This is a genomic window from Antiquaquibacter oligotrophicus (genome assembly GCF_020535405.1).
In the GTDB taxonomy this organism is placed as follows: domain Bacteria; phylum Actinomycetota; class Actinomycetes; order Actinomycetales; family Microbacteriaceae; genus Rhodoglobus; species Rhodoglobus oligotrophicus.
The window spans coordinates 2729389-2844731 of the sequence record NZ_CP085036.1; the positions used below are offsets into that span (position 1 = coordinate 2729389).

The 115343-nt window shown below is 65.7% G+C and carries 112 protein-coding genes, 3 tRNA genes and 1 other RNA gene (2 of these 116 only partly in view); 73 read left to right on the top strand and 43 right to left on the bottom strand.

Translation table 11 applies throughout. The features are described 5' to 3' along the window. Both LH407_RS13360 and LH407_RS13365 read left to right on the top strand, forming a co-directional pair. Window positions 1-67, top strand: the end of a protein-coding gene (locus LH407_RS13360) for an ABC transporter permease (RefSeq protein WP_322133490.1). 680 nt of this gene lie to the left of the window's left edge; 67 of the gene's 747 nt are visible here — the last part of the coding sequence; its start codon lies off the left edge, out of view; the stop codon is at window positions 65-67. 2 nt (window positions 68-69) lie between these two features. Next, entirely contained in the window at window positions 70-978 is a 909-nt protein-coding gene (locus LH407_RS13365; protein WP_322133489.1) for an ABC transporter substrate-binding protein, read from the top strand. Between the two features lie 65 nt (window positions 979-1043). On the opposite strand, the gene LH407_RS13370 is transcribed toward LH407_RS13365, so the two are convergent. Both LH407_RS13370 and LH407_RS13375 read right to left on the bottom strand, forming a co-directional pair. Then, entirely contained in the window at window positions 1044-1679 is a 636-nt protein-coding gene (locus LH407_RS13370; protein WP_322134931.1) for a DedA family protein, read from the bottom strand. Window positions 1680-1742: 63 nt separating this feature from the next. Continuing rightward, the gene (locus LH407_RS13375) at window positions 1743-2525 is read right to left on the bottom strand and encodes an aminotransferase class IV (RefSeq protein WP_322133488.1); all 783 of its coding nucleotides are present in this window, start codon (window positions 2523-2525) and stop codon (window positions 1743-1745) included. Window positions 2526-2536: 11 nt separating this feature from the next. Between LH407_RS13375 and LH407_RS13380 the strand changes: the two genes are divergently transcribed. From LH407_RS13380 to holA, 5 genes are all read left to right on the top strand, one after another. Beyond that, entirely contained in the window at window positions 2537-3850 is a 1314-nt protein-coding gene (locus tag LH407_RS13380) for an anthranilate synthase component I family protein (protein ID WP_322133487.1), read from the top strand. 65 nt (window positions 3851-3915) lie between these two features. Further along, on the top strand, window positions 3916-6459 hold the full coding sequence (leuS, locus tag LH407_RS13385; RefSeq protein ID WP_322133486.1) for a leucine--tRNA ligase: 2544 nt from the start codon (window positions 3916-3918) through the stop codon (window positions 6457-6459). A 61-nt stretch (window positions 6460-6520) separates the two neighbouring features. Then, window positions 6521-7105 (top strand): ComEA family DNA-binding protein, encoded by a 585-nt coding sequence (locus LH407_RS13390; protein ID WP_322133485.1) that lies wholly within the window; start codon window positions 6521-6523, stop codon window positions 7103-7105. Beyond that, on the top strand, window positions 7102-9405 hold the full coding sequence (locus LH407_RS13395; protein WP_322133484.1) for a ComEC/Rec2 family competence protein: 2304 nt from the start codon (window positions 7102-7104) through the stop codon (window positions 9403-9405). The genes LH407_RS13390 and LH407_RS13395 overlap by 4 nt, the downstream gene beginning before the upstream one ends. A gap of 10 nt (window positions 9406-9415) precedes the next feature. Further along, window positions 9416-10417, top strand: coding sequence for a DNA polymerase III subunit delta (gene holA / locus LH407_RS13400; RefSeq protein ID WP_322133483.1), 1002 nt, complete (start codon window positions 9416-9418; stop codon window positions 10415-10417). A gap of 72 nt (window positions 10418-10489) precedes the next feature. On the opposite strand, the gene rpsT is transcribed toward holA, so the two are convergent. Both rpsT and LH407_RS13410 read right to left on the bottom strand, forming a co-directional pair. Then, a complete protein-coding gene (gene rpsT, locus LH407_RS13405) occupies window positions 10490-10750 on the bottom strand; it encodes a 30S ribosomal protein S20 (protein ID WP_322133482.1) in 261 nt (86 codons plus the stop codon). 87 nt (window positions 10751-10837) lie between these two features. Continuing rightward, entirely contained in the window at window positions 10838-11551 is a 714-nt protein-coding gene (locus tag LH407_RS13410; protein WP_322133481.1) for an alpha/beta fold hydrolase, read from the bottom strand. A gap of 96 nt (window positions 11552-11647) precedes the next feature. Here LH407_RS13410 and LH407_RS13415 point away from each other — a divergent pair, with 96 nt between their 5' ends. From LH407_RS13415 to LH407_RS13440, 6 genes are all read left to right on the top strand, one after another. Continuing rightward, on the top strand, window positions 11648-11971 hold the full coding sequence (locus LH407_RS13415) for a DUF4190 domain-containing protein (RefSeq protein ID WP_322133480.1): 324 nt from the start codon (window positions 11648-11650) through the stop codon (window positions 11969-11971). A 45-nt stretch (window positions 11972-12016) separates the two neighbouring features. After that, the gene (locus tag LH407_RS13420; RefSeq protein WP_322133479.1) at window positions 12017-13177 is read left to right on the top strand and encodes a pyridoxal phosphate-dependent aminotransferase; all 1161 of its coding nucleotides are present in this window, start codon (window positions 12017-12019) and stop codon (window positions 13175-13177) included. Between the two features lie 60 nt (window positions 13178-13237). Beyond that, the gene (gene lepA / locus LH407_RS13425; RefSeq protein WP_322133478.1) at window positions 13238-15088 is read left to right on the top strand and encodes a translation elongation factor 4; all 1851 of its coding nucleotides are present in this window, start codon (window positions 13238-13240) and stop codon (window positions 15086-15088) included. Between the two features lie 5 nt (window positions 15089-15093). Further along, on the top strand, window positions 15094-15561 hold the full coding sequence (locus tag LH407_RS13430) for a hypothetical protein (protein ID WP_322133477.1): 468 nt from the start codon (window positions 15094-15096) through the stop codon (window positions 15559-15561). Between the two features lie 32 nt (window positions 15562-15593). Further along, window positions 15594-16067, top strand: a complete 474-nt coding sequence (locus LH407_RS13435; RefSeq protein ID WP_322133476.1) for a hypothetical protein — start codon at window positions 15594-15596, stop codon at window positions 16065-16067. A gap of 140 nt (window positions 16068-16207) precedes the next feature. After that, window positions 16208-16699, top strand: a complete 492-nt coding sequence (locus tag LH407_RS13440) for a hypothetical protein (protein ID WP_322133475.1) — start codon at window positions 16208-16210, stop codon at window positions 16697-16699. Between the two features lie 186 nt (window positions 16700-16885). Here the strand turns inward: LH407_RS13440 and LH407_RS13445 are convergent, their stop codons facing one another. Continuing rightward, the gene (locus LH407_RS13445) at window positions 16886-17728 is read right to left on the bottom strand and encodes an NAD-dependent epimerase/dehydratase family protein (RefSeq protein ID WP_322133474.1); all 843 of its coding nucleotides are present in this window, start codon (window positions 17726-17728) and stop codon (window positions 16886-16888) included. A 179-nt stretch (window positions 17729-17907) separates the two neighbouring features. Between LH407_RS13445 and LH407_RS13450 the strand changes: the two genes are divergently transcribed. From LH407_RS13450 to hemW, 3 genes are read left to right on the top strand one after another with little or no spacing between them, the layout of a single operon-like run. Next, window positions 17908-18585 carry a DUF1990 family protein gene (locus LH407_RS13450; protein WP_322133473.1) on the top strand — a complete coding sequence of 226 codons (678 nt, stop codon included), beginning with the start codon at window positions 17908-17910 and terminating at the stop codon, window positions 18583-18585. 57 nt (window positions 18586-18642) lie between these two features. Beyond that, entirely contained in the window at window positions 18643-19113 is a 471-nt protein-coding gene (locus tag LH407_RS13455; RefSeq protein ID WP_322133472.1) for a nitroreductase family deazaflavin-dependent oxidoreductase, read from the top strand. Further along, complete coding sequence (gene hemW, locus LH407_RS13460) at window positions 19113-20336, top strand: radical SAM family heme chaperone HemW (protein ID WP_322133471.1); 1224 nt, start codon at window positions 19113-19115, stop codon at window positions 20334-20336. The genes LH407_RS13455 and hemW overlap by 1 nt, the downstream gene beginning before the upstream one ends. A gap of 3 nt (window positions 20337-20339) precedes the next feature. On the opposite strand, the gene LH407_RS13465 is transcribed toward hemW, so the two are convergent. Both LH407_RS13465 and LH407_RS13470 read right to left on the bottom strand, forming a co-directional pair. Further along, window positions 20340-20720 (bottom strand): DUF4870 domain-containing protein, encoded by a 381-nt coding sequence (locus LH407_RS13465; protein ID WP_322133470.1) that lies wholly within the window; start codon window positions 20718-20720, stop codon window positions 20340-20342. 57 nt (window positions 20721-20777) lie between these two features. Beyond that, window positions 20778-21143: a DUF4870 domain-containing protein gene (locus tag LH407_RS13470; protein WP_322133469.1), complete on the bottom strand. Its 366-nt coding sequence runs from the start codon at window positions 21141-21143 to the stop codon at window positions 20778-20780. 134 nt (window positions 21144-21277) lie between these two features. Between LH407_RS13470 and hrcA the strand changes: the two genes are divergently transcribed. The 13 genes from hrcA (at window position 21278) to leuA (ending at window position 34342) form a co-directional block, all read left to right on the top strand. Then, complete coding sequence (gene hrcA / locus LH407_RS13475) at window positions 21278-22300, top strand: heat-inducible transcriptional repressor HrcA (protein ID WP_322133468.1); 1023 nt, start codon at window positions 21278-21280, stop codon at window positions 22298-22300. A gap of 41 nt (window positions 22301-22341) precedes the next feature. Then, a complete protein-coding gene (dnaJ, locus tag LH407_RS13480) occupies window positions 22342-23442 on the top strand; it encodes a molecular chaperone DnaJ (RefSeq protein ID WP_322133467.1) in 1101 nt (366 codons plus the stop codon). A gap of 1 nt (window position 23443) precedes the next feature. Then, window positions 23444-24172 carry a 16S rRNA (uracil(1498)-N(3))-methyltransferase gene (locus LH407_RS13485; RefSeq protein ID WP_322133466.1) on the top strand — a complete coding sequence of 243 codons (729 nt, stop codon included), beginning with the start codon at window positions 23444-23446 and terminating at the stop codon, window positions 24170-24172. A 43-nt stretch (window positions 24173-24215) separates the two neighbouring features. Next, window positions 24216-24566 carry a histidine triad nucleotide-binding protein gene (locus tag LH407_RS13490; protein ID WP_322133465.1) on the top strand — a complete coding sequence of 117 codons (351 nt, stop codon included), beginning with the start codon at window positions 24216-24218 and terminating at the stop codon, window positions 24564-24566. Next, window positions 24556-25605 carry a PhoH family protein gene (locus LH407_RS13495; RefSeq protein WP_407650584.1) on the top strand — a complete coding sequence of 350 codons (1050 nt, stop codon included), beginning with the start codon at window positions 24556-24558 and terminating at the stop codon, window positions 25603-25605. Before LH407_RS13490 ends, LH407_RS13495 begins: the two co-directional genes overlap by 11 nt. 1 nt (window position 25606) lies before the next feature. Further along, window positions 25607-26068, top strand: a complete 462-nt coding sequence (gene ybeY, locus LH407_RS13500; RefSeq protein WP_322133464.1) for an rRNA maturation RNase YbeY — start codon at window positions 25607-25609, stop codon at window positions 26066-26068. Between the two features lie 3 nt (window positions 26069-26071). Continuing rightward, window positions 26072-27370: a hemolysin family protein gene (locus LH407_RS13505; RefSeq protein ID WP_322133463.1), complete on the top strand. Its 1299-nt coding sequence runs from the start codon at window positions 26072-26074 to the stop codon at window positions 27368-27370. Further along, window positions 27370-28263, top strand: coding sequence for a GTPase Era (era, locus tag LH407_RS13510; RefSeq protein WP_322133462.1), 894 nt, complete (start codon window positions 27370-27372; stop codon window positions 28261-28263). Before LH407_RS13505 ends, era begins: the two co-directional genes overlap by 1 nt. Window positions 28264-28349: 86 nt before the next feature. After that, window positions 28350-29516 carry a sensor histidine kinase gene (locus LH407_RS13515; RefSeq protein ID WP_322133461.1) on the top strand — a complete coding sequence of 389 codons (1167 nt, stop codon included), beginning with the start codon at window positions 28350-28352 and terminating at the stop codon, window positions 29514-29516. Continuing rightward, the gene (locus LH407_RS13520) at window positions 29513-30169 is read left to right on the top strand and encodes a response regulator (RefSeq protein ID WP_322133460.1); all 657 of its coding nucleotides are present in this window, start codon (window positions 29513-29515) and stop codon (window positions 30167-30169) included. The genes LH407_RS13515 and LH407_RS13520 overlap by 4 nt, the downstream gene beginning before the upstream one ends. Before the next feature lie 73 nt (window positions 30170-30242). Next, complete coding sequence (locus LH407_RS13525) at window positions 30243-31004, top strand: ABC transporter ATP-binding protein (protein WP_322133459.1); 762 nt, start codon at window positions 30243-30245, stop codon at window positions 31002-31004. Further along, window positions 31001-32377, top strand: a complete 1377-nt coding sequence (locus tag LH407_RS13530; RefSeq protein WP_322133458.1) for an ABC transporter permease — start codon at window positions 31001-31003, stop codon at window positions 32375-32377. Before LH407_RS13525 ends, LH407_RS13530 begins: the two co-directional genes overlap by 4 nt. A 198-nt stretch (window positions 32378-32575) precedes the next feature. Beyond that, window positions 32576-34342: a 2-isopropylmalate synthase gene (gene leuA / locus LH407_RS13535; protein WP_322133457.1), complete on the top strand. Its 1767-nt coding sequence runs from the start codon at window positions 32576-32578 to the stop codon at window positions 34340-34342. Here leuA and LH407_RS13540 read toward each other — a convergent pair. The 3 genes from LH407_RS13540 to LH407_RS13550 are packed head-to-tail and all read right to left on the bottom strand — an operon-like array spanning window position 34339 to window position 36700. Continuing rightward, window positions 34339-35007: a trimeric intracellular cation channel family protein gene (locus tag LH407_RS13540; protein ID WP_322133456.1), complete on the bottom strand. Its 669-nt coding sequence runs from the start codon at window positions 35005-35007 to the stop codon at window positions 34339-34341. The genes leuA and LH407_RS13540 overlap by 4 nt on opposite strands. Window positions 35008-35019: 12 nt before the next feature. Further along, window positions 35020-35754 (bottom strand): SDR family oxidoreductase, encoded by a 735-nt coding sequence (locus LH407_RS13545; RefSeq protein WP_322133455.1) that lies wholly within the window; start codon window positions 35752-35754, stop codon window positions 35020-35022. Window positions 35755-35812: 58 nt separating this feature from the next. Further along, window positions 35813-36700, bottom strand: coding sequence for an RNA polymerase sigma-70 factor (locus LH407_RS13550; protein WP_322133454.1), 888 nt, complete (start codon window positions 36698-36700; stop codon window positions 35813-35815). Window positions 36701-36793: 93 nt separating this feature from the next. Between LH407_RS13550 and recO the strand changes: the two genes are divergently transcribed. The 13 genes from recO to LH407_RS13615 all read left to right on the top strand — a co-directional run bounded on the left by recO (window position 36794) and on the right by LH407_RS13615 (window position 50380). Continuing rightward, complete coding sequence (gene recO, locus LH407_RS13555; protein ID WP_322133453.1) at window positions 36794-37522, top strand: DNA repair protein RecO; 729 nt, start codon at window positions 36794-36796, stop codon at window positions 37520-37522. Beyond that, window positions 37519-38322: an isoprenyl transferase gene (locus tag LH407_RS13560; RefSeq protein ID WP_322133452.1), complete on the top strand. Its 804-nt coding sequence runs from the start codon at window positions 37519-37521 to the stop codon at window positions 38320-38322. Before recO ends, LH407_RS13560 begins: the two co-directional genes overlap by 4 nt. A 52-nt stretch (window positions 38323-38374) precedes the next feature. Beyond that, window positions 38375-38767, top strand: coding sequence for a hypothetical protein (locus tag LH407_RS13565; RefSeq protein ID WP_322133451.1), 393 nt, complete (start codon window positions 38375-38377; stop codon window positions 38765-38767). A 92-nt stretch (window positions 38768-38859) separates the two neighbouring features. Beyond that, the gene (locus LH407_RS13570; protein ID WP_322133450.1) at window positions 38860-39573 is read left to right on the top strand and encodes an NUDIX hydrolase; all 714 of its coding nucleotides are present in this window, start codon (window positions 38860-38862) and stop codon (window positions 39571-39573) included. Further along, window positions 39570-40832: a quinolinate synthase NadA gene (gene nadA, locus LH407_RS13575; protein ID WP_322133449.1), complete on the top strand. Its 1263-nt coding sequence runs from the start codon at window positions 39570-39572 to the stop codon at window positions 40830-40832. The genes LH407_RS13570 and nadA overlap by 4 nt, the downstream gene beginning before the upstream one ends. A 3-nt stretch (window positions 40833-40835) precedes the next feature. Further along, entirely contained in the window at window positions 40836-42392 is a 1557-nt protein-coding gene (gene nadB / locus LH407_RS13580; protein ID WP_322133448.1) for an L-aspartate oxidase, read from the top strand. Continuing rightward, complete coding sequence (gene nadC / locus LH407_RS13585) at window positions 42389-43243, top strand: carboxylating nicotinate-nucleotide diphosphorylase (protein ID WP_322133447.1); 855 nt, start codon at window positions 42389-42391, stop codon at window positions 43241-43243. The genes nadB and nadC overlap by 4 nt, the downstream gene beginning before the upstream one ends. A 1-nt stretch (window position 43244) precedes the next feature. After that, window positions 43245-44381 carry a cysteine desulfurase family protein gene (locus LH407_RS13590; protein WP_322133446.1) on the top strand — a complete coding sequence of 379 codons (1137 nt, stop codon included), beginning with the start codon at window positions 43245-43247 and terminating at the stop codon, window positions 44379-44381. Window positions 44382-44419: 38 nt separating this feature from the next. Then, window positions 44420-45475: a Gfo/Idh/MocA family protein gene (locus tag LH407_RS13595; RefSeq protein WP_322133445.1), complete on the top strand. Its 1056-nt coding sequence runs from the start codon at window positions 44420-44422 to the stop codon at window positions 45473-45475. 101 nt (window positions 45476-45576) lie between these two features. Then, window positions 45577-46959 (top strand): glycine--tRNA ligase, encoded by a 1383-nt coding sequence (locus LH407_RS13600; protein WP_322133444.1) that lies wholly within the window; start codon window positions 45577-45579, stop codon window positions 46957-46959. Between the two features lie 89 nt (window positions 46960-47048). Continuing rightward, window positions 47049-49571 carry a hypothetical protein gene (locus LH407_RS13605; RefSeq protein ID WP_322133443.1) on the top strand — a complete coding sequence of 841 codons (2523 nt, stop codon included), beginning with the start codon at window positions 47049-47051 and terminating at the stop codon, window positions 49569-49571. Further along, window positions 49564-50217, top strand: coding sequence for a DsbA family oxidoreductase (locus LH407_RS13610; RefSeq protein ID WP_322133442.1), 654 nt, complete (start codon window positions 49564-49566; stop codon window positions 50215-50217). The genes LH407_RS13605 and LH407_RS13610 overlap by 8 nt, the downstream gene beginning before the upstream one ends. Continuing rightward, window positions 50210-50380, top strand: coding sequence for a hypothetical protein (locus LH407_RS13615; RefSeq protein WP_322133441.1), 171 nt, complete (start codon window positions 50210-50212; stop codon window positions 50378-50380). The genes LH407_RS13610 and LH407_RS13615 overlap by 8 nt, the downstream gene beginning before the upstream one ends. Before the next feature lie 17 nt (window positions 50381-50397). On the opposite strand, the gene LH407_RS13620 is transcribed toward LH407_RS13615, so the two are convergent. Next, window positions 50398-50862: a hypothetical protein gene (locus tag LH407_RS13620; RefSeq protein WP_322133440.1), complete on the bottom strand. Its 465-nt coding sequence runs from the start codon at window positions 50860-50862 to the stop codon at window positions 50398-50400. Beyond that, window positions 50862-51323, bottom strand: a complete 462-nt coding sequence (locus LH407_RS13625) for an aminoacyl-tRNA deacylase (protein ID WP_322134929.1) — start codon at window positions 51321-51323, stop codon at window positions 50862-50864. The genes LH407_RS13620 and LH407_RS13625 overlap by 1 nt, the downstream gene beginning before the upstream one ends. A 30-nt stretch (window positions 51324-51353) precedes the next feature. Between LH407_RS13625 and dusB the strand changes: the two genes are divergently transcribed. From dusB to LH407_RS13665, 8 genes are all read left to right on the top strand, one after another. Next, window positions 51354-52508, top strand: coding sequence for a tRNA dihydrouridine synthase DusB (gene dusB, locus LH407_RS13630; RefSeq protein ID WP_322133439.1), 1155 nt, complete (start codon window positions 51354-51356; stop codon window positions 52506-52508). Further along, window positions 52498-53757 (top strand): deoxyguanosinetriphosphate triphosphohydrolase, encoded by a 1260-nt coding sequence (locus LH407_RS13635; RefSeq protein ID WP_322133438.1) that lies wholly within the window; start codon window positions 52498-52500, stop codon window positions 53755-53757. Before dusB ends, LH407_RS13635 begins: the two co-directional genes overlap by 11 nt. Window positions 53758-53794: 37 nt before the next feature. Beyond that, a complete protein-coding gene (gene dnaG, locus LH407_RS13640; RefSeq protein WP_322133437.1) occupies window positions 53795-55663 on the top strand; it encodes a DNA primase in 1869 nt (622 codons plus the stop codon). 40 nt (window positions 55664-55703) lie between these two features. Beyond that, entirely contained in the window at window positions 55704-56540 is an 837-nt protein-coding gene (locus LH407_RS13645) for an ATP-binding cassette domain-containing protein (RefSeq protein WP_322133436.1), read from the top strand. A 58-nt stretch (window positions 56541-56598) separates the two neighbouring features. Then, window positions 56599-56671: transfer RNA gene (locus LH407_RS13650), tRNA-Asn, on the top strand. 122 nt (window positions 56672-56793) lie between these two features. Then, the gene (locus tag LH407_RS13655) at window positions 56794-58005 is read left to right on the top strand and encodes a sensor histidine kinase (protein ID WP_322133435.1); all 1212 of its coding nucleotides are present in this window, start codon (window positions 56794-56796) and stop codon (window positions 58003-58005) included. After that, window positions 58002-58661 (top strand): response regulator, encoded by a 660-nt coding sequence (locus LH407_RS13660; protein WP_322133434.1) that lies wholly within the window; start codon window positions 58002-58004, stop codon window positions 58659-58661. Before LH407_RS13655 ends, LH407_RS13660 begins: the two co-directional genes overlap by 4 nt. A 98-nt stretch (window positions 58662-58759) precedes the next feature. Then, on the top strand, window positions 58760-59059 hold the full coding sequence (locus LH407_RS13665) for an SHOCT domain-containing protein (protein ID WP_322133433.1): 300 nt from the start codon (window positions 58760-58762) through the stop codon (window positions 59057-59059). Window positions 59060-59069: 10 nt separating this feature from the next. Here LH407_RS13665 and def read toward each other — a convergent pair whose 3' ends face one another. After that, window positions 59070-59630 (bottom strand): peptide deformylase, encoded by a 561-nt coding sequence (gene def, locus LH407_RS13670; protein WP_322133432.1) that lies wholly within the window; start codon window positions 59628-59630, stop codon window positions 59070-59072. A gap of 40 nt (window positions 59631-59670) precedes the next feature. On the opposite strand from def, the gene LH407_RS13675 reads away from it, so the two are divergent. From LH407_RS13675 to LH407_RS13690, 4 genes are all read left to right on the top strand, one after another. Further along, window positions 59671-60660, top strand: a complete 990-nt coding sequence (locus LH407_RS13675; protein ID WP_322133431.1) for a DMT family transporter — start codon at window positions 59671-59673, stop codon at window positions 60658-60660. A gap of 102 nt (window positions 60661-60762) precedes the next feature. After that, entirely contained in the window at window positions 60763-61962 is a 1200-nt protein-coding gene (locus LH407_RS13680; RefSeq protein WP_322133430.1) for a glycosyltransferase, read from the top strand. 193 nt (window positions 61963-62155) lie between these two features. Further along, entirely contained in the window at window positions 62156-63385 is a 1230-nt protein-coding gene (locus tag LH407_RS13685; RefSeq protein WP_322133429.1) for an HNH endonuclease signature motif containing protein, read from the top strand. A gap of 97 nt (window positions 63386-63482) precedes the next feature. Then, a tRNA-Ile gene (locus LH407_RS13690) sits at window positions 63483-63559 on the top strand. 25 nt (window positions 63560-63584) lie between these two features. Here the strand turns inward: LH407_RS13690 and LH407_RS13695 are convergent. The 4 genes from LH407_RS13695 to LH407_RS13710 all read right to left on the bottom strand — a co-directional run bounded on the left by LH407_RS13695 (window position 63585) and on the right by LH407_RS13710 (window position 68968). Next, window positions 63585-63962 carry a hypothetical protein gene (locus LH407_RS13695; RefSeq protein ID WP_322133428.1) on the bottom strand — a complete coding sequence of 126 codons (378 nt, stop codon included), beginning with the start codon at window positions 63960-63962 and terminating at the stop codon, window positions 63585-63587. 17 nt (window positions 63963-63979) lie between these two features. Beyond that, window positions 63980-64354 (bottom strand): hypothetical protein, encoded by a 375-nt coding sequence (locus LH407_RS13700; RefSeq protein WP_322133427.1) that lies wholly within the window; start codon window positions 64352-64354, stop codon window positions 63980-63982. A gap of 56 nt (window positions 64355-64410) precedes the next feature. Further along, window positions 64411-65184: a thioredoxin domain-containing protein gene (locus LH407_RS13705; RefSeq protein WP_322133426.1), complete on the bottom strand. Its 774-nt coding sequence runs from the start codon at window positions 65182-65184 to the stop codon at window positions 64411-64413. Between the two features lie 91 nt (window positions 65185-65275). Continuing rightward, a complete protein-coding gene (locus tag LH407_RS13710) occupies window positions 65276-68968 on the bottom strand; it encodes an SCO7613 C-terminal domain-containing membrane protein (protein ID WP_322133425.1) in 3693 nt (1230 codons plus the stop codon). Window positions 68969-69058: 90 nt separating this feature from the next. Between LH407_RS13710 and LH407_RS13715 the strand changes: the two genes are divergently transcribed. The 4 genes from LH407_RS13715 to LH407_RS13730 all read left to right on the top strand — a co-directional run bounded on the left by LH407_RS13715 (window position 69059) and on the right by LH407_RS13730 (window position 72405). Then, complete coding sequence (locus LH407_RS13715; protein WP_322133424.1) at window positions 69059-69883, top strand: DUF1684 domain-containing protein; 825 nt, start codon at window positions 69059-69061, stop codon at window positions 69881-69883. Between the two features lie 9 nt (window positions 69884-69892). Beyond that, a complete protein-coding gene (locus LH407_RS13720; protein WP_322133423.1) occupies window positions 69893-71545 on the top strand; it encodes a bifunctional 3'-5' exonuclease/DNA polymerase in 1653 nt (550 codons plus the stop codon). A 192-nt stretch (window positions 71546-71737) separates the two neighbouring features. Then, window positions 71738-72217 carry a DUF3145 domain-containing protein gene (locus LH407_RS13725; protein WP_407650663.1) on the top strand — a complete coding sequence of 160 codons (480 nt, stop codon included), beginning with the start codon at window positions 71738-71740 and terminating at the stop codon, window positions 72215-72217. A 29-nt stretch (window positions 72218-72246) separates the two neighbouring features. After that, window positions 72247-72405: a hypothetical protein gene (locus tag LH407_RS13730; protein ID WP_322133421.1), complete on the top strand. Its 159-nt coding sequence runs from the start codon at window positions 72247-72249 to the stop codon at window positions 72403-72405. Between the two features lie 7 nt (window positions 72406-72412). On the opposite strand, the gene LH407_RS13735 is transcribed toward LH407_RS13730, so the two are convergent. From LH407_RS13735 to aceE, 6 genes are all read right to left on the bottom strand, one after another. Then, a complete protein-coding gene (locus tag LH407_RS13735; protein ID WP_322133420.1) occupies window positions 72413-73651 on the bottom strand; it encodes a beta-ketoacyl-[acyl-carrier-protein] synthase family protein in 1239 nt (412 codons plus the stop codon). A gap of 88 nt (window positions 73652-73739) precedes the next feature. Further along, window positions 73740-73988 carry an acyl carrier protein gene (locus tag LH407_RS13740; protein ID WP_322133419.1) on the bottom strand — a complete coding sequence of 83 codons (249 nt, stop codon included), beginning with the start codon at window positions 73986-73988 and terminating at the stop codon, window positions 73740-73742. Window positions 73989-74030: 42 nt separating this feature from the next. After that, on the bottom strand, window positions 74031-75029 hold the full coding sequence (locus LH407_RS13745; protein WP_322133418.1) for a beta-ketoacyl-ACP synthase III: 999 nt from the start codon (window positions 75027-75029) through the stop codon (window positions 74031-74033). Continuing rightward, on the bottom strand, window positions 75029-75943 hold the full coding sequence (locus tag LH407_RS13750; RefSeq protein ID WP_322133417.1) for an ACP S-malonyltransferase: 915 nt from the start codon (window positions 75941-75943) through the stop codon (window positions 75029-75031). Before LH407_RS13750 ends, LH407_RS13745 begins: the two co-directional genes overlap by 1 nt. Before the next feature lie 100 nt (window positions 75944-76043). Beyond that, a complete protein-coding gene (locus LH407_RS13755; RefSeq protein WP_322133416.1) occupies window positions 76044-77255 on the bottom strand; it encodes a PucR family transcriptional regulator in 1212 nt (403 codons plus the stop codon). 6 nt (window positions 77256-77261) lie between these two features. Continuing rightward, entirely contained in the window at window positions 77262-79988 is a 2727-nt protein-coding gene (gene aceE, locus LH407_RS13760) for a pyruvate dehydrogenase (acetyl-transferring), homodimeric type (RefSeq protein WP_322133415.1), read from the bottom strand. Between the two features lie 170 nt (window positions 79989-80158). On the opposite strand from aceE, the gene LH407_RS13765 reads away from it, so the two are divergent. After that, window positions 80159-80629, top strand: coding sequence for a peroxiredoxin (locus LH407_RS13765; protein ID WP_322133414.1), 471 nt, complete (start codon window positions 80159-80161; stop codon window positions 80627-80629). Window positions 80630-80632: 3 nt separating this feature from the next. Here LH407_RS13765 and LH407_RS13770 read toward each other — a convergent pair whose 3' ends face one another. Continuing rightward, window positions 80633-81280 carry a hypothetical protein gene (locus LH407_RS13770; protein WP_322133413.1) on the bottom strand — a complete coding sequence of 216 codons (648 nt, stop codon included), beginning with the start codon at window positions 81278-81280 and terminating at the stop codon, window positions 80633-80635. A 52-nt stretch (window positions 81281-81332) separates the two neighbouring features. Between LH407_RS13770 and LH407_RS13775 the strand changes: the two genes are divergently transcribed. From LH407_RS13775 to LH407_RS13820, 10 genes are all read left to right on the top strand, one after another. Further along, window positions 81333-81408: transfer RNA gene (locus LH407_RS13775), tRNA-Val, on the top strand. A gap of 18 nt (window positions 81409-81426) precedes the next feature. Further along, window positions 81427-82341: a DMT family transporter gene (locus tag LH407_RS13780; protein WP_322133412.1), complete on the top strand. Its 915-nt coding sequence runs from the start codon at window positions 81427-81429 to the stop codon at window positions 82339-82341. A 10-nt stretch (window positions 82342-82351) separates the two neighbouring features. Further along, on the top strand, window positions 82352-86338 hold the full coding sequence (locus tag LH407_RS13785) for a purine-cytosine permease family protein (protein ID WP_322133411.1): 3987 nt from the start codon (window positions 82352-82354) through the stop codon (window positions 86336-86338). Between the two features lie 10 nt (window positions 86339-86348). Next, entirely contained in the window at window positions 86349-87167 is an 819-nt protein-coding gene (locus LH407_RS13790; RefSeq protein WP_322133410.1) for a Nif3-like dinuclear metal center hexameric protein, read from the top strand. Between the two features lie 41 nt (window positions 87168-87208). Then, window positions 87209-87949, top strand: a complete 741-nt coding sequence (locus LH407_RS13795) for a zinc ribbon domain-containing protein (protein WP_322133409.1) — start codon at window positions 87209-87211, stop codon at window positions 87947-87949. Further along, window positions 87950-88378 carry a reverse transcriptase-like protein gene (locus tag LH407_RS13800; RefSeq protein WP_322133408.1) on the top strand — a complete coding sequence of 143 codons (429 nt, stop codon included), beginning with the start codon at window positions 87950-87952 and terminating at the stop codon, window positions 88376-88378. A gap of 15 nt (window positions 88379-88393) precedes the next feature. Further along, an RNA gene (rnpB, locus tag LH407_RS13805) (RNase P RNA component class A) lies at window positions 88394-88768 on the top strand. A 30-nt stretch (window positions 88769-88798) separates the two neighbouring features. Next, complete coding sequence (locus tag LH407_RS13810) at window positions 88799-89302, top strand: hypothetical protein (RefSeq protein ID WP_322133407.1); 504 nt, start codon at window positions 88799-88801, stop codon at window positions 89300-89302. Between the two features lie 61 nt (window positions 89303-89363). Further along, window positions 89364-89747: a hypothetical protein gene (locus tag LH407_RS13815; RefSeq protein WP_322133406.1), complete on the top strand. Its 384-nt coding sequence runs from the start codon at window positions 89364-89366 to the stop codon at window positions 89745-89747. Then, entirely contained in the window at window positions 89723-90505 is a 783-nt protein-coding gene (locus tag LH407_RS13820; protein ID WP_322133405.1) for a methyltransferase, read from the top strand. Before LH407_RS13815 ends, LH407_RS13820 begins: the two co-directional genes overlap by 25 nt. On the opposite strand, the gene ppgK is transcribed toward LH407_RS13820, so the two are convergent. Both ppgK and map read right to left on the bottom strand, forming a co-directional pair. Next, the gene (gene ppgK, locus LH407_RS13825) at window positions 90488-91267 is read right to left on the bottom strand and encodes a polyphosphate--glucose phosphotransferase (RefSeq protein WP_322133404.1); all 780 of its coding nucleotides are present in this window, start codon (window positions 91265-91267) and stop codon (window positions 90488-90490) included. The two genes, LH407_RS13820 and ppgK, sit on opposite strands and share 18 nt — an antisense overlap. A gap of 9 nt (window positions 91268-91276) precedes the next feature. Continuing rightward, window positions 91277-92161, bottom strand: coding sequence for a type I methionyl aminopeptidase (gene map, locus LH407_RS13830; RefSeq protein ID WP_322133403.1), 885 nt, complete (start codon window positions 92159-92161; stop codon window positions 91277-91279). 69 nt (window positions 92162-92230) lie between these two features. On the opposite strand from map, the gene LH407_RS13835 reads away from it, so the two are divergent. Beyond that, on the top strand, window positions 92231-92401 hold the full coding sequence (locus LH407_RS13835; RefSeq protein WP_322133402.1) for a methionine aminopeptidase: 171 nt from the start codon (window positions 92231-92233) through the stop codon (window positions 92399-92401). A 142-nt stretch (window positions 92402-92543) separates the two neighbouring features. Then, complete coding sequence (locus LH407_RS13840; RefSeq protein WP_322133401.1) at window positions 92544-93266, top strand: SDR family NAD(P)-dependent oxidoreductase; 723 nt, start codon at window positions 92544-92546, stop codon at window positions 93264-93266. On the opposite strand, the gene atzF is transcribed toward LH407_RS13840, so the two are convergent. From atzF to panB, 17 genes are all read right to left on the bottom strand, one after another. Beyond that, the gene (gene atzF / locus LH407_RS13845) at window positions 93251-94936 is read right to left on the bottom strand and encodes an allophanate hydrolase (protein ID WP_322133400.1); all 1686 of its coding nucleotides are present in this window, start codon (window positions 94934-94936) and stop codon (window positions 93251-93253) included. The two genes, LH407_RS13840 and atzF, sit on opposite strands and share 16 nt — an antisense overlap. After that, window positions 94933-96642, bottom strand: coding sequence for a PucR family transcriptional regulator (locus tag LH407_RS13850; protein ID WP_322133399.1), 1710 nt, complete (start codon window positions 96640-96642; stop codon window positions 94933-94935). Before LH407_RS13850 ends, atzF begins: the two co-directional genes overlap by 4 nt. Beyond that, window positions 96636-97799: a M20 family metallopeptidase gene (locus LH407_RS13855; RefSeq protein ID WP_322133398.1), complete on the bottom strand. Its 1164-nt coding sequence runs from the start codon at window positions 97797-97799 to the stop codon at window positions 96636-96638. Before LH407_RS13855 ends, LH407_RS13850 begins: the two co-directional genes overlap by 7 nt. Window positions 97800-97810: 11 nt before the next feature. Continuing rightward, window positions 97811-98563, bottom strand: a complete 753-nt coding sequence (locus tag LH407_RS13860; protein WP_322133397.1) for an SDR family NAD(P)-dependent oxidoreductase — start codon at window positions 98561-98563, stop codon at window positions 97811-97813. After that, a complete protein-coding gene (locus LH407_RS13865) occupies window positions 98560-99597 on the bottom strand; it encodes an alpha-ketoacid dehydrogenase subunit beta (protein WP_322133396.1) in 1038 nt (345 codons plus the stop codon). The genes LH407_RS13860 and LH407_RS13865 overlap by 4 nt, the downstream gene beginning before the upstream one ends. Beyond that, on the bottom strand, window positions 99594-100571 hold the full coding sequence (locus tag LH407_RS13870) for a thiamine pyrophosphate-dependent dehydrogenase E1 component subunit alpha (RefSeq protein WP_322133395.1): 978 nt from the start codon (window positions 100569-100571) through the stop codon (window positions 99594-99596). The genes LH407_RS13865 and LH407_RS13870 overlap by 4 nt, the downstream gene beginning before the upstream one ends. Next, window positions 100568-101023, bottom strand: coding sequence for a VOC family protein (locus tag LH407_RS13875; RefSeq protein WP_322133394.1), 456 nt, complete (start codon window positions 101021-101023; stop codon window positions 100568-100570). Before LH407_RS13875 ends, LH407_RS13870 begins: the two co-directional genes overlap by 4 nt. Beyond that, complete coding sequence (locus tag LH407_RS13880; protein WP_322133393.1) at window positions 101007-102779, bottom strand: gamma-glutamyltransferase family protein; 1773 nt, start codon at window positions 102777-102779, stop codon at window positions 101007-101009. The genes LH407_RS13875 and LH407_RS13880 overlap by 17 nt, the downstream gene beginning before the upstream one ends. Next, window positions 102776-103639 carry an SMP-30/gluconolactonase/LRE family protein gene (locus LH407_RS13885; RefSeq protein WP_322133392.1) on the bottom strand — a complete coding sequence of 288 codons (864 nt, stop codon included), beginning with the start codon at window positions 103637-103639 and terminating at the stop codon, window positions 102776-102778. The genes LH407_RS13880 and LH407_RS13885 overlap by 4 nt, the downstream gene beginning before the upstream one ends. Further along, entirely contained in the window at window positions 103636-105006 is a 1371-nt protein-coding gene (locus LH407_RS13890) for an amidohydrolase family protein (RefSeq protein WP_322133391.1), read from the bottom strand. The genes LH407_RS13885 and LH407_RS13890 overlap by 4 nt, the downstream gene beginning before the upstream one ends. Then, window positions 105003-105776 carry an ABC transporter permease gene (locus tag LH407_RS13895; protein ID WP_322133390.1) on the bottom strand — a complete coding sequence of 258 codons (774 nt, stop codon included), beginning with the start codon at window positions 105774-105776 and terminating at the stop codon, window positions 105003-105005. The genes LH407_RS13890 and LH407_RS13895 overlap by 4 nt, the downstream gene beginning before the upstream one ends. Next, on the bottom strand, window positions 105773-106537 hold the full coding sequence (locus LH407_RS13900) for an ABC transporter permease (protein ID WP_322133389.1): 765 nt from the start codon (window positions 106535-106537) through the stop codon (window positions 105773-105775). The genes LH407_RS13895 and LH407_RS13900 overlap by 4 nt, the downstream gene beginning before the upstream one ends. Further along, on the bottom strand, window positions 106534-107346 hold the full coding sequence (locus LH407_RS13905; RefSeq protein WP_322133388.1) for an ABC transporter ATP-binding protein: 813 nt from the start codon (window positions 107344-107346) through the stop codon (window positions 106534-106536). Before LH407_RS13905 ends, LH407_RS13900 begins: the two co-directional genes overlap by 4 nt. Next, entirely contained in the window at window positions 107343-108074 is a 732-nt protein-coding gene (locus LH407_RS13910; protein WP_322133387.1) for an amidohydrolase family protein, read from the bottom strand. Before LH407_RS13910 ends, LH407_RS13905 begins: the two co-directional genes overlap by 4 nt. A gap of 28 nt (window positions 108075-108102) precedes the next feature. Beyond that, window positions 108103-109152, bottom strand: a complete 1050-nt coding sequence (locus LH407_RS13915; RefSeq protein WP_322133386.1) for an ABC transporter substrate-binding protein — start codon at window positions 109150-109152, stop codon at window positions 108103-108105. 272 nt (window positions 109153-109424) lie between these two features. After that, window positions 109425-110288 carry a DUF72 domain-containing protein gene (locus LH407_RS13920; RefSeq protein ID WP_322133385.1) on the bottom strand — a complete coding sequence of 288 codons (864 nt, stop codon included), beginning with the start codon at window positions 110286-110288 and terminating at the stop codon, window positions 109425-109427. A 2-nt stretch (window positions 110289-110290) separates the two neighbouring features. Next, window positions 110291-111106 (bottom strand): 3-methyl-2-oxobutanoate hydroxymethyltransferase, encoded by an 816-nt coding sequence (panB, locus tag LH407_RS13925; protein ID WP_322133384.1) that lies wholly within the window; start codon window positions 111104-111106, stop codon window positions 110291-110293. Between the two features lie 86 nt (window positions 111107-111192). On the opposite strand from panB, the gene LH407_RS13930 reads away from it, so the two are divergent. Both LH407_RS13930 and LH407_RS13935 read left to right on the top strand, forming a co-directional pair. After that, the gene (locus LH407_RS13930; protein WP_322133383.1) at window positions 111193-112530 is read left to right on the top strand and encodes a glutamine synthetase family protein; all 1338 of its coding nucleotides are present in this window, start codon (window positions 111193-111195) and stop codon (window positions 112528-112530) included. Between the two features lie 31 nt (window positions 112531-112561). Beyond that, window positions 112562-115343, top strand: the 5' portion of a protein-coding gene (locus LH407_RS13935) for a bifunctional [glutamine synthetase] adenylyltransferase/[glutamine synthetase]-adenylyl-L-tyrosine phosphorylase (protein ID WP_322133382.1). Its footprint extends 158 nt past the window's final position; the window shows 2782 of its 2940 coding nt (coding positions 1-2782); its start codon is at window positions 112562-112564; its stop codon lies beyond the right edge, outside the window.

Here is a 115343-nt window from a genome sequence, read left to right on the forward strand (position 1 = left end):
TGTCCGTTCCGCGCCAACCCGGCGCGGTGCGGTGGTGGGAACCCCCATCGAAGAAGGAAAAGGATGAACATGTTCACAGCCAGGAACAAAGGCCGGCTCGCCATCGGTGCAGCCGTGGTCGGGGTGGCATTGGCCCTGTCAGGGTGTGCGTCAGGAGATCCGTTGGACCCGGGTACGGACTCGGGTTCCTCCGACGCAATCGTTGTCGGCTCTCAGGCGTATTACTCCAACGAGATCATCGCGGAGATCTACGCCCAGGCTCTCGAGGGTGCAGGTTTCACCGTCGAGCGTCAGTTCCAGATCGGTCAGCGCGACGCCTACCTCCCGTCGCTCGAGTCGGGTGAGATCGATCTCTTCCCCGAGTACAGCGGCAATCTGCTCCAGTTCTATTCGCCCGACACCACTGCGACGACCTCCGACGAGGTGTACGCCGAGCTGCAGGATGCCCTCCCTGAGGGACTCACGGTGCTCGATCAGTCGTCGGCGACGGACCAGGACTCCTACAACGTCACCGCCGCGTTCGCCGAGGAGAACAACCTCGCCTCGCTCGCCGACCTCGCCAAGGTGAGTGTTCCGCTCACCCTCGGTGGCCCCGCGGAACTCGAGGAGCGGCCGTACGGCCCGAGTGGTCTCCTCGAGAAGTACAACGTCACGGTGGCCTTCCAGGCGACCGGCGACACGACCGTCGCCGATCTCGTCGCGGGTACGGTCAACATCGCGAACGTCTACAGTGCTGACCCGCGCATCGAGACCGAGGACCTTGTGACGCTCGCCGACCCCGATGGCCTCTTCTTGGCCTCGAACGTCGTGCCGCTCGTGAACGCGGATGTCGCCGATGAGATCGCGGATGTCATCAACGCCGTCAGCGCAGCACTCACGCCGGAGGGTCTCGTCGCCCTCAACGTGCAGTCGACCGTCGACGAGCTGTCGAGTGCGGAGATCGCCTCGCAGTGGCTCGCGGAGAACAACCTCGACTGAGTTGTCACCTCATCGCCCGTCGCATCCACCGGGTGCGGCGGGCGATGCCGTTAACGCGCGACCTCTCAGGCGGAGTCGCGTTCTGCCGCTCGCCCGAGTACCCGCTTCACGATGAGAACCACCACCAGAAACGCCGCGATGATCCCGACGAAGATGTAGCCGGCGTAGTGCAGGTTGCCGAGCATCTCACGAAAGCTTCCGGCTGCGAACGTTCCGACGGAGACGTACGCGAACGTCCAGATCGTGGTGGCGGGAATCGTCCACGCGAGGAATGTGCGGTACGACATGGAACTCATGCCGACGGTGAGTGGCACGACGGAGTGCAGGACGGGCAGGAATCGCGAGATAAACACGGCGATACCCCCGCGCCGCGCGACATAACGCTCAGCGCGCAGCCAGTTGGCCTCGCCGATTCGGCGTCCGAGGCGCGAAGCCCGGATGCGCGGGCCGAAGAACCGCCCCAGTGCGAAGCCGATGCTCTCACCGACGAGAGCCCCCACGATCACGGCGAGGACGAGCGCGCCGTACTCGAGCGGGCCGTCCACCGCTGTTGAGGCCACCAACACGATGGTGTCGCCCGGCACGATGAGCCCAATGAGGATCGAGGTTTCGAGCATGATGCCGACACCCGCGATGATGGTGCGCAGAACGGGGTCCACAGATTGGACGAGGTCGAGGATCCAGAGCAGGGCCGCGTTCAGCCACCCCGAGAATCCGTCGATCGGTGTGGAGGCGAGGGCACCGATGAAATCCACTCCGCCAGCCTAGAGCTCGCTCCTGAGAGCGACCATACGGGTGCGCCATGAGGCGAGTCGGCCGGGCAACTCGGCGAGCTCTGGGCCACCGACCCACGACGTCGCGATGCGGATGCCGTGAAGCGCCGAGAGCGCCCACAGTTCGGTCCCGTCCAGTTCCGACGGGGTGACGGCCTCTTCGTGGGTGTCCATCCCGATTGCCGCAGCGAGGGTGAGGACGGTTCTCGCGGTGACACTCGCGACCCGATCGAACTCTGCCGGGGGACCGCACAGGATGTCTCCCCGCCACCACAGGAGGGCGCTGTAGGCGCCCTCGACGACGTAGCCGTCTGGCGTGAGTATGACCGCCTCATCGGCCCCGAAGGACTGCACCGAGGTGCGAACGCGGGAGAGCGCCTCGAGATCCGGTCCCTTCACACGCGGCGTTGTCCGTGGGTCGGTGCCGGTCCAGGTGGCGAGTACGGCGCTGCGCTTGCGCTCCGGCGCGCTGCGCAAACGAAAGACGAGTCGGTAACCGCCGCTCCGCGCGTGCAGTTCGACTCGGGGGAACCAGTCGCCCTCGCGCGGGATGGTCGCGATGGCGGCGTTCCAGAAGGCGTCGATGTCGTGTTGCTGCGTGGCATCCGCTGGAATGCTGTCGAAGAATCGCGAGCGGTGCAGGTCGAGCCCGAGCGCGCGGCCCTCACTCACGAGCCAGGAGTCGGCGACGATCGTGCGGGTCTCGGTCATGTCGCAGTACTCGAGGGCTTCCAGCTCCGAGCCCCGCCACCGGTAGATCGACTCCACACTCATAGGCTTAGGGTATGCGCCTGCGCCTGACGACGGCCGACCTGGGGCGGTGGGTTGACCCGGAGACCGCGTGGATGGCATGGTGCGCGTCGCATCCGTCGGCGTTCTGGCTCGACAGTGGCGCCTCGGCGACAACGGGTATGAGTTACCTCGGTATCGCCGCCGAGACCCGCACCAGTTTCGACGGCCCCGTGCTCGATTGGTTGCGTGAGCAGTCCACGGAGGTCGATGTTGCGTCCGTGGCGGGAGGCTTCCGTCTCGGATGGGTCGGCTGGTTCGGCTACGAATTGCGCTCCGAGACCATGGGAACACCCCGAACTCGGCAGTCGCGGTACCCGGATGCCGCGTGGCTCCGCATCGAGCAGTGTTTGGCGTTCGACCACACGACGCACACGGTGTACGCCTACTCCGTGGGTGATGCCGAGGGTTTCCGCGATGAGGTTCTCGCCGCGCTCGACGCGACCCCGCCGCTGCTTCCGCCGGACTCTCCCGCGCCTGCGAGCGACGCGACCTGGGCTTACTCCGACGAGGAGTATCTCGCGATGATCCGCGAGTGCCAGGCGGCGATCCGCGAGGGGGACGCCTACCAGTTGTGTCTCACGACGGAGGCTCGTGTCGACGTCTCCCCGGACCCGTTCGAGACCTACCGCAGGCTCCGCGCGTCGAGCCCGACTCACCACGGTGCTCTGCTGGTAGCCGACGGGGTCGCGTTGCTCAGTGCATCACCGGAAACGTTCTTGACGGTGTCGCCCTCCGGTGTGGTGACGACGAGTCCGATCAAGGGCACACGCCCGCGTGGTGCCGACGATGCCGCAGATCACGAGTTGCGTGTCGAGTTGGAAGCGAGCGCTAAGGAGCGCGCGGAGAACCTCATGATCGTCGACCTCATGCGCAACGATCTGACCCGCGTGTGCCGCGTCGGATCCGTGGACGTGACGAGTCTGTTGACTGTCGAGTCGTACGCCCACGTGCACCAACTCGTGAGCACGGTGCGGGGGGAGTTGCTCGAGGGACTCACCGCGATCGACGCCGTTGAGGCGTGTTTTCCCGCCGGTTCGATGACGGGTGCGCCGAAGCGTTCGGCGACCCTGATCCTCGATCGACTGGAGCGACGAGCGCGCGGCATCTACTCGGGCGCGTTCGGCTATCTCGGCTTCGATGGGGCGCTCGACCTCGCCATGGTCATCCGCTCGATCGTCATCGATGCCGCCGGTTCCACCGTGGGAACAGGTGGGGGCATTACGGCGTTATCCATTCCAGAAGAGGAGCTCGACGAGGCGCGACTGAAGGCCGCAGCGCTCCTGGCGGTGCTCGGAGCGCGAGCCTGACGTCGAACCTTCGATAACCTTGACTGGCTCTCCCGGTCATCTCCGGCACACGAAGTGGATTTTCCTTGACGCAGCACGACGACGCCCCCGAGTACGACTTCGCAGCGATTCAGGCGAAGTGGCAGCCCATTTGGGATGACCTGCGACCCTTCGCGACGGACAATCCCGCCGACACACGGCCGCGCAAGTACGTGCTCGACATGTTCCCGTACCCCTCCGGCGATCTCCACATGGGTCATGCCGAGGCGTACGCGCTCGGCGACGTTATCGCCCGCTACTGGCGGCAGCAGGGCTTCAACGTCATGCACCCGATCGGGTGGGACTCTTTCGGTCTGCCAGCCGAGAACGCCGCCATCAAGCGCGGAATTGACCCGCGCGAGTGGACCTACGCCAACATCGAGCAGCAGAAGTCGAGCATGAAGCGTTACGCGGCATCGTTCGACTGGGATCGGATGCTCGCCACGAGCGACCCCGAGTACTACAAGTGGAACCAGTGGCTGTTCCTCAAGCTCTACGAGAAGGGCCTCGCGTACCGCAAGGCCAGCTGGGTGAACTGGTGCCCCCACGACCAGACAGTGCTCGCCAACGAGCAGGTCGTCAATGGCCGCTGCGAGCGCTGCGACCACATCGTGGAGAAGAAGCAGCTCACGCAGTGGTACTTCAAGATCACCGACTACGCTGACCGCCTGCTCGACGACCTCAACCAGCTCGAGGGATCGTGGCCCGCAAAGGTCATCACGATGCAGCGCAACTGGATCGGTCGTTCGGTCGGCGCCGACGTCGACTTCGAGATCGAGGGTCTCGACCGCAAGGTGACCGTCTTCACCACGCGACCCGACACACTCTTCGGCGCGACGTTCATGGTGGTCGCACCCGACTCCGACCTCGCGGCGGAGCTGGCGGCAGGTTCCACCGCCGAAGTGCGTCAGTCGTTTGCGGACTACCTCACCCAGGTGCAGAAGAGCACCGAGGTGGAGCGTCAGGACGCCACACGCGAGAAGACGGGCATCCCGCTCGATCGTTTTGCCATCAACCCCATCAACGGAGAGCGCATCCCGATCTGGGCGGCAGACTACGTGCTGGCCGACTACGGTCACGGTGCCGTCATGGCCGTGCCTGCTCACGACCAGCGCGACCTGGACTTCGCCCTGAAGTTCGGTCTGCCCGTGAAGGTCGTTGTCGACACGCTAGCTCCCGTGACGGGTGCGATTCCCGTCATCACCGAGGAGATGCTCGCGGAGGAGCCGCCCACGATCGATCCCGCCGTCACCGGTGAGGCGCTCTCGGGTGAAGGCCGCATGATGAACTCTGGCCCGCTCGACGGGCTCAGCAAGCAGAACGCGATCAAGCGTGTCATCGAGCTGCTCGAGGCCGCCGGCACAGGGCGCGCGGCGAAGACCTACCGCCTGCGCGACTGGCTCATCAGCCGTCAGCGCTACTGGGGAACTCCGATTCCGATCATCCACGGTGCCGATGGCGAGCTCATCCCCGTGCCGGAGGAGCAGCTGCCCATCACGCTGCCGCCCACCGAGGGTCTCGACCTGCAGCCGAAGGGCCAGTCGCCGCTCGGTGCGGCCCACGACTGGGTGACCGTGCCCGACCCGCGCGACGGCAGCCCGGCGCGCCGCGACCCCGACACGATGGACACGTTTGTGGACTCGTCGTGGTACTTCCTGCGCTTCCTCGACCCGAACGACGACACGAAGGCGTTCGACCCCAAAGAAGCCGAGAAGTGGGCGCCGGTCGACCAGTACGTCGGTGGTGTGACGCACGCGATTCTGCACCTGCTCTACGCGCGATTCATCACCAAGGTGCTCTTCGACCTCGGCTACGTGAGCTTCACGGAGCCTTTCAGCGCGCTGCTCAACCAGGGTCTCGTGCTCATGGACGGCTCGGCGATGTCGAAGAGCCGCGGCAACCTCGTGCGTCTCTCCGACCAGCTCGACGAGCACGGTGTCGACGCCGTTCGCCTGACGATGGCGTTCGCCGGCCCCCCGGAGGACGACATCGACTGGGCGGATGTTTCGCCCGCTGCCGCGTCGAAGTTCCTCGCTCGCGCCTGGCGCCTGTCGGGGGATGTGACGAGTGACCCCGGTGTGGTCTGGAAGACGGGTGATGTCGCGCTGCGACGCCAGGTACACCGCTTCCTGCACGATGGCCCCGGTCTCGTCGAGTCGTTCAAGTTCAACGTGCTCGTCGCGCGCCTCATGGAGCTCGTCAACGCGACACGTAAGGCGATCGACAGCGGCCCCGGTGGGGGAGACGCTGCCGTGCGTGAGGCCACCGAGGCGATCGCCGTCGGCCTGAGCCTCTTCGCGCCGTACGTCGCTGAGGAGATGTGGGAGCGTCTCGGCCACGAGCCGACCGTTGCCCTCGCCGGCTGGCGTAAGGCCGACCCGACGCTCCTCATCGAGGAGTCGATCATGGCGATCCTGCAGGTCGACGGCAAGGTGCGCGACAAGGTCGAGGTGAGCCCGCGTGTCACACGCGAGGAGCTGGAGGCTCTCGCGGCGGCATCGCCGAACGTGCAGCGGGCCATCGGTGGCCGCGAGATCGCGAACGTCATCGTGCGGCCCCCACGCCTCGTCAACATCGCGACGAAGGGCTAGCGACTTCACGGATGCTCGGGCTCGGGCATCCGTGAACCTCGGGCCTTTCTAGCCTCGAGGGATGGATGCCCCTCCTGTCGAACCGCGCACGCGGTTTCGGGTGGGGGTGGGTGCGGTGGTTGTGCTCGTGCTCGTGGGCCTCGGCTGTGCAATCCTTTTGTCCACGCTTCTCCCGCGTTCGTCGACGTCGTCGACCATCGCACCGGCGCCTACAGGGCAGTACGACGAGACGACAGGTGTCGCAATCCTCGTACACGTGCTCGGTGCTGTGAGCACACCGGGTCTGTACGAGCTACGCGAGGGCGACCGGGTTGTCGATGCCGTCACCCTTGCCGGTGGCTTCACGGCGGATGCCGATCAGGGTGGAGTCAATCTGGCGCGCCCCGTGAGTGACGGCGAGCAGCTTGTTGTTCCTCGTGTCGGTGAGGTTGCCGCCGATGCCCCTGCCGGGGACGGCAAGGTCAACCTCAACACGGCTGATGCGGCCGCGCTAGACACGCTTCCGCGAGTGGGCCCCGCGATGGCGGAGCGCATCATCGCGTGGCGCGACGCGAACGGCGGGTTTCGTGCGATCGAGGATCTTTTGAACGTGTCGGGCATCGGCGACGCCACGTTCGCCGGGATGAAGGATCTGGTCTCCGTGTGAAGCCCATCGACCTGCGGCTTGCGATCCCGGCGGCGGTGGGCTGGGCGTGCGCCATCGTGCTCGTCGGATTGCCCGAGCTCGCGTGGATTTCAGCACCCGCGCTGTGGGCACTAGCCGGTCTCCTCGTCGCTGCCTCTTTCCGATGGCGGGTGATCGCTGTGGTGGCTCTCGCTGTTCTCGCGGCAGCCGTGTGCAGCACCGCCATCGCGGTGCAGCACCCGGAGAGGCAACCAAGCGAGCTGGTGAAGGCCGCCGGGGAGAGCCTTCATATCGACCTTCGGGTGGAGGCGACGGAGGTTGTTGTGCCCAGCGCACGAGCGTGGGAGGGACGCCTCATCGAGGCCGATGCACTCGCGTACTCGGTGCCCGTCATCGTCTTCGGCGCGACACCCTCGGAGCGGACCGATATCGGCACCGTCGTCTCCCTCGGCGGAACTCTCGAACTCGCCGAGCCCGGCGACGATCGTGCGTTTGTCGTTTTTCCGGTCGGACCGGCGGTGATCGAAACACAGCCGAGCGCAGCTATCGCGTGGGCGAATGGCCTGCGGGATCGCTTTCTCGCGGTAGCGGTCAGTCTGCCGGGCCCCGGTGGCGAGCTCCTCCCCGGGCTCGCCATCGGCGATACGACCGCCGTGAGCACAACGCTCGACGACTCCATGGTCACTAGCTCTCTCAGTCATCTCACCGCCGTTTCCGGGGCCAACTGCGCCGTCGTGATTGGTCTCATCATGCTCGTCGGCGGTGCGCTCGGCCTCCCGCGCGCGGCACGGATCGGGTTGTCGCTCGCTGCCCTCGTGGGGTTCGTGATACTCGTCACGCCGCAACCGAGTGTTCTTCGCGCCGCCACGATGGCAGCGATCGTGCTCGTGCTTCTCGGAGTTGGCAGGCCCGTTCGCGGGCTGCCCATTCTCTCCCTCGCCGTGATTGTTCTCCTCGCCGTCGACCCTTGGCTTGCTCGCTCCTACGGGTTCGCTCTGTCCGCGCTCGCAACGGCTGGGCTTCTGCTGCTGGCAGGCCCGCTCGCCGAGCGTCTGAGTCGATGGATGCCACGGCCGCTGGCCCTCGTCATTGCCGTGCCGACCGCCGCCCAGTTCGCCTGCCAACCGGTCATCGTGCTGCTGGACCCGTCGCTCCCGCTCTACGGTGTTGTCGCCAACATCCTCGCGGCGCCCGCGGCCCCGGTCGCGACGATCGTCGGAATGGTTGCGTGCCTCGTGCTCCCGGTGCTGCCTTCACTCGGTGGGGCGCTCTGTTGGATTGCGTGGCTGCCGAGCTCCTGGATTGCCGCGGTCGCGGACTTTTTCGCTCGGCTGCCGGGCTCCCGGCTGCCGTGGCTCGAGGGCCTCCCTGGTGTCATCCTGTTGGGGCTTGTGAGTGCTCTCGCTGTGGCGGCCCTCCTTGGGGGTGCCCCGACCCGTCGGCGAGCGATCGCAGTGCTCGCGGCGTCAGCTCTCCTGTACACCGCCACGGTCGGCATCCAGCGGGCCGTGAGTGTGCTCGGTAGGCCGGCCGACTGGCAGATCGCGGCGTGCGATATCGGGCAGGGGGATGCCGTGGTGTTCCGCAGCGGCAGCGAGATCGCGCTCGTCGACACCGGCCCGGAGCCCGACAGGCTCGAGCGGTGTCTCGACGACCTCGGTGTTAGCAGGATCGACCTCCTCGTCCTCACACACTTCGACCATGACCACGTCGGTGGGGCGACTGCGGTTCTCGGTCGTGTCGACAGGGTCATCGTGGGACCGACGGGAGAACCGAAGGATGCCACGCTTCTGGACGCACTGCGCGAGGCGGGTGCGCGGGTCGAGGAGGTTCGTCGTGGCTCGTCCGGACTTCTCGGCGCGTGGCGCTGGAGTGTCATGTGGCCGGCGGGCGCGAGCGCCCAACCCGGCAATGCCGCAAGCGTTGTCACCCAGTGGGAGCCTGTCGAGCCGTGCCGCCCCCGATGCCTGAGTGCCATCATGCTCGGCGACCTCGGGGAGCAGGAGCAAACTCGATTGCTCGCGCTCGGGTCGCTCGCGCACCCCGACGTGGTCGGGGTCGCCCACCACGGGTCCGCCGACCAGGCTCCGCAGTTGTATCTGCGGTTGCGCGCCACGGTCGGGGTCATCGGGGTTGGCGCCGACAACGGGTACGGGCATCCCACCGAGGAGGCATTGGCTGCACTGGCAGACGCCGGGACAGCCGTGGAACGCACCGACCGCTCCGGGATGGTCATGGTGGCCACCGCCGAAGTACCCGGCCAACTCACCGTGTGGAGGCAACACTCCGGCGGCGACGGCGGCGACGGTGGAGGCGGCTAGGCTCGACGTCGTGGCAGCATCCAAGTCCTCGATTCCGGTGCTCCAGTGGCACCAGGTGCGGCCAGCGCCCGTTGTGCTCGTCACGGGGCCGGAGACCTTTCTCGCCGACCGTGCATCCCGCGCACTGCGCGACCTGCTGAAGACCGAGGACCCGAGCGTCGAGGTCAGCGACATCGCGGCCGACCAATACCAACCGGGCGAGCTCATGACACTCGCGAGTCCGTCGCTCTTCGCAGAACCCCGACTCATCCGCGTCGCCAACGTCGAGAAGAGCACCGATGCCTTTCTCGCCGAGACGATCGCCTACCTCGAGCAGCCAGCGGATGACACGTACTTGCTGCTGCGCCACGGTGGCGGGGTGCGCGGCAAAAAGCTCCTCGACGCGATCCGCGGGGGAGCGGGGGGCGGCATCGAAATCGCGTGCGCGGAGCTCAAGAAGGACACCGACCGCCACGACTTTGTGTCGGCCGAGTTCGCCGCGGCCGGGCGTCGCATCACGGCAACGGGCATCCGGGCCCTCGTCACCGCCTTCCAAGACGACCTGGCCGAACTCGCCGCGGCCTGCCAGCAGCTTCTCGCGGACTCGAGCGACGAGATCACCGAGGTCACCGTCGACAAGTACTACTCGGGCCGTGTCGAGACCAATGCCTTCAGAGTTGCCGACACGGCTATCGCCGGGCGTGAAGGCGAGGCGCTCGTGCTCCTGCGGCACGCGATCTCGACAGGTGCCGACCCCGTGCCGATCGTCGCTGCCTTCGCATCCAAGGTGCGCACCATGGCCAAGGTGTCGGGGGCGCGGGGTGGCGGGGGAGAACTCGCGAGGAAGCTCGGTATGGCGCCATGGCAGGTCGATCGCGCCCGCCGCGACCTTCAGGGTTGGACCGATGAGGGCCTCGCCAACACGATCACCGTGATCGCTGACACCGACGAGCAGATCAAAGGACTCGGTCGCGACCCCGTGTACGCCCTGGAACGCATGATCGCCGTCATCGCGCGCCGCGGAGATCGATAACCTCCGCACCACGCCATGACGGCGATCGGATGCTGTGGTGCCGCAGCGGAACGCTGAGCGGCGGGTCGCTACCTAGAGAGCGGCGACCTGGCTCGCGATGGACGACTTGCGGTTCGCGGCCTGGTTCTTGTGGATGACGCCCTTGCTGGCCGCCTTGTCGAGCTTCTTCGCGGCGAGCGCGAGGCTCGTCGCCGCTGCGTCCTTGTCGCCTGCGGCGATGGCCTCGCGGGTGGCGCGAACGGCGCTCTTGACCTCGCTCTTGACGGCCTTGTTGCGGTCCTGAGCCTTCTTGTTGGTCAGGTTGCGCTTGATCTGCGACTTGATGTTTGCCACGGAGTTACCTTACGTATCTGTTACGGGAATGAATATCGCGAGCTTCGACCTGCGAAACTGCGCGGAAGCCAAGGGTCAACGTTACCACTAGGCGGGCAGCGAGTCGAGCACATCGAGCAGGATGCGATCGAAGTCGTCGGGACGCGTGAGGCTCACCATGTGGGTCGCACCGCGCACGTGCAGTAGCCGTGCATCCGGTGCTGCGGCCGCGTACCGGCGCTCTTCGAGTCTGAAGTGGTCGAGTGTTCCATTCACGAGCCACACGGGCACCCGGATGCGGCGCAGTGAGGTCACCGGATCGAGTGCTGCCACCTCGCGCAGCGCGTCATCCATCACCTCCAGGGCGACGCCACCCCGGATGACGTCGTCCGCGAGCTCGGGGTCGCGCACCGCCGCGCGTACCGCCCAGTTGTTGAGGCCAAGACCGCGATCGGGGAAGGCATGGATCACACGAGCGGCGGCCCGCCACGCCCCGAGCACCGCGCGATACGGTCGCGTGCCGCAGCTCGCGGCGAGAAGCCCTTTCGCGCGCGAGGATTCGGCGCCACCGAGGTAATGGATCGACGTGTAGCCACCCAGCGAGAACCCGCACAGGAGCGGCGGATGCTCGGCTCGCGCCACCGCGTCGGCGACGGTCTGCACGGCACCGTCGAGGGTGAAGCGCTCCCGCATCCGGCTCCCGTGCCCAGGAAGGTCGACCGCGATCGCCTCGTGCCCGAGGCTCTCGAGCAGTTCGACCTGTCGCCGCCACATGGTCGCGGAGGTGCGAAGTCCGTGCACCAGAACAACCGACTGCGGCATGAGCCGATAGTAGGTGAGGGATATGGGGGTAGTCCCCGGGAAAGTCGGGGGTTACCCCGATGGTGCCGCCCCGCACGCTCTCCTAACGTGGATGACATGACTACAACTACTGCACCCGAAACTGTCGCCGCCGGCGCTGAGACGATCCCCGCTCCGACCACGACCGATACACCGGTCCTCAGCATCCTCGCGCTCGTCTCGGCACTGACCGGAATTATCTTCGGCCTCGTTGTGCCCCTCTCGATCGTCGCGGTTGTGCTCGGCATCCTGGGTCTCCAGCGCGAACCGCGCGGCCGCACCATGTCGATCTGGAGCATCGTGCTCGGTGCAGTCCCGTTCGCGTTCGGGATTCTCGCCGCGGTCGTCGGTCTCGCGTTTGTTGTGCCGTTCGGTCTGTTCTGGGCCTTCGGCGGGTTCTAACCCCGCAAATCTGAGCAACACGCCCGGCGTATTAGCGTTGCGTGCATGCCCTCCCTCGCGCAGCACATCCTCGCCGTTCCCGGCAGTGGGATCCGCCGCATCTACGAGATCGCATTGCGTCTGGACGACATCGTCATGCTCGCGGTCGGCGAGCCCGATGTGCCCGTCGCCCCCCACATCGCTGCAGCAGCGAAGGCAGCGTGGGATGCGGATGAAACGAACTACACCGCCAACGGGGGCATCCCACAGCTGCGCGAGGCCCTTGTCGACAAGCTCGCGCGGGAAAACGACATCCACGTGGAGACCGAGCAGGTGTGGGTCACCGCAGGAGCGACCCAGGGGCTGCACCAGGCCATGGCCCTCACGCTCGCGCCCGGCGACGAGGTTCTCGTCCCGGACCCCGGCTACACGACCTTCACCATGAACGCGCGCATGCTGGCCGCGGTGCCCGTGCCGTACCCGCTGCGGGTTGAGAACGGGTTCCTGCCGGACCTCGCAGAGCTCGACAGGCTCGTGACCGACCGTACGCGCGCGATCATCGTGAATTCGCCGTCCAACCCTTTGGGCACCGTGTTCCCTCGGGAGCTGCTCGTCGAGATCCTCGCGTTCGCGCGTCGACACGACCTGTGGGTCATCAGCGACGAGGTCTACGAGCACTTCGTCTTCTCGGGCATGCACGTGAGCATCGCCAGTCTCGACACCGATGATCGGGTGTTCAGCGTGTTCTCGTTCTCCAAGTCGTACGCGATGACGGGCATCCGGGTCGGATACCTCGTCACACCGCCGGGTCTCGCCGAGACGATGCGCACCGTGCAGGAGGCGTCGATCAGCTGTGTCACGAGCCCAGGGCAGCATGCCGCGGTCGCCGCGGTGACGGGGGAACAGCGTTACGTGGTCGATGCGCGCGAGCACTATCGCGCCAACCTCGCAGCGGCGACCGAGGCGCTGGATGCCCGGGGCATCCGCTATCTGGAGCCGGGTGGCACCTTCTACCTCTGGGTCGACGTGTCCCACGCGGCTCACGGCGACGTCGCCGAATGGGCCGAGGGCTTCCTGCTTGCCGAGCGGGTTGCGGTCGCCCCGGGGAGCGCGTTCGGGCGCTCCGGTGAGGGCTGGATCCGGTTGTGCCTCGCAGCCACCCGAGATGACGTGCTTGCGGGCATCCGGCGGCTCCCCGCGGGCCCCGCGTTGCCCACCGTGAAGTAGAGCCGCTGCCATCTCGTAAACTTGGTGCAGGCCACCGAAGGCCGACACGAGAGGTACGCGGTGAGTCCGAAAGCAATCAAGGCGTTGGCGCCTGCGTCGACCGATCCCGCGAGCATCCGCAACTTCTGCATCATCGCGCACATCGACCACGGCAAGTCGACCCTGGCCGACCGTATGCTCCAGATCACGGGGGTTGTCGCTGAGCGTGACATGCGCGCCCAGTACCTCGACCGCATGGATATCGAGCGTGAGCGCGGTATCACCATCAAGAGCCAGGCGGTGCGTATGCCCTGGAGCCTCGACGGTGGCACGTTCGCCCTCAATATGATCGACACCCCCGGTCACGTCGACTTCACGTACGAGGTCTCCCGCTCGCTCGCCGCGTGCGAGGGCGCGATTCTCCTCGTCGACGCCGCGCAGGGCATCGAGGCGCAGACCCTCGCGAACCTGTACCTGGCGCTGGAGAACGATCTGACGATCATCCCCGTGCTCAACAAGATCGACCTGCCGGCCGCCGACCCGGACAAGTATTCGCGCGAGATCGCGCAACTCATCGGCGGCGACCCCGACGACGTGTTGCGGGTCTCCGGCAAGACGGGCATGGGTGTCGAGGAGCTCCTCGACCGGGTCGTCGAACGTATTCCCGCCCCGGTCGGCGTGGCGGATGCGCCCGCCCGGGCGATGATCTTCGACTCGGTCTACGACTCCTACCGCGGCGTCGTCACGTACGTGCGTATGGTCGACGGCAAGCTGAACCCGCGCGAACGCATCCAGATGATGTCGACCAAAGCCACCCACGAAATCCTTGAGATCGGTGTCTCATCACCCGAGCCCACGCCGAGCAAGGGCCTCGGCGTCGGCGAGGTCGGGTACCTCATCACGGGCGTGAAGGACGTGCGCCAATCGAAGGTCGGTGACACCGTCACGACCCAGTCGAAGCCGGCGACCGATCCGCTGCCGGGATACACGGATCCGCTGCCCATGGTGTTCTCGGGCATTTATCCGATCGATGGGAGCGACTATCCCGATCTGCGTGATGCCCTCGACAAGCTGAAATTGTCGGATGCTGCGCTCAACTACGAGCCCGAAACATCCGTCGCTCTCGGCTTCGGCTTCCGCTGCGGGTTTCTCGGTCTGCTCCACCTCGAGATCATCACGGAACGTCTGCGGCGCGAGTTCAATCTCGATCTCATCACGACGGCACCGAGTGTTCCGTACGACGTGACGACGGAGGACAAAAAGACAGTGCGCGTGACGAACCCGTCGGAGTACCCGACGGGCGCGAAGATCGCCGAGGTACTCGAGCCGATTGTGAACGCCTCGATCCTCGCGCCCAAGGATTACGTCGGCGCGATCATGGAGCTATGCCAGTCGCGCCGCGGCACCATGAAGTCGATGGACTACCTCGGTGAGGACCGCGTCGAACTCAAGTACACCCTCCCGCTCGGTGAGATCGTGTTCGACTTCTTCGATCAGCTGAAGTCGAAGACCCAGGGATACGCCTCCCTCGACTACGAGCCCGCAGGCGAGGCACCCGGCGACCTCGTGAAAGTCGACATCCTGCTCCAGGGCGAGACGGTCGACGCCTTCAGCGCGATCGTGCACAAGGACAAGGCCTACGCCTACGGCACGATGATGGCCGAGCGCCTGCGCAAGCTCATCCCGCGCCAGCAATTCGAGGTGCCCATCCAGGCGGCCATCGGTTCGCGCATCATCGCGCGTGAGAACATCCGCGCGATGCGCAAGGACGTTCTCGCGAAGTGCTATGGCGGTGACATCACCCGCAAGCGCAAGCTCCTTGAAAAGCAGAAAGAGGGCAAGAAGCGCATGAAGATGGTCGGTCGCGTCGAAGTGCCTCAGGAAGCCTTCATCGCTGCGCTGTCGGGTGACGTCGAGGAAAAGAAGAAGTAGCGGCGATGCCGAGTGACGAGCCGAGCCTTGTGCTGCAGCCGCTCCTCGTCAGCCGAATCGCGGGCCTGGTCTTTTTCCCACTCGCGCTTTTGCCACTCTGGATCGTTTTCGTCTGGAATGTTCCGCCAAGCCCCGAGTTGGTTTTATCCCTCGCTGTGGCACTCTTCTTCGGGGTGCTCGGGGTGCGAAACTGGCGGTGCGCCGTCATCCTGCGCGACCGTTCGATCCGAATTCGCGGCATCGCCTGGAGCAGGACTATTGACCGCTCTGCAGTCGTGGGTCCCACAGAGTTTTCCTGGCTGGCCTGGCGTTCGCCTAGCGGCAAGAATCGCGTCAGTCCATTGGTCGCGCTGTGGGTTCCCGCGCAGGCTTTTGCACCATTTCATGACCACGCGCATCGGTGCCTCGACATCGTACGCGCGTGGTGCAACGGTTCCTCTGTCACAAAACTTCGTCGTACCGCTGACCGTTGAACGGGAATGCCGATGACGCCGGCCAGTTGGTGATGCGAGAAACAACGCCGCAGGTCCTGGGCCAGATCCCGTGGCTGCGTCCCGCCGCGTTCATTCCGGGCGGAGCTCTTGTCGCCGCAGGCGTCGCCCTGGCGTTCAAGGTCCCATTCGCGTGGGAAAGCGTCATGGTCTCGGGGTTCTTCGCCGCCGTGGGGACCGTTCTCTCGCTGCGATTCTGGCGCATGTGCGTCATCCTTCACGAGGATCGAATCGTCATCCGGGGCTTTCTGTGGAGCCGCACGGTGCCGCGAGATCGTGTCACGGGGCTTTCTCCGTCGCGTTGGCTTATCTCCCGGACGAGGAACGGGCGGCCGTGGGTGACCCCGATCACCGTCTTCTGGAACTTCGGTCCCGCCCCGCTATGGTTTGAGTCGCACAACGGGGCAGCGATGATCAGGATCCGTCACTGGATCGAGCGTCGCCCGGCCAGGCCGCCGCAGCACAGGGGAGACGGACTGCCCGACTAGCGCGCTAGTTTGCGCATCGGGCGCTCGACCGGAGGTGCCGCGGCCTGCGCAAAGTACGGCGCGAGGTGGCGCTAAGCTCCGCACGAGCCGAATCGCTCTGGTGGGGCGAAGCTCTGCCGAAAACAGGGGAGTATGAGGGAATGTACTTCTACTACGACGTCACGGGCCCCGGTTGGGCGCGCGCGACCGTCGCAGACGACGCGTCGCACGTCGAGCTAACCGCTTCATACCTAGGTGACGCCTTGGGTGGCCTTCTTGCGGCTGTTGGGCAGTTGTTGGAGGGAGCACAGGAGGCTCGTTGCTCATGGTTCGAGGAGCCGGGCGAGTCCCGCTGGATCTTTGAGCAGAGCGAGGTGGGAACTCGCGTGCGGATTCTCGCGTTCCCCGACGATGTTCAGCAGGCTGAAGACGGCTCCATCGCGGTCGGCGACGATGGGCATGCGATGCCCATGCCCGATAGCGTTGGCAAATGCATCTTCGAGACGGATCAGCGCACGAAGGTTCTCGCGTCGGCGATTATTGACGGCGCCCAGGACGTGCTCGAACGCTACGGCCTCAAGGAATATCAGAAACGCTGGATCGAGAACCCATTTCCCGAGGCCCATCTTGCGTTAGCGAAGGGACTTCTCTAACTGAAGTCGCTCCGATAATGGGGCCAGCTCTCGTGCTCGCGCTGTCAGGCCTTCTCCGGACCTCGCCACTGCGCGGCTACAGCTGGTGCAGTAGTTTGCGTATGGTGTGGTGGTTTACGCGTCGCGCGATGGATGCGGGCTACCGCGGGTTGCGCAAACTACCGCGCGACGTGCACCGCGCCGCGGTTACGCGTCGCGCCAGCTGTAGCGCGGCTCGTAGCCGAGCACACGTCGCGCCTTCGCGATCGAGAGGAGCGTGTCGTGCTCGCCGAGGTCGCCGCGCACCTCGACGCCCGGGAACATCTCTGCGACGAGTGACTCGTTGGAGCGCTCCATCACGGTGTCCGCCGCAGCGATGATGAACATGTCGAACCCGGGTCGCGAAAGCTCCAGCGCCCTCAGTACGGCCTGTGCGCCGTCTCGTGCGTCGATGTAACCCCAGAGATTCCACTTCCGGATGCTCGCGTCATCCTGCCACGCGGAGAAGCCTGCGTAGTCCTCCGGCGACATGACGTTCGAGAACCGCAGCGCAGTGATGGAGAGTTCGGGGTCCCAGCGCACGAGCTTGCGCTCGAGTTCCTCTTCGAGGTGCTTGGTGAGCGAGTACGTGGACTCCGGGCGCGTGTCGTACTCCTCGTCGACGGGGATGTACGGCGGGGGAGTCTCGAACGGGAGCCCCAACACGGTCTCGCTGGAGGCGGTCACGATGCGTTTGATGCCAGCGCGGCGGGCCGCCTGCAGCACGTTGTAGGTGGAGAGCATGTTGTTGCGGAAGGTCTCGGCATCCGGCGCCAGCCCCGGGGCCGGGATGGCGGCGAGGTGCACGAGAGCGTCGAACCCGTTGTGCCGGTCGTCGAGCCCGTGCAGTACATCGACCACCTGCCCGTAGTCGGTGAGGTCGACGACGACGGATGTCTCGCTCCGTTCGCCCACCCGATCGATCGAGAGCACCTCGTGCCCGCTCTCGCGCAGGTACGTCACGACGGCTCGACCAAGTTTTCCGTTGCCTCCGGTTACGGCGATTCTCATACCGCCAGTCTGACAGGGAACGGGGTACGCCGTTATTCAGATGGGGTACGCTCGGCAACCGATCTCGGGTTCGTAACGAAAGTAACCACAGACGCCATTTCCCGAACTCGATCATTCGTCGACCTCGATAGTGTTTAGGGGCCCAGCACAACGGCGTGGTCAAGCGGAGGAGGTGTGTCATGGGGGACTCCCAGCTGTGGAAGCAACCGGTGACGTACGCCGCGATCGGCGCCACTCAGGCCGAGGATCTTTTGCGGTACCCGCCCCGCGGGTACCGTCCGCTGGTCCGCAGAGCGCGCATCGGTCACGGCACGAGACGTTTCGAGTTCGCCTGGACGGAGACGCTCAGTTGGGGCATCCAGAGGCGCAGCGGTTTCGACGTCGAGATTGCTGACACCCCGCCGGAGGTCACCGCCCAGGCCTATGTTCCTATCGCGTTCGACGACGCGGGGGAGCCGGTCGCACCCACCCGTTCGGGCGCGATGACGTTCGGGCCGGACGGCACACCCTTCCTCGTGCCTGGTGACAGCGCGGTCCTGCGCATCCCGATGGTCGGTCTATCGGCCATCAGCTCAGCGGTCCGCGTGGTGTATGTCATCGATGAGCCGAACCGCAAGGGCTTCGGCTACGGAACGTTGCGCGGCCACCCGGAGAGCGGCGAGGAGTCATTCATCGTCGAGCAGTTCCCGGACGGCTCGGTGTGGTTGACGATCACGTCCCTCTCTCGTCCGTCTGCCTGGTACTGGTGGATGGTTTACCCGATCCTCCGGGCCTTTCAGGAGATGTTCACGCGCCGCTACCTCAAGGCGCTAGCGGGACCCCTGGCAGACGGTCTCAGTCCCGAGCTCGAGGGCTAGCCGGGTTCGTCGACCGGTGGTCGAGTATGGCCGGCGTCCTCGTCGACAATGGATGACATGAACCGCACCGTGCGCGCAATGACCGCTGCTCTCATGCGCAGCCCGGTGCGTCACGTGCTGCGCCCCGTCATCACTCCGGTGGATCGCGCACTCTTCCGAGTTTCGGGCGGTCGCTGGAAGCTCAGCGCGCCCATGATCCCGTCTCTTGTGCTTTTTGTGACCGGTGCGAAGTCGGGCATCCGTCGGGAGATTCCGCTCATGTGTTTTCCGCAACACGACGGGTCGTGGTTCATCGCCGGCAGCAACTTCGGAAGTGAACGACACCCGGCCTGGAGCACCAATCTCATCGCCAACCCGGACGCGGAGGTGCACTACCGTCGATCTCTCCAGCCCGTTCGCGCGCGACTGCTGAGCGCGCAGGAACGCGAGGCGGTGTGGCCGGAGCTCGAGGTGCAGTGGCCGCACTACCGCGACTACGAGAAGACAGCTCATCGGGACATCCGTATCTTCCATCTGGAGCCGCGCTGATGCCGGGCGCGTTACCCCTCGGCGAGCCGGCCCCGCGCGACGGATCGCTGCCAGAGTCCGTTGCTGTGGGGTCGGATGCTCGGCAGTTCGGTGTCTACGTGCATGTTCCGTTTTGCCGGGTGCGATGTGGCTACTGCGATTTCAACACCTACACGGGCGAGGAGTTGCGGGGAGCACGAAGGGAGGACTACGCCTCCGAGGCTCTCGCCGAGATGCATCTGGCGGCGGGAGTCCTGGAGCGTGCGGGTGTTGCACGACGCACGGCATCCACGGTGTTTTTCGGTGGCGGAACGCCGACGCTGCTCCCCGCGCACGATCTGGTCCGCATGCTCGACGGCGTCCGCCAGGAGTGGGGGATCGACGACGCTGCGGAGGTCACGACCGAGGCGAACCCCGACTCGGTGGATTTGGCGTATCTCGAGCAGCTGGCGGCCGGCGGTTTCACGCGTGTGTCGTTCGGTATGCAGTCGGCGGTGCCCCACGTGCTGGAAACCCTCGATCGCACCCACGACCCCGACCGCATCCCGCTCGTTGTGCAGTGGGCTCGGCAGGCTGGGCTGGATGTTTCGCTCGATCTCATCTACGGAACACCGGGGGAGTCAATCGACGACTGGCGCACCTCCCTCGAGTCCGCCCTCGCGCAGCGCCCCGACCACCTGTCCGCCTACGCGCTCATCATCGAAGACGGCACGAAGCTCGCGGCCCAGATTCGTCGTGGTGTCGTAGCGTCCCCCGACGACGACCTTCAGGCCGACATGTACGAACTCGCGGATGCCATGCTGGGCGCGGCCGGCTACGCGTGGTACGAGGTCTCGAACTGGAGCGCGGGCCCCGGCCACGAGTCACGCCACAACTTGGCGTACTGGCAGGGCCAGGACTGGTGGGGTGTCGGCCCCGGGTCACACAGCCACGTTGGCGGTGTGCGATGGTGGAACGTCAAACATCCCGCTGCCTATGCCGACAGGATCGCGGCAGGAGAGTCTCCAGCGGCGGGCCGCGAAGTCCTCGACGGCGAGACTCGGTACCTGGAGGACGTCCTGCTTGCTTCGCGAATTCGTGACGGTCTGTCGATCGATCGGCTCGAGTCGTCTTCGCGCGCTGCCGTCGCAGGGCTCATCGCGGATGGGCTCATCGACGGGGCGGCGGCGATCGCCGGGCGTATCACCCTGACGCTCGCCGGCCGCCTGCTCGCCGATGCCGTGGTGCGTCGATTGACGCAGTAGGCGTCAGCTGACGAACTTGATGGCGAGCGGGTACACGTACGGGCGACCCTGATTCGCGGCGATCGCTGCGATGATGCCGAACACGATCGTGGCGATCCATGCGGCCAATAGCAGCAGCAGCCCAACGAGGATGAGCGAGAGCACCCACCCGGCGACGTAGGCGATCACGATCGTGATCTGGAAGTTCAGTGCGGTCGCGGTGTGCTCGCGAATGAACGGCCCACGATCCTTCAGGAGCAGGTACCCGATGAGCGCGGGAAGGAAACCGAAAAGGATGCCACCGATGTGTATGAGGGTGGCCCAGAGTTTTTCATCGCTCGGGCTCAGCGGCTGAACGGTCTGGTAGGGGTTGGCGGGCGGCGGTGGAGGCGTGATGTCGGACATGCCGCCATTAAAGCAAGGTGCCCGGTGTCATCGACACCGGGCACGCCACGTGGGCGACTACTTGATGAGGCGAATCGCGAACGGGTAGCGGTAGCTTCCGCCAGCGTTGACCTTCGTGAACGCGATGATCGAGAAGATGATCGACACAACCCACGCTGCCAAGGAGATCAGCGTGCCGATGAGGATGATCGAGAGGATCGCACCCACCACGTAGGCGAAGAGGATCGTGATCTGGAAGTTGAGCGCTTCCTTGGCCTCGACGTTGGTGACCGGTCCGCGGTCCTTGAACACGAGCCAGATGATGAGAGCCGGCAGGAAGCCGAGGATGCCACCGAGGTGAGCGAAGGATGCCCACTGCTTGTCCTCGGCCGGGGTCAGCGGCGCGGCCGGGGTGGGGGCAGCGGGGGGAGGAGTCTGGGTCATGGCGGATTCGTGCCTTTCCTGAGAAGGGGGTGTGAGCACACGGTAGCGGTCTTGGCCGCGCGCGTGCAACGATCCGAGCCGGAGTCGGCGGTACAATTGGCAGTCCGAGAAGTCGAGTGCCAGGAGGCGGTGACATGGTTTCCGAACGCGGTCTCGAAGTTTTGCGTGTCATCGTGCAGGACTACGTGGCCTCGCGCGAGCCCGTCGGATCGAAGTCGATTGTCGATCGGCACTCGTTCGGCGTATCCGCAGCGACGATTCGCAACGACATGGCGCTCCTCGAGGACGAGGAACTCATTTCCGCGCCTCACACCTCGTCCGGCCGTGTGCCCACCGACAAGGGATACCGAGTCTTCGTCGATCAGCTTGCCGATGTGCGACCGCTCACAAGTGCGCAGCGGCATGCGATCGAGACCTTTCTTGGCCAGTCCGCCGATCTCGATGATGTGCTGGCGCGCACCGTGCGTCTGCTCTCGCAACTGACCAATCAGGTCGCGCTCGTGCAATATCCGTCGCTCGCGACCTCACGCATCCGGCACATTGAGATCGTTCAGTTGACGCCATCCCGCGTCATGAGTGTTCTCATCACCGACTCGGGCCGCGTCGAGCAGCGCCTGCTCGACCTTTCGGCACCGATGCCGGAGGACGACCTCGTCGGCCTTCGTTCGCGTCTCAACTCCGTGCTCGTGGGCCTTGCGCTTCCGGATGCCGCGGCCAAACTCTCTGCCCTCGCCGAGGATTACCCCGCCGACCGCCGCACTCTCGTGTCCGAGGTCACCACGAGCCTCGTCGAGCAGGTCCTCGCCAACAGGCAGGACAAGCTCGTCATGGCGGGAGCTGCGAACCTCGCTCGCACCGAGCAGGACTTCACGGGCAGCATCTACCCGGTCCTCGAGGCGATCGAGGAACAGGTCACGCTTCTTCGCCTTTTCGGCGAAATGGAGGTAGATGCGGGCGGTGTATCGGCGAGGATCGGACGCGAGAACGAGGGCTTCGGCCTCGCCGAGACGTCGGTGGTGACGAGCGGATACTCGTCATCCGGTGGCAGCATCGCTCGACTGGGGGTGCTCGGACCCACACGGATGGACTATTCCAACAACATGGCCGCCGTGCGCGCCGTCGCGAGGTATCTCTCACGCCTCCTCGACGAGGACTAAGTCTCAGACATCAGGGCAGAACTAACGAAGAACAGGACACTGTGGCAGACCACTACGAGGTGCTCGGCGTTGATCGCACTGCGAGCGCGGAGGAGATCAAGAAGGCCTACCGACGGCTCGCGCGGGAGCTTCACCCGGACGTGAACCCGAGTGCCGAGGCATCCGAACGCTTCAAGCAGGTGACGCACGCCTATGACGTGCTGAGCGATCCGCAAGAGCGGCAGCAGTATGACCTCGGACCGCAGGCAGGTTTCGGCGGTGCGGGTTTTGGTGGCTTCGGCGACATCTTCGAGACCTTCTTCGGTGCGAGCCAGCGCTCGACTGGTCCTCGTTCCCGTCGTGAACGGGGCCAGGACGGTCTCGTGCGCGTCGAGGTGGACCTCGACGAGGTCATTTTCGGCACAACTCGCGATCTGGAGATCAACACCGCGATTCTCTGCTCCACGTGCGACGGTAGTTGTTGTGCCCCGGGTACCTCACCCGTGCGCTGCGACATCTGTGGCGGCAGTGGTCAGATCCAGCGCACGATGCGCAGTCTTCTCGGCAACGTTGTGACGTCGAACCCGTGTGGCACGTGCCGCGGCTACGGCACGATCATCCCTGAGCCCTGCCCGACGTGTGCAGGCCAGGGCCGCGTGCGTGCGGCCCGCTCGATCCCCGTGGACATTCCTGCTGGCGTCGATACCGGCCTCCGTCTGCACATGCCCGGCCAGGGCGAGGTCGGACCGGCGGGTGGCCCGGCCGGCGATCTTTATCTCGAGATCAAGGTTCGCCACCACGACACGTTCAGCCGTCAGGGCGACGACCTTCTCGCAACGATCGAGGTGCAGATGACGGATGCGATCCTCGGTGCCAGCACGACTCTCAAGGGTCTCGACGGCGACATCGAGGTGGACATCCGGCCCGGCACCCAGAGCGCGGACATCATCACGGTGAAGGACCGCGGCGTGACGAGCCTGCGCGGTGGTGGGCGCGGCGACCTCAAGATCGGTGTTCAGGTTGTGACCCCGACCAAGCTAAGCGGCAAGGAGCAGGATCTGATCCGGCAGTTCGCCACGTCTCGCAAGCAGGCTGCACCCGGTTTCGCGCATTTCCAGCAGGGGCTTTTCGCCAAGTTGCGGGATCGGTTCCTCGGGCTCTGACGTGGCTCACTTTTATCTGGACGAGCAGCTGGAGCGGGCATCCGTCGGCGATCGTGTGACGTTGTCCGGTGCTGAGGCCCGGCACGCGGTGACCGTCAGCCGTATCGCCGTGGGTGAGACGGTCACGATCGGCAACGGTTCCGGGCTCGTTGTGTCGGGTCCCGCCGTTGTCGCGGACCACACCGACCTCACCATCGAGGTGGTCGACGCGGTCCAGCACGATGCTCGCTCCCCGCTGCTGTTCCTCGTGCAGGCTCTCGCGAAGGGCGATCGAGATGAGCTCGCCGTGCAGGCGGCAACCGAGCTGGGTGCCGACGGGGTTGTTCCCTGGCAGGCTGCGCGCAGCATTTCCCGGTGGGAGGGCGCAAAGGTGGCGAAGGGTCGCGATCGATGGACGGCGATCGTCCGTGAAGCCGTCAAACAGTCGATTCGCCCATGGATGCCCGACGTCCTCGACCTCGTGACGACGAAGCAGCTCGCGGCTCTCGCCGGCGGTGCCCGCATGCTCCTGCTCGACCCCGAGGGCGAGCATCCGCTGTCCACGCTCGAGCTCGACGATCGCGACGTGCTCGTTGTCGTGGGACCGGAGGGCGGGATCGCTCCCCAGGAACGTGATCTCCTGGTTGCTGCTGGCGCGCAAACCGTCCGTCTCGGCCGGGAAGTGTTGCGTACGTCAACGGCGGGACCGGCAGCTCTCGCCGTGTTGAATGCGCGGCTCGGTCGTTGGTGAACCTCCCCCGGGTGCGCCGACAGGGCGCGCGTAAGCTTGCCGTATGAGCGAAACACCGTCGATCTTCACGCGGATCATCGATCGCGAGATTCCCGCTGACATCGTTTTCGAGAACGATCGGGTGATCGCCTTCCGTGACATCGCGCCTCAAGCTCCGGTTCACGTTCTCGTTGTGCCGAAGACAGCGGCCTACGCGAACGTGGCGGAACTCGCCGCTGGTGACCCCGCTCTCCTCGCCGAGGTCGTGACGGTCGCGCAGCAGCTCGCGACCGACCAGACCGACGGACACTTCCGCCTCGTCTTCAATACCGGCGAAGAAGCCGGCCAAACCGTTTTTCATGTGCACGCCCACGTGCTCGGTGGTGGGCTCAAGGAAGGAACACTTGCCCAGTAACGAGATCCCCAACAACGAGGTTCCACCCGGCGACGACTACCACGTCGAGATCGAGGTGGACGGGGTGGCGATGGTGCGGCTCCTCGGCCCCCAGGACCGTTTGCTCTCGACGATCGAGAAGCAGTATCCCGGGGTCGATGTCCTCGTCCGCGGAAACCGCGTGACCCTCTCTGGCGAGCGGTCGCGCGTGGACGCTGCCCGCGCTCTCGTCGATGAGCTTGTGCTCATGGTGCGCAACGGCCAAGACCTCGGCCCCATGGAGGTCACCTCCTCGGCTCGCATCCTCGACTCGGGTTCTGGCAGCCCTGCCGAGTTGCTGAGCCAGGCGATCCTCACGAGCCGGGGCAAGAGCATCCGCCCGAAGACACTCGGGCAGAAGAACTACGTCGATGCGATCGACGAGAACACGATCGTGTTCGGCATCGGTCCCGCGGGTACGGGCAAGACGTACCTCGCTATGGCCAAAGCGGTGCAGGCGTTGCAGCGCAAAGAGGTTGACCGCATCATCCTGAGTCGTCCCGCGATCGAGGCGGGCGAGCGACTGGGCTTTCTCCCGGGAACTCTCACGGACAAGATCGACCCGTACCTTCGCCCGCTGTACGACGCGCTCAACGAAATGATGGACCCGGAACTCGTGCCGAAGCTCCTTGCGAGCGGCACCGTCGAGGTCGCTCCGCTCGCTTACATGCGCGGTCGCACGCTCAACAACTCGTTTGTTGTGCTCGACGAGGCTCAGAACACCACGCCAGAGCAGATGAAGATGTTCCTCACGCGACTCGGCTTCGGCTCGAAAATGGTGGTCACGGGTGACATCACACAGGTCGACCTCCCGGCGGGCGCGAGCGGTCTCAAGCTCGTCACGAAGGTGCTCTCGAAGATCGACGACATCCATTTCGCCGAGCTCACGAGTGCGGATGTTGTGAGGCACACCCTCGTCGGACAGATCGTCGACGCCTACACCGCCTACGATGCGAAGAAGCAGCTCGAACGCTACGAGCGCGGCGATAAGTCGCGCCCCCAGTCGAAGAACCGGAGATAGCGTGTCCATCGAGATCAACAACGAGTCGGGTATCGACGTCGACGAGGCCGCCGTGCAGCGTCTCGCCGTGTATGCGCTCGACCAGCTCCACGTGCATCCCGATGCGGACCTCGCCATCGTGTTCGTGGACGAGGCCGCCATGGAACAGCTCCACGTGCAGTGGATGGATGAACCTGGCCCCACCGACGTTCTGAGCTTCCCCATGGACGAGCTCCGCCCGGGCACCGAGGACAACATCACTCCTGCCGGGCTCCTCGGTGACATCGTCGTGTGCCCGCAGGTCGCGACCGCGCAGGCCGAGGCGGCGGGGCACACCGTGCTGGAGGAGATCCTCCTGCTCACCACGCACGGCATCCTGCACCTGCTCGGGTTCGACCACGCGGAGCCGGAGGAGGAGCGCGAGATGTTCGGACTCCAACGCGATCTGCTGGTCGGCTTCGCGCTCGACGAGCGCCGGCGGTAACGCGTGATCATCGGTGTCTTTATCGCGGTCGCGGTGCTCTTGGTGGCCCTCGGTGGCCTCCTCGCGGCGGCGGATGCCGCACTGAGCGTGTTGAGCCGTTCCGATCTTGTCGAACTGGCCGCATCTCGTCGTGCGAAACGGTCGCTCCTGGCGATTGCCCTGGACCCGGGCGCCCATATCAACGCACTCAACTTCATGAGGATCGTCGCTGAGACGACCGCCGCCGTGCTCGTCACCCTTGTGTTCGCGACGACGTTCGAGCTGTGGTGGGCGCTCCTGCTGAGTGCGGGAATCATGACCGCGACGTCGTTTGTGCTGGTCGGTTCCAGCCCGCGCAGCGTTGGGCGAGCACACGCGAGGCCGATCATCGCCTTCGCGGCACCGATCGTGCGCGCCATTCGTGTATTCCTCGGGCCGATTGCCGACGCTCTCGTGGCGATCGGCAACAGGGTCACCCCCGGTCGACCGAGAACAGCGAGCTTCTCGAGCGAAGAGCAACTGCTCAGCATGGTCGACGAGGCGACCGAGCTCGAAGTTCTCGAGGAGGAGGATCGCGAGCTCATCCACTCGATCTTCGAGTTCAACGAGACCGTCGTTCGCGAGGTGATGGTGCCGAGAACCGACATGGTGACGGTCATGGGCGGCGCCTCGACGGATGCCGCGATGACCCTGTTTCTCGCGAAGGGTGTATCCCGTATGCCCGTCGTCGGCGAGAACATCGACGAAATTCTGGGTGTGCTCTACCTGAAGGACGTGACGCGTGTTGTGTTCGAGCGCACACTCGATGCGGAGACGCTCACCGCGGCAGCCCTCGCCAAACCCGCCGTTTTTGTGCCGGAGTCGCAGAAGGCCGATAGCCTCCTGCGACAGTTGCAGCTCGAGTCGACCCATATCGCGATGGTTGTTGACGAATACGGCGGCATCGCAGGTCTCGTAACGCTCGAGGATCTCATCGAGGAACTCGTGGGAGAGATCTCCGACGAGTACGACCGCGAGCTCGCCGATGTCGAAGATCTGGGGGGAGGCAGATATCGAGTCAGCGCCCGTCTCCCGATCGACGAGCTGGGCGACCTCTTCGGCATCGAGCTCGACGACGATGAGGTCGACTCTGCCGGCGGTCTGTTGACCAAGACGCTCGGCAGACTGCCCGTGCGAGGGTCGACCGTGGCGTATTCCGGCCTGCTGCTCACAGCCGATCGCACCGAGGGTCGGCGCAAGAGGGTGACAACGATCCTCGTCGAGCGCGATACTGCGCTCATCGACGCCGAGAGTGCATTCGAGCCCGCTCAGAAGGAGCAATGATGTCCGACACGTTCCGCGCCGGTTTTGTGACCTTTGTCGGTCGCCCCAACGTTGGCAAGTCAACGCTCACGAATGCGCTCGTCGGCGAGAAGGTCGCGATCACATCGTCCAAACCGCAGACCACGCGCCGAGCCATCCGCGGCATCGTTCACGCTTCGACCGGCCAGCTCGTCATTGTCGATACTCCGGGAATGCACCGTCCGCGCACTCTTCTCGGTGAACGACTCAACTCGATCGTCGTCGATACCCTCGGTGAGGTCGACATCATCGGATTCTGCGTTCCCGCAGACGAGAAGCTCGGGCCGGGTGACCGCTACATCAACGAGCAACTCGACCAGTTCCCGCGTGCGAAGAAGGTTGCCATCGTCACCAAGGTCGATGCGGCCGGGCGGGCGAAGGTGGCCGAGCAGCTTCTCGCGGTCAGTGCGCTTCGCGAGTGGGACGACATCGTGCCGATCTCCTCGCTCGACGGCACGCAACTCGACATCCTCACCCAGCAGCTCATCGCGCTGCTGCCGGAGTCTCCCGCGCTGTACCCGGATGACGCGGTGACCGACGAGACCGAAGAGGCTCGAGTCGCAGAACTCATCCGTGAGGCTGCGCTGGAGGGTGTGCACGAGGAGCTGCCGCACTCCATCGCTGTCACGATCGACGACATGATCGAGCGCGAAGACAAGGATCTACTGGACATTTACGCCAACATTTTTGTCGAGCGCGACAGTCAGAAGGGCATCATCATCGGGCGCGGCGGAGAACGGCTACAGGATGTTGGCACGCGAGCCCGAGCGGAAATCGAACGCCTCCTCGGACGTCAGGTGTTCCTCTCCTTGCGGGTGAAGGTCGCCAAGGAGTGGCAGCGCGATTCGAAGCAACTGGGGCGACTCGGGTTTTAGCCCCCTCGTACATCTCGAGGATGATCTTCGGGGCCTTCGGGCTGAGATCCGCCCCGTGCGGCGGCGACCGGGCCTAGCGTGGAACGATGATCCGCTCCCTCTCGGCTCCGCAATTGGCGTTTGACATCATCGTCGCGACGCTGTGCGTTCTCCTTCGATCGGTGCTTCCGTTCGATTCGCCCGCGGGCTGGATCATGCTTCTGCTGATGGGCGCGGCCCTCGCCATTCGTCGCCTGTCGCCCGCGATTGCGCTGGCGGTGGCCTGGGCGGGCGCGATCATTCAGATGAGCGGGATGCTGCCACCGGATGCCGCGAATCTGGCGATCCTCGCGGTGCTGTTCGCGACGGCGCGCTACGGTACACCTCTCGTTCGGCGACTCGGACTCGCCTCCGCGATCGTGGGCGCGGTCATCGCCACGCTGTACTTCTTGGCGACGGGTTTCACCGTTGCACTCTCAACCGCGTCAGCGTTCGTCGACGCAATACCGCAGTTGGTGTTCGCGCTCGTTTTCTCCCTCGGTGCCTCGCTCGCGGTTCTCGTGCTCAGCTGGACCGTCGGGCTTCTCGTTCGGACCGCAGACCTTGCGCGTGACAATAGGCGCGCGGCAGAGCTTTCGGCGCGAGAGGTTGCCATCGAACAGGAACGCAACCGAATCGCGCGCGACATGCATGACGTTGTGGCTCATTCGCTCGCGGTGGTGATCGCCCAGGCCGATGGAGCACGGTATGCAGCAGCCGCGAACCCCGATGCGGCGCAGGCGGCTCTTGCGACGATTGCCACGACCGCTCGCGAAGCACTCACCGACGTCCGGGGACTTCTCGCGCAGCTTCGTCACAACCAGGGCCCCGCGCCACATCCCGTCCTCGCCGACCTTTCGGCACTCGTCCAGCAGCTACGGGACGCGGGGTTGGGCGTCGACTTCGTCGAGCGCGGCGAGCGGCCGCCGGTGGCGACCGCCCAGCAGTTGGCGATCTACCGGATCGTCCAGGAGGCGCTGACCAACGCCCTACGTCACGGCAACGCGACAGGCAACGTTGGCCTGCAACTCGAATGGGGCGAGGCCGGGGCATCCATCGTCGTTCGCAACCGTCTCCGTGGAGGAGCGGAGGTCTCGTCCACCACCGGACACGGCCTCACCGGCATGCAAGAACGTGCCTCTCTGGTCGGCGGATCGCTTCACGCAGGACCGGAGGGTGACGAGTTCGTGGTGTCGGCGCACATCCCGCTCGCCACTGCGGAGGCCGTGTCATGACGCCCATCCGCGTCACGCTCGTCGACGATCAGGCACTATTCCGGGCGGGCATCCGTATGCTCGTCTCCTCCCAGCCGGATCTGCAGTTTGTTGGCGAGGCTGGCGACGGCGCCGAAGGTATCGAACTCGCGCGACGGGAACGGCCCGACGTGGTGCTGATGGATATCAGGATGCCCGTCATGGACGGCATCGAGTCCACGGCGGGTATCCTCGCCGAGGCGGAGGCGCACCCGGACTGGAATCCCCGAATCGTTGTGCTCACGACCTTCGATCTGGATGAAGCGGCGGCGCGCGCGATCCGCGCCGGTGCGAGCGGGTTTCTTCTCAAGGACACGGAACCGGAGTTTCTTCTCGCTGCCATCCGCACGGTTCACGGGGGAACTTCCGTGGTTGCCGCGTCAGCGACTCGCGACCTGTGGGAGCACTTGGGCACGCATCGGCAACCGCCACCGCCGGTCTTCGACGAACTCACTGCCCGCGAGCGTGAGATCTTCCTTCTCGCGGCGCGAGGCCTCAGTAACGCGGAGATCGCCTCCCGTGAGTTCCTGAGCGAGGCGACGGTGAAGACCCACATCAGCCGGGTGCTCGCAAAACTCGGGCTGCGCGATCGTGTGCAGGTGGTGGTTTTCGCGTACGAGCACGGACTCGTCTGAATCATCCTTCGGATGTACGGGGCAGCGACGCCCGGCCGATTCGCCGCCGGATGCCCGCCGCAAGGCTAGAACCATGGACATCACAACCTCGGACCTCGGCCTTGTGGCCCGGGTCGCTCAACTCACCAAGTCGTACGGATCTGGCGCCACGGAGGTCACGGCACTGCGTGACGTCTCACTCGGTATTCGGAAAGGTCAGTTCACCGCCATCATGGGCCCGAGTGGGTCGGGCAAGTCGACACTCATGCACATCATGGCGGGATTGGACTCGCCAACGAGCGGGCGGGTGTGGATCGGCAACACCGACATCAGCGGACTCGGTGACACGGAGCTCACCATGATCCGCCGCCGCCGGATTGGTTTCGTTTTCCAGTCCTTCAACCTCGTGCCGACACTCGACATCGAGGGCAACATTCTTCTGCCGTTCGAACTGGACGGCCGCACCCCGTCCACCGAGGAACGTGTCTGGATCGACGAGCTCGTCGACTCGCTGGGATTGCGCGACAGGCTCCGTCACCGACCCCACGAACTGTCGGGCGGGCAACAGCAACGTGTGGCTATCGCCAGGGCACTCGGCTCCCGCCCGGAGCTTGTGTTCGCCGACGAGCCGACGGGCAATCTGGACTCGCGCACCGGGCGGGAGGTGCTCGGCCTCCTCGCGACAGCGACCGGGCAGTTCGGCCAGAGCATCGCGATGGTGACCCATGACCCTGTCGCCGCGAGTTTCGCCGATCGCATCCTCTTTCTTGCGGACGGTGTGGTCGTGGAGGATCGCGGTCGGTCAAGCGCGGCGGAGATCAGCGAGTTCATGCTGCAGATGGAGGCGGCAGCATGAAAGGCTTCAGCCCCCGCGAGCATGCGCCGAGCATCCTCGTAGCTTCGCTCAGTGCGCTCTTCGGGGTCGCACTGCTGCAGGTCACCTCCGTGCTTGCCGTCATCATCAGCGACGGGACGGCGGGCAGCGCCACCGTGGCGATCATGCTGTCACTGGTCGCGATGGTCTTCATCGCGATTTCGACCTACGTCGGTTCCGTGGTGACGGCCAATACGTTCTCCACGATCATCGCCGGCCGTCGTCGCACTATTGCGCTCCTGCGCCTGGTCGGATCATCGGCTCGTTCCCTGCGGTCGTCCGTCGCTCGTGAAGGCTTTGTCGTCGGTGTGATCGGGGCTGCACTCGGACTCGTGCTCGGCACGGCACTCGCGGCGGCACTCGTGGCGGTGGGAACTCTCATCGGAGCGATTCCGACCCTCGATTACGGGTTCGTCAACCCGGTGGTGCTGGTTCCCGTTGCTGCGGTTGTGCTCACGACCTGGTTGGCGTCGTGGATCGGTGCCCGACGTGTGCTGCAGGTTGCCCCTATCGAAGCCACGGGAGCGGCAGTCGAGTCCCGCCAGGAAGAGGTGGGCGCGCGCCGAGGACGAAATGTCACCTCCATCGTGCTCATCGCCATCGGCGCTGGTCTGCTCGCATCGGCCGTGCTTCTCGGCCTCATCACGCCCGCAGCCGTGCTCGTGGGTGTGCTCGGAGGAATCGTGTCCTTCACGGGGGTCGTGCTGGCGGCACCGATCATGATGCCCGCCGCCCTGAGACTCGTCGGACGGCTTCTGGGTCGCAGCTCCGAGGCGCGCATGGCCGCCGAGAACGCCGTTCGCTACCCGGAACGGAGTGCACGCACGACCATCGGACTTGTCATCGGCGTGACTCTCGTCACGATGTTCATCGTTGCGGTTGCCACGTTCCAGTCCATGCTCGAGCCGGTGTCGGAGGCGGCCGACCTCGACGAACTCATGGCGGCCATCGTCGGCGTCTTCTCGGTGCTCATTGGGTTCAGTGCCCTCATCGCAGCCGTGGGGATGGTCAACAACCTCTCGCTGAGTGTGCTGCAGCGCACACGAGAGCTGGGGCTCCTGCGCGCGCTCGGGTTCACCGTGCGCCAGCTTCGCGCCATGATTCGTATCGAGGCGGCGCAACTGACGGCGACCGCTTTGGCGGTGGGGCTGCTGCTCGGCACGGTGTATGGATGGGTCGGCGCCCAGTCACTGCTGGGCTCGATGCCCGGAGCGGGACTCGTTCTCCCTGTTGTGCCGTGGTGGCTTCTCGCCGTGATCGCAGCGGTCGGCGCGGTTCTCACGGTCGCGGCATCCGTCGCTCCCACGCGTCGCGCGACGTCGATCGCGCCGGTGGTGGCACTCGCGGTCGAGTGACGACGAGCGGGGCCAGCGCAGTTTCGCTCGGCCCCGCTGCACGTCACCACGAAGCGGTGTTACTCTGAATACGTGTTCGGTCTGCTTCTTCTTAGCTGCCGCGACGGGTCCTAACCTCAGGCCTCACTCGTCGCGGCCTTTGCTGTTTGGTCTGACCCTCTTATCCAGACAAACCAGAAGACGAAAAGACCCACGACCATGAAGAACACCCAGCAGCCTTCCGGACTGCCCATTCACCGCTACAAGCCTTTCCACGAGATCATCTCCGTCGATCTGCCCGATCGCACGTGGCCCAGCAAACGCATCACCGAGGCTCCGCGGTGGTGCGCGGTCGACCTCCGCGATGGCAACCAAGCGCTCATCGACCCGATGAGCCCCGAGCGCAAGCGCATCATGTTCGACCTGCTTGTGCGCATGGGGTACAAGGAGATCGAGGTCGGCTTCCCGTCGGCGAGCCAGACGGACTTCGACTTTGTCCGCTCCCTCATCGAAGAGGACGCGATTCCGGATGACGTCACCATTCAGGTGCTCACCCAGGCTCGCGAAGAACTCATCAACCGCACGTACGAGTCGCTGAAGGGCGCCAAACGCGCCATCGTGCACCTGTACAACTCGACGAGTGTTCTGCAGCGCGAGGTGGTCTTCCGCACCGACAAGCAGGGCATCATCGACATCGCCCTGAACGGTGCACGCCTGTGCAAGGCGGCGGAGGCGCTCGTACCGGGCACCGAGATTTTCTATGAGTACTCTCCGGAGTCCCTCACGGGCACCGAGCTCGAGTTCGCCGTCGACGTGTGCAACCAGGTGCTGGAGGTTTTCGAGCCGACCCCCGAGCGCAAGGTCATCATCAACCTGCCAGCGACCGTCGAGATGGCCACGCCGAACGTCTACGCGGACTCCATCGAGTGGATGTCGCGCCACCTGAACCACCGCGAGAACGTGATCGTCTCGCTGCATCCGCACAACGACCGCGGTACGGCGATTGCGGCGGCGGAGTTGGGCTACCTCGCGGGCGCCGATCGTATCGAGGGATGCCTATTCGGCAACGGTGAGCGCACCGGAAACGTCGACCTGGTCGCCCTCGGTATCAACCTGTTCACGCAGGGCATCGACCCCCAGATCGACTTCAGCGACCTGGACCAGATCCGCCGCACCGCCGAGTACTGCAACCAGCTGAAGGTTCACGAGCGCAGCCCGTGGGCCGGCGACCTGGTCTACACCGCGTTCAGCGGCTCGCACCAGGACGCCATCAAGAAGGGATTCGAGGCGATGGATGCCGCGGCTGCGGCGCAGGGCATCCCCGTCGATCAGCTGCCGTGGGCCGTGCCCTATCTGCCCGTCGACCCGAAGGATCTGGGCCGCGGCTACGAGGCGGTCGTGCGTGTCAACTCGCAGTCCGGCAAGGGCGGCGTCGCCTACCTCTTGAAGACCGACCACGCGCTGGACCTGCCGCGGAAGCTGCAGATCGAGTTCAGCGCGGTTGTGCAGGCCAAGACCGACGCCGAGGGTGGCGAGGTCACGAGCGACGAGATCTGGGAGATCTTCCAGGACGAGTACCTGCCGGCACCGGAGCATCGCGCCGAGGACAAGTGGGGTCGCTTTGAGCTCATGTCGACGCGCACGGCGAGTGAACTGACCGGTCAGGTGGAACTCGAGGTCAAGTTGCGTGTCGGTGAGGAGGTCTCCGTGGAGACCGGGAACGGTAACGGCCCTATCGCCGCGTTCCTCTCGATCATGGCCGAGCAGGGAATCGACGTGACTCTCTACGACTATGTCGAGCACGCGCTGAGCGCTGGCGGGGATGCCCTGGCCGCTGCCTATGTCGAACTCAACGTCAGCGGAAAGCGTCTGTGGGGTGTGGGTATCGATGCCGATATCTCCACGGCATCCCTCAAAGCCGTTGTGTCAGCCGTCAACCGTGCCGTGCGCACGGAGGCGGGGGAGCGCGAGCTCGCCGCGGTTTAGTCTTTGCGCGGCTTTCGCCGGATCCGCGGGACGGTCGTGATGGCCCTCTGCTCGGGAAGACTCCAGTGGAATAGAACCGCGAGAATGCGCACGCCAAAGGTGATGGCAACGCACAGGATCGCGGCAATGAACACGGGAACCCCGAACTCGAGGAGCACCACGAGCGACGCGGATCCGGCGACGGCCGCCACGGCGTAAAGCGAACCGACATGCATGAGTGCGATCGGTCGGTTGAGCAGCAGATCGCGGAGGATCGAGCCTCCCACGGCTGAGATCGCACCGACGAAGACCGCGGGCACCTCGGGGAGGCCCGCCGCGAGTGCTTTTGTTGTACCGATTGCCGCGAAGAGGCCGATGGTGAGGGCGTCGAGCACGTTGACCAACACGCCGAGCCGCGCGATGAGGCGTTCGAGGAGCATTCCGAGCAGGGCTGCGGCTGTCGCGACGGGCACGTACCAGTTGTTGCTGAGGGAGGCGGGCACCTGAGCGAGGAAGATGTCGCGCAGGAGGCCGCCGCCGAGGCCCGTTGCGATGCCCACGATGGCCACACCGAGGAGGTCGAGTTTTCTGTCGCGGAACTGCGCCGCGAACAAGGCGCCCTGCGTCGCGCCGATTCCGACGGCGAGCAGGTCAGCCCACAGCGGTATCTGGAACGCGACAGTCACGCCTCATTGGTATCACGCCTCTCGGCGGGCATAGGTGTCGAAGGTCTCGGTACCGTAGCCGGGCAGCCCTGTCATGTGGCGCCCCTCTCGAAACGCACGAATGGTCTTCCCGAACAGTGGCATCGTCCACACCGGTTTGCGTGTGCCCGCATGTCGTTGCCATGTAGCAATCGCGTCAACGAGGCGCAGCTGTTCTGGCCCAGCAATGTCGGCGACCCGGCCGGATGGCCCCGCCTCCACGAGTTCTGCGAGCCGCGTGGCTACCTCCCGAACGGCGATCGGTTGGTCGGGGGCGTCGATCGCGATGATCATCGGCAGTTTGGCTTGGAGGTCGATGAACATACGAATGAAGTCGTGGAACTGGCTTGCCCGCAAGACGGTGAACGGGATGCCCGACTCCTCGATGATCCGTTCGCTCTCGAGTTTCGCGCGGTAGTACGGGTAGGGCACGGCATCCACCCCGACGATGGAGATGTAGACGAGGTGCGTGACCCCGGCATCCCGGGCCGCTTGGGTGACGTTGCGGGTCTGCTGCGGGTCCTTCTTGCCGGCACTCGTGGCGAGGTGCAGAACGGTGTCGATGCCCTGCATCGCCTTGGCGAGTCCCTCTCCCGAGGTGACGTCACCGACAACTCGCCCTTCGCCGGCGTGCCGACTGAGGATGCGCACATCGTGGCCTGCGGCACGGAGCAGTTCAACGGTGGGGCGGCCGAGGGTTCCGGTGCCGCCCGTGACGAGGATGGTCATGGTGTCCTTTCGTGAGGTTCACCAGGTATGACCGGATGCCCTCGCCAAACGTGACACGTCACGCCAACTGCGTCGCGAGCTCCCGGAAACCCTCCAACTTGTGCGGGTTGAGCACGATCATGATGCGGCTGACGCCATCATCGGCGATGTCGACCGTCCAGAGAGCTGCTGGCTCGCCGTCGCGTACACCGAGCACCGCGGGTTCACCGTTGGCTATCACCGGGTGCATGACGATTCCGTGGGCGAACTTCTCGATGACACCCACAAGCAGTGCCGCAACTCGGTCGCGTCCGCCGACGATGTTACGAGCGGCGCCGACGACACCTCCGCCGTCGGAGTGCGAGCGCACGTCGGCGGCGAGAGTGTGTTCGAGTTGCGAGACATCGCCGGATTGAGCCGCTGCGAGAAAGGCCGCGAGGAGTCGCGAGCGTTCGTCGCCGCTGACCACGACCCCACGTTCCCGCTCGATGTGCTTGCGGGCGCGCGTGGCAAGCTGTCGCGCGTTCGACTCGTTCGTCTCGAGCACGTCGGCGATGTCACGGAACGGGTAGTCGAAGGCTTCGCGCAGAACGTAGGCGGCGCGCTCGGCCGGCGTCAGCCGCTCAAGGAGGAGCAGAACGGCCAGGGACAGCGCCTCGGCACGCTCCGCACCGAGCAACGGGTCACGGGAGGTATCCACCGGCTCGGGCAACCACGGTCCGATGTAGCTTTCGCGACGAACTCGCGCGGAGTCGAGCGTCGTGAGAGTGAGCCTCGTGACCATCGTGGCGAGGAAGGCGCCCGGGTTGTCGATCGTCTCACTCGTGCGGTTCCAGCGGATCCAGGCATCCTGCACGATGTCCTCAGCTTCGGCGACCGACCCGAGCATGCGGTAGGCGATGCCGAACATCCGCGCGCGATTCTGCTCGAAGACGCTGAGTTGGTCGGGAACGTCGGTCGATGTCACCTGTTCATTGTGACGTGTTGCGTGGGCAGCGCGGTCGTTCCCGGTGCGGCCCGGCTCACCAGTTGTGACGGTGCAGCGGGGGATACTGGAGCGGTGCCGACCTACCGTGATGAAGCCGTTGTGCTGCGCACCCACAAGCTGGGCGAAGCCGACCGCATCGTGACGATGCTGTCCCGGCAGCACGGCAAGATTCGCGCGGTCGCGAAGGGGGTTCGGCGCACGGCATCCCGCTTCGGGTCGCGACTTGAGCCCATGATGGTCGCCGACGTTCAGTGTTACGTCGGTCGGTCCCTCGACATCGTTCAGCAGGCTGAGTCTGTTGGCGCCTATGGCGCGGAGATCGCAGACGATTACGCCGCCTACACGGCGGGCAGCGCCATGGTCGAAACCGCTGACCGCGTGACGGATGATTCCGGCTCCCTGCAGCAGTATCTGCTTCTCGTCGGTGCGCTCCGCTCGCTGTCGCGGCGCGAGCATCACCCGTCGCTCACCCTGGACTCGTACCTGCTCCGGTGCCTCTCGATCGCCGGATGGGCCCCCAGCTTCGACGCGTGTGCGGTGACCGGTGCACCCGGCCCGCACACGGTGTTTGTCGCGCAGCTGGGCGGTGTTGTCGCCGACGAGGTCGCCCCGCCGGGTTCACCGCGACTGGATGCCGACACCCTCGGTCTGCTGGGCGCACTGCTCGAGGGCCGCTGGCCGGATGCCGAGGCCGCGGGGGAGCGCACTCGCGCTCAGGCGAGCGGGATCGTCGCCGCGTACACCCAATTCCATCTCGAGCGCACGCTGCGCTCCCTGCCCCACGTGGATCGCACAGCATGACACCGAAACCCAAAACCCACCGCGACGCGGTCGACTACGTGCCGATCGACTGGACGGGCATCTACCCGCCGGAGTTCCCGCGCAAGGCGGTGCCGAACCACGTCGCGATCGTCATGGACGGCAACGGGCGCTGGGCCAACGCCAAGGGTCTCACGCGAGTGGAGGGCCACAAGGCTGGCGAGGCTGCCCTTCTCGACGTGGTCGCCGGGGCCATCCAGGTGGGCGTCAAACACCTGAGTGTGTACGCGTTCTCCACGGAGAACTGGAGTCGTTCCCCCGACGAGGTGCGGTTCCTCATGGGGTTCAACCGGGACGTGCTGCACCGCCGCCGCGACCAGCTGAACGAGTGGGGGGTGCGTGTTCGGTGGGCCGGGCGCAGGCCTCGGCTGTGGGCATCCGTTATCAAGGAGCTTCAGTTCGCGGAGCAGCTGACGCGGGACAACGACGTGCTCACGCTCACGATGTGCGTCAACTACGGCGGACGCAACGAGATCACCGACGCCGTTCAGCGCATCGCCGAGGAGGTCGCAGCGGGGCGACAGCGTCCGTCGGGCATCAGTGAGAAGACGATCCAGCGGCACCTTTACCAGCCGGGCCTACCCGACGTTGACCTCTTTGTGCGCAGTTCGGGGGAGCAGCGCACCAGTAATTTCATGCTCTGGCAGAGCGCGTACGCCGAGATGGTGTTCCTCGACACCCTGTGGCCGGACTTCAGCCGCACCGACCTCTGGGACGCGATCGAGCTTTATCAGGGCCGCTCCCGCCGTTTTGGTGGCGCGATCGACGCGCCGAGCGCCTGAGGCTGGACTCAGGCGAGCTCATCGCCGCGTTAGGCTCTGGCCGGAGGAACCTGTGACTGATATTCAGCCGGGCGCACCGCTGGGTGGCCCAGAACAAGTGCTCGTGTCGTTTGGAGATATCGTCGTGAGTCGAAGCTGGGTGGTCACGCCCGGCGGAAATGCGCCTCTTCGAGGGGCTCAATTCCTTCTGACTGACAGTTCACGAACCGAGACTCGGACGCCGACGTGGGCAATCGTCTTGGCGATCCTCGGCGCATTCTTTTTCCTCCTTGGTCTGTTCTTTCTTCTCGTGAAGGAGACCGTTACCTCCGGATTTGTCCAGGTCACGGTCATCGGTGAGCGTCTCACGCACACGGTGGCAATACCCGTGACACATCACGCGGCGGTCGTGGACGTCTATAACCGAGTCAATTACGCGAGACAGCTCGTCGCGGCCGCGGAATAGCACGACTCTCCAGTTATCGTCATCGTGACTTTAAGTGGTACGATCTGTTCAGGTCGAGTTGACCTTTACTGAATAGTTCGGACACACGCACCATGAGCGACACCACGCAGGGCATCGGGCTCGCGGTTTCCACCGTGATCTTCGCTCTGCGAGCGCACCCCGAGACCGGGTTGAGTGCCCTGTGGATCCCGCTGGTGCGCCGCACTCGCGATCCCTTCGAAGGGTCGTGGGCTCTTCCCGGCGGTTGGGTGCGCGAGAGCGAGAGCCTCGCGGATGCCGCGGGCCGCAACCTGCTCGAGACCACCGCCGTCGAGCCGTCCTACCTCGAGCAGCTCTACTGCTTCGGTGAGGTCGACCGCTCGCCGGACCGTCGTGTCGTCTCCGTCGTCTACTGGGCGCTCGTGCGCCCCGAGCAAACCGAGCGCTCGGAGGACGGCGACAACGTGCGTTGGTTCCTCGCCGACGAACTCCCGGAACTCGCGTTCGACCACAACGTCATCGTCGACTACGCGCTGTGGCGCCTGCGCACCAAGGTCGAGTACAGCCGCATCGCCCAAGCCTTCCTCGGCTCGACGTTCACCCTCGCCGAGCTGCGTGAGGTGCACGAGGCTGTGCTCCAACGCGCCCTCGACCCCGCCAACTTCCGGCGGCAGGTCGAGCCCACCCTCGTCCCCACGGATGCTGTGGTCACCGGTGGTCGTCACCGCCCTCCGCGTCTCTACCGCTACGACGAGTCGATCTCGCTCGTGGACAACGGGCCTCTCACGCACGGGCCCGCGCCCCAGAACGCAAGGAGTATCGCGTGACTTCTGTAGACACTCTCATCAAGACCGATCCCGGTGAGACCTGCAATCCGGCTCTCGCCGAGGGTCCGTGGACCTTCGACCTCGGGTTGCCCAGCTACGGACCGGGCGCCTCGCAGGGAGACATCATCCCGACGGGTTCGCCTCGCCAGGGTCAGCTGCCCGTTGAGTACCAGCGCGCCTCCAACGAGGAGCTGCACGACCGGATTCGTGTCGCGAAGCAGGTGCTCGGCGACCGTGTTGTAGTGCTCGGGCACTTCTACCAGCGCGACGAGGTTGTTCAACACGCTGACTTCCTCGGTGACTCGTTCCAGCTCGCCAACGCTGCCCAGACGGTGCCGAACGCCGAGGCGATCGTGTTCTGTGGCGTGCACTTCATGGCCGAGACGGCGGACATCCTCGCCCGCCCCGGGCAGTCGGTGATCCTGCCCAACCTCGCCGCCGGGTGCTCGATGGCCGACATGGCAGACATCGATTCCGTCGAAGAGGCCTGGGAGCAGCTCACGGCGATCTACGGCACGGAGCCTGACGAGACGGGTCGCGTGCCGATCATTCCCGTCACGTACATGAACTCGTCGGCGGCGCTCAAGGGCTTCTGCGGCCGCAACGGCGGCATCGTGTGCACGTCGTCGAACGCCGCGACCGTGCTCGAGTGGGCCTTCGAGCGCGGCCAGCGTGTGCTGTTTTTCCCCGACCAGCACCTCGGCCGCAACACGGCCAAGGCAATGGGAGTACCGCTCGAGCAGATGCCGATGTGGAACCCCAACAAGCCGCTCGGCGGCAACGAGGTCGCCGAGATCGAGGATGCCCGCGTCATCCTGTGGCACGGATTCTGCTCGGTTCACCGCCGCTTCTCGGTCGCTCAGGTTGAGAAGGCGCGTGCGGAGTACCCGGGTGTGCGTGTGATCGTGCACCCAGAGTGCCCCATGCCCGTCGTTGACGCGGCGGATGAGGCTGGTTCGACCGACTACATCCGCAAGGCCATCGCTGCGGCCACCGAACCCACGACCTTCGCGATCGGCACCGAGATCAACATGGTCAATCGCCTTGCCGCCGAGTTCCCGCAGCACACGATCTTCTGCCTTGACCCCGTCGTGTGCCCCTGCTCAACGATGTACCGCATCCACCCGGGGTACCTCGCGTGGGTGCTCGAGGAGCTGGTCGCCGGGCGTGTGGTGAACCAGATCACCGTTCCCGATGACGTCGCGGAGCCGGCTCGTGTTGCTCTCGAGCGTATGCTCGCCGCGCGGCCGAAGGTCTGATCCGTGGCACGCGTTGTTGTTGTCGGCACGGGAATCGCCGGCCTGATCACCGCCTATCGCGCGAGCCGCCGTCACGAGGTTGTGCTCGTGACGAAGGCTGAGCTCGCCGAGAGCAACACCAAGTACGCCCAGGGTGGAATCGCGGCGGCACTGTTCCCTGACGACAGCGCGGCATCCCATATCGCCGACACCCTGCGCGCCGGCGCAGGCCTGTGTGACCCGGTCGCCGTCGAGGTGTTGTGCACCGAGGGCCCGATTCGGGTGCGCGAGCTCATCGAGCTCGGCGTCGAGTTCGATCGGGTGAACGGGGAGCTCGCCAGGGGCCACGAAGCCGCCCATTCGGCTCGGCGCGTCATCCACGCCGGGGGAGACGCGACAGGTCTCGCCATCGAGGTCGCGCTCCTGCGCGCGGTCAAGGCCATCGCCGTCGAGGTCCACGAGCACACGTTTATGCGTGATCTGCTTGTCGAGGAGACGCCGGCAGGGCGGCGTGTTGCCGGTATTGAAGCGGTGGATGCCCGGGGTGTCGGCCGCGACATCCGTGCCGACATCGTGGTGCTCGCCAGCGGCGGTGCCGGCCAGCTCTACGCACACACAACCAATCCGACGGTTACGACCGGTGATGGTGTCGCTGCTGCGTGGCGCGCCGGCGCAGTGCTCGCCGATGTCGAGTTCTACCAGTTCCATCCCACATCTCTTGCCGTGCCGGGTAATCCGCTCGTGTCGGAGGCGGTCCGCGGCGACGGAGCCGTGCTGCTCGACGCGCAGGGGCGACGCTTCATGTTCGACGTTCACCCGGACGGTGAGCTCGCGCCCCGCGACGTCGTCGCCCGGGGGATCGCGGCGCAGATGGCCCGGCAGGGCGGCGCCCCGGTTCTGCTCGACGCGACGGCGCTCGGCGCCGAGTACCTCGAAGAGCGCTTCCCCGGTATCTCGCGTGTGACACGCGAGCACGGCTTCGATTGGGCTCGCGAACCGATCCCGGTGACTCCGGCGGCCCACTACTGGATGGGCGGCATCCGCACCGACATCGATGGTCGAACCTCGCTGCCCGGGCTTTTTGCCGTCGGGGAGGCGACGTGCACGGGAGTTCACGGCGCCAACCGTTTGGCTTCCAACTCCCTTCTCGAGTCCCTCGTGTTCGCGTGGCGCGCCGCCGATGCGATCGACACGGATGCCGTGCCCCTGCCCTCCGGTCGTCCGTCGTCGCTCGCGACCATCGAGCCCGAGCCTCCGGTCGAGACAGCTGTCGCGTCTCGCGCCGAGGTGCAGGCGCTCATGTGGTCGCTCGTGGGCCTGGAGCGCTCCCTTCCGCAACTCGAGGTCGCACGCGATCAGTTGTCCCGGTGGCGCGCGCCGGAGCCCGATTCTGTCGACCCCGTGGATGCTGGGGAAGTGCGCAATCTGCTCGATCTCGCGAGGATCATCGTGCACGCCGCGATCGCCCGCGAGGAATCGCGAGGCGCCCACGACCGCGTCGACTTCCCCCTCACGCGCGACGAGTTCGAGTACTCGCTGGAGTGGCGGGTCCCCGTTACCGAGCCGGTGGTTGCGCGATGACCGCCGCCGCGATCGACGAGATCATCGAACGCGCACTGGTCGAGGACGCGCCGTGGGGCGACGTGACGAGCGAGGCGTTCCTGCCGCGGTCCGCTCGGGCTACCGCTCGCCTCGTACCGCGTGAGCCGGGCATCCTGAGCGGAATCGACGTCTTCGCGCGCGTTTTCGAACTCGTGGATGCCGATGTTGTCATCGAGCTGGGTTCGGTGGACGGTGCGGCGTTCGAATCGGGTGTCACGTTGGCCCGAGTCGACGGCAGCGCACATTCGGTTCTTCGCGCCGAGCGCATCGCGCTCAACCTCACGCAGCGGATGTCGGGCATCGCGACACTGACGGCTCAGTACGTGAACGCTGTTTCGGCAACGGATGCCCGCATCGCCGACACACGCAAGACCACCCCCGGTCTGCGCATTCTGGAGCGACAGGCCGTCCGCGACGGGGGCGGGTACAACCACCGCTACTCGCTGTCTGACGCCGTGCTCGCCAAGGACAACCACCTCGCCGTGCTCGCTGCTGCTGGGACACCCATCGGTGAAGCGATCCGACTAGCGCGTTCCCGTGTGAGCCACACAACACGCATCGAAGTCGAGGTTGACCGACTCGATCAGGTCGAGGACGTGGTAGCCGCCGGGGTCGACACGATCATGCTCGACAACTTCAGTCTCGACGAGCTCCGCGAGGGCGTAGCAATTGTCGCGGGACGGGCCATCGTCGAGGCGAGCGGGGGAGTGAACCTCGATACCGTCGCAGCAATCGCCGAGACAGGGGTCGACGTCATCTCGGTCGGTGCCCTCACTCACAGCGTGCGCTCGATCGACCTCGGACTCGACGTGGACGTCACGGCGGGCTGACATGATCTACCTCGACCAGGCGGCGACAACCGCGGTACGCCGCGAGGTCCTCGAGGCGATGTGGCCGTACCTGACGGCCGAGTTTGGCAATCCCTCGAGTCACCACGAGGTGGGGGAGGCGGCCGAGCGCGGACTCACGGATGCCCGTGCTCGCGTAGCGGCGGCGCTCGGTGTTCGCGCGAGCGAGGTTGTCTTCACTTCCGGCGGCACGGAAGCTGCCAACCTCGCGATCAAGGGGATCGTGCTCGCGAGTACGCGCGGCCGGCACATCGTGACCTCGGCGATCGAGCATCCGGCAGTCCTCGAGTCGTGTGACTACCTCGAACGCTTTCATGGCGCTGAGGTCACCGTTCTGCCCGTCGACGCCGACGGTCTCGTTGACCCCGTCGCGTTCACTGCGGCGCTTCGCGACGACACTGCGCTCGCGACGATCATGTACGCGAACAACGAGATCGGCACGGTTCAGCCGATCGCCGAACTCGCGGCGCTCGCGCACGCGCGCGGCGTTCCCTTCCACACCGACGCCGTGCAGGCCGCGGGGTGGTTGCCCATCGACCTGCACACGCTCGGCGCCGATGCGCTCTCCCTCTCCGGCCACAAACTCGGTGCGCCGAAGGGCATCGGTGCCCTCGCCGTGCGAGCCCGTATTCCGCTCGAGCCTGTGATTCACGGCGGTGGCCAGGAGCGCGGCAGGCGCTCGGGAACCGAGAACGTAGCCGGTGCCGTCGCTCTCGCGACCGCGCTCGATCTTGTTCCGTCATCCGTGGCGCGCGCCGGCGAGGTCGCCGCCCTCCGCGATCGGTTTATCGATCGGGTGCTCAGCACGGTTCCGGATGCCCGCCTCACCGGTTCGCGTATGCACCGGTTGCCGGGCCACGCGTCCTTCTGCTTCCCCGGCACGAGCGGCGAATCCGTTCTCCTCGGCCTCGAGGCACGTGGCATCGTGTGCTCCAGCGGGTCGGCGTGCGCCGCAGGGAGCGATGAGCCCTCCGATGTGCTTCTCGCGATCGGTCTCACTCCGGAGATTGCTCAGACCGCCGTGCGATTCACGTTCGGATCGGAGATCACCGAGGCCGAACTCGATGAGGTCGCACGAGAGCTGGTCGATTCGGTCGCCGCGGTGCGCTCCCTCGGCTGAACTACTTTCTGCGTGAACGGTCACACTAGGCTGGCCGGATGCCAAGTAACCGACCTATCCGCACGGGAATCATCGGCTTCGGACTTTCGGGCCGCGTCTTCCACGGTCCCTTCCTCGCAACCAACCCCGACTTTCGTGTCGACGTCATCGCGACGGGCAACCCCGAGCGGGCCGCGGATGCAGCGCGCCTGCATCCGGATGCCGTCGTCGTCGGTTCACCCGATGAGCTCCTCGCTCGGCTCGACGATCTCGACCTCGTTGTGCTCGCTTCGCCGCCACACACGCACCTCGAGCAGGGGTTGGCTGCCCTCGACGGCGGCGCCGCGGTTGTCATCGACAAGCCGTTTGTGCCGACCGTCGTCGAAGCACGCAAGCTCATCGCCAAGTCGGAGGAGGTCGGCCAGCCGCTCGCGGTGTTCCACAACCGTCGCTGGGATGCCGACTTCCTCACCGTGCGTCGCCTCATCGACGAGGGTGCTCTCGGGCGTGTGCACCGTTTCGAGTCGACCTTCGAGCGCTGGGGAAAACCCGTCGCAGACAAGTGGCAGGACAACATCCCGTCCGGGCGCGGAGGCGGCATCACCTACGATCTCGGCAGTCACCTCGTCGACCAGGCGCTGCAACTCTTCGGTCCGGCCGAGGTCGAGCACGCCGAGTTGACCATCGTGCGGGAGGGTGGCACGAGCGAGGACGACGCGACGATTTCGCTCCTGCACACGAGTGGCGTGCGCTCGCACCTCACCATGAGTCGTGTCGCGGCGCAGAGCGGACCACGCTTCCGAGTGCTCGGTACCGAGTCGGGATTCCGGTCGTACGGCCTCGATACCCAGGAGCCCGTGCTCAAGGAGGGCATGCTGCCGGATGCCCCGGCCTACGGTACGACGCCGGAAGCGGACTGGGGTCTGCTCGGCATCGACGGCGCTGGCAGTCTCACACCCGTCCCGATGGAGCGCGGCGATTACCCTGCGTTCTACGCGGGCGTCGCAGCGAGCATTCTCGATGGCGCGCCCGCACCCGTCGATCCGCGCGAGGCCCTCGAGGTTGTCCGTATTCTCGAGCGTGCTCACGCGCTCGCGCACGCGAGCAGCCGCTGACCGCCGGTAGGCTGGGGACTTCGCAGAACCTCGACCGGGCATCCAGCTCGGCCTGACATCAGTCGTGTCGCGTTGCAGCGACACGCAAGGGAGCATTAGCCGTGGCATCCAGCAATCTCGACGCCGTCATCAACCTCGCCAAGCGCAGGGGTTTCGTCTTCCAGTCGGGAGAGATCTACGGCGGATCGCGGTCGGCATGGGACTACGGGCCCCTTGGCACCGCGCTCAAGGAGAACATCAAGAAGCAGTGGTGGCAGACCGTTGTGCAGGGTCGCGACGACGTTGTCGGGATCGACTCCGCGGTCATCCTTCCGCGCAAGGTGTGGGAGGCCTCCGGCCACGTCGAGGTGTTCTCCGACCCGCTCGTCGAGTCGCTGCACACGCACAAGCGGTACCGTGCCGATCACCTCCTCGAGGCGTACGAGGAGAAGCACGGGCATCCGCCGGTGAACGGCCTCGCCGACATCAAGGACCCGGACACCGGCCAGCCCGGCGCCTGGACCGAACCGCAGAACTTCTCGGGTCTGCTCAAGACCTTCCTCGGCCCCGTCGACAACGAGGAGGGGCTGCACTACCTGCGCCCGGAGACCGCTCAGGGTATCTTCGTGAACTTCGCCAACGTCATGGGCGCGAGCCGCATGAAGCCGCCGTTCGGCATCGGCCAGGTCGGCAAGAGCTTCCGCAACGAGATCACGCCGGGCAACTTCATCTTCCGCACGCGCGAGTTTGAACAGATGGAGATGGAATTCTTCGTCGAGCCTGGCACGGACGAAGAGTGGCACCAGTACTGGATCGACGAGTCGATGCGGTGGTACCTGGACCTCGGCATCAACCCTGACAACCTGCGTCTCTACGAGCACCCGAAGGAGAAGCTCAGCCACTACTCGAAGCGCACCGTTGACATCGAGTACCGGTTCCGTTTCGCCGGTAGCGAGTGGGGCGAGCTCATGGGTGTTGCCAACCGCACCGACTTCGACCTCAAGACCCACTCCGAGGCATCCGGCACCGATCTGTCGTACTTCGACCAGACCAAGGACGAGCGTTGGATCCCGTACGTGATCGAGCCAGCTTTTGGCCTCACGCGAGCTCTCATGGCCTTCCTTATCGACGCCTATGCCGAGGATGAAGCGCCCAATGCCAAGGGTGGCGTCGATAAGCGCACCGTGCTGCGCCTCGACCGCCGTCTCGCGCCCGTCAAGGTCGCCGTGCTGCCGCTTTCGCGTAACGAGCAGTTGTCGCCGCTCGCCAAGGACCTCGCCGCAGATCTGCGCAAACTCTGGAACGTCGACTTCGACGACGCCGGAGCCATCGGTCGCCGCTACCGCCGTCAGGATGAGATCGGCACACCCTTCTGCGTCACCGTCGACTTCGACTCGCTCGAGGACAACGCGGTCACGGTGCGGGAGCGCGATTCCATGGCGCAGGAGCGCATTCCGCTCGAGGGTCTCCGCAGCTACCTCGCGGAGCGTCTCGTCGGGGCCTAGCCTCCTCCCCATAACGCCGAGCTGGGTGCGTCCGCACAGATCGACGTGACCGCCGCCAGGCGTGTGGCTCAGTGCCCGATTCTCGTGGCATGAGTCGATCCATTTCCAGGCCGCGCCTTGTCGCCCTTGTCCTTGCCCTCCTCCTGAGCGCCCTCGCCGTCGTCGCGGCGCCCCTGCATCCAGAGCGAGATGCGGCTGCTGCGGCGACAGGCGCAGGCTTTGCGGGTATCACGCCGTACGGCGGATACCTCGGCAACTACATCGCGCCCGATGGCACACGGGTGTACTGCATGGACTCCGGGAGGGACTGGCCGAGTGGGGCTACCGGTTCTGGCACCGTCGTCGGCAGCCTCGCGACCCAGTGGGGCGAGGGACTCAGCGAGACAACCCTTCGCAAACTGAACTACGCCATGCTCACGTGGGGGCAGACGGATGATCCGACCGTCGCCGCCGCGGTGAGCGCCTACGTCTACGCCTACACGAGCAACGTCGCGCGCACTCACGGCGCCGGCTACGCCGCGGGCGCCCACTACATCAACGGCAACGCTGCCGTCACGGCTGCGTACGACGTGGTGTGGAACGAGTCCGAGACGCGTTTCGCCGGATCGGCCGCTGCCTCCTCGTCCGTTCGGGTCGAACTCAACGGGTGGGATGGCTCAGTGCGCGTGTCGGTGAACCCCGCGAGCACGCGCGGCACACTCTCGCTGGAGGGCGCCGTGGTCGCCGGGACGCGGGATCACGAGATCGAGGTCACCGACGGCTCTGTCGTGCCGATTCGTGCGGTCGTGCGCGACGGGGAGCGCGAAGCATCCGTTCGGGCGACCGCGCGATTCACGGCGAAGGATGGCGCGGAGGGTTCGGTGGTGCTGTACGAGACCGGAGACCAGCAGCGCACCATCCGCGGGAGCTTCCATACCGAGAACTCGACGAGTTCCCACGACTCGGCGACTAGTGACGTTTCGTTCTCCCCGGTTGTGCAGACGACGGTCGCCTCGCGTTATGTGCAGCCGGGCGAAGCCTTCGTGGATGGGCTCACGGTCGCGTTGGCACCCGGGTCGGCCGAATGGCGCACACTCGAGAACGGCGAGGCAATGCCCGTCATCGCGGTTGGCACACTCTATGGACCCTTCACGCAGCAGCCCGCCGTCACGGACGCGCCGCCGGAGGGCGTGCCAGTTGTGGGCACCTCGAAGCTCGAGCTCACGGGTACGGGGGAGTACCGATCAGTCGGTGACCTCACCGCTCCCGCTCCCGGCTACTACACGTGGGTGTGGGCCATCGACTCACGCACACAACCGGACGCGATGGCAGCAATGCTGCCCGCCGATTACCGCTACGTGGACCAGTTCGGGCTGATCGCCGAATCCCACGTCGTTCCGATGACGCTCTCCGCTGTGTCCCAGGCATCCGTTGCTGAGACCGGATTCGGTGGAGCGATCAGCGACGAACTCTCGATCTCGCTCGACAGCGGGCCCTGGCTGACCGAAGCGGGTGTTCCCATCGCAGCCCGATTTATAGGCACCGCCTACTTCGTGAGCGGGACCCAGCCCCCGGTCGAAACTACCGAGGTGCCCGCCGAGGCCGTCGCCGTTGGGGAGGCGGAGATCGTCGCGCGCGCCCCCGGAATCTACTCAACGTCGCAGTCCGTCACGGCCCCGGATGCCGAGGGTTATGTGACCTGGGTGTGGCGACTCGATCCCTCCTCACCGACGGCGCCCTACTTCGAGCCGTGGTCCGACCGTTTCGGTATCCCCGCTGAGACGACTGCTGTGCTCCCTCCCTCCGTCTCGACGATCGCGAGGAAGGCGTCTGTCGTGGGTGAAGAAACAGGGGACAGCGCGATCGTGGCCGGCCACCTCCCCGTGAAGCCCACCACACTCGTATTCCGCGCCTACCTGCAGTCGCCGACCGCTGAGGCACCGCTGTGCGATTCCACAACGCTCGCCTTCGACTCCAGCGACCAGCCGGTCGTGGTGACCACGGCGGGCACCTATGACTCGCCGCGTGTGGTGTTCGAGCAGTACGGCACCTACTACTGGGTCGAGACCCTGTACTCCGAGTCCGGGGACGTCATCCACAACGGAACGTGCGGTCTTCCGGAAGAGACCACGATTGTCAGCCCTGCGCACATCGTGACCGAGGCCTCGAGCGGTGTGCGTCCGGGTGAGCCTGCCTTCGACACGGCAACCGTCACCGGAAATGTACCGGAGGGCAGCACCATCGTGTTCCGGGCATTCGATCAGACAGGCATCGACGACGGCCCGCTCTGTGATGCGAGCACACTCGTGTTCACCTCCGGCGCGGTACAACCGAAGGGGGCTGGCACCTACCGTTCCGAGTCGACGAGGTTCGAGCGCAACGGAATCTACTACTGGGTCGAGACTCTCTACGACGAACACGGAAACCCGCTGCACGTAGGGGAGTGTGGCGTCCCGAGTGAGACAACACATGTGCAGCCGGGATCGCTCGCGAGCACCGGCCTCGATTCTGCTCCGACCCTTCTCATCGGCTGCGGGCTCACGATTGTCGGCGCTCTCGCGCTAGCGCAACTGCAGCGGTCGCGGCGATCGGGAATACGGCTCGGTCGTGCGCGTTGGGGTCTGGGTGAGTGATGCAATCAAGGTCGACATCTGGTCAGACGTTCAGTGCCCGTGGTGCTACATCGGTAAACGAAAGTTCGAGGCCGCCGTGGCGGACTTCGACGGCGACGTCGAGGTGGAATACCACTCCTTCGAGCTTGCTCCCGATACCCCCGTCGACTTCGAGGGCACACCCGTGGACTACTTGAGCCAGCGCAAGGGCATCGACCCCGCCCAGGCGAAGGAGATGATCGATCGCGTCACTGGGATCGCGGCCGCGGTCGGACTCGACTACGACTACGACCACATCCACCAGACCAACACGGTGCTCGCGCACGAACTCCTCCATTTCGCGAAGTCCAAGGGGCGCCAACTCGAGCTCAAGGAGCGTCTGCTCGACGCGTACTTCATCCGCGGTGAGCACGTGGGTCGCGCGGAGGACCTCATCGAGATCGCCGCGAGCATCGGGTTCGACCGCGCTGAGGTAGCAGAGGCGCTTGAGTCGCACCGCTTTCTCCCCGACGTGAAGGCCGACATGGCGCAGGCCCAGGCCTACGGCATCCAGGGTGTTCCGTTTTTTGTGATCGACGGCAAATACGGGGTGTCCGGGGCGCAGGAGACGGAGACCTTCGCTAACGTGCTCGAGGAGGTACGACGAGAGAAGGTGCCCCATGACTGAGTCAACGACGACCGATCACACGCAGCAGACCACCGGGATTTCGGGGGGACTGCAGTTGCTGGGATTAGCGGATGCCGCGGCCTGTGAGGGAGACGTGTGCGTCATCCCGGAGCATCACTCGACGGTTGTCGTCAACCGTCGGCTCGACGGAGACGCTGTCTAACGCAGCGCCCTCGCTCGTCAGTCTGACGTGCCGCGATCGTTCTGTGGCACGATGCCCTTCTCAGACCACACGATGAGGTCAGACACGGGCGTCGTGTCGTCGACGCGACGGGCGACGGATGCCGGAATCCTCACGATCTTCGGAACCTCGGGCCTCGGGGTAGGGGGCTCCTCGGTGAGTCGAGACCCCAGCAGGCGCTTATTGGCCGCAGCCCCCAGAACGGCGCCGAACCCGAACCCGAGTGGAAGCAGGACCAGGTAGAAGACGGGCGGAAGTCCCGACCACGAGCCCAAGCCAAGGGTCAACGCACTTCCGCCCGCGGCACCCAACGCGAGTGCGAGAGCCCAGTGCTGCGAGCGTAAATACTTCGCATCCCACTCTCGCTGAGCGACGAGCGATGCGCGCGCATCTGCGGCGGGAGCCTCGCTGACCCAGCGGCGCCCCTCGAACGAGAAAACGTTGGGATGCTGATCGATCGCCATCAGTCGCTGATGTCCGCGATCGTGGCGTCGAATCCGGCGATGAGATCGTCCGCTTCCACCCACGCGGAGTAGCCGTGCTCACCGGCACCCATCGCGATGCGCTTGCCGACGATGCGCTCGTCGGCAAAGACGGGCCATGCGGTGGTGCTGCCCAACGGGGTGATGGTGCCGCGCTCGTAGCCCGTGGCTTCCAGTGCAAGCGAGGCATCCGGTAGCTGAAGCTTGTTGACTCCGACGACCGACCGGAGCTTTGCCCACGAGATCTGTCGATCGCCGGGGACAAGCGCGAAGAGAAACGAGCCATCGTGCCGTTTCACGACGAGGGACTTGACGATGACGCTCGGATCGACACCGAGGATGGCCGCCGCTTCCTCCAGCGAGGAGGCATTGGGGCGCTCGATGATGTCGATGGTGATACCGCGAGCCTCGGCATCCCGAGCCACACGCTCGCGTCCGCTCATGCTGGCGCCGTCTTCAGGGAGAATAGTCACGTGACCATTCTCCCTGCCACGGCCGCGCCACTGCGCATCGGGCCTCTCGAACTCGAGGTTCCCGTAGTGCTGGCACCGATGGCGGGGATCACGAATACCGCCTTCCGTCGTCTCTGCCGCGAGTTTGGGGCGGGTCTTTACGTCTCCGAGATGATCACGAGTCGCGCGCTCGTCGAGCGCACGCCGGAGAGCATGCGGCTCATCACGCACCACGAGTCGGAGACGCCTCGCAGCATTCAGCTCTACGGCGTCGACCCGAAGACGGTCGCCGAGGCCGTCACGATGCTCGTTGCCGAAGATCGCGCCGATCACATCGATCTCAACTTCGGCTGCCCGGTTCCCAAAGTCACGCGCAAGGGTGGTGGCGCGGCTCTTCCGTGGAAGCGCGACCTGTTCCGCGACATCGTCGAGCGCGCGGTGAAGGCTGCAGGCGACATCCCCCTGACGGTCAAGATGCGTAAGGGCATCGACTCCGATCACCTCACGTACCTCGAGGCGGGCAAGGCCGCTGAGGGAGCGGGGGTCGCGAGTATCGCGCTGCACGCACGTACCGCCGCGGAGTTCTATTCGGGCACTGCCGATTGGTCAGCCATCGAGAAGCTCAAGAGCACCATCACCGACGTACCCGTTCTGGGCAACGGCGACATCTGGAGCGCCGACGACGCCCTGCGGATGGTCGAGGAGACCGGATGCGACGGGGTGGTCGTCGGTCGTGGGTGCCTCGGTAGACCGTGGCTCTTCGGAGACCTCGCCGGTGCGTTCCGCGGCGATGCGGTCAAACTCGAACCGAACCTCGGCTTCGTCGGCGACGCATTCCGTCGGCACGCCGAACTTCTCGTGGAGTTCTTCGGTGAAGAGGACCGCGCATGCCGCGACATCCGTAAGCACGTCGCGTGGTACTTCAAGGGGTATGCGGTAGGCGGCGAGCTCCGTGCCGCTCTCGCGACCGTCGAATCACTCCAACAGTTGGACGATCTCCTCGGCACACTCGACCGTGACCAGCCGTACCCGGGCGCCGATGCCGAGGGTCAGCGCGGTCGCGCCGGCAGCCCGAAGAACCCCGTGCTGCCGCAGGGCTGGCTCGAGAGTCGTGAACTGCAGGAGACGCATCAGGCCGAGCTCATCGAGGCGGAGTTGAACACGAGTGGCGGCTGATCAGCGGGGTCCTGCAGACGGATACGGCACGGCGGACACCGAGCGGTGGTTGCCCGAAGAGCATTCCAGTCGACGGAGTGATTTCGCGCGGGATCGCGCGCGGGTTTTGCACTCGAGCGCGCTTCGCCGCCTCGCCGCCAAAACGCAGGTGCTGAGCCCCACTGCTGGACTCGATTTCGCGCGCAACCGTCTAACGCACTCCCTCGAGGTGGCCCAGGTGGGGCGAGAGCTCGCCGACAGCCTGGGGCTCGATCCGGACGTCGTCGACACGGCCTGCCTCTCACACGACCTCGGGCATCCGCCGTTCGGTCACAACGGCGAACGTGCGCTCAATGACTGGGCACACGACATCGGCGGCTTCGAGGGCAACGCGCAGACGCTGCGCCTGCTCACTCGGCTCGAGCCGAAAGTCTTCGGCGACGATGGCCGTGCCTATGGTCTGAACCTGACGCGGGCGAGCCTCGATGCGAGCACGAAGTACCCGTGGCCGATGGCTCAGGGCATCCCCGATCCGTCCGGTCGCTCCAAGTTCGGGTTCTACGACGATGACACGCCGGCTTTCGAGTGGATGAGGCAGGGTGCGCCGGACCGTCGGCGTTGCATCGAGGCCCAAGTCATGGACCTCTCTGACGACATCGCCTACTCGGTCCACGACTTCGAGGACGCTATCGTCAACGGCTACATCGACGTGACCGCGCTGGGGGCTCGGGTTGACCACGACGATCTCGTCAATTCGATGTTCGTGTGGATCGGTGGGGAGATCGATCACGATGAACTCATCGCCGCCTTCGACCGTCTCGACAGCCTCGATTTCTGGATTGACCGGTGGGACGGCTCGCGCCAGGCACTCGGCAGGCTCAAGAACCTCACGAGCCAGTTGATTGGGCGTTTCGCCGCGGCATCCGTTCAGGCGACGCGCGAGGCCTCGTCAGGCACACTCGCACGCTTCGGGGCTGACATGGTGGTCCCGCGCGAAATTCAGGCGGAGATCGCGGTGCTCAAAGGCATCGTCGCTGCCTTTGTTATGTCGGCCAACGCGCGTCGGCCGATTTACGCTCAGCAGCGCGACCTGCTCTCGGAACTCGCCGACGTTCTGCTGTGGACGGGCCCGGCCCACCTCGACGTCGGTTTTCGCGCCGACTGGGATGCCGCGGCCGACGACACCGCGCGTAAACGTGTGATCGTCGATCAGGTCGCGTCCCTCACAGACCAGTCCGCGATGGATTGGCACCAGCGCCTGGTCCGCTGACGCGGATACCGTCCGGCCCTGACCGTAGAATCCTTGCGTGGCTGGCCTGATTCGACGAAGCGATATCGACGAGGTCCGGTCGCGCACCAACATCGCCGATATTGTCGGCGACTACGTGACCCTCAAGGGCGCCGGCGGCGGATCCATGAAGGGTTTGTGCCCGTTCCACGAGGAGCGGAGTCCGAGCTTCCATGTGCGCCCGCAGGTCGGTTTTTACCACTGCTTCGGCTGCGGTGAGGGCGGTGACGTCTTCACCTTCCTCATGAAGATGGACCACGTGAGCTTCGCCGAAGCAGTGGAGCGTATGGCCGCGAGGATCGGTTTCGAACTCCACTACGAGGACGGCGGGGCAGCACCCGACCACGGCAACCGCGCCCGCATCCTGTCAGCGAACAAAGCCGCCGAGGACTTCTTCATCGCCCAGCTCGGTTCACCGGAAGCGGAACCCGGCAGGCAGTTTCTCGGGCAGCGGGGGTTCGACCCCGCCGCCGCCGCCCGGTTCGGCGTCGGTTTTGCTCCCCGTGGCGGTGCACTCGGTCGCCACCTCAAAACGCTCGGGTACAGCGACGAGGAGCTCATCACCGCTGGCCTGCTCGGTAAGGGCGATCGCGGTGACGTCTACGACCGGTTCCGTGGACGCCTCATCTGGCCGATCCGGGATGTCACGGGTCAGACGGTTGGCTTCGGTGCTCGCAAGCTCCTCGACGACGATCAGGGGCCCAAGTATCTCAACACCCCGGAGACTCCCGTCTACCACAAGAGCCAGGTGCTCTACGGGCTGGATCTCGCCAAGCGGGACATCTCGAAGGGCAAGCAGGTTGTGGTCGTCGAGGGCTACACGGATGTCATGGCGTGCCACCTCGCGGGTATCACGACCGCGGTGGCAACGTGTGGAACCGCCTTCGGTGTCGACCACATCAAGGTGGTGAGGCGTGTCATGGGCGATGTCGACAATGCGGATGTACGCCAGACGGGTGAGGTCATCTTCACCTTCGACCCCGACGAGGCCGGCCAGAAAGCGGCAAGCCGCGCCTTCGCCGAGGAACAACGCTTCGCGGCGCAGACCTTCGTGGCGATCGCGCCCGGCGGGCTCGACCCGTGCGATCTGCGGCTCGAGCGTGGCGATGACGCAGTTCGTCACATGATCACCACACGCAAGCCCATGTTCGAGTTCATGATCCGACGGGTGCTGAGTGGCTTCGATCTGGAGACCGTCGAGGGGAGGGTCGCGGCCCTTCGTGCCGCGGCACCCGTCGTGGCGGGCATCCGCGATCGTGCTCTCGCCATCGGCTACGTGCGCAACCTCGCGGGCTGGCTCGGTATGGATCCCGACGAGGTTCAGCGAGCGGTGGCTGCGAGGTCTGGCGGCACGTCGGCGACACGCCCCAACGACCACACCGAACGCGCACCGCAGCAGGCGCCCGAACGCGAGGCCGCCCCCTCACTCACCGCCCTCCCCACCGATCCGTCGACCCGCCTTGAGCGGGACGCCCTGATGGCGATCCTGCAGTATCCCGGCGAGGTCGGGCGGGAGCTCGTGCACCGTGCCATGACCGTGCAGTTCGGGGACAGAACACTGTCCGTCGTGCGCGACGCGGTCGCGGCGACGGCGGCCGAACTCGCGGCTGGCGATTTTGTTGCTCGCGTCATTTCGACCGTTCCGGGGCCCTACGCCACTCTCGTGACCCAACTCTCGGTCGCTCCCATCCCGGAGAGGCCAGAACTCATTGCCGGGTACTGCCGCGGTGTTGTTTCGTCGCTCATCGACCGAGATCTGCTCCGCATCACGAGGGAACTGCTCGGGAGTCTGCAGCGCATCGATTCGGCTGCCGAACCCGACCGTTTTGCCGGTGTTCAGCGTGAACTCGTTCGGGTCGAGGCGGAGCGGCGGGCGCTGCGCGGCTAGCGCGGCGACGGCTTCCGCGCTCGAACGTTAGTCTGTGTGGATGACCTCGGCCGCCGCATCCACCCTGGCCGTCCGCGCACGCGATCTATCGTTGCGCTACTCGTCCGACAACCCGGACACGCGGTCCATCGCGGTCGGCGGAGTGAGCCTCGACATTGCACCGGGCGACGTGCTCGCCATCGTGGGCGAGACGGGTTCCGGTAAGTCGACACTCGCGAAGGCCGTCGCTCTCGAGGCCGATCGTGTTGCCGAAGATTCGCCTCGCATCACGGGCGGAACCCTCGATGTGCTCGGTGTACCCGTTCGTGGACTCGGCCCCCGCAAGCGCGGGCTGTTGCGGCTGGGGGTCGGCTATCTCCGACAGGAGGCGGGGGACCACCTGTCCCCACGACTGACGGTAGGCGAGAACGTCGCCGAGCCGATTTTCGCGCGCGATCGTTGGTTCGATCAGGACGAGGCGGGAGAAGCGGTCGCGACCCTCATCGACGCGGTGCGGCTGCCACTGGCGACCATGAACAAGTACCCGCACGAACTCAGTAAGGGTCAGCGTCAGCGTGTTGCGATCGCGCGCTCGCTCATTCTTGGGCCATCTCTTCTCGTGGCGGATGATCCGACCGCGGGTATCGATGTCACCGTGCGCTCCGCGATCCTCGACACGATCGTGGCTCTCCAGGAGCAGCAAGCCTTCTCGGCCCTCATCGTGACGGCTGACCTCGGCGAGGTGCGCCGCGTGAGTTCGCGCGTTGCGGTGATGCACGGCGGCATCGTGGTGGGAATCGGGGAGGTCGACGAGGTTCTCGAGACGTCGCCGCATCCGTACGTCCGCAGCCTCGGTCGAACGTTGAGTTACCTCGAGCGCCGTCCGGTCGAGGCATGAGCGGGTCGGTTTGGAGCACCGCGAACCTTTGCTAAAGTAGACAAGCTGAAAAACGCAATCCTCGATAGCTCAATTGGCAGAGCAATCGGCTGTTAACCGATAGGTTGTTGGTTCGAGTCCAACTCGGGGAGCTGAGCCCCTGGTCCTCCACGGCCAGGGGCTTTCTGTTTTTGCGACGTGTACTCCCGGGGGAGTAGCGCGGGCACATCCGCAGGCCGACGCGCAGGGGAGCCGCGAGGAATAGCATCGTGGGATGCACGACCCCGAACACTCGCGACAACGCGCACGTTGGGGCCGTCCCGACGCGAACTGGCCGGACGAGTGGCTACTCCACGAGCGACGCCGTGCGTCGCCACGCACGAGACTTCTCCTGCCGGTGGTGCTGTCGCTTCTCATCCAGCTTCCCGCGTCTCTCTTCTGGCTTGCCACGCAGGGGCCGACTCAGGGACGAGCGCTGACTCTGCTGCTGGCCATCCTCGGTCCACTGGCACTTTTGGGCGCACGTCGGTACCCCGGACCCGTTGTACTTGTCGTCAGTATCCTCGGCAGCCTCGACTTTTTTGTCTCCCAGGGGTTCGGCGGACCGCCGTATGTGGCGCTCGTTTTCGCGATCATCGGGGCGCTCGTACGGGGTGCGCGGGTGTGGGCCTGGGTGAGTGTTGGTTCGGTGTGGGCGATCACCTTGGGGACCGGGATTCTTCTCGGCCGCGAGTGGCACCCCGGAGGTGTTGCGGTCACGACACTCGGGATTCTTGTTCTCTTCGGTATCGGTGAGTCGATGAGAAGTCGCCGAGAGATGCTGGCCGAGTATCGGCGCACGATCGCTCGCCGTCGTCAGAGCGAGGCCCAAGCCGAGCGCGTGCGGCTCGCGCGCGAACTGCACGACGTGCTCGCGCATTCGCTCAGCCAGATCAATGTGCAGGCCGGCGTCGGACTTCACCTCATGGAGCGTCAGCCCGAGAAGGCTGCCGAGGCACTCGCGAATATCAAAAACACCAGCAAGACCGCCCTCGACGAGGTGCGCTCCGTACTCGGCGTCCTGCGTTCGACCGATCGAGATCCGGATGCCCCACTACTGCCAGAACCCGACCTTTCTCGTTTGCCCAGTCTCATTGCACCGCTCGCGGCACAGGGTCTCGATGTGACGCTCGAGGGGGAAATCGTTGGTGCCCCGCAATCCGTTCAGCTCGCGCTCTATCGGATCGCCCAAGAGTCGTTGACCAACGTCGTGCGGCATGCTGACGCGACCCGCGCGGTCGTGAGGCTCGCCTCCACCGAGAGCGAGTACTCGATTCGTATCGATGACGACGGCAGAGGTTTCGAGCGGGATGAGGCGTCGGAGGGTCGGGGCATCCTCGGCATGAGCGAACGGGCCGAACTCCTCGGGGGTCGACTCGAGATCGGCTCGTCGCAACTAGGCGGAAGTCGTATCACGGCGACCATTCCCGTGGAGGAGCACCCATGATTCGTGTTGCCCTCGCCGATGATCAACACCTGATTCGCGCGGGATTTCGTAGCCTCCTGGAGGCGGAGCCCGACATCGATGTTGTGGGGGAGGCGGGCTCCGGGAGGGATGCCGTCGCCCTCGTGACGCGCACGCGCCCCGACGTTGTCCTCATGGACATCCGTATGCCCGACGGCGACGGCTTGTGGGCTACGGAACAGCTCGTGGCAGACCCCCGACTCGCGGACACCCACATCGTCATCGTGACGACCTTCGAGCTCGACGAGTACGTTGGCCGGGCGATACGTGCTGGCGCGAGCGGGTTTCTCGTGAAGGACACCGAACCGGAGGAACTCATCCGAGCGGTGCGAGTGGTGTCCGCGGGAGACGCGCTCCTGAGCCCCGGCGTCACGCGGCGGCTGCTCGAGCGTATCTCCAGCCGCCTCCACGAGGCTCCGGATGCTGCGGCCCTCGATGTCATCACGGAGCGCGAACGCGAAGTACTCGCACTCGTCGGTCGAGGGATGACCAACGAGGAGATCGGTCGGCAACTTTTTGTGAGCCCGCTCACCGCCAAAACCCACGTGTCCCGCATCATGTCGAAACTGGATGCGCGGGACCGTGTCCAACTCGTCGTGCTGGCGTACGAAACCGGGCTAGTACGACCGGGGGAGTAGGCGCGTTGTCGCCGCGCGGCCGATGTGCCGGCGGGGCGTCTTCGCAAGGCTGATGGTGCGGCCGATCCCGGTCGCGAACTTCACACGAAGGACGTGTCATGAACACCATCGCACTGACCGCCGCTGCTCTCGCATGGCACGGCCCGGGATTCGGTTTCGGCTGGATCTTCTTTGTTCTGATCCCCCTGTTCTGGATCGCCATCATCGCCCTCATCGTCGGCCTCGGTAGGCGTCGTTGGGCGCGTGCCGGATGGGGACCGGGGCACCCGGGGCGTTGGGCCAGCCGCAGCGCCGAGGTCACCCTCGCGGAGCGTTTTGCTCAGGGCGACATCGATGAGAAGGAGTACCGGGCTCGTCTCGAGGTGCTCCGAGCGAGCGCGCAGCACCCCACCGTCTAGCGCAGCGGCGTCAACCCTCGAGGTGGTCGCGCCCGGGCATCCATTCGTGTCCGGGCGTGCCCCAGCCCTTCTTGCGAACCGCCTTCGCGGCGGCTTTGGCCTCTGGGTACTCGAGGCGATCGGCGTAGAGCACACCGTCGAGGTGGTCGTACTCGTGCTGGAAGATTCGGGCCAACCAGCCATCGGCCAGCACCTCGTAGCGCTCACCGTCGAGATCGGTGGCTCTGAGGATTGCGGCGGGGGAGCGCAGCAGGGGGAAACGCTCACCCGGGATCGACAGGCAGCCTTCCTCGTCGTCCTCCGTGGTTTCGGCGGGTGGTGTCGGCGCAAGCCACAGTTCTGGGTTGATCGCGACCCCCTCGTGAATGGCAGAGCCGTCGTCCCATCGGTAGACGAACACCCGGAGTGGCACCCCGACCTGCGGCGCCGCGAGTCCGACACCGGGGGCTGCGATCATCGTCTCCACCATGTCGGCCACCAGAGTGCGGACCTCATCGTCGATCTGGGTCACCTCGGATGCTGTGGTGTGGAGAACGGGATCACCGGTGATTCGGATCGGGAGTACGGCCATTCGCCCAGAATATCCGGCAACGAGAAGGTAGATTCGTCGGGTGCCTCCTGAGCTCGAAGATATCGCAGAACAGCTGACACTCGACTCGTCGGCAGCCATCGGCATCCCGCTCGCGCTTGTCGCAGCGGTACTGCTCGCGATCGGAACGCAGTTCCAACACCGGGGTGTGAGCCTCGTGAACGCCGCATCAACGACGGATGGCACGACCGGTCTGAGTTTCGGACAGCTCCGCTCGCTCCTGGCTCGCCCCTCATGGGTGATCGGAACGCTCCTGCTCGGAGTGGCGATCGTCATGCAACTCACGAGCCTTGCGTTCGCCCCCCTCATCGTTGTTCAGCCCCTCGGTGCGGTAGCCCTCGTTGTGACGGCGATCGTTAATGCGCGGATCACGAAGACACCGCTCGACGCCATCTCCATTCGCGCGATTGTGATCTGTGTCGTGGGTATTGGCGCGTTCGTCACCATTGCGGCGTTCGTGGCGCAGACGCATCCGATCACCTCGACTCAACTCGTCACCGTGCTCGTGACCCTCGCCGTGGTTCTCGCTGGGTTGCTCACGACCTTCCTTATTCTCCGAGGGCGCAAGCCGAGGCCGATCTTTTACGTGATCGCGGGCGGCGTGCTGTTCGGGTTCGTCGTGACGCTCGCCAAGGTTGTTATCGATCGCGTGCGCACGATCATCTCGATTCCGAACTACCCGATCGGGCCGGCCGACCTTCTCACTCTCCTGTGCATCGTGGGTCTCATTGCCGCGGCGCTCCTCGGCACCTATTTTGTGCAAACGGCGCACTCGTCGAACCCGCCGGATCTGGTTGTGGCAGGCCTCACCGTTATCGACCCCCTCGTCGCTGTTTCTATCGGCATCATCGTGCTGGGTGAGGCGGCCGGCGCGCCGTTCTGGGCGATCATCGCCTTTGTTGTGGCCGCCGGTGTCGCCATTTACGGTGTTCTCTCGCTCGCGCGCCACCACCCGCAGGCGCTTGCCAATACGGCGATCGCCGACGCGGCGGACGGCTCTTCCCCGAAGTAGTGGGGTAGGTTAGGGCGGCGCCCAGCGCACCGCTGATGTGCTCGAGCGATCCGCTCGCTTCCCAGATGACTCTTGCACCCCAGACAAAGGAATTCTTCGCCCGTGGCTGACATTTCGCGACGTACGTTCGATGAGAACTCGCCGCGACTTCGAGTTCTTATCGGCGCCGATACCTTCGCACCGGAGATCAATGGCGCCGCGAGCTTCATTGCGCGTCTCGCCGCAGGCCTCGTGATTCGCGGTCACGATGTCCACATCATGGCCCCCTCCTACGACGGTCGTCTCGGTGCGATCGAGGAGGTACACGAAGGCCAACGGATGACCGTGCATCGTGTCCGGTCCTGGCGCTGGTACCCGCACCCCACCTTCCGTTTCCTGCTCCCCTGGCGGGTGAAGGCTGAGTCCGCTCGGATCCTCGACCTGGTCAAGCCCGACGTCATCCACTTCCAGTCGCACATCGTGGTGGGGCGCGGCCTCACCATCGAGGGCGCCAAGCGGGGCATCCGTCTCATCGGCACTAACCACTTCATGCCCGAGAACCTTCTCGACCACGCGATCATCATCCCGCCGTTCCTGCGCCGGTGGGCCATCCGCCGGGCATGGGCCGCCGCCGATCGTTCCTTCAGCCGTGCCGAGCGCGTGAGCACACCGACACAGAAGGCTGCGGAGTACCTCGAGAAGAACACCTCAATTCGAGGTGTGCTTGCGATTTCGTGCGGAATCGACGCGCACAACTACGTGCCGAGTTTCGACCCGGCCGACGAAAATCTCATCGTTTTTCTCGGGCGCATTGTCGACGAAAAGCAGATCGACAAGCTCATCCGCGCTTTCGCGAAACTTTCACCCGAGCTGAACGCGAAGCTGCAGATTATGGGCACGGGGGACCAGGAGCATCGCCTCAAGACGCTCGCCTCGCAGCTTCGAGTTGCCGATCGCGTCCGCTTCGAGGGTCGTGTGACAGACGAATTCATCCGGGACAGCCTCACCAAAGCGAAGGTATTCGCAATGCCCTCCATCGCCGAACTCCAGAGCATTTCCACGATGGAGGCGATGGCGTCGGGTCTGCCCATCGTGGCGGCGGATGCGATGGCGCTCCCGCACCTCGTGCACGACGGCGAGAATGGCTTCCTCTTCACTCCCGGCAACGTCGATGAACTCGCCGAAAAGCTCACGCGAGTCCTCACCATGCCGCAGGACGAGTTGGAACGCTTCAAGCGCGAGAGCCTGTCGATCGTCGAGGCCCACGACATCCAGCGCACGCTCAACACCTTCGAGGCGCTCTACCGGGGTGAGCCGGTCTAAGCCCCGGCGTCCCCTGTGGGTTGAGGAGCCGCCGAAGGCGGCGTCCTTGTGGGTTGAGGAGCCGCCGAAGGCGGCGTCCTTGTGGGTTGAGGAGCCGCCGAAGGCGGCGTCTCGAAACCCCCAACCCCCGACTTATCCACACCCCTCTACTCACGGTGCTTCGTTTGTCGGTGCCCCCTGATGCACTGTTTCTATGCCCGGTTCGCCCACCCTCGACGAGGCGCCCATCCTCCTGGATGAGTCCCTCCCCGACACACGTGCGCTTTTCGGGATGGCGCGCGCGGAGTTCGCCCAGTCGGCGGCAACACGCGCTCACGCGGAGCTCGTGGCCGCGATCGCCGACACGGTGCGGGAGGCGCGCGAGTTCCCGTACGCGTTTGTCGAGAACCTTCGTTCCAACGATGACGCGGTGGAGTTCGCCACTCGCGCTATCGTCGCCGATCTGGCGGTCCGCCTCGGCTTGTCGGAGGGAACGGTTCGCACTTACGCGCACGAGGCAGACCTCCTCCGCGTTCGTGCGCCTCAGGTCTGGTACTGGTTCCGTGAGGGCGAGTGTTCTATTCAGAACGCCCGCACTGCGGCGGAACAGTGTGCAAACCTCCCGGAGGAGGTATGGCCCGCCTTTGACGCAGCTATGGCCGACCTTCGCCGTCTCGCGCCTGCTCGTTTCCGTTCGAGTGCGGCGCGGACCGCCGCTCGGCTATCGAGTGCGGACCTCACGGAACGTCACACGCTCGCGGCCGTCGGCCGGCGCGTGTGGGTCGATCCCGCGCCGGACGGCATGGCATGGTTCAACGCGTTACTCTCGGCCGAGGAAGCCGCTCGTGCCTACGCGATCGTGGATGCCCGCGCTCGAGCCTTGGCGTCGGCTCCTGGGGAGTCTCGGACGCTCGCGCAACTGCGTGCGGACGTCATGACCGACCTCGTGGCGGGCCGACTCGGCGATTCTCGGGGCGCGAGTGTCACCGTCGCGGTCACAGTTCCCGTCATGACGCTGCTCGGCCTCGACGAGGCGCCAGCCACGCTCGACGGCGTGACACCCATCGAAGCAGAGACGGCCCGTCGTTTGAGTGCACATGCGCCGTCGTTTACCCGTATTCTCACCCACCCCATCTCCGGTGTGGTCCTGGACATCGACCGTGGTACCTATCGTGTTCCCGCGGATCTGGCTCGCACCATCCGTGCACTCCACCCGATCTGCGACTTCAGCGGATGCGGACGCCCGGCGAGCGCGTGCGACCTCGATCACACGCTTCCCTTCGGCAGCCGTGGCCCGACTTCGGGAGCGAACGTCGGCCCGCTCTGCCGCAACCACCACCGCGTTCGACACCACACGACCTGGCTGCTGGAACGTGACGCGAGCGGACTTCTGTGGACGAGCCCCACCGGCCACTCCACGAGGGGCGATCCGCCGCCGTTCTAACCCCGACCGTAACCGGGGTGTTCGAACTGGAGCGTCCATCCCGGTGCCGCGGGCCCCTGTATCGTTGACTCGGCTCGCTCGACGACGCGCGCGCCACGGGGCGGTAGCTCAGCTGGTTAGAGCAGCGGACTCATAATCCGTCGGTCACGGGTTCAAGTCCCGTCCGCCCTACCAAGGATTTTTTCCGCTCAGTTCCACTTCACAGGCTGCTGCGCACCCGCGTGGACCGTGGGTAGTCAGTTTGAGAGATGACCGGCACCCAGTCGGGTGTGTTGGCTAACGCGATGTCAACTATTTCTGGGGGAGTGAGAACCGAGTAAGCCGAACCGTCAATTCCCGCGGGTTTGGTGAGCTCATTGACGTGCTGACTGGATTCCGCACCGTCACTCTTACGGATGACGGGGCCCCACACTCGTACGGAGTCGATCCGCCAGCTCCCATCTCGGTAGCCCCACGAGACCGTGGCCTTCTTGATGCGCGCGGTGCGCTGACCGACGACCATGGTGAAGTCCGTCATGAGCGGCGTTGTTGCAGACACAACGACCTGCGTTGTCGTCTCGACGAGGGTGATGTGCACAGTGGATGCCCTTCCGCTCAGAGGCTGCTCGGAAGCCCCGGCGTGCGCGAGTAGCCGGACTCACTGATCGTGGGAGTCCAGTCGGGCGCGTTGGCCAGTGCGAAGTCGAGAATTTCCCCGGGTGTGACCTCGCCGTACGAACGCATCCCGGCGGGATAGGTGGCGAAGCTCACGGTCTGAGTGGAATCTGCTCCGTCACTCTTACGCACGATGGGCCCCGAGAGTTGAACGAACCCGATCACCCACGCCCCATCCTGATACGTCCAGTACACCTCCGCCTCAGTGATCCGCGCCGTTTTCGCCTTCACCGGCATCGTGAAATCGTCGATCGAGAGGATGCTGTACGCCTTAACCAGCGCGTGCGTTGTCGTCTCTCCCACCGCGATATCCATGCTCGGGAGCATACCCGGAGCCAGGTGGGCTTCCACAGCGTCTACGACGCCGTGTGTTATCCCTGCGCGCTGGCTTGGGAGGCGATCTCGGTGAGTTCCTCGGGCATGAGCAGCTCTGACTTGTCTCCGTTGACGAAGAGTGTCGGGGTGCCTTCGACTCCGGCATCCTGCGCGGCGATTGTGTTGCTGAGGATCCAGCGCGCGTACTTGCCATCGCGCACACACGACAGGGTCGCGTCATCCGTGATGCCCTGCTCGTCCGAAAGGTAGGTGGCGAAGTCGTCGTCGGTCCAGAGGTCTGTCTCGGCGCCGTGGATCTCGAACAGGCCCGCGCGCACGTCGAGCCACTTGTCGGGTGCGTGCTCGGCGACACAGGTGGCGGCGCTTCCCGCGTTGGCACCGTAGTTGGAGACGAAGCGGATGCTGTGAACCTCGAGCGAGATCTCGCCCTTCGAGATCAGGTCGTTGAACGTGTCTCCGATGAGTGCTTCGTAGTCCTGGCAGTGGGGGCAGGAGAAGTCTTCCCACAGTGACAGCGCGATGGGGGCGTCGGGATCTCCGACGGTGACGCTGGTGCCCCCGACCTCGAACGGAACGCCGCCAGCACCATTCACGGTGACCTCGGTGGATGCCTCGGGAACGTTGACGACCGTCGCGGCCTGATTGGCGGCGATAACTGCACCAGCGATACCACCGACCACGACGAGCGCACCGACGATAATCGACACCTGGATGAGCACCCGGCGGCGACGCTCCTTGCGCTCGTGCTCCTTGCGGACCTCGTTGGCCCGCTGGCGCGCCTCGAGAAGCTTGTCGTTCTTCGGGGTCATGTTTGTCGACTCCTCTGTCGTGCCGCATGACGCGGCGTCCTGCCCAAATCCTCGGACTACGCTACAGGACGCAGTCTGGGGGGTGGCGCAGCTACCGTAGGTCGCGCATCCGCGCGGCAGCGCCCTTTCCTTGCCCGACACGGCGTTCCGATGTCACGGCGAGAACGAGGAGCACGGCGCCGGCCGTGGCGAGTGTGATCCACCATGGTTGAGCCCCGATGTTCTGACCGATCTGAACGGTGAAGACAACGAGGTTCTCGATAGGGAGCACGATGATGCCGAGAATGAACGGTGCCGCCAGTCGCCGAAGGTTGCCGATCATGATCGCAACGAGGGCGAGCACGATGACGAGCACCGCGCGTTCGGTGCGCGGATCGGTTCCGGTCGCGAGGATCGACGGGAGGAAGGTGACGACAAGCCCGGGCGTGTAGAGCGCCCACGACCGCGTGAAACCTAACGGCCACGACCAGAACGTGGCCTTGTTGTCGCGGGATGCCCGTGATGCGATCACTCCGGCGGCGATCAAGGCTGCGCCCATCGGCAGCGAATACGCTTCCACTCTGAGTTCGCGTGCCGACCAACTGGCCACGGCCGCCGACCACGCCAGAGCGAAGGTGATGACGACGGGGGGAAGGATGACGGGTCTCGTCAGTCCGCGCACGACGGTGACGATCATGATCGCGAGGAGGGTGAGGCTGAGGAGAAGAAGCGTGATGATCGAAAACCAATCGTCACCTCGCGCGGCCACCGGGCCCACCGTCGCGAAGGTCAGCGCTGGCACGAGTACCCAGCGACGTGCCGCATCCGGAACGCTCACCCCGTTGGATGGAGCCGCGAGGAGTGCTCCGGCAGCGATGGCGATCACCGTGGATGCGCCGGTGTAGAGCAGAACGGTCGGCATCGGCATCCCGTCCATGCCGACACCGTCGTATCCGAGCGCGAACCGGACCGACTGAATGACACCACCCGAGCTGGCGAGCAGGGCGATGACGAGCGAGGGAACACGAACGTGGGGTAGCTGCTCGAATGCCCCGATGCGCGCGATTCTCGGAGTGAGACCGGCGAAGAGGACGAGCACCGTGGCGATGCCGAGCAGAAGCCACGCGCGCCAGGGCGTGATGCCGTTCGAGCCGACCGCTGCGAGGGCGACAAGGACGGGTGCCACTGCGGTGGCGAGCCCGGCCGCATACAGCCCGCGCGCCGAGAGAACAAACCCCGGGAGGCCTCGAACCACGAGGAAGAGCCCAACCGCCGCAGCGCCAAGAGTGGGTGGGAGCAGGTATGGCTCGAGTCCGGTGACACCGTTCAGCGCCCAGATCGACCACAGGGCGCCGGTGAACGAGGCACCGGCGACCGGCCAGCCGTATCGACGTCCACCGAACACTGCCGTGGCAATCGCACCCGATCCCAGGATGATCAGCACGATGAGGGTCGTGGGAAGCCCTGCCGCCGCTCGCACGAGCGCGAGAACGATGGCAAACACCGCCGTCACGAGTGAGGACACCTCGAGCGCGATTCTCGAGGCACGCGCGTGGGCGGCGGCAACACCGCGAATCTCTAACGCGCCCCCGATGAGACGCGTCGCGGGAAGCACACAGGCGATGATCGCCGCGATCACGGGCAGGGTCACGGGGGAGGCGCTCACGGTGAGGAAATGTGCACCGAGGGAGATGATCGCCACCGCAGTCGCGGGAACGACGAGCGCGGCAGCGATCGTGCGAAGCGCTCCCGTCAGACCCTCGCGCCGACCAAGGAGGATCACGATGAGGAGCGCCACGATGACCGAGGTCGAGAGCCCCGTCCATCCGCTACGTTCCACGAACACGGTGGCAACTCCGATGAGGAACGGCACGGAGGTGACGGCGAGGATCGCGTACCAGTGAGCGGTTCGCGGCCATGGAGCGACGGTGGCGATGAGGGCGGCCACCGCGGCGGTCGAGGTAGTGAGACAGAGCACCGCGATGACGTCGAGTCCCGTGAGTGCGAGGCCCGCGGAGAGTACGACGAGAGCCCATCCGTATCCCACCGCGGTGTATGCGGGGCGTATGGGGCCGGGGACGAGTCGGGCGAGAAGGACGATGACCGCGAGCCCTGCCGCGCCGCCACCAACTCGCAGCGATTCGTCCTGCCACGCGATGATCGCCGCGAGCACAACAAGAACGTGGGCCGCGACAACGAAGGGCATCCGGATGCCCGCCCGCAGCGATCGCGCGCGTTTCACGAACGACAGCACGACCCCCAGTGCCGATGCCACGCCGAGGGCAATGACGACCCGCGCGAGGTCGCTGAACCACGTCCACGTGGCGACGTAGACGATCGCGGCGGCGATGTGCCATGCCGCCACCGGCAGGAAGTAGCGTGCGATGGGGTCCACCTGCTGGGCGCGTCTCCACACGGCTCTCAGCAGGATCGCCGCAATCGCTCCCGCTCCCAGGCTCAGGGCAAGTGGGAGTGCGAGTTCCGCACCACCGAACATGCCGGGATCGGCTTCACCACCTCGGAACAACACGCCGAATAGCACGACCGGCAGGAGCGACAGCGCCGCGGGCACTGACCAGATGAGCGAGATCGTCCACGCGCCGAGCCTCAGCATCCAACGGTCGAGGTGGGGCGTCTGGGGAAGCAACGCGCTGAGGGCGACAACGACCACGGCCGCTCCGGCGATGAGGGCGAATATCCACGCACCGTCGGTGACGACGATGGTCGAGAAAGCGCTGGCCGAGAGTGCAAGGAGCGCTCCCGTCAGCCAGCTCCACCAGTCATTCGCTGCGAAACGGGCTGACAGGCCAGCGATGGCGGCGAGGAGTAGGAGGCTCAGCCCAGAACCGGTTGAACGCTCCACTCCCATGGTGTCGTTTGCGAGGAGCAAAACGAGCACGGCACCTATGGCGAACAACTGGAGAACAAGCCCCGTTGTGGCATCGGCGCGCAGGGTTGAGCCAAACCGGCGTGCGAGTGCCGGATGCACCAGATACGCGAGGAGCGGCACCGCCGCGGCTCCCACCAACCCGAAGGGGACCCCCCACATGCTGCCGGCACTGGTGCCGATGCTGCTGCCGATGAGCAGTGGCACCAGCGTTGCGGTGACCGTTCCGATCCAGACGGGCGATCGCAACACGACGAGTGCGCCAAAACTGAGGAGGAGCGCTGATGCCACGGCGACGGCACCGGCAGCGACAAGGAGCTTCGTCGAGAGGTCGTCAACGGGCTCGGTGACCGCCCACACGTCGAGAGCGACAAATACCGTGCCGAGCGAACCTACGGCCTCGGCGGAGAAACGAAGACGTGCGCGGGCAAGCAACCACGCAGCACCGAAGAACAGGAGGGTGAATCCCGCCACGATGGCCGTGCGGATCTCGAAGCTGTCGAGATCGGGGTTGAAGAAGGTGAAGACGATCGCGGCGATGGCGACGAGTCCGGCACCAACCACGGCGAGGATCGACTGCAGGCTTACCCCAGAACTTGCGGTGGCGGGCTTGGTCGCTGGCGCAGCAGCGGCGGGTGTGCTCTGGACTGCCACCGGAGTAGACGGAGCCGTAGCCGTGACGACGGCGGTCGCGCCCGTCGCGGGCGACGCCTCCGTGAGCCGCTGTACGAGAGCCTGGCGCGCCTCGAGGGCGACCGCGGCATCCTCGGACGCCTGAAGAATGCTCCACGCGAGCGGACCCTGCAGGTCGGCACCGCAGCTGCCGCAGACGGGGCCGGCGAGGCCTCCACCGCAGCGTGGGCATAGGTTGCGATTCCGTAGTTTTCGGATGACGGGGTCGACCCAGGTCTCAGGCATGGCGGTCAGTCTAGGGTCGAAAAATGATCGTCTGTCGACATGCGCGTCGAGCTGTGAATGCTGTCCCCGGTCGCTGCTAGCGTGAACGACGTGACCGAGACGCCGGAACAGAAGACCCCCCAGGAGCAGCTGGACTACTACCACTCGCGACGGGAAATGGCGGTGGTTCAACCTCAGGGCAGCCTCGCTCTCGTCAACACCCAGTGGATCGATAGTGAACAGCCCGTGTGGGGTGTGCCCGGTGTCTGGGCGCCGGCGGAGGGTGGACTGACGGTCACCGCTGCGGCGGCCGACGGCATCTACGTTGACGGTGAACTCGTCGACGGCTCAACCTTCGTGCGTGGCAAGGATTCCGCCGAGCCGAGCGCCATCGTCTTCAACGACACAACCAGCGGGTTTGTCATTGCGGGTGATGACGGGCACTACGGCTTGCGTGTCTTCGACGGCAACTCCGAGGCCATCCAGGAGTTCGGCGGCATCTCGATCTTCGACTACGACCCGGAGTGGGTCATCACCGGAACGTTCACCGAGAACCCCGCCGGTACGACCCTCGGCTTCGAGCAGCTCAAGAGCGACGGTCAGACGAAGGAGAAGGTGATTCCCGGCGAGATTACGTTCACCAAAGACGGGGTCGACTACAACCTGGCCGCATTCAAGGCTGGCAGGGCACTCCAGCTCGTGTTCGCAGACGCGACGAACGGCGACTCGACGTACAGCGTCGGACGCTTCCTTTTCCTTGCACCGAACCCGGACGGCACGATCACCCTCGACTTCAACCGAGCAGTCCTCCCGCCCTGCGCCTTCAGCTATGCCTTCAACTGCCCGCTGCCACCCAAGCAGAATCGATTCTCTGTGGCCATCGAGGCCGGGGAGAAGAATGTGCTCGCCAAGAGCGGTGCGCTGCTCCACGGTTGAGCGGATGCCGTGACCGCGGCATCCACGATCGTTCTGGATCACCGCTCCGGCACCTTCTTCGCGTCGATCGACGACGGGCGCGAGCGCGAGGTTCGGGACCTGGCATCCTTTGTGGCCGATCGCGAACGCGAGCGTCCGAGGTGGGTGTGGGATGACACCTCCTGGTGGTACCCGCGGCTTCTCGCGGAGGGCGTGCGAGTGGAGCGATGTTTCGACTTGCGCCTGTGTCGGACGATCCTGCGGCGGTCCCTGCTGACCGCGGAGTCCGAACTGGCTCGCGCCCCCCTCGACGGCTGGGACAACGCGCGCGCTCCCGAGGTGCCTCCGTCTGGTGCCCTCTTCGAGTTCGAGGCCGCGCCGAGGGAGCCCGACGATCCCGTCGCCGAGTTCCGTCGGCAACGCACCGCCGTCGCCGGGAGTGCCGAACCCCCGCGGGTCGACTTGCTGCTCGCCGCCGAATCGGTGGGCGCGCTCATCGCGTCAGAACTGAACCATGCCGGTCTGCCGTGGGATGTCGAGCGTCACGGCGAACTCCTCACCGAGGTTCTCGGTGCCAGGCCGTCGCCCGGGCAGCGACCGCTTCACATGCAGCGAACGCTCGATCGGCTCCGCGCCGCGCTCGATGGTGCGGAGGTGAACCCCGATTCTCCTGTCGAGTTGCTCCGTGTGTTGCGACGAGCGGGACTCGACGTGTCGTCGACCTCGAAGTGGGAGCTCGCCGAGCACGATCACCCTGCGATCGAACCGCTGCTCGAGTACAAGCGTCTCGCGCGTCTTCTGTCGGCAAATGGATGGAACTGGCTCGAGACCTGGGTTCGTGACGGACGGTTCCGAGCCGATTTTGTGCCGGGTGGTGTTGTAACCGGGAGATGGGCCACGAGTGGGGGAGGTGCGCTGCAGCTCCCCAAGCAGATCCGTGGTGCCGTTATCGCTGACCCTGGGTGGGTGTTCGTTGTGGCGGATGCCTCGCAACTGGAGCCGCGCATCCTCGCCGCCCTCTCCGGCGATCGGTCCATGATCGCAGCGGCTGGCGAGACCGACATGTACAACGCGATTGTCGCCAGCGGTGCCGTCGACACCCGCGAGCACGCCAAGATCGGGATGCTCGGCGCCATGTACGGCGGAACCACCGGCCAGAGCGGTCGTCTCCTGCCTCGCCTCGCACGGGCCTATCCGCGGGCGATCGGATTCGTCGAGGATGCTGCGCGAACGGGGGAGCGTGGCGGTCAGGTGATGACGAGACTCGGCCGCACCTCGCCGCTGCCTGACACCGCGTGGTTTCAGAGTCAGCGGGACGCGTCATCGGAGGGTGCGACCCCGGCGGGTGTTGCTGCCGCTCGAACGCGTGCTCGCGCGTTTGGACGGTTCACCCGGAACTTCGTTGTGCAGGGCACGGCCGCAGAGTGGGCGTTGTGCTGGTTGGCGGGCATCCGTCAGCGGTTGTCGGCCCTCGCGGGGCACGGGTGGTTTACGACGTCGGCCCACCTCGTCTTTTTTGTTCACGATGAGGTCGTTGTCCACTGCCCGATCGAGCACGCTCCCGACGTAGAGCGTGAGCTTCGCGAGGCAGCGTCGGCGGCAGGACGTTTGCTCTTCGGGGATGCCGGGCCCTCGTTCCCCGTGACCGTCGCCACGGTCCGTTCCTATGCCGACGCGAAGTGACGCCACGCCGGGAATCACATGCTTGTGATTTCGGGGAGTTGTCGGCGATAATGAGGCCAGCGGGTTCGCCCGTTCCAATTTCACAGTCCGCACACGTTGCACCGTTCATCTGGGTCGATGGGGAAGTCGCACCCAACCAGAACGGAGATCGACGTGACTGCACAGAGTGTTTCTCGAAACACGGCTCGTGGGGTGCTTTTTGTGCACTCCGCGCCACGCGCGCTGTGCCCACACATCGAGTGGGCGGCAGGTCGCGCCCTTGAGCGCGCCGTCAATTTCGATTGGATCGAGCAGCCCGTTCTCAAGGGCTCGCTTCGTACCGAGTTCTACTGGGAGGGCCCGCGCGGCACAGGCGCACGGCTCGCATCGGCACTTCGGGGGTGGGAGCACCTCCGCTATGAGGTGACGGAGGACGCTGGCCTCGGTACGGACGGCGGGCGTTGGATGCACACACCCGACCTCGGCATTTTTTTCGCGCAGACCGACACGGTCGGCAACGTCGTCATCCCGGAGGATCGCATTCGATCTGCCATGGAGACGGCAGGGGCCAATGCGCTCGAACTTCATCGCGAACTCCGTCTGGCCCTGGGTCAGGCGTGGGACGACGAGCTCGACGTGTTCCGTCACGCCGGGCAAGACTCCGCGGTCGTGTGGTTGCACGCCGTCGGGTAACGGAAGAAAGTGGTTAGGCCGGAGGAACCATGGACACGCTGAATCGCGAACTGACGGAACTGCTCGACGAGGTGGCACCACCCCTCATCGACCTGGAGCAACTCGAACGACTCGTCACCGAGGACGACTTGATCCAGTTCGACGGGGAGTGCCTACTGCACGACGGCTGCAGGCCCATCGGCCGCTAGCTGCGACCTAGTTGTAGCTGCGGAAGGCGGCCACGGAGTTGTGGCCACCGAAGCCGAACGAGTTGCTGAGCGCCAGCAACTCTCCGTCCCCGAGCGCACGAGGCGCGGTCACGACGTCGAGGGGGATCTCCGGATCCTGCTCCGTGAGGTTGATGGTCGGCGGTGCCGTGCGGTTGTGGAGTGCCAGGATCGTGAAGATGGCCTCCAGAGCGCCGGTTCCACCGAGGAGATGACCGGTCGCCGCTTTTGTCGCGGACACGGCGATTGACGGAAGGTGATCGCCGAACACGCGAGCCATGGCGTTGTACTCCGCGATGTCGCCGACGGGTGTGCTCGTCGCGTGGGCGTTGATGTGCGCGACATCCGTCGGACTCGCCCCGGCCATCTCGATCGCGGCCTTCATCGCACGAGCCGCGGCCGAACCCTCGGGGTCGGGTGCGGTGATATGGAACGAGTCACTCGTGACGGTGCCGCCGGCGAGCTCCGCGTAGATGCGGGCACCGCGCGCGAGGGCGTGCTCCTCGGTCTCGAGCACGATCGAGCCAGCACCCTCACCGAGCACAAAGCCATCTCGGGACACGTCGTACGGTCGCGAGGCGGTCTCGGGGCTGTCATTGCGCTTGGAGAGTGCCTGCATCGACGCGAACGCTGCGATCGGCAGGGGATGCACGACCGCCTCGGTTCCGCCCGCGATCACGACATCGGCGAGACCCAGCTGGAGGTGGGCGTAGGCGTTGGCAATTGCCTCTGTGCTCGATGCGCACGCCGACACATCGGTGCGGGCGTAGGCGCGAGAGGGGATGGACATGCTGATCGCGGCCGCGGCGGCGTTCGGCATGAGCATCGGAATGGTCATCGGAAGGACCCGGCGAGGGCCCTTCTCACGCAGGGTGTCCCATGCGTCGAGGAGCGTCCACAGACCACCGATACCGGTGGAGTAGTCGACACCGACGCGGATGGGATCGACGTCGGGGGAGCCAGCATCCGCCCACGCCTCACGGGCTGAGATGAGGGCGAACTGGCTGGAGGGGTCGAGACGCTTGGACTCGACACGTTCGAGAACCTCTTCGGGGCGGACCTTGGCCTCAGCCGCGAAGGTGACGGGGAGCTCGTACTGCTCAACCCAGTCGTGTGTGAGGGTGTGTGCGCCCGATTCGCCTGCGAGGAGTGCCTCCCAGGACTCGGGAGCGGTCCCGCCGAGCGGGGAGGTGGCACCGATACCGGTGACGACGATCTTTTTGGTCATTTCACGTTCCTGTCGTGTACTGCGTGGTGCGCTTGCGCATCAGCGAGGCGGCCAGCCGGGGAACCGGCTGGCCGGCCGCTGATGTTGTTCAGCCCTGCGCGCTGGTGATGAAGCTCACGGCGTCGCCGACGGTCTTGAGGTTCTTGACCTCTTCGTCGGGAATCTTGACGTCGAACTTCTCTTCAGCGTTGACGACGATCGTCATCATCGAAATGGAGTCGATGTCGAGGTCGTCGGTGAACGACTTGTCCAGCTCGACGGTGTCCGTCGCAATGCCGGTCTCGTCGTTGATGAGCTCGGCCAGGCCGGCCAGTACTTCTTCCGTGGACAATGCCATTGTTGTTTTCTCCTTGATGGTGTGAAGTGACCGCTAAGCAGTTTAGGGGAGGACGACGACCTGGGCCCCGAAGACGAGGCCCGCGCCGAAGCCGATCTGCAGCGCGAGACCTCCGCTGAGTTCCGGGTGCTCCTCGAGTAACCGGTGCGTGGCAAGCGGTATCGATGCGGCACTCGTGTTGCCGGTGGTGGCGATGTCGCGCCCGACGAGCACCGTCTCAGGCAGACCGAGTTGCTTGGCGAACTCGTCGATGATGCGCATGTTGGCCTGGTGAGGGATGAACGCGGCGAGATCGGATGCTTCGACTCCGGCAACCTCGAGTGCCTGACGCGCGACCTTCGCCATCTCCCACACTGCCCAGCGAAAAACGGTCTGACCGTCCTGTCGGAGCGTGGGCCACGGAGCATCGCCGTTGCGGAAGTCAACGAGTGTCGCGTTCATGCCAACGGACCCGGCCTTGGAACCGTCGGAGCCCCACACGGGTGCTGCGACCCCGGGGAAGTCACTCGGGCCGATGACCACTGCGCCCGCCCCATCGCCGAGGAGGAACGAGATCGTGCGGTCCGTGGGGTCGACGATGTCCGAGAGCTTCTCTGCCCCGATCACGAGTGCGTAGTGGGCTGCGCCGGCCCTGATGAGGGCATCCGCCTGGGTCACTCCGTAACTGAACCCCGCGCACGCGGCGTTCTCGTCGTAGGCGGCCGCAGGGTTGGCGCCGACGCGGTCGGCGACGACAGCGGCCATCGACGGCGTCTGCTGCACGTTGCTGATGGTTGCGACGATCACGAGATCGATGAGTTCCGGGGCGACTCCCGCGCGCTCGATGGCTTCGCGCGCGGCATCCGTCGCCAGGTCCACCGCGAGGACGTCAGCGGATGCCCGTGTGCGGGTCGAAATGCCCGTGCGCTGCTTGATCCACTCGTCGCTCGAGTCGATCGGGCCGACCAGATCGTCGTTGGGGACGACGAGATCGCCGCGTGCCGCTCCGTAGCTGTAGATTCGCGTGAACTGGGGGCCGGTGGCCTGCTTGAGTGTTGCCATCAGGCGTCGATCATCTCGAACGCTGCGGCAAGGTCATCCGGTGTCTTGACCGCGACCGTCGGAACACCTTTCAGACCGCGCTTGACGAGGCCCACGAGTGCGCCAGCGGGTGCGAGTTCGATGATGCCCGTGACACCCGCCTCGCCCAGTGACGCCATGGTCTTGTCCCACCGCACGGGCGACGAGACCTGTCCGACGAGGAGATCGACGAACTCTTGTCCGTTCGAGACGCGTGAGCCGTCCTTGTTGGTCCAGATCGGAATAGTGGGGTCCAGGGCGACGATTCCGGCGGCCACCTCTGCCAGTGGCTCGACGGCGGGCGCCATGTACCGGGTGTGGAACGCTCCGGCGACCTGAAGCGGAATGACCCGCGTGCCGGGCACGGGGTTCGCGGCGAGCTCCGCGAGAGCGGGGAGGGCACCGGCCACCACGATTTGGCCACCGCCGTTGTAGTTCGCGGGGCTGAGCTCGAGCTCCGCCAGTCGTGCGAGGAGCTCCGCCTCGTCACCGCCGAGCACCGCGGACATTCCGGCCTGCTCGAGGGCCGCAGCATCCGCCATGGCGTTCGCTCGCTCACGCACGAAGGTGACCGCGTCGGTGTCGCTCAGGATGCCGGCACCCGCGGCGGCCGTGATCTCTCCTACAGAGTGCCCCGCTATGCCGTCGATCTTGTCGCGTCGGCCGTCGGCCAGCAGCGCCGAGAGCGTGAGGAGACCCGCTGCAACGATGAGGGGCTGCGCGATACGGGTGTCGCGGATCGTGTCGGCATCCGATGTGGTGCCGTGCGCGACGAGGTCGATGCCGACGGCGTCGGAGATCGCTCCGAGTTGGTCGGCGAATCGGGGTTCGGCGAGCCACGGCTCGAGGAAACCTGGGGTTTGAGAGCCCTGACCGGGCGCAACGATAACGATCACCGGTCTAGTCTGCCAACGATCGAGCCGGATGCTGTGGCGACAGTCCCACAAACATCCGCTGGTGCGTTGTGCGATACCTCAGACCGTGCCCGGAACTCGGCTAGAAAGAGCGAGAACCGGACTGCTGCCCGGCGCGTTTGCGCTCCGCGGGATCTGCGATGGAGCCGACGATGAGTGCCGACTGCAGAATGAGCGCCTCACGTGCGCCCGTGGCATCCCACCCGATCACGTCGCTCACCCGTTTGAGTCGGTAGCGCACGGTGTTCGGGTGGACGAAGAGCTCGCGCGCCGTCGCCTCAAGGGATCTCCCGTTGTCCAGGTAACACCACAGGGTCGTCAGGAGGTCCGTGGAGTGTGCTTGAAGCGGCTTGTAGATCTTGTTGATGAGGGTGGCGCGTGCCAGTGGATCGCCAGCGAACGCACGTTCTGGCAGCAGATCGTCGGCCAGGGTGGGGCGGGGAGCGTTGCGCCAGGACCGAGCGACGGCGAAGCCCGCGAGCGCCGCTTTCGCACTGCGTGCCGCGTCGACGAGAGTCGGAACCTCTGGTCCGAGCACCAGATGGCCGGAGCCGAATCCCGGCTCGAGCTGTTCGGCGATGGTGAGGAAGGGCATCGGCGGAGCGGCATCCGGGTCCTCGGACGCTGGGCTCGCGCGGCCGATGACGAGCACCAGTCGCGAGCCCTGGACGCCGATGAGTACGTCAGCGTCGAGGTGCCTGGCGGTGCGACGCAATTGGTCGACGTCGAGCATCTTGGGCGCAGTCCCGACGAGCACACACACTTCGCCGTGGCCGTTCCAGCCGAGGGCCGCGATACGGCTGGGCAGCTCGTTGTCGTACTCGCCGGACAGGATCGAATCGACGACGAGGGCCTCGAGGCGGGCATCCCACAAACCGCGTGCCTCGGCCGCACGCGCATAAACGTCGGCCGCGGCGAAAGCGATCTCGCGCGAGTACAGGAGGATGGCCTCCTTGAGAACGTCATCGCCGTCGCCGACGCGTTCCTCGACCACCTCAACGGTGATTCGGATGAGCTGGAGTGTCTGCGTGAGGGATACCGAGCGAAGGAGCTCCCGTGGGGCGGCTCCGAAGACGTCCGCGGCGATCCACGGGATCGATTTGGGGTCCTCGAACCACGAGATGAAACTCGTGATGCCGTTCTGGGCAACGAGGCCGACCGCCGAGCGCCGCCCTGGTGGCATGTCGCCGTACCAGGGCAACGTCTCGTCGAGTCGCTTGAGTGTTGCGGTAGCAAGCTCGCCGGAGATGGTTCTCAACCAGGCGAGCGTCTGCTCCTTCGTTTTTGGTGCCACGATCGGCTAGCTTTCGCCGCCCGCCGATCCGGTCGTACCCGCGTTGACGTCGTGGAGGCGGTACTTGTCGATCGCGTAGGCAACGGCGCCCGGGTCGATCTGTCCGCGGCGGGCGAGCGACTGGAGGGTGCGTACGACGATCGACGGGCCGTCGATCACGAAGAAGCGTCGCGCCGCGGCACGCGTGTCGGAGAAGCCGAAGTTATCGGCACCGAGCGTCGCGTAGTCGCCGGGCACGAACGGGCGGATCTGATCCGGAACGGCGTGCATGAAGTCGCTCACCGCAACGAACGGCCCGTCCGAACCCGAAAGCTTCTGGGTCACGTACGGAACCTTGGGCTGGTCGTTCGGGTGAAGGAGGTTGTATTCGTCTGCGGCGATACCGTCGCGACGCAGCTCGGTCCACGACGTCACCGACCACACGTCCGCTGCGACACCGAAGTCCTGCGCGAGAAGCTCCTGCGCCTCGAGAGCCCAGGGCACCGCGACACCGGAAGCGAGTAGCTGGGCACGCGGGCCTTCAATGCGCGGGGATGCGAGGTGGTAGATGCCCTTGAGAGCGCCCTCCACATCGAAGTTCTCGGGCTCCGCCGGCTGCACGATCGGCTCGTTGTAGACCGTGAGGTAGTACATGACGCCCGGGTCCGGGTGCGAGCCGCCGTACATCCGCTCGATGCCGGCCTTCACGATGTGGCCGATCTCGTAGCCGTACGCCGGGTCGTAGGAGACAACCGCCGGATTGGTGGATGCCAGGAGCAACGAGTGACCGTCCGCGTGCTGCAGACCCTCACCCGTGAGAGTGGTGCGACCGGCCGTTGCTCCGATCACGAAACCGCGCGCCATCTGGTCGCCTGCCGCCCAGATGGCGTCGCCCGTGCGCTGGAAACCGAACATCGAGTAAAAGACGTACACGGGGATGAGCGGTTCGCCGTTCGTGGCGTACTGCGTGCCTGCCGCGGTGAAGGCCGCAAAGGCACCGGCCTCATTGATGCCGACGTGCACGATCTGGCCCTGCGGGCTCTCCTTGTAGGCGAGGAGGAGCTCACGGTCGACCGAGACGTACTGCTGGCCGTTCGGGTTGTAGATCTTCGCCGTCGGGAAGTAGGCGTCCATACCGAAGGTGCGGGCCTCGTCCGGGATGATCGGCACGATGCGATTGCCGAGACCCTTGTCGCGCAACAGGTCCTTGAGCAGACGCGCGAAGGCCATCGTGGTGGCGATCTCCTGCTTGCCGGAACCCTTCTTGACGACCTCGTAGGCCTTGTCCTCGGGCAATTCAAACTGCGTGTACCGCGAGCGGCGCTCCGGCAGGTAGCCCCCGAGTTCACGGCGGCGCTCGTGGAGGTACTGGATCGCTTCGTCGTCCTGACCAGGGTGGTAGAACGGCGGCTGGTACGGGTTCTCCTCGAGCTGGGCATCCGTGATCGGAATGTGCATGACGTCGCGGAAGAGCTTCAGGTTGTCGAGCGTGAGCTTCTTCATCTGGTGTGTCGCGTTGCGACCCTCGAAGCTCGCACCGAGGCCGTAACCCTTCACCGTCTTGGCGAGGATGACGGTCGGCTGGCCCTTGTGCTCGGACGCGGCCTTGAACGCTGCGTACACCTTGCGGTAGTCGTGTCCACCGCGCTTGAGGCCCCAGATTTGGTCGTCGGTGTAATCCTTGACCATCTCGAGGGTGCGCGGGTCGCGGCCGAAGAAGTTCTCGCGTACGAAGGCACCGCTTTCTGCCTTGTACGTCTGGTAGTCGCCGTCGGGCGTGCGGTTCATGAGGTCGCGGAGCGCTCCCTCGGAGTCGTTCGCGAGAAGGGCATCCCACTCACGGCCCCAGACGACCTTGATGACGTTCCAGCCAGCGCCGCGGAAGAAGCTCTCGAGCTCCTGGATGATCTTGCCGTTGCCGCGGACCGGTCCGTCAAGACGCTGGAGGTTGCAGTTGATAACGAAGTTGAGGTTGTCGAGTCCCTCGTTGGCCGCCCACTGCAGTGCGCCACGGCTCTCGACCTCATCCATTTCGCCATCACCGAGGAACGCCCAGACCTGCTGATCGGAGGCGTCCTTGATCCCGCGGTTGGTGAGGTACTTGTTTGACTGTGCCTGGTAGATCGCGTTGATCGGGCCGAGACCCATCGACACCGTGGGGAACTGCCAGAACTCTGGCATGAGGCGCGGGTGCGGGTAGCTCGAGAGCCCGTACGGTGCGCGCGACTTCTCCTGGCGGAACGCGTCGAGGTGCTGTTCGGTGAGACGACCCTCGAGGAAGGCGCGGGCATACATTCCGGGGGAGGCGTGGCCCTGATAGAAGATCTGGTCGCCACCGCCCGCGTGATCCTGACCGCGGAAGAACCAGTTGTGACCGACCTCGTACAGGGCGGCCGATGACGCGTACGTGGAGATGTGTCCGCCGACGCCGATACCGGGGCGTTGGGCCCGGTGAACGGTGATGGCCGCGTTCCACCGGATCCACGCGCGGTAACGGCGCTCGATGTCCTCGTTACCGGGGAATGCCGGCTCGTTCTCCGGGGCGATCGTGTTGAGGTAATCCGTAGTCGGCACCATAGGGACACCGAGGTGCAGATCCTTCGACTCCTTGAGGAGGCTGAGCATGATCTCTCGACCGCGCTCGTGTCCCGCGGCGGCGACGAGCGATCGGAGGGATTCCTGCCACTCTGCAGTCTCCTCGGGATCCTGATCGATGTTGTGGGCCGAATAGGGATCCTGGTCGTTTACCGTCACCGCTGACCTCTTCCTGGTAGAGAGATGGAGGATCGCGACGTCGGGTTACGACTGGTCGCGATCAACTACGCCAAATGAGTCTAGTTGTGGATCGGATACTGACCGTCACCAGGCGTATCATTGCCGATCGGCCCGCGATTCTGGGTGGGCAGATAAGGACTTCACCTCCGATGGCACTGGTCAATGACGTCATGGCGCCCGACTTCGAGCTCCCCAACCAGTTCGGCGAGCGCATCCGACTCTCCGAATTCCGGGGACAGCGCCCGGTTGCACTCGTGTTCTACCCGCTTGCCTTCTCGAGCACCTGCACCTCGGAACTCTGCGAGCTACGCGACAATCTGGAGCTATTCAAGAACGCCGGCATCGAACTCATCGGCATCTCGGTCGACTCGAAAGCAACACTGCGCGCCTGGGCCGAGCAAGAAGGTTACGACTTCACACTCCTCGCCGACTTCTGGCCTCATGGCGACGTCGCCAAAGACTACGGAGTGTTCTTGGAGGACAAGGGGTTCGCCACTCGCGCCACCTTCCTTATCGACGTGAACGGTGTCATCCGGGCAAGCTTCATCACCGCCCCCGGAGAGGCTCGCCCGATGGCGAACTACCGCGAGGCCGTCCAGGAGCTCCTCGCCACCGCGTAGGACTCACGCGAGGATGTTGACGGCTCTCGAAATGACGAGGGCGAGTATGACGAAGCCGGTGAGAGCCTGCAAACCCATGAGAGCTTTTGCCCGGGTTGTGAGCGGCATCACATCGGTGGGGCTGAACGCCATCATGTTGGACAGCGAGAAGTACAGGTAGTCGAAGAAGACCGGCTTCCACGCGTCATTCGCGCGCTGTTGCTGCGGAAAAAGGAAATCCTGGGGTGATTCGTCGCCGACACCCTCGAAGCGCCTCGCCACCGGACCGCCGCCGTCGAACTCCCAGAACAGCACGCCGTAGGCGACCACGTTTGTCGCCCACACCGCGAGGACGGTCAGTAGGACATTCGGGCCATCGATGGACGCGTCCAAGAGCGCCGCGATCATGAGCACCACGTACACCTGGTTGACGAGCACGAGCCCGAAACCGAACCCGAGGCTCAACCACCGGGACCAGGTGGATTCCGTGCTGAATCGGCGCGGATTCTTGACCAAAAGCGGAACAAGCGCTGCGACGCCGAGCGAGGGGAGAACCCATCGCGGCAGGATCTGCACCTGATCGGGAAGCACGGCGTAAATAGTGAACGCCGCGAGGACGACGATGGCGACGGGCCAGCGATGCTCCGCCCGAACCTTGGCAGGTGCATCCATGCCCGAAGTGTATGCCGTAGCATGGGGCACGTCGGTCCGGCGTGCCGGACAGGGGCCTTTAGCTCAGTTGGTAGAGCGCCACGTTTACACCGTGGATGTCATCGGTTCGAGCCCGGTAGGGCCCACCATCACTCGGAGGACGCCGGATGTCGCGGACCGCCGTCATGGGCGCAGGCGCGCCGGCTCTGGTCCTCGCCTCGATCCTGTGGGGCACTACGGGCACGGCGGCGAGCTTTTTCCCCGACACCGTGTCCCCGCTCGCCATCGGTGCGAGCACGATGGGCGTCGGAGGTCTCCTCCTCTTCGTCACATCGGCACGGATGTCCGTCGCAGCGTTGCGTGACCGCGCGGTGCGCACATGGGTGCTCGTGGGCGCCATCGGTGTCGTCATCTACCCCCTCGCGTTTTACCTGTCGATGGATCTGGCGGGGATCGCGATCGGTAACGTCGTGTCGCTCGGTACCGGCCCCGTCTTTGCTGCCCTCCTCGAGTGGGTGTTCGAGCGCCAACGTCTCTCGCGGCGGTGGCTCGCATGCACCGTCATGGCGATCATTGGAGTGGTGCTCCTGGCTTTTGGCGGTCACGGTGCCGGACCCGCGCCATCGGAGAGTGTTGTGCCGGGCATCCTCTCGGGAATAGTGGCCGGGTTTGCATACGCCCTGTACACCTATGCGTCGAGTCGCGCGATTCGGGCCGGTGCTCCCTCGCGGGGCGCCATGGGGTCGATGTTCGGTGTCGGAGCACTCGTTCTTGTGCCGGTGCTCCTTGCCCTGGGTGCACCGCTTCTTCAGACGGGTTTGACGATCGGTATCGCCGCCTATCTAGCCCTCGGACCGATGTTTGTTGCCTACCTGCTCTTTGGCATCGGAATGCGCACCCTCTCGAGTTCGACGGCGACAACGATCACACTGCTTGAGCCGTTCGTTGCCACGATTCTGGCTGTGGTGGTCGTGGGGGAGCGGCTTGACCCTCTCGGATGGATCGGGTTGGCCCTCATTCTCGGCGCCATAACATTCCTCACTACGGCTGGCCTCCCGGGCCGCCGACAGCGTCCGCTCTAGTATTTGGGGCATGGAACGTGACGACGAGGTTAACGAAGAGACCTCACATGAACCACCCTTCGTCACCCCGGGGCCGCGCCGGGCGACATTCACGCCCCCCTCTGCTGAGGACGCGGCGCTGCACGATGATGACGAACTCGCCTCGGCTCTCGCCGCAGACTTCGGCCGATTTGCGCCTCCCACGGCTCCCACGGCTCCCGTGGCCACGCCGCGCACCACTGAGCCACCTGCGCCGCCGCTCGTCACCTCAATCCCACCGCTGAACCCCAGCCCGGAGACAGCGTCGACCCCCGTTCCCGGTGGGTCGATCTTCGCTCCCCGCACGCCGTCCTATCCCGGCGCGACTACCTCACCCGAGCCTCTGGCCGTTGGCGAGCCAACACCTGCAGTCCCCGAGCCTGCAGTGCCCGCCCCTGCCGAGGCCGCTCCCGCCGAGCCGGAGGTTGTCGCTGAGCCGGCGTTCGCCGAGCGCGAGGTCGCCGAGCCGGACGTTGTCGAGCCGGACGTTGTCGAGCCGAATGTTCTTGAGCCAGACGTTGTCGAGCCAACCGTTTCCGAGCCCGAAGCGCCCGGGCCCGAGCCCGAACCCGAACCCGACGCGCCGCAGAGCGGCGCGGTGCTCGGCGAGTCGACCACCGCAACGCCCGAAAACTCTGTTCCCGAGGGCCAGCCCTCACCCGCGGACATTCTTTCGGCAACTCCCGTGGCCTCCGCCGCACCGCCGGACCCGTCCATGGTGGCTTCGGATGTCCCTCCGCCCGCACCGTGGAGCAGCCTCCCCGCACCCGATCCGACCCAGGCCGTCGCGCTCGACGGCCCTCCCGGTCCACCTACGCGCCGCTCGCTGAGGGACGAGGAACTGCTCGCGTTGGCGGACGCGGGCGACGCGGGCGCGGCCATCGAGCAGCTCGAAACCCAATTGCGCCTTCGCGAGCAGGAGGCCCGTGAGTTCAGTTCGTGGGAGTCCACGATGCTCGCACTCGGCACACCGGATGCATTGGCCGCGGTCGATCGAGCGCGCGGAGAGTTCACGGACGTGGTTGCTCCCGCCCATCATGCTCCAACGCCGGTGCAAGAGCAGGCCGAAGTCGAGCCTCCGGCCGCAGCTGCAGCTGACGAGCCGGTTGACATCGGAGAGCCGATCGTTGATGAGGATCCGAGTGAAGTAAACGCTCCGACTCCTGTGGAGGATTCGTCTCTTTTCCCCGAGGAGCCACTCGCGCCTGCCGCCGAGGCAGGCGCCGGAGCGGGTCTGCCCGTTGTAGTCGACGAGCCTGTCGAATCCCCGGTTGACGATGAGGGGTCGCTCGCCGGTGACACGCCGGGCGACGTGCCAGAGCAATCGGCGGACGCGGCAGCAGTCGTGGCCGAACCCGAACCATCGGCCGACGGTGTGGTTCAGTCTGCGCCGGGATTGTGGGTAGGCCCGGCACCGGTGACGGAGACGACGTCGCCCGAACAGAATGATTCGGCGTCCGAATCTGAGTCAACCCCCGAGGCTGCAGAGCCGGAGCCAGAGCCCGAGCTGGAGCCAGAGCCAGAGCCAGAGCCAGAGCCAGAGCCAGAGCCAGAGCCAGAGGTAGAGGCAGAGGCAGAGCTGCAGCCTGAGCCCGTAGCCGCAGCGTTGCCGGCCTGGGAGGTTCCGCCGCCCAGCGACACGTGGTCGCCCGGCCCCGAAACGGGGATCGTCGATGTGCCGGCCGCGGGGGAGAACCCCGCACCGGTCGAACAGTCTCGCGATGAGACGGTTGACCTCTCCGACGAGCCCGAGCCCATCGAAGCGGACGCCCCAGTAGCCACGGAATCCGTCGACGATGACTCGCCATCGATCGAGTCGTCCACCGTTGATTCGTCCACCGTCGAGTCGTCAACCGTCGAGTCGGGGCCCGAAGAGATACCCGAACTCGTCGACCCCTCGGTCCCGATGTCGCCGACTCCTCCGCCCGCGTACGCGGGTGAGGTTGTCGACGCGGAAGTGATTGATTCCGCGGGGAGTGACGGACCGACCGTTGACGCGGACGTCATCGACGCAGAGATTGTCGACGCAGAGATCGTCGACGAGTCCGCGCCCGCACAGAACAGGGCAACGTTTGTGGCCCCAGCGGCAGGCGCTGCAACGGCGTTCGACGACCTCCTCGCCGGCGCCGAAGCTGCGCCAGCGGTGAGCCCCGAGGCGACCGTTGCAGCGCCTGCTGCCGCGTTTCCCGAAGCGTTGTTCCTGCCCGTATCGGCTGGTGAGTCTGTACCCACCGAGACCGGTTCTGTCGCCATCGTTGAGCCCGCCTTCGAGGAGGAACTCGAAGACGATGTGGACGAGACCGACCGCATCCCGGTCGCGGGAGCAGCGGGTGCCGTCATCCCGCCCCCCGTGTCGCCACCATCGGGCCCTATCGCGACCGTGCGCATCCCCGAGGACCACGTCGTCATCATGGATCCCGAGCCGGTTGCAGCACCCGCCTTCGCAATCGAACGAGTCTCCGTCGAACCGACTCCGACGGACCGACGCGTCGGACACGCGGCGCGCATGTTCTGGCTTTGGTTTGCTGCCAACTCCTCCGTCATCAGTCTCGCCCTCGGCGCCACCGTGTTCGCCGTGGGCCTGAGTCTCCGGCAATCGGTTGTCGCGATCCTTGCGGGTGTGGCCCTGTCCTTCCTTCCGCTGGGTCTCACCACCCTCGCGGGCAAGCGCAGCGGTCAGCCGACCATGATCATTTCGCGTGCGTCGTTTGGTCACTTCGGCAACATCGTGCCGGCGACGATAGCGCTGGTCGGTCGTGTCTTCTGGGGCGCGGTGCTCCTCTGGCTTGCGGCCTCCTCGGTTGCAGCCGTTCTCGCGACGGGCGAGAGCGCCGCGCTGGGCGAGCTTCCGCTTCTCCTCATCACACTCGGCGTGGGCTTCGCTTTCGTGTTTGTGGTCGCGCTTTTCGGTTACTCGCTTTTCGCCCGGGTCCAGCTCGTGCTGAGCATCCTTGCCGCGATCCTTGTGGTCGGTTTCATCGTCCTGACCGCCGGCGAGGTCAACGTGAGTGCAGCGCTCACGGTGCCCGACTCGTCCTGGCTTGGCGTTGTCACCGGCGCTGTTCTGGTCTTCAGCCTCATCGGTCTCGTATGGGCCAACAGCGGGTCGGATCTGGCGCGTTACCAGCGACCGGGTTCGAGCAGCGGAGGCGGGATGCTGTGGGCAACGTTCGGTGCGACGGTTCCGAGCTTCCTCCTGATCTCGTATGGTGCGCTCCTCGCGGCGTCGAACCCGGCGATCGCGTCGGGACTCGTCGAGTCGCCCATCGAGACCCTCGCGCTCATGCTTCCCTCGTGGTACCCCGCCCCCTTGATCGCTGCCGTGACCCTGAGTTTGCTGTCCGGCGTCATCATCACGGTGTACTCGGGTGCTTTTGCCCTCCAGTCGATGGGAGTGAGAACAACCCGTCCCGTCTCCGTCATCATCGTCGGAGCAATCCTGTTGATTCTCGCGCTCGTCTTCTCGCTAGCGGTGCCGGGCGGATTCTCCGAGATCCTTCGGGATGCCGCGACAACACTTGCCGTTCCGACCGCGGCCTGGGCGGGCATCTTCGCGGCGGAGACAATGATCCGAAACCGCACGTTCGAGGCCGACTCTCTCGTCTCGCGGGGAGGGGTCTACGCGGACTGGCGCTGGGTCAATCTGATCGGGTTCGTTGTACTCACGGCGGTCGGCTTTGGCCTGACGACGGCGACGGTACCGTGGCTCTCCTGGCAGGGCTACCTCTTCACGGCGCTCGGTGTTCCACTCACCGACCCGCTCGCGGCAACGGATGCCGGTGTGCTCATTGCCCTCGTGCTGGGTATCCTGCTCCCGATCGTCGCTGGTGTTCCGGCCATCCGTCGCCAGGAAGAACTCCGCACGCCCGAAGAACTGCGCGCGGTCGCTCTCGCGGCGCAGCAGCTCTCGACGGCCCCGGTGCCGACGGCAGGTCCCGCCGTCGCTTCGCCGCCGTCGACGCCACTTCCTCGACCGTAAACTGGGACACGTGTCCACCACACTCGCCGACGTTCTCGATGCCGTCGAACGTCTCTGGCCGGTCTCGGGCGCTGAGTCCTGGGACGCGGTCGGTCTCATCAGCGGCGACCCCCGGATGCCCGTCTCGTCGATCCACCTTGCTGTGGATGCCGCCACGGACACCGTCGATGAGGCGATCGAGCAGGGTAGCGATGTGCTGCTTGTGCATCATCCGCTGCTTCTTCGGGGTGTCACCTCTGTCGCGGCAGACCGCTATAAGGGTGCCGTGCTCACGCGCCTCATCAAGGCGGACTGCGCCCTCATTGCCGCGCACACCAACGCCGACATTGTGGAAAACGGAACGTCAGGAACACTCGCGTCGCGACTGGGGCTTCTCGACGTTCGCCCCATCATCCCCTCCACTGATCCGCAGCGCGGCCTGGGACGTATCGGTAGGTTCGAACGGCCCGTGGCCCTGGGGACCGTTGCGAGAGCCCTGGGCGAGGTGTTGCCCGCCACAGCGACGGGAATACGGGTTGCCGGGGACTTCGACGCCCCCATTTCATCGGTGGCGCTGTGCGCGGGGGCGGGCGATTCGCTCCTGTCGCACCCGGATGTGCTGGCGGCCGACGTCTACATCACATCGGACCTGCGCCACCACCCAGCCTCGGAAGCGCGCGAGAATGCGCGCGTCGCCGCCGGACCCGCTCTCGTCGACGTCTCGCATTGGGCTAGCGAGTGGCTGTGGCTGGACTCTGCGGCCGAGGATCTGGCCCGCGAACTGCCCGCTCTGCGGATCAGCGTCAGCGATCTCCGCACCGACCCGTGGGACTTCGTCGTCACGCAATGATTCACGCCCGACCTATTACCGACACCGCGAGGAACTAACTCATGGCACTCAAAGCCGCACCGGAGAAGCAGGCGCTCCTGCTCGACCTTCAGGCGTTGGACACGCGCATTGCTCAGCTCGATCACCGGGCTAAGTCCCTCCCGGAGCGCGCCGCGCTCGAGGAGCTCCAGTCTTCGGCCACGGCCCTGCGCTCCACCCTCGCGGAGGTGACCGGTGTCGCCGAAAACACGCAGCTCGAACTGAAGCGCCTCGAGGCGGATGTGAAAGTGGTCGAGGACCGGATTGCCCGTGATGCCGATCGACTGCAGGGCAGTTCGTCGGTCAAGGATGTCGCGGCTCTCGAGCAGGAATTGGCCGCTCTTCGCGCGCGGTTGAACGATCTCGAGGAGATCGAACTCGCCGTGATGGAGCGCCTTGAGGGCGAGCAGGAGGAGGTCGCATCCGTTCGCGAACAACTCGACGAGATCTCGGCGAACATCACCCACACCGAGGCGTCGCGGGATTCCGCGCTCGCGTCCATCTCCGGTGACCGGGATGCCGCTCTCGCGGCACGGGCGGACCTCGCTGGCCGTATCCCGGAGGATCTGCTGGCCCTGTACGAAAAGCAACGCTCACGCTACGGGACGGGCGCGTCCCTGCTCCAGCGTGGCGTGTCGCAAGCATCCGGTGTCGCCCTCCTCGAGGACGAACTGCAGTCGATCCGTTCCGCAGCTCCTGACGACGTGCTGATCTGCCCGTCGAGTGATGCAATCCTCGTGCGCACCGACGAGTCGGGCCTGTAGGTGGCTCGCGTTCTGATCGTCGAGGCCGACGGAGGCTCGCGCGGTAACCCGGGTCCGTCCGGCAGCGGCGCAGTAGTAATCGACGGCAGTACCGGGGAGATCCTCGCCGAGATCGGTCTCTTCGGCGGGGTCGCCTCCAACAACGTCGCGGAGTACAAGGGCATGATCGCCGGCGTGAAGCGGGCGATCGAGATCGATCCGGATGCCGAACTCCACGTACGAATGGACTCCAAACTCGTCGTCGAGCAGATGTCGGGGCGCTGGAAGATCAAGCATCCCGATATGGCCGAACTCGCGGCGCAAGCCCGAGAGGCACTCATCGGCACACCCGTCCGCTTCGAATGGATTCCGCGGCTCGAGAATTCGCGCGCCGACAAGCTCGCCAACCTTGCCATGGACATGCAGGCGGACTTCTCGCGCCCCGAGTAGACTCGTCCACCGGAATGGGTCGACAAGACGGTCGCGTGGTCCTTCGGGACCCCGAGGAACGTCCGGGCTCCGCAGGGCATGACGGTGGGTAACACCCACCCGGGGTAACCCGCGAGAACAGTGCAACAGAGAGTAGACCGCCGGTGCCGCAAGGCAGCGGTAAGGGTGAAACGGTGGTGTAAGAGACCACCAGCGGCCGTGGCGACGCGGTCGGCTGGGTAAACCTCGTCGGGAGCAAGGTCGAACAGGAAGCGCTACGGGTGGCCCGCCCAGCTTCCGGGTAGACCGCTAGAGGCGTGCGGCAACGTACGTCGTAGATAGATGACCGTCCACCGCGGTGCGTTCGCCGCAGCGCGGAGACAGAACCCGGCGTATCAGTCGGCCCATTCCCTCGCACCTTCCCTTCACTACAATCGCCCCATGAGTCAGACGCGGTCACCCGGCTGGTACGCGGCGCCCGACGGTTCCGGCGAGCAGTGGTGGAACGGGGTCGGGTGGAGCGAGAGTCGGAGGGGTGCATCCGCTCCCGTCGTGACGGCCCCCCGTGTCGTCTACTCCGCCGCCAATCCCGCCCCACAGGAACAGGGAGCAACTGCTGGCCCCGGCGCGCCCACCGGCACAACGTCCGCGCTCATGACCATCGATGCTCGCTCGAATCCGCGGGCGATCTACGCCCTCGTCGCTGGTGTGCTCGCGATCGTTTTCAACCTGTTCCTCGTTCCCAGCATTCTCGCGATCGTCTTCGGCGTCTCTGCCCTGTCGCGGGCCAAAACGCTCGCGGCGACCGGCGCGCCGACGCTGAGCGGCCCGGCGATCGCCGGCCTGGTTTTGGGTATCCTCGGAGCTCTTGGCGGGATCGTTCAAGCCGTGCTTTTTATCTTCTCCATCGTTGCCGGATTCAGCGGTTCGATCACCGTCCAGTAGCCTCAGCAGGTTCCCAGCGAGAAGGCCGCCCGCGCTCGCGCGTTACGAGTATCGTGCAGCTATGACTTTCCGCACCAAGCTCGGCATCGTCGCCGCAAGCACCTCTCTGCTCCTCGTTCTCGCCGGTTGCGCACCCTCGACCTCAGGCACCGGAACGGGCGACCAGCTCGCCGGAACCACCTGGAGTGGAACGGATTCTCGCAACCACGAGTGGGAGTTCGACTTCCACGAGGACCGCACCCTCGGGTTCAGCTACAAGGGCAAGAGCTTCGACGACTCGAGCGACACATGGACGGTTGCTGGCGGACAGCTTCGCATCATCATCGAGTTCGGTGACGGCACGGCCACCATGGTGGGGCCGTACGAGGACGGCGCCGATTCCGTGGACCTCGACGGTTCACAGAGCGGGCAATCCGGTAGTTGGACGCTGACCATCACGGAGTAGCCGAGATCGCTCGGCTGCTCCGCGCGGCGGGGTGTGTCTTCGCGGAACGCGAGGCCGCGATCCTGTTGTCCTCTGCGCGCAATGTGCGTGAACTCGAACGGATGACGGGGGAGCGGGCATCCGGCACCCCACTCGAACACGTGGTGGGGTGGGCCGCCTTCGCGGGTATTCGGATTCCCGTCGACCTCGGTGTTTTTGTGCCAAGACCGCGCACCGAGTTGCTCGTTCGGCGCGCCCTTCGTCGGGTGTCGCGCGGGGGAGCGCTCGTCGACGTGTGCACAGGAACGGGGGTCGTGGCCTCCGCGATCGCCTCACGCGTGCCGGTCGCGGTGGCGGCTACCGATGTTGATTCGACCGCGACGGCCAACGCCCGCCGCACGCTGAGTGGATATGACGCGGTCGTCGTGACGTGTTCGCTCTTCGACGGTCTCCCCACCTCCTGGCGGGGGCGCGCTGACATCATCACGATGGTGGCGCCGTACGTGCCCCACGACGAGATCGATCTGCTTCCGCGTGAGGCACGCGACTTCGAAGCGTCTGTTGCGCTCGACGGTGGTGCCGACGGACTCGACATCGTTCGGGCGGCGCTGGACGGCGTTCACGCGTGGCTTGCCCCTGGGGGGTCGTTCCTCACGGAGGTAGCGGAGCACCAGGCGCCGCTCGTCGTGAGCGCCGTCGAGGCGGCGGGGTTGCGTTCGAGTGTGTCCGTCGACAACGGTGCGTGTGTCGTCGAGGGAACGCTACCGACTCTGGGATGACTCGGCGAGATTCTCTGGCGGTCGCACGGCGAGTGCTGCCGCGCCGAGGATTCCGGCGTTGTTGCGTTGGACCGCGGGAACGATCGGTGTCGACAGCTTCAGAAGGGGCAGAAACTCCTGGTAGCTCTTGGAGACACCGCCACCGACCACAAAAAGGTCCGGTGAAAAGAGACGCTCGAGGTGCGAGTAGTAACGCTGCAGGCGTTTAGCCCAGGACTTCCAACTGAGGCGGCCGCGCTCGCGCGCCGCGTTCGAGGCGCGCTTTTCGGCGTCGCGCCCGCCGATCATGAGGTGTCCGAGTTCGGAGTTGGGGATGAGCACGCCGTTGTAGATGAGCGCGCTCCCGATTCCCGTGCCGAGGGTCGTGAGCAGGACGAGACCGGGAACACCCTTCGCAGCGCCGTAGCGGACCTCGGCGAAGCCCGCGGCATCCGCATCATTCACGAAATGGATGTCGCGGCCGATGGCCTTCTCGAAGAGAGCCTCGGCCTCGAGCCCAATCCACGAGTGCGAGACGTTCGCGGCCGACATCGTGCGTCCGTTTTTGACAATCGCGGGGAAACACACACCGACGGGGACGTCGTCGTCCAGGCCGCCCAGCTGCTCGATGAGCTTCACCACGGTGGCGACAATATCGTCGGGTTCACCGCCGGGAGGAGTGGCGAGCTTAACGCGCTCACTCACGAGTTCGCCGGTGTCGATGTCGACAATCGCAGCCTTGATTCCCGTTCCGCCAATATCGACGCCGAGTGCGGTGGTCATGGGTGCTCCTTAGGGGAGGGTGAGGATGTCTGCGCCGCGCTCCGTGACGACGAGGGTGTGCTCGAACTGGGCCGTGATGGATTTGTCGCGGGTGGTCACGGTCCAATCGTCCGGCCACAGGTCCCACGCGATGGTGCCCGGCGAGTCTGGGGTGCCCATGGTGAGCATCGGCTCGATGGTGAAGACCATGCCGACTTCCATCACTCGATCGAAGTCGGGGGCGGCGTCGTAGTGGGGCACGATGAGCCCGGAGTGGAAGGCCCTGCCCACTCCGTGTCCCGTGAAATCCCGGACGACACCGTAGCCAAATCGTCGCGCGTAGGACTCGATGGCGCGCCCGATGACGTTGATCTGGCGCCCCGGGGCAACCGCCTTGATACCGCGATTGAGTGCTTCACGAGTGCGGTCGACGAGGTCGACGACCTCCGGTGCCCCCTCGCCGACGATGAAGGTCTTGCTCAAATCGCCGTGAACACCGTTCTTGTACGCGGTGATGTCGATGTTGATGAGGTCACCCTCGACAAGCACGGTGTCGTCGGGGATGCCGTGACACACGACCTCGTTGATGCTCGTGCACACCGCCTTGGGAAACCCGCGATAGCCGACCGTCGACGGGTATGCGCCCTCGCCAATGATGTATTCGTGAGCGATGACGTCGAGTTGGTCCGTGCGAACCCCAGGCGTGATGGCCTCGCCGACGAGCTCTACGGCGCGGGCGGCAATACGACCGGACTCCCGAATGAGTTCGATTTCCTCCGAGGAGTACACGTCGTTACCGTCATACGGGGCCGGGGCCGAGCGGCCGACGTATTCGGGCCGCACGATGGAATCTGGCACGGCACGACGAGGGGAAACCGACCCCGCAACCAAATGTCCTTGTGCATCGCGGGGCATGGGGCAATCTTACCGAGTGGCACACCGCCGCATGTCCTAGTCTGGGCACACACGAGCAGGGAGGCGCACATGGCCGATTGGTGGTACAACCACGTGACTGGCGAGGTCGAGGAGGGTCCGCAGTCCCTCGGAAGTGAGCGCGATGGCCCGTTCGCGACACGCGAGGAAGCCGCGCGTGCGCCGGAGATCATCGCCGAGCGTGCCCGAAAGTGGGCGGCAGAGGACGCGGCAGAGTCCTGAGCCGTCGCGGAGTCACTCCCTGACGAACTGATGCCTCTGGCGGCCGGAACCGGACACAGTGTCGCGGCTTCGAGCACCACGCCTTTCCCACCCTGCGTCGCGGATAACGTGGCACACACAGGGCAACGAGTGGGGTGGTGTCGTGCGGCATAACGAACGAGTGATCGTGGTCACCGGCGGTGGATCGGGCATTGGTGCGGCAACCGTGCGGAGGCTTTCGCAGGAGGGTGCCGTTGTAATGTCCCTCGACCTCGACGAAACGCGAGCGGCGGCATCCGAACCGGCCCTGGCCCTCGCGTGCGATGTCACTGACGAAGCGAGTGTGATCGCGGCGCTGGACGCCACGATCGAGCGCCTCGGCCGCCTCGACGGTGCGGTCATGAACGCGGGAATCGCCCTCGAGATACCCCTCGTCGAGACGAGCATCGAGCAGTGGAATCGAGTTATCGGTGTCAACCTCACCGGCGCTTTCCTGGTCGCCAAGCACGCCGTGTCGCGGATGTCGGGCGGCGGCGCGCTGGTCTTTCACGCGTCGATGTCGGGGCTTGTCGCGACAGCCGACGAGCCGGCGTACTGCGCCAGCAAGGCGGGTGTGATCGGTCTGTCGAGGGCCATCGCCGTGGATTACGCGAAGGCGGGCATCCGGTCCAATGCGGTGTGCCCGGGAGTCGTCGACACTCCCATGACACGTGAGCAGTTTGCGCCCCATCCCGAGTTTCGCGATGCCGTGGAGCAGATGCATCCGGCGGGTCGCTTCGCGCGACCGGAGGAGATTGCGGCAGCGACCGCCTATCTGCTCTCCGACGACGCGAGTTTCGTGACGGGGACCGAACTCATAGTCGACGGCGGCTACACCGCGCGCTGAGCGAGGTACTCCGGCCAGCTCCCGAACTCGGTGATCTCGCGGGCTCCCTCGAGCGCGTCCACTGTGCACGAGAAACCGATCACCGACTCGCCGTCGGAGAGCGTGATGGCCCCGAGCGTCATGGGGGCTGGCAACGCGGAAAGGAATCGGGTGAGGCCAACGGGCGATATTCGCCACACCTCGCCCGCGATACTCGCCCCCAGATCTCGCCGCGGAACCAGTCCCGGCTTGGGCGGGGTGGTGTCGAGGGCAAACAGCGAGTAGCTCGGAGCCGTCTGGACGCTCCGGACGAACCGGGCACCAAGTTCGCGCAACTGTCCGTTGAGCGGTTGACCGGTGAGGTGCGCACCGAACACGGCAAGATCGACCCCCTCGCCATCGAAACCAGACGGACGATCGACGCCCAGCACACGCGCGGCGAGATCCGCAGCGACGCGATCCTCACCGGCGCGCGTCACCACCGTCGTACCGAATCCTCGAGACGACGCATCGACGTGGGGGACCGCAATCGCAGCGAGATCGAGGAGATTAACGAAGTTCGTGAAGGTGCCGAGCCACGAGTTGACGCCGATTGGATCAGCAGCGACCTCAGCGAGCGTCGGATGCCCGGGGGCGGTCGGTATCACGAGCCCGTCGAGCCCGTCGAGCAGCACCGACGCTGTGGTGCGAGCGTCATCGAGCTTGGCTCGGTCGGCAACGTAGCGCCAGGCGGGCACGGGTTCGGCGGCGCGAACGATCGAGGCGACCGTGGGGTCGAGGCCCGCGTGGTCGGACATGAACTCGCCAGCGGCGGCGAAGCGACCGGCGACTATGGCGCCCTCGTACAGCAAACGAGCGGAGTTGAGGAGGGGAGTGATGTCGAGTGGTCTCAATTCGGCGACAGCAGACCAGTGCTCGATCGCTTCGCGCCATGCAGCGCGGGCTTCGTTGTCGAGGCTCGCGAGGTTTGCCTCGAGCGGAACGGCGAGAGTCGGGTGTTCGGGGGCGGCGAGCCGGGCATCCACGGGCCACTCACGGGCGAGACCGTCGTGCCCGTCGGGTCCGTACATGATCTGGCTGGCGAGGGTCGCGACCTCCAGTTCGCGTGCGAAGACGGTGATGGTGTCGAAAGGGCGACAGGCGTCTCGCATACCCGTGACGGGAACTAAGCCCAGTGATGGTTTGATCCCGACGATGCGATTCAACGCGGCAGGGATACGACCGGAGCCCGCGGTGTCGGTGCCGAGCGCAAAATCGACCATGCCAAGCGCCACCGCAACCGCAGATCCCGAGCTGGATCCACCCGAAATCCGTTCCGGCCACCAGGCGTTACGAACGGCACCGTAGGGGCTTCGCGTTCCGACCAGCCCGGTTGCAAACTGGTCGAGATTGGTTTTGCCGATGACGATGGCACCAGCGGCTCGCAATCGCGCTACCGCCGTTGCATCCTGTTCCGCGATGTCGCCTCGGCGGCTCAGCGGCAGGCCGAGTGTTGTGGGAAGACCCGCGACGTCGATGTTGTCCTTCACCGCAAAAACCATGCCGCGGAGCGGAGCATGGGCGGCCGCGTCCACCTCCGCTGCCTCGGCGATGACCTCGGCCTCAGGTCGAAGCGAGATCCAGATCTCCGGCCGGTCGGCAGCCTCGATGGCCGCGAACGCTCGGACGACGGCGGATGTGCTGAGAGTCACGACCCCGCTCGCTTCTGAGATCGCGCGCGGTCCTGCTGAGTGCCGATTACGAGGAGAGCTACCTGCAGGTCGAGACAGGTCGCTTCATCGTCCAGGTCGACACCGAGAACGTCTCCGATGAGGCGCAGGCGCTCGTGCATCCACGGTCGTGACACAAACGCGTTGCGGGCAGCGACTGCTTTGTTACGCCCGGCATCGAGAAAGTGACGAAGGAGTGGCACCAGGGTGGTGCGGTGTTCGAGATCGTAGGCAACCAGAGCGCCAACCGTCCGTTCCGCGAACTGGATGACTCGAGGGTCGTCGCGCAGCGTGTGGATCAGTCCCCGAAGGCCCAGATCGCTCGCGGTGACGACGGGCTCGGACCATCCCATGCTGGCGGCGGTTCCCGCCGTCTCGATGGCCTCGAGAAGTGCGGTTCGTGCCGCAGCGGCACCGCGTCCGCCGCCGCCGCACGCGGCGATGACGGTGATACCCGCCTTGTCGAGACGTTCGACGATCCTGGCCGCTTCGTCAATGTCGGAGATACCTCCGGGAACGGTGGTGACCATGCCCACCGTGAAATCGTCGACGGGCGCGACGAGAGAGGAACGACCGCGGTCGGCGCCAGCATCGGAGATGGCGGATGCAATCGCGCGAAGCGCGCGCTGTCGATCACGGGGATCCTGAGACGACGAGTCCCGTGAACGGAACGCAAAGGCGGCGAGTCGACTGCGTCTGAAGGACACCCCGAGCGCCTGGGCCTGCTCTTCGAGCTCACCGGGGTCACCGTCCCCCGACAGCAGGTGAGCGAGCACGCTGCTGTGAGTGGTGAGATCGAGAAGGTGCGACTCGCGGTCGACCAGGCGACCGATGGCGAGGGTAGAGGCCGCCTGCTCGACGAGCATGATGAGACTGCGGGGCACGGTCATCGTGGGGTCGAGTGTGGCATCGAGGTCACGCGCCCCTGCGGACGGCGCCATGAGGACGAGGCGACCCCAGTCGTTTCCGCGGGCCCCCACTGTTGTCTGCAACCATCCGCTCAGCGGGTCGTAGTAGGTGCGAACCGGGCGGTGCGGCTGCCCATTGTGTTCGGCCCACTCCGCGAGCACGTCACCCGCGGCCCGCTCGGCTGGGTCGAACGCGAGGATCTGGCGCGAACGGTTCTCGAGAACCACCGCGAAGCCCGAGAGCTTGGCGACCTGGCGCAGGACGAGTTCAGGCTTGCTGCCCTGCACGGCGAGAGCACTGAAGATCATGTGGATGCTCTCGGAGGCTTGAAGGTCTCGAATCTGTACGTCGATGAGGGATGCGTGCACCTCCTCCGTCACGTCGATGAACGCAATTTTGCGCCGGAGGGCGATGAGCGGGAGCCCGCGGCTTTCGGCAGCCTCAACGAGTGCCGTGGGAAGGCGATCGGGGTAGCGCGGCCCGAGACCGATGACGAGGGCGGCGGCTCCGGCTTCGACGAGCCGGTCGACATACGCTGTGAGCTCTGCCGCGTCATCCGGAAACACGATGCCCATGGTCAGGAGCATTTCGCCACCGTGGAGCAGACCCGCGATGTTGACGATCTCGCTCATGTGCACCCAACGCACGCGGCGATCGAGTCCGGCCGCTCCGGCAACAACGACGGGATCACCGCGAACGATGGTCGGGAACTCCAGGGTCTGCGCAACCGTTGGCAGCTCATTCTGCGAACGACCGTACTGGGGGAGTCGAATCACCATGTTCGCACCATCTCCCAGAGCAGCTTCGAACCGAGTTCGAGGTCGGAAACGGGCACGAATTCGTCGGCGGTGTGGGCCTGGTCGGTCGCGCCGGGCCCGAGGACAGTACTCGACTCGGATCCGGTGAGTGCGGCGATCATGGCGGAATCCGTATACGCCTCGTGACCGTCGGCACCGCCCACCTCGGGCTCCCGTCCCGCGACGGCGAGGTACGACGAGCGCAGAGAACGAACGATTTTGGAGTCGTCGGATGCCCGCACCGGCGGTCGTCTCGCCCCGAGTGCTTCGACCTCGAAGGACGCGTCCTCGTAGCGTCGGATGACGTCGGTCGCGACGCGCTCGACCATGGTCACGGCGTCCTCCGGTACGAGCGGCGGCACGATACGCAGGTCGAGCTCGGCCGTGCACAGCGCCGGCACAACGTTGGTTGAGACGCCGCCCGTGATGACACCCGTCGTGAAGCGCGGGCGTCCGAGGATGTCGTCGTCGAACGGCAGGGCCGCGAAGGCCGACTCGAGCTCGACGACGATGTGGGCCATGATGTGCGCGGCGTTGGTGCCGAGATGCGCGCGACCGGCGTGCGCCATCTTCCCGGTGACCGTCAGGGTGAGCCAGCGCAGACCCATCTGCGAGATCCGCAAGCGCATGCCGGAAGGCTCCGGGGCGAGGATCTGGTCGTCGGGGCGCAGGAGCCCGTCCTCCACGAGCTGGTAGGCGCCGAGCATCCCGGGGGCCTCCTCGTCGACGGTGTAGAAGCACACAACGTCGGCTGGCGGCACGGTGCCCGTCGAGATGAGGGCGTCGAGCAGGCCGAGCGTGAGGGCGAGTCCCGCCTTCATATCGCACGCACCGCGACCGTAAAGCAGGCCGTCAGTAATCTCCCCGCCGAGGGGGTCACGGGTCCAGCCGGAGCCGATCGGCACGGTATCCATGTGCGAGACGAGAACGAGGCGAGGCGCGGCGCGGTCGGCTCCCGGGATGACCACACTCAGGTTGTCGCGGCCGGGCTGCACCTCGTGCCGCGCCACATCCAGCCCCATGCCGGTCAGCCGCTGCTCGAGCCACTCGGCCACGTCGGCCTCGAGCACCCCCGGATTGGTGCTCTCGATGCCGATGAGCTTTTGTGTATCGGCGATGACGGTGTCGACGTTGATCATGCTGTGTCCTCCTAGTTGGGCGGTCCGTCGATGACGACCGACTGCCCGCTCATGCCGGTGGATGCGGCGCTCGCGAGGAACGCGACAACCTGGGCCACCTCGCGGATGTCGATGAGGCGGTTGAACGCGTTCGATCCCGCGAAGAGCGCGAGCGTCTCCTCGGTCGTGACGCCGTTGCGCTCGGCGACCTGGGCCGCGAGCGTGCGCAGCATGGGGGAGTCGATGTTGCCCGGGCACACAGCGTTGGCGCGGGCGCCAAAGCGCGCGATCTCCGACGCGTGGCACTGCATGAAGCCGATGAGGCCGAACTTGCTCGACGCGTAGACGCTCGCGCCGCCCTCGCCCACGAGGCCCGCGGTGGAGGAGAAGTAGACGATGCTGCACTCGCGCGGGTCGGCCTCGAGGTTCAGGGATGCGGCCTGGCCGAAGTACGCGGCGCCCCGGAGGTTCACGTTCATGACGCGGTCCCACGCGTCCCAGTCGGTTGTCGCGACGGGGCCCGTGTAGTTGGTGCCGGCGGCGAAAACGAGGGCGTCATAGCGTCCGACGGAGGCGGCAGGGCCAAGCGCGGCGAGCACGTTCTCGCGGTCTGTGACGTCGATCGTGAGCCCTGCGTGACCGGTACCGGGGAGGGCATCCACGATCGTCGACGGATCGGCAAAGTCGGCGACGGTCACGCGCATGCCCTGCTCGGCGAGCACGGCCGCGACGACGGAGCCGATCGCTCCCGCGCCACCAACGACGACCACGTGTCGGGGGCTCATCGCTCGGCCCCCGCTCGCACGATCGCGTTCAGAATGGACTCGGTTCCTGGCACGATCTCTCTCTCCAGGCTCAGGGCCGCCGGCACCGGGATGCCCGGATTACCGTGTCGGCCGACATAATCGAGGGAGCCGAGACCGAAGCGCTCGATCGCCCCCGTGATGAGCTCGCCGCTCAGTCCGTAGCCGAGGTAGTCCTCGTCGACAACGAGCAATGCGCGGGTCTTGGCGAGCGAGGTGCCGATCGTCTCCCAGTCGATCGGCACGATGCTGCGAAGGTCGATGACCTCGACGTCGACACCGGACAGGATCGCCGCATCCGCCGCCGTGAGCGCGTGCCGCACCGACCCGCTGAGCGTGACGAGCGTGAGGTCGCTGCCGGGGCGCACGACGGCCGCCTTGTCGAGGGGAACGTCGTAGGCCTCGCGCGGCACGTTCGCGCCGAACTCGAAGTCCTGCGCCCGCTCGAGCAGCAGGCCCTTGTGCTCGATGAAGACGACGGGGTCGTCGGATGCCACGGCCGCCGCCATCATCCCCTTGGAGTCGTAGGGGTTGCTGGGCGCCACCACCCGCAGTCCCGGAAGGTGCCCGAAGAGTCCCCAGAGTGTCTGCGAGTGTTGGGCCGCAGCCCCGATGCTGCCACCTGCAGTCTTGATGACGACGGGCATGTCGACCTTGCCGCCCGACATGTAGGGGATCTTCGCGACGGCGTTATAGACCTGCTCGAGGCACACGCCGATGAAGTCGACGAACATGATCTCGATGACCGGGCGGTAGCCGTCCATCGCGAGGCCAACGGCCATGCCCGTGAACGCCATCTCCGAGATGGGGGTGTCGAGCACGCGCTCGGGGCCGAACGCCTTGAGGAGCCCGCGGGTCGAGCCGAAGACACCGCCTTGGGTTGCCACATCCTCGCCGATCACGACAACGCGGTCGTCGGCCTCCATGGCCAGGCGCAGACCCTCGGCGACGGCCTGCGAGATGTTGATGTTGCGCGGTGCGCTGGTCTCGTTCGTAGGGTTGGCTGTCATGGTCATGCGACCGCTCCCTTCAGGCCCGAGGCGAACACGTGGTCGTGCGCGCGGCTGCGGTCGGGCTGCTTGTCGGCGCGCACCTGCGCCAGGACCGCGTCGATCTCGGCGGAGACTTGCGACTCGAGTCGTTCGAGGGTGGCCTCGTCGAGCATCCCGCCGTCGCGCAGCTGGGCACGCAGTAACACGACGGGATCCTTCGTCGTCGTACGGTCCGTCTTCTCCGACTGGCTGCGGTACAGGTCGAGGTCGCCCTCGTAGTGTCCGCGAAACCGGTAGCACATGGCCTCGACGAGGGCGGGACCGGTGCTGCGGGCGTGGGCGACGGCGCGCCCGATCGCCTGGGACGTGGCATCCACGTCAAGTCCGTCGACGCGCTCGCCCGGGATCGCGTAGGCGACCGCGCGCTCGGCGAGCTTGGCAGTGGAGCTGGCGGCGGAGAACGGCACGGAGATCGCCCACTCGTTGTTCTCGATGACGACGACGAGGGCGAGGCCCAGCACACTCGCCATGTTCATGGTCTCGTGGAAGCCGCCCGCGTTGACCGAGCCGTCGCCGATGACGGCGAAGGCGACGGTGTCGTCCCCGCGCAGCTTGGCCGCGTAGGCGTGACCGAGGGCGACGGGAAGCGAGGCGCCCACGATTCCCGTCGTGGAGAATCGGCGCTCCTTGTCGAAGAGGTGCATGTGCCCGCCGAAGCCGCCGCACAGGCCCGTCTCCTTCTCGAAGATCTCGGCCATGAGCGGGTAGAGCGGGATGCCCTTGGCGATCGCGTGGAGGTGATTGCGGTGGGTACTCGCGAGCGCGTCTCCCTCCCGGATGTTCTCGGCGAGAGCTGCGGCGATGGCCTCCTGGCCGATCGCGGTGTGCAGCTCGCCGTGGATCTCTCTCGACGCGACGCCCGTGAGGCACGCCTCCTCGAAGCGGCGCATGAGCACCATGAGGCGGTAGCGGTCACGCCACAACTCGGGATTGTTCACCAGGCCTCCTCCAACTCCACGACCGTCCCCGCTGGGCTCCAGCAGTAGATGGCGCGCCCCTCCTCGAAGCTCACGATCTCGCCCATCGCGTTGCCGCCGGCAGCGGTGAGCAGATCGACGGATGCTTCGAGATCGCGGACCTGATACGCCCCGTGGCCGACACCGACGTGCACCGGCAGGCGCGGGTCGAGACCACTCGGAACGTTGCGCACCTCGAGGAGTTCCAGGAGTGTTCCGCTGTACGGGGCAGTGAGCTGCGCGAGGTCGCATACGACACCGTCGACGCCGACGGTGCGTTGGAACTGGTCATCCATCTCACGCACCAAGAACTCAACCTTGTAGCCGAGGGCGGATGTGTAGAACTCGATCGCTCGATCGAGATTGGCCACAACGAGGCCGGCATGGTGCCAGGACCAGGCCAGCGCGCTGCCGTGCTCATCGTGCTTGTGCATATGCGGTCCTCCGTGAGTCGGCGCCGGCCGCGAGCAATCGTGCTCCTCCCGGCGCGGTGGTCGTGACGATGGTCTGAACACTTCCGGCGTCGAACTCGTTCGCCGGCCAGTCGATGATTTCGTGACCGCGCTCCTCGAGTCCTGCGGCAACGTCGTTGCCGAGCCCTGCCTCGACGAACACGAGCGACTCACCAACCGGGTGCGGGTGGAAACCACCGGGGTAACTGGAGCCGAAGAGCCGTGGTGCCTCGACGGCGGCCTGAGGAGTCTTGCCGTAGACGTCGTGTTGCAGCATCGCCTGCACGATCGCCTGCACGATGACGTCGCCTCCAGGACAGGCCGCGGCCCACACGTCATCGCCCGAACCGAGCGCTATGACGGCGGCAGGAGTCACGCACGGGCGACCACCCGGCCGCAGGGCATTGGGGTGGCCCTCCACGAGGCGACTCTGCACACCCCGCGGGGAGCAGATGATGCCGAGTTCGGGGATCACGGGGGCGCCGTCGATCGTGTCGCTCGGTGAGGTCGAGAAAGCAGCGCCGTCGGCATCCACGACCACGATTGCCGTCGTCGAGGGAAGAGCGGGCCCTGCCTGTGACACGGTGGGCATGTTGGGCAGCGCCCGCTCGCCGATGAGGGCGGCGAGGCTCGCCAGGTGATCATCGGCGAGGAGGTCGTCAGCACTCTCAGCGGTAAACCGGGGGTCACCGTAGGCCCGCTCTCGCTCGCTGAAGGCGAGCTTGAGCGCCTCGATGATCTCGTGTGCGTAGTCCACGGAACCGTCCTGGATGGAACGGATGCCCCGCTTCTCCAGGATTCCGAGCGCCTGCGCGATGACGAGCCCTTGCGACCAGGTGGGGGTGACGTGCACGTCCCACGTTCCGAAGCGCACGGAGGGTGCTGGAGTGACATCGGCGCGGAACCCGGCCAGGTCTTCCTTGTCGAGGTAGCCGCCGCGTTCCGTGACGAAGGCCGCAATGGTCTCGGCGATGTCGCCCGCGTAGAAGAGTGTGTGTGCCGCCTCGATCGCGGCCTCGCGATCGAGGCCCTCCGCGGTGGCAGCGGCAGCGGCATCCGACAGTCGTTGAAGTGTGTTCGCGAGGGCCGGTTGGCGGAGCCTCTCACCCGCCCGAAGTGGCGACCCGTTCGGCCGGTACACGGCGCTCGATGTGTCCCAGCGAGAGAATCCCGCGCCCATCCGTTCGAGGTGCGACGCGGTGCGCGGGTCGAGCAGGAAGCCGTCGCGTGCCAGGTCGATGGGGGCGGCGAGGATCTCGGGCAGGCTCATCGTGCCGAACCTGCTGAGCGACGTGAGCCACCCACTCACCGCGCCCGGCACGATCGACGGGACCCCGCCGAGCGGGAGGGCGCCGTCGTAGGCGTTCGCGATCTCGTTGAGGTCCGCGCGCGCTCCCCACGTGCCAACACCGGCGACGGCCTGCACATCGGATGCCCCCGCCTCACGAACGAGGATCGGGGCGATCCCGCCCAGGTTGCACATCTCGACCTGCACGACGTTCGAAGCAAAGCCGGCCGCGACACCGGCGTCGATCGCGTTACCGCCGCGCCGCAGAATGTCGGCCCCGACCTCGCTCACGAGTGGATGCCCACCGACGATCGCCCAGCGCTCACCGTAGATCGTGGGGCGCATGGATTCCGCCTGGTCGAACACGCCGGGCACGATGCCCCCGCCCATTCCCGACCCCCGTGGCAGGGAGATGCCGGAGCGGGTGCTCAATCCGGTGTCGATGGTCATGCGATACGTCCTTCCCAGACGGGGCCGCCAGAGACGGACGTCTCGTAGCGGAAAAGTGAACCGGAGAGGGTGAACTCTGCGAGCTCGAGATCAGACGCGCCGACGCGCGCCGTGGTGATGTAGAGGGTCGACCCCACGAACGTGCAGCTGCTCGTTCGCAGAGCGGGGACGAGCACGTTGTCGACGACGGCACCGTCGGTGTCGATGCAGACGACCTCACCGCCGCCGAAGAGGGCGACCCATACGCGGTCGCCGTCATCGAGACACAGGCCGTCCAACGCCCCCGAGTTCTCGGGAACCCGGTAGAACTCCTCCGGGTCACCGACGTCGCCGGTGTGGGGGTCGTGGCTGCGGCGGAATATCGTGCCGGCGTCGCTGTCGATGTGGACCATGGTCGTTCCGTCGGACGAGAAGCCGAGACCGTTGGAAAAGCCGACACCGTCCTGAATGACCCGGACCCCATCGGCGCCGTAGCGCAGAAGGGCACCGGGAAGCGGCTCGTCGCCCGCGGGAACCACCCCGATCCACAGGTGACCGGACGGGCCAGCCGTCGCGTCGGACAATCGCAGTCCCGGAGCCAGGTCGAGCGGGATGCGGTGGGCCTCGTTGCCCGCCTCGTCGAAGACGGCAAGGCTCCGGTGCAGCGCTACAACGGATCCGCCGTCGGCGAGGGGGATGACGGCGCTCACCGTTTCGCCGTCGAATGAACGCACGGGGGTCGTCTTGTCGCCGTCGAGCCGGAAGAGGACTCCCGAGAGGAGGTCGCTGAAGAGGAGCGAAGGTGGACCACCAGCCCACGGCATCCATCGCGGCGCCTCACCGAGTAGGGCGGTGCCTCGTGCAGCGAGTTCGGCGATCATGCGGCACCCCCCGCGATGGAGGTGATGCGATCGAGGAGCGGTGCGAGTCGCACCAGGCGAGCTTCGCGCTCGGCGCGATCGTCGTTCAGGGCAGCGCGGAGGCGAGTGCGTGCTTCCGACGCATCGAAGACAGGGGAGCCATCGTCGACGACGCGTGCGCCGGCCACCCAACTCGACCGCACAGCGGTCGCCGTGCCCTGCTCAACGATGTCTGCGACACCGGCGCGTGTGAGGTCGAGTTCGATCAGATCTGCGGGGGCTCCGACGGCGATTCGACCGCCGAGGGGGATTCCGAGACAGGCGGCGCCACCGACTGTTGCCATGTCGAAGACCTGCTCGGCGGACAACGGCCGCGCCACGGAGTTCGAGGTTGTCAGGGCAGCTCGCATCACGTCGAAGTAGTCGGGCGCCCCGGTGTTCTGGCTATCCACACCGAGACCCACGGAGATGCCCTCCTCGAGCCACTCGGCGACGTGCGCCGAACCCACCTCGAGAGCGGCATTCGACGCTGGGCAGTGCACGAGACTGACCGAGGTCGCGGCGAGCCGAGACAGTTCGGAGCCAGTGAGGTGCACACCGTGCGCGGCGGAAAGCCGCTCGGACAGCAGCCCAGCTGCGGAGAGACGGTCAACGGGGGATCGCTCACCCGTCAGCCACGTGCGGTGGTGCCTGCTCTCGTGGAGGTGCGTATGGGAGCGCATCGAGGGGCTGGCATCGCGGAATACCTCGAGGAGGGCATCCGTTGACCAGTGCGCACCGATCGGGCCTGCACCGAGGTCAGTTGTGGGCGCGCTGGGTGTCGAGAGCCACGCGGCGACGAGTGCCGCGGTGTCATCGGGCGTGATCGTCGGTTCCGTGCGCGGTACAGCCGCCCATTCGCCCTCCGGCGGCTCGGGTGCTCCGAGGGCGCGGTCGGCGAATCCTAGGACGACGAGCCCGCGGATGCCCGTTGCTTCAAGTCCACGGAGTGCCGCCCGCGCACCCTCGACACCGAGGCCTTCCGGGTCGGCGTCGACGAAACCCTGCACCGCGGTCACACCGGTCGCGAGAAGTTCCGCGCACGCGAGGGCGGCCTCGTCTCCGGGGTCGAGGGTGGTCACGGCGGAGAGCGAAAGAATCCACGCCTCGAACTGGCGCGCACCGGCCCCGTGTTCTTCGAGCGAGATGCCCCGGAGGTGGGAGTGGGCGTCAACGAACCCGGGCGAGAGAAGTCCGTCGACGTCGATCACCGGGCCATCTGTCGCTCCACGGATGCCCGACCTGACCTCGGTGATGACCCCGTCCTCGACGACGACGGTCGCGTCGTCGAGGGGTGCGGAGTGGGCGTCGACGATTACCCGACGCGCCCTGAAGGTGGACCTGCTCACGTACGCACCGCCCATCCGAGAAGAAGACGTTCGGCGATGCTCACGACGCTGAAGAGTGCCGAGGCGACGATGGCTGAGAGGATGACGGCCGCCCACATCGTTGTGATGTCGAGGCTCAGCCACGACTGCACAACCAAACGCCCTAGTCCGCTGCCTCCGATGATCCATTCCGCGGTCATGACGCCGAGCACGGCATTGGGTGCGGAGATTTTGAGGGCAGAAACGAAGGCAGGCATCGCGAACGGGATACGCACCGCGAGATATCCGAAGATCGTCGATGCGTTGATGACGGCCAACAGTTCGATCGCCTCGCGCGGGACCGATCGCAGGCCGAGGATGACGTTGACGAGGGTGGGGAAAAAGACGATGAGGGCGGCCACAACCACCGTGGCACCCGGACCTCGTCCGAACGCGAGAGTGATGAAGGGCGCCAGCGCAACGACGGGGATAGCGCGCACGACCACGGCGATGGGATACACGATGTCGGAGAAGGTGCGCGACGCGCAGATGAGGATCGCGAGGGCGAGGCCAACCAGATTTCCGACAGCGAACCCCGCGAGAGTGGCGAGGATTGTGCTGGCGGCCGACTCCAGCACCACGGGCCAGTTCGCGTCAACGGCGATCTGGCTGGGTGTCGGCAGGATGTTCGGTGACACTCCGAGGAGCACAACGGCGAGCTGCCAGATGAGAAGCACCGCCCCGACAACAATGGCGGTCATCACCCACGCGGGGAGGGACGTGCGACGGCGGACGTGCGTCAGGATGCTCATGCTTCACCCCGACTCGATACGTGCCACGGTGCCGCCAGGCGGCCCGCGACATCGAACAAGAGCACGATGAGTCCATTGAGCGCGGTCGCCACGACGAGCACGGTCCAGAGAACGGGAACGGAGAAGGTGAACATTGCCTGGATGAGCATGACCCCGAGCCCTGCCTCGGCGCCCATCCATTCGGCGATGATCGCGCCGATGAAGGCTGCGGGGCCAGCGATCTTGAACGACGAGAAGAGGGCTGGCACTACTGCCGGTGCTCGCATGCTCACGAGTGTTCTGGTGTAGCCCATGGCGAGGACTCGACTGAGTTCGTCGATTCGGGGGTCGAGGGTGCGCAGTGCTCCCGTGAGGTTGACAAGCACCGGGAAGTAGGCAGACAGTGCGGCCACGGCGATTTTGCTTTCGGCTCCGAGCCCGAGCGTCGCGGTGAGTGGCGCCGCGATGGCGATCACGGGAATCGCGTAGATGACGAGAGCGAGTCGGTACAGTCCCTCGCCGAGCACGCGGAACCTATCCACAACAATGGCCAGCACGATGGCGGCCGCAGAACCGTACACAAACCCGAGGCCTGCCTCACTGAGGGTGATCCCTGCGTTCAGGAGCAGCGCGTACCAACGGGTGCCGAAGGTTTCGACGATGGTGGATGGCGGTACGAGAACGGCGCCGGGTCCCGCGAGTGACTGGCCCGCCCACTGCCACGCAACGAGCAGGAGGACGAAGAACACCGCCGGGATGAGCGGACGGGGGAGGGCTCTCATCCGTCTGACGTCCCGGTGTCATCGATGCCGGCCTCATGGGCGCTCAACAGGTCGGTCAATGCGCGCTCGTGCGCGATGAACTCGGGCGAGAGGGCATCGTCGATGTTGCGAGGTCGCGGCAGGTCAATCGTGCGTTCCGTGAGGATGTGGCCGGGATTGCGCCCCATCACGACAACGGTGTCCGAGAGAAATACGGCCTCGGCGACGTTGTGGGTCACGAGCAGCGCGGTGGTTCCACTCGCACTCCAGATGCGTTGGAGTTCCACGTTCATCTGACGCCTGCGAAGTTCGTCCAGTCCGTTGAACGGCTCGTCGAGAAACAGGATGCTCGGCTGCACAACGAGCGCACGTGCAATGGCCACCCTCCTGGCCATTCCGCCGGAGAGTTTCGCGGGAAGGTGGTTCTCGAAGCCGTCGAGGCCGACGAGTCTGAGCTGTTCCATCGCGCGCTCTCGCCGCTCGGACTTGCTGACTCCCTGAGCTTCCAGCGGCAGTTCGACGTTGCCGAGCGCCGACCGCCACGGCAGGAGCACCGGGTCCTGGAACACGAAACCGAACAAACCGCTCGTGCGTGCTTGGTGAGGAGTCATCCCGAACAGATCGACCGAGCCACGGGTGGGCTGGATGACGTCCGCGATGATCCGGAGGAGAGTGGATTTGCCGCAGCCAGAGGGGCCGAGGAGTGTCGTGAATCCACGCTCGGGAAGCGAGAGGCTGACACCGTCGAGCGCGGTGAAGGTCGTGCGTCCGACGGGGAAGTCCATCCCGACGGAGTCGAGAGTGACGGTCGGTGCCGTGCCGGTGCTCATGAGAGGCGCAGGATGCGGGCGAGGTTGTCACCTTCGATGAGGGCGCGATCCGCGTCGTTGGGGATCGCGCGCGCGATCTTCGCCCTCTCGAGGGCGGGAACACTTCCCGGCCAGTCGGTACCCATGACGATCTTCTCCGGGCCGACCCGCTTGTACGCCGTCTGCACTTCAAGCAACTGGGTGCTCGAGGTCTCGAGGTAGATGTGCGGGTTGCGCTCGGAGACGATGAGCGCCTCCGTGGTGTTCCATACCGTTCCCATATGCGCGATGAGAAGCGGTGCCTCGGGGAAGTTCTTCGAGATCTCCTCGATCGACAGCGGTGCACACCACGGGTCGTCGAGGGCGTTCACCAGAATCACGAGACCGGCATCGGTCACGGCCTTGAAGATCGGGTCGAGCAGTCCGTGGTCGGCGAAGTGATAGCCGTGCAGGGTGGGGTGGAGTTTCACACCCTTGAGGCCGAGGCGAGCGCACTCGGCGACCGTTTCGAGCGCATCGGGCAGTCGTGGGTTCACTCCGCCGAAGCCGATGAACCGGTCGGGGTACTTACCCACGACTGCCGCGATGTACTCGTTGTTGATTGCTTGGCCGAGCGAGCAGCCCACGGCCATGTCAACGCCAGCCTCATCGAGGAAGGGGATGAGGTCCTCCGCGGTGAAGGATTCACCGGTGAGGTAGTCGGAGTTACCCGACGCTTCCCAGATGTTGTTGTAGGCATCGATGATCATGAGCTGTCGCCCTTCCTAGTTGTGGTGGTTAGCGCAGGAGCGCGGTCTTGTCGCCGAAGACCTCGTCGAGCACCGAGGTGTCCACGACGTCGGCGGCATCGAGTGGAGCCGACAGGGTTCCGGCCTCGACGAGTGAATCGATAATGGTCTGGAATTTGTCGACGTCGAGCCGCAGGACGCCGTTCTCGCCGGCGATGAGGTCGGCCTGGATACCCGCGGCCGCAGTCTCGGTCTCAAGGTCGAGGCCACCGGTGGGGTTGACCTCGTTAACTACGAGTGCCGCGCCATCCTCCGGGTTGGCGTTCATCCACTCGTAGCCCTTGACGGTCGCGCGGAGGAACTTCACGATGAGGTCGCGGTTCTCCTCGAGATTGGTCTTCGTGGTGATGATGACGTTGCCGTAGCTCGGGATACCGAGGTCCTCGAAGTAGAGATACTCGACATCGAGGCCCTGGAGCTCGAGGGCGGCACCCTGGGCTGTGGCGTAGCCGGCGTAACCGTCGACCTGGCCCGTGACCAACTGGGTGGGGTCGGCGCCCGCGGGGACCACGGTGACCGTCGACATGTCGACACCCTGCGATTCGAGAACGGCGGTGTACTGCTCGATGCCGTTGTCGGGGAACGCGAGCGTCTTTCCTTCGAAGTCCGACGGTTCGAGCAGCGGATCCTCGGACAGGCTCATGATCGCCATCGGGGACTTCTGGAAGACGGCGCCGAGGGCGACGAGGTCCTCGCCACTCTCGATGGCCTGGAGGAGCAGCGTGTTGTCCTCGTCGCCGAGGAGCGCGGCGCCACCGGTGACCTGCTGCCAGGCGAGGATGTTCGCACCGCCCGCCGTGAACGTCGGAGCGATTCCCTCCTCCTCGTAGAAACCCTCAGCCTCACCGGCGAAGAAGCCACCGAACTGGGTGATCTTCAGCCAGCTGAGCTGGTAGTTGACGGGGGTCAGGTCGCCGCCGGAGCCGGCGTCGTCAGTGCTGGGCGCTGCGCAACCGGCGAGGCCGATGGCCACGGCTGCGGCAGCAGCGACGACGCTCGCGATTCGACGTCGCCGTGCTGATGGTGCGGTGTGCTTCATGTCGTTGCATCCAATCGGGTCAAGGTGATGGAGACGGCGTGAGCGTCGCACCGTTCGGTGCGGGCGGATCGTTCGCTCGTGCCGCAGCGGTGCGGGAACTACGCGGGCGGGGCCCTTAGACCGATGTTCCGCTCTGGATCGCAGGGGCGGCAATCGACAAGGTGGTTCGTCTCCGTCAAGTCGAGGCTACGGAGTGTAAAGTCCACGCGAGTTTCGGCAGTGCGTCAACCCTGTAAATCACGCTCTCGCGCCCGAGATTGCGCGATGAGCGACTACGAAATGTCGTCGTCGCGGTGATGTAACACGTTCGATACATCGGGCTGCAGGGCGGCGAGAAGCGACTGCGCGTCGTGCGGGGCGCGCACCTTGGAGTCGTCGTCGAAGTACACGAAGACGTCGTCACCGGAGCGTGACCAGGTGACGGTTCGCTCCGCCCATTCGGCTATGCCGTCCCCGTCGTAGCTGCCGTGGGGATGCAGAGAGGTGTGAGCGTGCAGGCGCGCATACCTGAAGTCCGCGGTGCGCTCGTCGATGACCGGCCAGCGTGAGTCGGAATCGCCGTAGACGATCGCGATTCCGTGGCCGCGCGCGAGCTCCGTGAACTCCGGGCTGGCAAAACTGTGGTGACGCACCTCGATCGCATGACGGACGGTGCGATGTGCGTCGGTCAGGAGATACTCGCTTCCGTGCATCCGGTCACTTCGTTTAGCAGCGAGCGCCGCCGCGGCTGTCGTGTCGTGGGGGAGGAGGGAGAAGAACCGCTCGAGGAGGAACGGCTCGAACTCCTGGCTGGGCGGTAGCTGCCACAGGATCGGGCCCAGCTTCGCGCCCAACGCGAGGATGCCCGAGGCAAAGAAGTTCGAGAGCGGTTCTGCCACATCGTCCAACCGCCTGATGTGGGTAATGAACCTCGGTGCCTTGACCGCGAAAACAAAATCGTCAGGGGTGGCGTCCCGCCACGACAGCCAACTCGTTGGTTTCTGTAGCGAGTAGAACGAGCCGTTGAGCTCGATTGATGTCACGTGCCGACTCGCGTACTCCAACTCCCGTTTCTGGGTGAGTCCCGCGGGGTAAAAGGTTCCGCGCCAATCGGGGTAGACCCAGCCGGCCATGCCAACTCGAATCTGCCCCGCCACGATCAGTCCTCGTAGGAGTGCTCGGGTCCGGGGTAGCTGCCGGTCTCCACGTCCTCCCGATATGCCGAGACGGCATCCGTGAGGGTCTTGCGCAGGTTGGCGTACTGCTTCACGAACTTCGGGATCCTGCCCTTGGTGAACCCTGCCCAATCCGTCCACACGAGGAGTTGACCATCGACGTGTGGACCAGCGCCGACGCCGATGGTCGGGATACGCAGTTCGGACGTCACGCGTGCCGCGGCTTCGGCCGGCACCATCTCGAGTACGACGGCGAAGGCTCCGGCATCCTCGACAGCGTGGGCATCCGCGAGGAGCTGCTCTACCTGTTCGCCTCGACCCTGAATGACGTGGCCGCCCAGCCCGTGCTCACTCTGAGGTGTGAACCCGATGTGGGCCATGACCGGGATGCCCGCCGAAACGATCCTGCGAATCTGCTCGGCACTGCGCACACCCCCCTCTAGCTTCACCGCGTGGGCGCCGGTTTCTTTCATGAACCGGAACGCCGTGTGCAAGGCCTCGTCTGGTCCGGTCTCGTATGAGCCGAAGGGCATATCGGCAACAACAAACGCGCGATTGACGGCTCCGGCGACGGCACGCGCGAGCGGAATGAGGTCGTCGATGGAGACCGGCAGTGTGGTGTCGTAGCCGTAGACGTTGTTGCCCGCGGAGTCACCGACCAGGAGGAAGTCGATTCCGGCCTCGTCGAAGATGCCGGCGGTGAGTTGGTCGTAGCTGGTCAGCCCGGTGAACTTGATCCCGTTCTCCTTGGCGCGCTGGAAATGCCGGGTTCGAACGCGCTTGAGCGCCTGCTCTGCCATGCAGTAAGTCTAGGGCGGAGCAAGTAGCCTATGAGGGTGCCGCTGGCACGCTCCCGGTGTCTACCGGATCAGTCGAAAGGGTAGTGATGGACAAGCAGCGCGACTTCGTTCTTCGGACGATCGAAGAACGTGGAGTGAAGTTCGTACGGCTCTGGTTCACAGATGTCGTCGGAACTCTCAAGAGTGTCGCGATCACCCCGGCAGAGGTGGAGGGTGCCTTTGCCGAGGGCCTCGGTTTCGACGGCTCCGCGCTCGAAGGTTTCACGCGCGCCTACGAAGCTGACCTGCTTGCCGCTCCCGACCCCGCGACCTTCCAGATACTCCCGTGGCGCGGGGAGATCGACCCGACCGGGCGCATGTTCTGCGACATCCTCACGCCCGATGGTCAGCCGTCGTTCTCCGACCCCCGCAACGTCCTGAAGCGCACCCTAGCCAAGGCCGCCGACCGCGGTTTCTCCTTCTACACGCACCCGGAGATCGAGTTCTACCTGCTCAAGTCCTCAAAGCTCAAGGGTGGCGCACCCGAGCCCGTGGACTCCGCCGGATTCTTCGACAACGTACCCGGCGGAACTGCCCACGACTTCCGTCGCCGTTCCGTGCGGATGCTCGAGGACCTGGGTATCTCCGTCGAGTTCAGCCACCACGAGGCTGGCCCCGGTCAGAACGAGATCGACCTGCGTTACGCAGACGCTCTGACGACCGCGGACAACATCATGACCTTCCGCACCGTCATCAAGGAGGTGGCGATCGAGCAGGGTGTCTACGCGACGTTTATGCCGAAGCCGCTCTCCGGCCACCCCGGTTCCGGCATGCACACCCACATGTCGCTGTTCGAAGGTGACACCAACGCGTTCTACGACGCGAGCGGCCACTACCAGCTCTCGAAAATCGGGCGTCAGTTCGTTGCGGGGCTCCTGCGTCACGCGCCCGAGATCACCGCCGTCACCAACCAGTTCGTGAACTCCTACAAACGACTGTGGGGCGGCGACGAGGCCCCGAGCTTTGTGACGTGGGGCCACAACAACCGCTCGGCCCTCGTCCGTGTTCCTCTCTACAAGCCCGGCAAGGGCCAGAGCGCGCGCGTCGAGTACCGTGCGATGGACTCGGCCGCCAACCCGTACCTCGCCTTCTCGTTGCTCCTCGCAGCGGGGCTCAAGGGTATTGAGGAGGGCTACGAACTCCCGCCCGAGGCGGAGAACAACGTGTGGGAGCTTTCCGATTCGGAGCGCCGCGCACTCGGGTACGAGGCGCTCCCCGCGAGCCTCGACCACGCCATCACCCTGATGCAGGATTCGGAACTCGTTGCGGAGACGCTCGGCGAGCAGGTCTTCAACTACGTGCTGCTGAACAAGCGACGCGAGTGGCGCGAGTACCGCGCTCAGGTAACCCCCTACGAGCTGGAGAGCAGCCTCGAGATCCTCTAGGCGCGCGGCCGACCGCCGACGCTGGTGAACCATGACGCGAGCACAGACAACGCTGACCGAACTGGCGCGCCTCGGGTTCACCGATCTCGGGGGAGCGTCCACACTCCTCGCCGAACTGGGTGCCCCCGACCTCGTGCCGGTTTTCGCGAAGGCGGCTGATCCGGACCAAGCACTGCGCCTCCTGATCGACCTTCGCGAGCGTGCACCCCAGCCCGTGGAAGCGGTGATGGGGAATCCGGATGCCTCGGCCCTCCTCATTCGCATCCTCGGGGCCTCCGAGGGCCTCGGGTCGTTCTTCTCACGGCACCCCGGCGAACTCGATGTGCTGGCGGAACACCTCGCCGCACCTCTCAGCGCTGAGGAGTACGCCGCGGATCTTTCCGCGGCGACGGAAGGTCTGAGCGGCGAACCCGCATGGATTGCGCTCAGAGTCCGGTATCGACGACACCTGGCACGACTGGCAGGCTGGGACCTCTCGCATCCGGACCCGCTTGCGGCCCTGGACACGGTCGCGGCCGCATTGGCCGACCTCGCTGGCGCGGCCCTCGACGCGTCGCTCGCGATCGCGCGTCGCGACAGCACACTCCCGGCCGACGATGTGTCCCGCACGCGCCTGGCCATCATCGGAATGGGCAAGGCGGGCGCGCGCGAACTGAACTACGTGTCCGACGTCGACGTGATCTTCGTGGCACAAGGTTCCGATGGTCTCTCGGACGACCGGGCCGTGGAGATCGCGACACGACTCGCCATGCACACCATGCGCGGGATCAACGAGCTCACCTCCGAACCATCGCTGTGGGAGGTCGACGCCAACCTGCGCCCGGAGGGTAAGGACGGCGCGCTCGTACGTACCCTCGCCTCTCACGTCGCCTACTACGACCGATGGGCGCGCAGTTGGGAGTTTCAGGCGCTCCTCAAAGCGCGACCCCTCGCGGGCGACCGAGAGCTCGGTGACGACTACGTCGAGGCGTTGGCGCCCAAGGTCTGGTCGAGCGCATCCCGAGATAACTTCGTCGAGTCCGTTCAGCGCATGAGGGAGCGTGTCACCGAGCACATTCCGAGCTCCGAGATCGACGTGCAATTGAAGCTCGGCCCCGGCGGTTTGCGCGACGTCGAGTTCACGATCCAGCTGCTTCAACTGGTTCACGGTCAATCGGATGCCGGAGTGCGTCAGCGTGCGACGCTGCCCGCCCTTGTCGCCCTCGCCGAACAGGGTTACATCGGTCGAGTTGAGGCAGCGGAGTTCTCGGAGGACTACCGGTTTCTCAGGGTCCTCGAACATCGCCTGCAGCTGTCACGACTTCGACGGACCCACCTCATGCCGACCGACCCGGAGGCGCTGCGTGTGCTGGCCAGGGCATCCGGGCTCGCGACCAACGCCAGCGATCTCACGGAGCAGTGGCAGCGGACCAAAAACGCGGTACGCAGGCTTCACGAGCGGCTGTTCTATCGCCCACTCCTGTCGGCTGTTGCGGCGCTCCCCGAGGACGGCCTCGTGCTCTCGAGCGAGCAGGCGGAGGCCCGCCTCGCGGCGATCGGATTCCGTGATCCACGCGGTGCGCTTGCCCACATCGCGGCACTGACGGGTGGCGTTTCTCGCCGCGCCACGATTCAACGCAACCTGCTGCCCGTCATGCTGCAGTGGTTTGCCGAAGGTGCCGACCCGGATTACGGGCTGCTCGCGTTCCGGCGCCTGAGCGAGGACCTGGGGGAGGCGTACTGGTTCCTGCGGATGCTGCGCGACTCATCGGGCGCGGCCCAGCGTCTCACCCATGTACTCGCGGGGTCAAAGTTCGTTGGCTCGCTGTTCGAGCGGATCCCCGAAGCGGCGGCGTGGCTCGAGAACGAGGACGAGTTGCGACCGCGACCGCTCGATCAGCTCCTCGAGGAGACTCACGCCACGGTCGCTCGACACCGCGACGACGAGGATGCCGCAGCCCTGGCGCTCCGCACGGCGCGGCGACGTGAGATCCTGCGCCTGGCCCTCGCGGGCATCGTGGGGAACATCACCATCGGGCAGCTCGGTAGAGCACTCTCGGACATCACGACCGCCATCCTCACGGGAGCCCTTGCCCTCGCCCATCGATACGGTGACGGGATCGAGTTCGGCATCATCGCGATGGGCCGATACGGCGGACAGGAACTCGGTTTCGGCTCGGACGCCGACGTCATGTACGTCTATCGGCCGGCAGGAGCCGACGGCGAGGAAGCCCAGCGCCGCGCCGAGCGCATCGTGCACGCCCTCAGTCGCTACACGGAAGATCTTCGAGTCCCTCTCGATCTCGACATCGGTCTACGACCCGAGGGTCGCAACGGGGCGATCGTTCGTTCGCTCGACTCGTACCGCGCGTACTACGCGCGGTGGTCGCTGACCTGGGAGGCGCAGGCGCTCCTCAGAGCGCGCGGCGCCGTGGGTGATGCCGACCTGCTCGCCGCTTTCGAGGAGCTCGCCGACTCTGTCCGCTATCCGGAATCCATCTCCGAGAACGACATCCGCGAGATCAAACGCATCAAGGCGCGGGTCGAAAACGAACGCCTCCCGCAAGCGGCCGACCCCACGCGACACTTGAAGCTCGGCCGCGGATCGCTCAGTGATGTCGAATGGTTTGTGCAATTGCTGGAGCTCGAGCACGGTGCTCGAGTGCCCGGCCTGCGCACGACGTCCACGCTCGGCGCGCTGGCCGCGGCCGAAGCCGCAGGACTAGTCGACACCGAGGATGCCCACAAGCTGAGAGACGCGTGGATTCTCGCATCGCGCGCGCGGTCGGCGATGACTCTGTGGACCGCCAAAACCTCGGATGTGCTGCCGAAGG

Coding starts and splice junctions, on each gene's coding strand:
- LH407_RS13365 (WP_322133489.1), top strand. CDS start 70: ATGTTCACAGCCAGGAACAAAGGCCGGCTCGCCATCGGTGCAGCCGTG.
- LH407_RS13375 (WP_322133488.1), bottom strand. CDS start 2,525: ATGAGTGTGGAGTCGATCTACCGGTGGCGGGGCTCGGAGCTGGAAGCC.
- LH407_RS13380 (WP_322133487.1), top strand. CDS start 2,537: ATGCGCCTGCGCCTGACGACGGCCGACCTGGGGCGGTGGGTTGACCCG.
- LH407_RS13390 (WP_322133485.1), top strand. CDS start 6,521: ATGGATGCCCCTCCTGTCGAACCGCGCACGCGGTTTCGGGTGGGGGTG.
- LH407_RS13410 (WP_322133481.1), bottom strand. CDS start 11,551: ATGCCGCAGTCGGTTGTTCTGGTGCACGGACTTCGCACCTCCGCGACC.
- LH407_RS13415 (WP_322133480.1), top strand. CDS start 11,648: ATGACTACAACTACTGCACCCGAAACTGTCGCCGCCGGCGCTGAGACG.
- LH407_RS13420 (WP_322133479.1), top strand. CDS start 12,017: ATGCCCTCCCTCGCGCAGCACATCCTCGCCGTTCCCGGCAGTGGGATC.
- LH407_RS13430 (WP_322133477.1), top strand. CDS start 15,094: ATGCCGAGTGACGAGCCGAGCCTTGTGCTGCAGCCGCTCCTCGTCAGC.
- LH407_RS13435 (WP_322133476.1), top strand. CDS start 15,594: ATGCGAGAAACAACGCCGCAGGTCCTGGGCCAGATCCCGTGGCTGCGT.
- LH407_RS13440 (WP_322133475.1), top strand. CDS start 16,208: ATGTACTTCTACTACGACGTCACGGGCCCCGGTTGGGCGCGCGCGACC.
- LH407_RS13445 (WP_322133474.1), bottom strand. CDS start 17,728: ATGAGAATCGCCGTAACCGGAGGCAACGGAAAACTTGGTCGAGCCGTC.
- LH407_RS13450 (WP_322133473.1), top strand. CDS start 17,908: ATGGGGGACTCCCAGCTGTGGAAGCAACCGGTGACGTACGCCGCGATC.
- LH407_RS13455 (WP_322133472.1), top strand. CDS start 18,643: ATGAACCGCACCGTGCGCGCAATGACCGCTGCTCTCATGCGCAGCCCG.
- hemW (WP_322133471.1), top strand. CDS start 19,113: ATGCCGGGCGCGTTACCCCTCGGCGAGCCGGCCCCGCGCGACGGATCG.
- LH407_RS13465 (WP_322133470.1), bottom strand. CDS start 20,720: ATGTCCGACATCACGCCTCCACCGCCGCCCGCCAACCCCTACCAGACC.
- LH407_RS13470 (WP_322133469.1), bottom strand. CDS start 21,143: ATGACCCAGACTCCTCCCCCCGCTGCCCCCACCCCGGCCGCGCCGCTG.
- hrcA (WP_322133468.1), top strand. CDS start 21,278: ATGGTTTCCGAACGCGGTCTCGAAGTTTTGCGTGTCATCGTGCAGGAC.
- LH407_RS13490 (WP_322133465.1), top strand. CDS start 24,216: ATGAGCGAAACACCGTCGATCTTCACGCGGATCATCGATCGCGAGATT.
- era (WP_322133462.1), top strand. CDS start 27,370: ATGTCCGACACGTTCCGCGCCGGTTTTGTGACCTTTGTCGGTCGCCCC.
- LH407_RS13515 (WP_322133461.1), top strand. CDS start 28,350: ATGATCCGCTCCCTCTCGGCTCCGCAATTGGCGTTTGACATCATCGTC.
- LH407_RS13520 (WP_322133460.1), top strand. CDS start 29,513: ATGACGCCCATCCGCGTCACGCTCGTCGACGATCAGGCACTATTCCGG.
- LH407_RS13525 (WP_322133459.1), top strand. CDS start 30,243: ATGGACATCACAACCTCGGACCTCGGCCTTGTGGCCCGGGTCGCTCAA.
- LH407_RS13530 (WP_322133458.1), top strand. CDS start 31,001: ATGAAAGGCTTCAGCCCCCGCGAGCATGCGCCGAGCATCCTCGTAGCT.
- leuA (WP_322133457.1), top strand. CDS start 32,576: ATGAAGAACACCCAGCAGCCTTCCGGACTGCCCATTCACCGCTACAAG.
- LH407_RS13545 (WP_322133455.1), bottom strand. CDS start 35,754: ATGACCATCCTCGTCACGGGCGGCACCGGAACCCTCGGCCGCCCCACC.
- LH407_RS13560 (WP_322133452.1), top strand. CDS start 37,519: ATGACACCGAAACCCAAAACCCACCGCGACGCGGTCGACTACGTGCCG.
- LH407_RS13570 (WP_322133450.1), top strand. CDS start 38,860: ATGAGCGACACCACGCAGGGCATCGGGCTCGCGGTTTCCACCGTGATC.
- nadC (WP_322133447.1), top strand. CDS start 42,389: ATGACCGCCGCCGCGATCGACGAGATCATCGAACGCGCACTGGTCGAG.
- LH407_RS13590 (WP_322133446.1), top strand. CDS start 43,245: ATGATCTACCTCGACCAGGCGGCGACAACCGCGGTACGCCGCGAGGTC.
- LH407_RS13595 (WP_322133445.1), top strand. CDS start 44,420: ATGCCAAGTAACCGACCTATCCGCACGGGAATCATCGGCTTCGGACTT.
- LH407_RS13605 (WP_322133443.1), top strand. CDS start 47,049: ATGAGTCGATCCATTTCCAGGCCGCGCCTTGTCGCCCTTGTCCTTGCC.
- LH407_RS13615 (WP_322133441.1), top strand. CDS start 50,210: ATGACTGAGTCAACGACGACCGATCACACGCAGCAGACCACCGGGATT.
- LH407_RS13620 (WP_322133440.1), bottom strand. CDS start 50,862: ATGGCGATCGATCAGCATCCCAACGTTTTCTCGTTCGAGGGGCGCCGC.
- LH407_RS13625 (WP_322134929.1), bottom strand. CDS start 51,323: ATGAGCGGACGCGAGCGTGTGGCTCGGGATGCCGAGGCTCGCGGTATC.
- LH407_RS13645 (WP_322133436.1), top strand. CDS start 55,704: ATGACCTCGGCCGCCGCATCCACCCTGGCCGTCCGCGCACGCGATCTA.
- LH407_RS13655 (WP_322133435.1), top strand. CDS start 56,794: ATGCACGACCCCGAACACTCGCGACAACGCGCACGTTGGGGCCGTCCC.
- LH407_RS13660 (WP_322133434.1), top strand. CDS start 58,002: ATGATTCGTGTTGCCCTCGCCGATGATCAACACCTGATTCGCGCGGGA.
- LH407_RS13665 (WP_322133433.1), top strand. CDS start 58,760: ATGAACACCATCGCACTGACCGCCGCTGCTCTCGCATGGCACGGCCCG.
- def (WP_322133432.1), bottom strand. CDS start 59,630: ATGGCCGTACTCCCGATCCGAATCACCGGTGATCCCGTTCTCCACACC.
- LH407_RS13685 (WP_322133429.1), top strand. CDS start 62,156: ATGCCCGGTTCGCCCACCCTCGACGAGGCGCCCATCCTCCTGGATGAG.
- LH407_RS13700 (WP_322133427.1), bottom strand. CDS start 64,354: ATGGATATCGCGGTGGGAGAGACGACAACGCACGCGCTGGTTAAGGCG.
- LH407_RS13705 (WP_322133426.1), bottom strand. CDS start 65,184: ATGACCCCGAAGAACGACAAGCTTCTCGAGGCGCGCCAGCGGGCCAAC.
- LH407_RS13710 (WP_322133425.1), bottom strand. CDS start 68,968: ATGCCTGAGACCTGGGTCGACCCCGTCATCCGAAAACTACGGAATCGC.
- LH407_RS13730 (WP_322133421.1), top strand. CDS start 72,247: ATGGACACGCTGAATCGCGAACTGACGGAACTGCTCGACGAGGTGGCA.
- LH407_RS13735 (WP_322133420.1), bottom strand. CDS start 73,651: ATGACCAAAAAGATCGTCGTCACCGGTATCGGTGCCACCTCCCCGCTC.
- LH407_RS13740 (WP_322133419.1), bottom strand. CDS start 73,988: ATGGCATTGTCCACGGAAGAAGTACTGGCCGGCCTGGCCGAGCTCATC.
- LH407_RS13745 (WP_322133418.1), bottom strand. CDS start 75,029: ATGGCAACACTCAAGCAGGCCACCGGCCCCCAGTTCACGCGAATCTAC.
- LH407_RS13765 (WP_322133414.1), top strand. CDS start 80,159: ATGGCACTGGTCAATGACGTCATGGCGCCCGACTTCGAGCTCCCCAAC.
- LH407_RS13770 (WP_322133413.1), bottom strand. CDS start 81,280: ATGGATGCACCTGCCAAGGTTCGGGCGGAGCATCGCTGGCCCGTCGCC.
- LH407_RS13780 (WP_322133412.1), top strand. CDS start 81,427: ATGTCGCGGACCGCCGTCATGGGCGCAGGCGCGCCGGCTCTGGTCCTC.
- LH407_RS13785 (WP_322133411.1), top strand. CDS start 82,352: ATGGAACGTGACGACGAGGTTAACGAAGAGACCTCACATGAACCACCC.
- LH407_RS13795 (WP_322133409.1), top strand. CDS start 87,209: ATGGCACTCAAAGCCGCACCGGAGAAGCAGGCGCTCCTGCTCGACCTT.
- LH407_RS13810 (WP_322133407.1), top strand. CDS start 88,799: ATGAGTCAGACGCGGTCACCCGGCTGGTACGCGGCGCCCGACGGTTCC.
- LH407_RS13815 (WP_322133406.1), top strand. CDS start 89,364: ATGACTTTCCGCACCAAGCTCGGCATCGTCGCCGCAAGCACCTCTCTG.
- ppgK (WP_322133404.1), bottom strand. CDS start 91,267: ATGACCACCGCACTCGGCGTCGATATTGGCGGAACGGGAATCAAGGCT.
- map (WP_322133403.1), bottom strand. CDS start 92,161: ATGCCCCGCGATGCACAAGGACATTTGGTTGCGGGGTCGGTTTCCCCT.
- LH407_RS13835 (WP_322133402.1), top strand. CDS start 92,231: ATGGCCGATTGGTGGTACAACCACGTGACTGGCGAGGTCGAGGAGGGT.
- LH407_RS13850 (WP_322133399.1), bottom strand. CDS start 96,642: ATGGTGATTCGACTCCCCCAGTACGGTCGTTCGCAGAATGAGCTGCCA.
- LH407_RS13855 (WP_322133398.1), bottom strand. CDS start 97,799: ATGATCAACGTCGACACCGTCATCGCCGATACACAAAAGCTCATCGGC.
- LH407_RS13860 (WP_322133397.1), bottom strand. CDS start 98,563: ATGAGCCCCCGACACGTGGTCGTCGTTGGTGGCGCGGGAGCGATCGGC.
- LH407_RS13865 (WP_322133396.1), bottom strand. CDS start 99,597: ATGACCATGACAGCCAACCCTACGAACGAGACCAGCGCACCGCGCAAC.
- LH407_RS13875 (WP_322133394.1), bottom strand. CDS start 101,023: ATGCACAAGCACGATGAGCACGGCAGCGCGCTGGCCTGGTCCTGGCAC.
- LH407_RS13880 (WP_322133393.1), bottom strand. CDS start 102,779: ATGACCATCGACACCGGATTGAGCACCCGCTCCGGCATCTCCCTGCCA.
- LH407_RS13885 (WP_322133392.1), bottom strand. CDS start 103,639: ATGATCGCCGAACTCGCTGCACGAGGCACCGCCCTACTCGGTGAGGCG.
- LH407_RS13895 (WP_322133390.1), bottom strand. CDS start 105,776: ATGAGCATCCTGACGCACGTCCGCCGTCGCACGTCCCTCCCCGCGTGG.
- LH407_RS13900 (WP_322133389.1), bottom strand. CDS start 106,537: ATGAGAGCCCTCCCCCGTCCGCTCATCCCGGCGGTGTTCTTCGTCCTC.
- LH407_RS13905 (WP_322133388.1), bottom strand. CDS start 107,346: ATGAGCACCGGCACGGCACCGACCGTCACTCTCGACTCCGTCGGGATG.
- LH407_RS13910 (WP_322133387.1), bottom strand. CDS start 108,074: ATGATCATCGATGCCTACAACAACATCTGGGAAGCGTCGGGTAACTCC.
- LH407_RS13915 (WP_322133386.1), bottom strand. CDS start 109,152: ATGAAGCACACCGCACCATCAGCACGGCGACGTCGAATCGCGAGCGTC.
- panB (WP_322133384.1), bottom strand. CDS start 111,106: ATGGCAGAGCAGGCGCTCAAGCGCGTTCGAACCCGGCATTTCCAGCGC.
- LH407_RS13930 (WP_322133383.1), top strand. CDS start 111,193: ATGGACAAGCAGCGCGACTTCGTTCTTCGGACGATCGAAGAACGTGGA.